The following is a 115,343-nucleotide window of genomic DNA, read 5'->3' as shown; positions in this document are numbered from 1 at the left end:
TGTTTATATTTTCCTTTCTGAGCCTTTTGCGAATCTGCTTGGCAAGGAAGCAATTATTCGTCTTGCTGATGTCTCTCACCATTACCATAGACGGATCGGTCTTGCCGCCTGCACCCATAGCACTTACGAGTTTTATCTTTCGTTTTCGGGCAGCTTTTATGAGCTCAATCTTGGGCGAAACACTGTCGATACAATCCAGAATATAATCAAAATCTTGCCCATCGAGCAGGGGCTCCATATTTTCAGGATTGAGGAACTGATGAAGAGCCGTAAGCTGAAGATAAGGGTTGATATCCAAAAGCCTCTGGGAGATGAGCTCCGTTTTTGCTTTTCCAATGGTGGAATGCAGGGCGGGTAGCTGCCGATTAATATTCGTAATATCCACTGTATCGCCATCTACGATGGTCATTTTGCCTACGCCTGCTCTTGCAATAAATTCGGCTGCAAAGCCTCCTACCCCACCGAGCCCAACGACTAAAATATTCGCATTCTGAAGCCTCTCTACACCAGTTTTTTTTATGAGAAGCTCGGTTCTTTCAAGCCAGTTCGCCATCATTTATAAATTCATCAATCTCGATTAAGGTTTCCAGTCCACCACAGCGCGAACAAAGGCTTCGGCGTTTTCCAGAGGGATATTCGGCAAGATTCCGTGCCCGAGATTTGCGATGTATTTGTCTTTTCCAAAGCGATGAATCATCTCGCCTACCATTCGCTTAATTACCTCTGGTGATGAATGCAGTCGGGCAGGGTCAAAATTCCCTTGCAGGGTAATTCTGTTCTGAGTAAAATGCCTCGCAAGCTCTGGACTCACCGTCCAATCTACTCCCAAAGCCGATGCTTTACTAAGAGACATCTCCTCTAAAGCATACCAACAGCCCTTAGCAAAAACTACAGTGTGGGTAACCTTAGACAGCTCCTCTACGATCTGATGGATATACTTCCAAGAAAATTCTCTATAATCTTCTGGGGAAAGCATACCGCCCCAAGAATCAAAAATCTGAACCGCAGAAACTCCTTTTTCTACCTTTCTTTTGAGATAGGCGATGGTGGTATCTGTAATCTTCTGCAAGAGCTGATGAGCAACTTCTGGCTGCTGAAAACAAAAAGACTTAGCGATATCAAATGCCTTTGAACCTTTTCCCTCTACGCAGTAGCAGAGAATCGTCCAAGGAGAACCGGCAAAACCTATAAGCGGAATATCATTATTCAGCATTTGGAGGCTGAGCTCTATGGCATCAAATACATAGCCTAAGGTTTCATCTACTTGGGGAAGTTTAATGGCATCTACCTGTGCTTGCGTTCGGATAGGGGTTTCAAGCCAGGGACCTATACCTTCCTTCATTTTGAAATCTATACCCATCGCCTGCGGTACTACAAGGATATCTGAGAATAAAATTGCAGCGTCTAACGGAAATCGTCTAATGGGTTGTACGGTAATCTCGGCTGCTAATTCTGGAGTTTGGCACCGAGTGAAGAAGTCATATTTATCTCTTAGAGCAATAAATTCTGGGAGATATCTCCCTGCCTGTCTCATCATCCAAACGGGAGGCCTTTCTACCGTTTCACCTTTTAAAGCTCTTAAATATAAGTCGTTTTTAATCATAATTATATCTATACTCACAAACTTAGAATTCGGTATTCTTTATGGAATGAAAAATCCCATCTAAGTTTGCCTCATTATTGGTTATTATATTCTTGATATTGTATTTTTTGAGTTCGTCTTCAGTAGTTCGCCCAATAGCAAAGACTTTTGCTTGTCCTATATCATTATTTGTTAGAACACTCCGAACGCCACTTGGGCTAAAAAAGACGATGCCGTCATAGTTTTCATTAATTTCTGGATAGAGAAGTTCGGTATCATACACCACTATCCTTCTATAACTAATATTTTGCAATGGGAGCTTGTTATTAAACAGATCCAAAGCCAGATTACCACAAAAATGAATGTAGCACTCTTCATTGGCTTTATTGATAATAAAATCTATAAGCACATAGGCATAAGAAAAGACCTTATAAGTATTTACTCCATACTTCCTAAGCTCTCTTTTGGTTTTAATACCTACGGCATAGACCCTATTAAAGCACAGCCTGTTGGTAAAATCCTGATTAAGAACAAAACCATTTTCAAAGAATGATTTTACGCCATTTACACTGGTAAAGATGATGGATTTCCCCCGTACATTAAAGGGTTTTACTTTCCTGTTTTTAATTCGGATAGCCTCTATATATTCACAATAAAACGAGCCTCCAAGTATATTGGAAACTAATTGTTCGTCTATTTTCTTTGTGAATAGAATTTTCTTCATCTATAATTTGAGGCTTTTCATTATTTCTTCTCCTCCTTGCCTTAAAACCTGCTCGGCTAATATTTTACCATATTTTTGATTAACGCTAAAACTGAATTTTTCGTTTATTTCAATACATTTTTTTCCATCAAGGGAGCATAATCTGCCTTTAAATACCATCTCACTGCCCTGTATATCGGCAATAGCACCAATGGGAGCCGTACAACCACCCTCCAATGTTTGGAGAAAATCCCGCTCTACCTCTACGCAATACTGGGTATTAAGATGATTGATTTCTCTCACTCGATTATTTAGCTCATCATTATCTCCATCTCTCCCGACAACTACTACCACCCCCTGAGAAGGTGCAGAAATCATAAATGGAAGCTCTTCATAGGTTATATTGAGGTTTAAGCGCTTAATTCCCGCCAATGAAAACAGGGTAGCATCTGCCAAGCCATCTTCTATTTTTTGGAGGCGGGTATTTACATTTCCTCTGATATCTACAAAACTCGTATTGGGGAATTGCTTTGCCCAAAAAGCTCTTCTTCTCAGGCTACTGGTAGCGATTTTCAAATCTTGAAGCGGCTTATCTTTAGCTGCCGTACTGCGCACCAATACATCTTGAGGAAAATCTCTTTCCAAATATGCCAATACTTTTATCCCTTCTGGAAGCTGAGTAGGCACATCTTTAAGTGAATGTACTGCAATATCAATCTCTTTATTGAGAAGTGCCAGGTCTAAATCTTTGGTAAAAACCCCTGTAATCCCCATAGAATAGAGAGGCTGAGAGAGGTTTTTATCTCCTGTGGATATGATGGGGAATACCTCTGTACTTAGGTTCAAGGCTTGTAATCTACGCTCTACTTCGCGGGCTTGCCATAGTGCTAATGGCGAATGACGAGTCCCTATTTTAATGCTTCTCATTAAACTCCTTATTGGGTTGTTCTACTAAAATCTCGTGCATCATTTTACTTACTTCCTCCGCTTTCCAAGGGTGGTCTATAATATATTTTGCAAAACGATTGGTTATTTTCTGTATTATTTTCTCCGAAAGCTCCATATCATCTATATTCACATATCTGTGTTTTTTATGGATATTATGCATTTCGTTTCTCTCCATATTTTTGAGTACGGCTTTGAAGTGATGAATCTTCGGAGCCATTTTTCTGGTCTTCTCCCATTCAAAAAAATCCTTCATCATCAGTTTAATGATTTGCTCTGCTTTGGGGATTTCCTTTCTCCTCTGCTCCATTGTCTCCTGTATCTGTACCGAGAGCTGATCTACATCTATCAAGGTGATATTCGGGTTTTCCAGAACGGTTTTATCCACATTATTCGGGATAGAAAGGTCTATAATAAGGGTTTTCTTTCCATTATTTGGGAAATGTTCTTTATTGATAATAGGTGTTTTGGCTCCTGTAGCTACGATGAGTATATCGGTTTGGGGTAGTTCATCATTCAGGCGCTCATAAGGGATGCTCGGGATATGATATTTCTCTGCGATTTTCTCTGCCTTCTCACTGCTGCGGTTGGCGATTTTAATCTTAGGCTGATAGATGTGCTTAATGAGATTATCCACCGTATTCTGACCAATCTCTCCCACTCCGAGCAGGAGGATATTCTTCTCCGAGACATTCTGCTGATGGTTCAAAATATAATGCACCGCCGCATACGAGACCGATGCTGCACCATTTGAGATTCCTGTTTCATTTTTTATTCGTTTGGAAATCTGAATTGCCGAATTAATCGCTCTTTCAAGGTAAGGATTAGAATTTTTTTTCTCTCTTTTGAATCGGTTATACGCATTTTTTATCTGCCCAATAATCTCAAAATCGCCAATAATCTGGCTTTCTAATCCACCCGCCACTCGGAAGAGGTGGTTCAGGGCATCTTCCCTGTTGAGCACCGTAGCGAAGCGCATAAAATCGAGCAAATGCACCCCTATTAGCTTACAATATTCCTCCACGATGAAGATATAGTTGAGCGTAGTGGTATAGATTTCGGTTCGGTTACAGGTAGAAACCACAAAAGCATCTCCCAGCTGTTTCTCGCTTATCCTTCGTACAAATTCCTTTACATTTTCATCAAAAAAAGCAAACTTCCCGCGCGTTTCGGCATCTGCTTTTTCATAGCTAATGCTCAGCACAGAAAAGTTTGAGGTCTTGTGTATGTCCAGATTTTGCTTCATTGCGTGCAAATTTACTTCTTTTTTGGGGACATAATCTCTTTAATCAATAAAAATGAGACTTCACCCTCTTCTTTATATTATTATAGCAAACTCTCCCCAAGAATAGATAATGACCCTCCTATTGCATAAAAAAAGTCTAAAACCTGATGATTTTAGACTTTGGTGGGTTCTAAGGGATTCGAACCCCTGACCCTCTGGGTGTAAACCAGATGCTCTGAACCAGCTGAGCTAAGAACCCTTGCTCGGTGGGCGGTGAGGGATTCGAACCCCCGACCCTCTGGGTGTAAACCAGATGCTCTGAACCAACTGAGCTAACCGCCCTCTCGTTTTGAGTGGTGCAAATATACAGTTTTTTATTTACCCTCCAAATTTTCTTTTAAAAAATCTCCAACCACAAAATTACTCCCTCCTATAAAGATCATTTCGTCTTTTTTGCAGGATTTTAATGCAGCTGTATATCCATCATTTACACTATCGAATAGGTGATAAGAGATTTGCTGAGCCTTCAATAAATCTTCGTAGTCTTTGGGGTGTCTCCCCCTCTCTACCGATGGTTTCACGAAATAATAACACGCATTTTTCGGGAGAATGGAGAGGACTTTATCTATTTTCTTATCATTTACAAAGCCTAAAATGATGTGCTTAAAGACAGGCATTGAACAAAGCTGGGAAAAAACCTCCTCTAATCCCGCTTGGTTATGCCCCGTATCACAAATGGTGAGTGGCGCACGAGAGAACTCATACCAGCGACCGATAAAACCTGTATTCTTCTGTACATTCATTAGCCCAGCAGCGATATCCTCTTCGGTGATGATGATGCCCAAATCCTTTAAAACATCGATAAGAGACAAGACTACACGGATATTTTTCTGCTGATACCTTCCCTTTAAATCGGTGGTAAAAGGAGAATCCCGCTCTGTAGCATCAATGAATGGGCTTCTGTTTTCATCTGCTATTTTTCTGATGATTTCCTTTACAATGGCATCATCACTGCCGCAAACGATAGGAATATCGGGCTTTATAATTCCTGCTTTCTCTTGGGCTATTTGCTCCAGAGTCTCGCCTAAGATATCCTGATGGTCAAGGGATATATTGGTAATAGCGGAGAGCATCGGGAGGATGATATTAGTAGAATCCAGACGACCACCAAGCCCCACTTCTATAATGGCAAAATCTACCTGATTCTTGTAGAAATAATCAAACGCCATAATAGTAGTATATTCAAAAAAAGAGGGCTTGATATCATCTTTCGGAAGGTTTTTTAGCTTTTGTATAAAGCCGAACACAAAAGTCTTATCACAGTTGTTACCATTAATTTTTATCCGCTCTGTAAAATCAATGAGATGAGGAGAAGTAAAGAGCCCCACTTTATACCCCGACTGCTGCAAGACGGAGGCGAGCATATTACTGGTAGAGCCTTTACCATTGGTACCCCCTATGTGGATGGTCTTTATCTTTTCTTGTGGATTTCCAAAGAAATCGCAGAGCCTACGAATGTTTTCCAAGCCTGGTTTATATGCTTTTTTACCATTAATTTGATAATTGGGTGCTTGCACAAAGAGCCAGTCTATTGCCTCCTGATAGTCTTTTTCGTTCATAGAAAGATTTTGCCAAAGATACACATTTGGCAGCCAGCCTGCGAAACATAAAAACAAAGGAATCATTCAGTGCGAACAATTCCTTTACAAATAAATATTGGTTGTAAAAAAGTATTATCTATGAAAATATCTTCTATTTTAATTGGTATTTATTGATAAAATCGGTATAACTTACAAGGGCAACCTTTATCTCTGTCTGATATTCTTGTTCTGTAATTTCTTTATTTTTAAAGAGCTTTATAATATAGGCAATCATCTTTTTCATCATTTCTTCTGCCTGCTCTATACAATTCATCCTCTCATAAATATGAATAATATTCTTAAATGAAGAAACCAGCAGACTCATAAAAGACACCTTTATACTCCTGCACGCATAAGTATGCAAATTCAGAACCTCAGCACGGTACAAGGCTTCCTTATAAAATTCCAAGGCTTCTTTATAGTTTCCTGATTTCATCAGTTTATCCCCAGATTTTGTTTTCAGTTCCCAAGCCTCTTTGATGTGCAAAATGCAAGAACTACTCATCTATTAAAGATTTTAGTGATTAATAAAGCGTTTTCAGCATTAATTGACCTTGCAAATATAAAAAGTTAGATTAAACTAACAAATTTTATGAGAAATTTTAACAATTGGACAAAAACTTCTCTTATGACAAAATAAAAAAGGGCTATAAAAAGCCCTTTAAGAAGATTTATACTTTTTCTTTTATTCTAAATGCAATGGCATAAACCAGTATAAAAAAGAAAGAGATAATACTTGTAATACATACATTAATAAGTATATCTACCGCTCTTGAAAGTTTAAAATACTCGAGGAACTGCACAATAAACTGATGCAGAAAAACACTCATCAATATAAAAAAGATGAATTGCGACCACTGTATAGACTGGAAAGAGAAGAAATCAGTATCCGAATCTGTAGAAGTACGGAAAATAATCGTTCTAAAATAGGCGATAAGAGTAGTTGCAAAGGCATTTACTCCCCAAGTGCCAATATTGGCATCTATTACAAATCCCAAAAGAAAACTGAGCAAAAGAAAGATATATTTATTTCTAAAAAAAGGATAAAACATAACAAACATAGGATACATTACAGGAGTATACTCTCCGAGAATATTAACTCTGCTCAGTACCACTACCTGAAAAACAGCAAGCACAGAAATGAAAATTATATCTGAAAAAATATTTCTGGTTATCATATCCTTTTATTCTGCTTTTTGGTGTTTCATTAAACTATCCTGTATAGGCTTCATCTCCTCTCTTTTCAGGTTTTTTACTATAAATACCTTGCTGAGTTTTCCTATTTTCTCGCTTAGCTCCACCGAAATATCCCAAAATCCAGTTTTATTATCTACTTCAAAACCCGCAACGGTTCCAATCATTTTTCCTTGTGGAAATATTGCCGATTTACCATCGGTTACTACGGTATCTCCAACTTTTAAGGATACATACTTAGGGATATCAGCAAGGTGCATCAGCCGAGAGTCTTCCCCATTCCAAGTGAGCGTGCCGAAATATCCTGAGTTTTTCAGTGAAGCATTGATTTTTATCTTATCTACACTTAAAACCGACTGAGCAAGGGAATAATGAGCCGTTGTATTCACCACAATACCCACAACTCCATTAGGAGAAATCACGCCCATATCATCTTCCACCCCATCTTTACTCCCTCGGTTGATGGTAAAATAATTATTTTTCCTATTGATACTGTTATTAATAACATCTCCATCTATAATGGTAAACATCTGCTTCCCCTGAGTGGAGTCTGCTATTACTCGTGGTTTTGATGAAGATGAGTATTCCCTTCCATAGAGCTGCTCCATCAGTTCTTTATTCTGTTTTATGAGCTCTTCATTGGCTTGTTTGAGTTTTAGATAAGACGCTCCCTCATCTATATACCCAGCTATCCAAGCATTAAAAGCCGCGGACTGAGCAGCAATCCACGACCTTTGCATTGTATTCATACAAAACATCAAACTAAGGGAGATGATTTGCAGAAACAGAAAGAATAAAAACAGGCTGTTCTTTGAAAAGAACCTTAGTAATATGCCCATAAAATTCTATACTGAAATTTTGTTTAACCTATAAGGAAATTAAATTTATCCATATTCTTAAGAGCAATGCCTGTACCCCTTACTACGGCTCTTAGAGGGTCTTCTGCTACAAATACTGGCAGTCCTGTTTTCTTATGAAGCCTATCTGCCAAGCCTCTGAGCAAAGCCCCTCCTCCTGCAAGGTAGATTCCTGTTTTCCAAATATCTGCTGCCAATTCTGGTGGGGTCATAGAGAGGGTTTCCATCACAGCATCTTCTATTCTTATAATGGATTTATCCAGAGCTCTTGCAATTTCTCTGTAATTAATCATTATTTCTTTTGGCTTGCCTGTAATAAGGTCTCGTCCTTGCACACTGATATCTTCTAATTCTACATCCAAATCTTCGGTAGCCGAGCCTGCTTCTATCTTAATCCTCTCCGCAGTTTTCTCACCGATATAGAGATTATGATGAGTTCTTAGATAGTATGCAATATCGTTATTGAATACATCTCCTGCGATTTTGACAGACTTATCACACACAATACCACCGAGGGAGACCACTGCAATCTCGGTAGTACCACCACCTATATCTACAATCATATTCCCTTCCGGTTTCTGTACATCTATCCCCACACCTATTGCTGCCGCCATAGGCTCGTAGATAAGGCGTACCTCTTTAGCATTTACCTTTTGAGCAGAATCTTTCACCGCTCTTTTTTCTACTTCTGTAATGCCTGATGGTATACAAATTACAATTTTAAGTGCAGGCTGAAAGAGCTTACCTTTCACAGCTGGAATTTGCTTTATAAACTCACGAATCATATGCTCAGATGCCTGAAAATCTGCGATAACTCCATCTTTCAGTGGTCTAATAGTTTTTATATCCTCGTGGGTTTTCCCCTGCATATGTTTTGCTGGCTCTCCCACAGCTATTGGTTTACCTGTATTACGGTCAATAGCCACTATGGAAGGTTGGTCTATAACGATTTTATTATTGTGGATAATCAGTGTGTTTGCTGTTCCTAAGTCTATTGCAATTTCTTGCGTAAATACATCAAATAACCCCATTTCTCTTTTCTAATTTTTTTAAGATGACAAAGATATAAATTTAAGTGCATTTTAGATATTAGAGCCTACAAAAAATTTGGTTAAATTTTTATTAAACCTACACTAAATGCTATTGAAAATAACTTTTGTTTCTAATAACTATCAAAACTTTGTTTTATTGTTAATCTACATCAGTTTTGATTTTTAAAAAGATTAAAACGCGATGAATCAGACCAAGCCTTTATTTTAAGCAAATATTTCCTGTTTTATTTAATAAAAGTCCCACCCGTCAGGGTATACCAGCTGGCGTATTTTATGTAGCTATCAGCAATGCGGTGGATTTCGTTTTCGAGGAGCTCAGCATTGATGTCTTTTATTTTTTTTGCGGGTATCCCGCCCCATACTTCGCCTGATTTTATGTGGGTACCTTTGGTAACTACGGAGCCTGCACCTACGATGGATTTCTCTTCTATAATACAGTCATCCATCACGATTGCCCCCATTCCGATGAGGACATTGTCTTTTATCGTACAGCCGTGTACTATGGCATTATGCCCGATGGATACATTATTCCCAATGCTTAGTGGAGACTTCTGATAGGTGCAGTGGAGCATTACATTATCCTGAATATTTACTTTGCTCCCGATTTTTATATAATGTACATCGCCACGGATAACGGCATTAAACCACACGCTACAGTTTTCGCCCATTTGTACATCACCAATTACGGTTGCCGTCTCTGCGAGGTAAGTCCCTTTGCCTATCACAGGGCTTTTGCCTAAAACATCTTTTATAAGTGCCATATTTTACAGGTATTTTGAATTTGTTAGATAAATGATTTATCAAGGCTTAAAATCTACCGAACCTAAAATCTAAATTGATAAAGTCTTATGATTCCTTAGCATAAATCTAATAAGTAATCCTTATTTTTGCCCTTCAAAATTAATAATAAAATGCTGAATGTACATATAGAACCTACGGAAAATGCGAATGTAACAAAGTTCGTGGTAGATTATACCCTTATCCCCGGTGGTTTGGAACTGCACAGAGATTCCGACATATCAGAAATACCGCTCGCACAAGAGCTTTTTAAATATCCTTTTATCTCATCAATATTCATCACTGCTAATTTTATTGCAGTAGAGAAAGCCGATAGCGTAGATTGGGAGAGCGTAGCCGAAAGCCTGAGAGAAGTAATACAAGACGAGCTGCTCGCAAACCCAAGAATCTACCGACAAACGAAGAGAAAGGAGCTGTTCCCAATCTATGCAGAGATGACACCCAACCCCAATGTAATGAAATTCGTCTCTCCTAAGCTCATCCTCGATGGGTTTATAGAAGTAAAAGTAGAGAACCGCACGCCAGATGTACCCCTTGCCGAAGCCATCTATAATGAGTTTGATTTCGTTACTCAAGTTTTCGTTTCCGATAATTTTGTGGCAGTTACCCGAAACAGCAGCGTAGAGTGGCACGAAGTGATGAATGCCGTACGAAGCGTCATCGCAGAATACTTGCAAGACGGTGGTAAAGTAACCCATATTGAACCTCAAAAGCACGAAAGCCCAGTAGAGAAAATCATCGAGAGAGACTATACCGAAAAAGAACAGAAAATCGCAGATGTACTCGCGCAGTATGTGGCTCCAGCAGTGGAAAACGACGGAGGGAAAATCTCCCTTATAGATTACGATGAGGAAAATAAAGTAGCTAAAATGCTCCTACAAGGTGCTTGCTCAGGCTGCCCAAGTTCGAGAATTACCCTGAAAAATGGGATAGAAAACATTTTGAAACAGTTCCTACCAGACTTGGTAGAAGTAGTAGAAGCCGTAAACGGATAATAAAATTAATAACCAATACATTACCGACAGGTTTAAATAAAATAATGAGAAGAGGTATTCTACTGGTAAATTTAGGCTCCCCAAAATCTACTTCGGTAGAAGATGTAAAGGAGTATCTGGACGAGTTTCTGATGGACGAAAGAGTCATAGATTACAGATGGTTCTTTCGTTATCTTTTGGTTCGTGGGATTATCTTAAAGACCCGTCCTGCAAAATCCGCAGAGGCATACAAAACCATCTGGACAAGCGAAGGCTCTCCACTTATCGTCTATACCGAAAAAATAAAAACCAAACTTCAGCAAAAGGTAGATATGCCCGTAGAAATAGGGATGAGATATGCCGAGCCCAGCATAGAAACAGGGCTTAGAAAACTCGCCGAGCAAGGTGTAACCGAAGTTATCCTCTTCCCCCTCTATCCACAGTATGCTATGAGTACTACAGAGACCGTTATTGCTAAAGCCGAGGAAGTAAGAAAATTAAAATTCCCTAATCTCAGTATTAAATATGTCGGTTCTTTTTATCAGCAGGAGCTCTATTTAGACTGCCTTGCACAGAGCATTAAAGAAAAACTCCCCGAAGATTTTGATACCCTCCTCTTCTCCTACCACGGCGTTCCAGAGCGGCACCTTCCAAAAGTTGATAAAAAAATAACCTCGCTTATTCCCAACTGGGGTGAAGACCAAGGCAAACCTCTGTATGAAATTGATTACAAACAACAATGTCTTAACACTACCGTAGCCATTGCTTCTCGTCTCAATTTAGATGGAAAGGCTCAGACCAGCTTCCAATCCCGCCTTGGAAAAGATAAATGGATAGAGCCCTATACCGATGCTACCCTTCAAAACCTCCCCAAGCAGGGTAAAAAGAAATTGGTTATTTGCTGCCCTGCATTTGTCTCCGACTGCCTCGAAACCCTCGAAGAAATCTCAGTAGAAGCCCGCTCAATCTTTCTAAACGCAGGAGGAGAAACCTTTCACTACATCTCCTGCCTCAATGATGAAGACCGCTGGATAGATGTTATTAAAGCCTTAGTAAGTGAATCCACTGAAGTAGGAAACCATCAGGAATTATTTTAGTAGATTTTGAAAAGGGATTTATTGGGTGAGGGAAGAAAAATTTAAAATTTTTTCTTCTTACAGTTTATTTAATCATTCAATCTACGATAACAATTTTGATTAGGTAAGTCTACCCCAAAATATCCGACACAAAATTCAAATACACCAACCTTCTTCCAAATATAACCTAAGCCATTACTTTCCGTATCCTGCAAAAGTTCAGGATACATAACCAAGTCTCTATCCAGATTGAGAAAGTATGGAGATTTAAACTCTATTACATCTTCCCTTACACTCCACTCTCCCCTTATTTCAATTACACGCTCTTTACTTTTATTATAAACCGTTCTGTAATATTTGTTATTCTTTTTTAGGTGTATGGTATCAAATGTATTCCTATAGTTTACAGGTGTATAAACTCCTATTAAGTCCTTTTCTGAGTAGCTTCTACACGAAATAAATAATAAAATCATCAGACAAAATACTATTACTCTCTTCATATCATCAGTATTTCAAAACATTAATATAGTTTTAATACACCTCTAACTGCTAAACAACCATCATAAATACTATTAATAAAATCAGTGGTTGCCATAAGTTAATCGCTATAAATGATATATGCTTCTCATTTTTTAATTCTTAATCTAATATAAATCCACAGAAAAACTGTGGATTTTATTGCTGAAAAATTTAATCATTCAACTTCAATACCGCCATAAATGCAGATTGTGGTACTTCTACACGACCAATTTGCTTCATTTTCTTTTTACCTTCTTTCTGCTTTTCGAGGAGTTTTCTCTTTCGGGAAATATCACCACCGTAGCATTTCGCCGTTACATCTTTTCTTAGGGCTTTTATGGTTTCTCGAGCGATGACTTTCGTACCCAAAGCTGCCTGTACGGCAATATCAAACTGCTGTCTTGGGATGAGCTCTCGGAGTTTTTCGCACATCTTTTTTCCAATCGTATAAGCATTTGTATCGTGGATGAGGGAGGAAAGTGCATCTACCATATCGCCATTAATAAGGATATCCATCTTCACTAATTTCGATGGGCGGAAACCGATGGGATGATAATCAAACGATGCATAACCTTTGGAGATGGATTTCAGCCTGTCGTAGAAATCAAACACCACTTCGGAAAGCGGCATATTAAAGATAAGCTCCACACGATCGGAAGTGAGGTAACTTTGATTAACAATCTCTCCTCTTTTCTCAATACAAAGGGTCATTACTGGACCTACAAAGTCGGATTTTGTAATGATTGATGCTTTTATATACGGCTCTTCTACCCTGTCCATCGTCGTTGGATCCATCATCTCCGAAGGGTTATTGATGAGGATAGGCACATCAGGCTCTTTCTTAGTATATCCGTGGTAAGACACATTGGGAACGGTGGTAATGACATTCATTCCAAACTCTCGGTCTAGCCTCTCTTGCACGATTTCCATATGCAACATCCCGAGGAAGCCACAACGGAAACCAAAACCAAGGGCTGCCGAGCTCTCCGCCTCGAAAACAAGGGAAGCATCATTCAGCCTCAGCTTTTCTAACGATGCACGAAGCTCCTCAAAGTCTTCAGACTCTATCGGATATATCCCCGCGAAAACCATTGGCTTCACTTCTTCAAAACCTTCTATTGGGTTCGGTGCAGGGTTCTCAGCAGAAGTAATGGTATCTCCCACTTTCACCTCTCGGGCATCTTTTATTCCAGAGATAATGTAGCCCACATCTCCGCATTTAATCTCCTGCTTAGCGACTTGTTTTAGCTTGAGCGTACCAACTTCATCTGCATCATAGGTACGGTCAGTTGCCATAAATTTCACTTTCTGACCTTTCTTAATACTGCCATTTACCACTTTGAAATAAGCCTCAATCCCTCTAAACGGATTAAAAACAGAGTCAAAAATCAGCGCTTGAAGCGGTGCCTCAGGGTTGCCCTCTGGTGCTGGGATTCTTTCTACAATCTGTTCAAGAAGCTCACGAACGCCTTCACCTGTTTTGCCAGAAACGCGTAAAACATCTTCGGGCTTACAGCCAAGGAGGTTGACAATATCATCTGTAACTTCCTCTGGATTAGCCGAAGGAAGGTCTATTTTATTAAGGATAGGAATAATTTCAAGGTTATTTTCTAACGCGAGATAAAGGTTAGAAATCGTCTGCGCCTGTATGCTCTGCGCTGCATCCACGATGAGCAAAGCCCCCTCGCAAGCCGCTATGGATCGGGAAACTTCATAAGAAAAATCCACATGCCCAGGGGTATCAATCAGGTTGAGGACATATTTCTCGCCCTTGTACTCATAGTCCATCTGTATGGCGTGAGATTTAATGGTAATCCCTCGTTCTTTCTCCAAGTCCATATCATCCAAAGTCTGGGCTTGCAATTCTCTTTGGGTAACGGTATTGGTGTATTCTAAAAGTCTATCTGCCAGGGTAGATTTCCCGTGGTCAATATGTGCAATAATGCAAAAATTCCTAATGTTTTTCATCTTCAAAATCAGTGGTTGCAAAGATAGTTTTTTTCATAGAATATGGGGAGGTTAAGGAGTATTATACGAGCTATTAAGCAAAATAATAAAATAAAAGAGTACCAGTTTTAAAACTGATACTCTATTGAATGAAGGCGCCTTTTGCTGGGCTCGAACCAGCGACCCTCTGATTAACAGTCAGATGCTCTAACCGACTGAGCTAAAAAGGCTACTGTGTTGTTTTCAGTGGTGCAAATGTAAAAACATTATCTATATCTACCAAATTTTAGCTCCACTTTTTTGAAAATATTTTTCTATAATTTTCCTAATATTAATTTAAGTATATCATTCCCAAATACTAAAACCATTAAGCCTAATAGAAAAATAACCCCAATTGTTTGTGCATTCTCTAATACCTTTTGTGGTACGGGCTTTCCAGTAAGTATTTCCCAAAGGGTGAAGAGTACATGCCCACCGTCTAAGCCTGGGATGGGTATCAGGTTGAGGAATGCCAGCCATACGGAGAACATTGCCGTAAAGCTCCAGAAAATCTCCCAGTTGATACTCAAATTTCCTTCTTTGTCTTTGTCTACATTCATCTGATTGATGATGGCAATAGGTCCACCTACATTTTTATAACCTTGAGTCTTAGAGTTGAAGATAATCTTAAACTGCTTTACCTGCATTGTAAGTGCAGAAATCGTTCGGTTAAAGCCTACAGGAACGGATTCTAAGAACGAATACTCCTGCCGAGTTATCACATCCACCTCTGGTATGATATCGATAATCCCTTCCTTACTTACAGGGATATTCAGGGTTTCTGTCGTATTATTTCTTTTAATTTCTACGCTTACGGTTTTGCCTTTATTGGCTCTTATAATGCTTTCAACATCATTAAAAAACGGCGTTTCCTTAGCATTTACAGAGAGGATGAGGTCTCCTTTTTTTAGCCCCGCTTTTGCGGCGTTTCCAATTGCAGAATCTACTACTGGGAGTATTCTCGGGGAGAGATATGCCTGCACTTCTCGGGAACGGATGACCTCCGCAACGCCTTCTTCATTTATGGGGAAGGTCTGCTCTTTACCGTCTCTAAGCACAGTTACTTCATTGCTAAACAAGATATTGATAGCCGCTACTCCGAATCTTTTTTCCTGCTTCCCGTCTATGCTAATGATTTTATCACCCTCTTTAAAGCCCATTTTTTCAGCTGCTTTGGAGGCAGCAATTCCATTATCAAACTTACTGATATCTATATATTTCTCTCCTTTATAGAACGCCAATGCAGAGTAGATAAACCAAGCGAGGAAGAAATTAACCGTAACCCCACCGAGCATTATAATCAGCCTTTGCCAAGCGGGTTTGGAGCGAAATTCCCAGTCTTGAGCGGGCTTTTTCAGCTGCTCGAGGTCCATAGACTCATCTACCATCCCTGCGATTTTCACATAGCCGCCCATAGGTAGCCATCCGATGCCGTATTTCGTGCTTTCTGGGTGCTTGCGCCAGTCATTATCATCTAATTCCGCTATATTAATAGGCACTTCTTTTTTCTCTCCATTTACTTTAATAATCTTTGTATCTGGCTGATTTTTAGAAAAGAATTTAAACTGCCATTTTCCATTAATCTTCTTCATTGCGAAGATAGAGAACCACGCATCAAAGAAGAGGAAGAATTTTTCTGCCCTTGTTTTGAACCACTTTGCAGGGAGGAAGTGCCCCAGCTCGTGGAGGAGGACTAAAATTGAGATTGAAAGTACAAATTGAAAGATTTTCAGTGCTAATTCCATTGAATATTTTTTAATAAAACCGCACAAAAGTACAAATATTTCCTGGGCCAGTGAACGGTATAGTGCCTTTTTTAAAACTTATTAAGAGTATTACCTTTTTATCCAACTTTTTTCAGACTCGAAGAAAAACAGGGAAGCTCCTATTAATATAGTCTTCTAAATAAATCCTCTCTTGGGGAGTTGGTTTTATTTTGCTACTTTCGTGCGGCGAATACGATTGGGAGCATTCGCCTTTGTACTTATGAATTTTGAAGATATTTTTTTAGCTCCGCCAAGCATTAAAACCGAGAAATGGCAGCTCGGAAGCAAGATAAGCCACACGATTGAGGAGGGAGGAATCGCTCTAATCTTCGTCTCAGACCATAGAGGTGGGGGCGGTAGCGCAGAGGTGCACCCCTATAACCTGATGAGGGAGCACCTGTACAGGCTCTCGGGCTATGATTTTGAAGTGCCTATCTGCGATTTGGGCGAGTTGATTTCTGGGAAGGTGCCACAAGATACCCACTATATTTTGCAGGAAATCCTGAGCCTCTGCCATAGAAAAAAGACCCTTCCTGTGGTGATTGGGGGGAGTATTGATCTTACCCATTCGCTATTTTCAGCGCTTAATTTACAAGGTAGAGCGATTGATTATGCTCAAATTTCCAATATATTACATCTTGATGAAGGCGGAAACGAGCTCACTGAATTCAATTTCTTAAACAAAATCCTGACAGAGAAAAGCTCAATGCTCAGGAGCTTCCACCTGCTGGGCTATCAGAAACATTTAAACGATGTAGAGGCATTGAAACTCATCAATGATATTCAGTTTGACCTCCTTCGCCTTTCGGAAATGATGAATATCACCGAAAGAGCAGAACCCTTCCTAAGGAGAGCCAATCTGGTGAGCCTCAATTGCAATGCAGTGGAAAGCTTTGCTGGTGGATTCTCTACCCAACCTCAGATTAATGGGCTGAACAGGCGAGAAATCTGTGCCTATATGAAAGAAATAGGCTTGGGTGAGAATTTAGCCTCTTTCGGACTGTTTAATTTTAATATTCAGTCGAAAAATTTGCTCAATCATCAGCTTCTGGCTCAAATGATTTGGTACCTGATAGAAGGGGTAAATATCCAGAAAACCCACCCCAAAGAACGAAGCTATGAGACCTTCCTCGTGATGATAGATGACACCGAATGGAGCTTTAAAAAAGATAGCTTTAGCGGGCTGTGGTACTTCGGTACTGGCGATAATCCCAAAAACTGGACGCCCTGCGCCCCCCAAGACTACGAAAATGCAAAACGAGGGATTCTTAATAAAAGGTTTAGGTAGCCATCCTAAATCTTTCCCCTACTAAAACAGCTCCTTTGCAATTTTGTAAATATTATCACTCTTGCCCATAGAATAGAAATGCAAAACGGGCACTCCGAAATCTAAAAGCTCCTTGCACTGATGCACCGCCCAGTCTATCCCCACTTGGCGCACAGCATTATTATCACTGCATTTTGCAACTTCATTTATCAGAGGCTCTGGCAGGTCGATCTTAAACGCTTGCGGGAGGAGCTGGAGGTGTTTTTTAGTGGAGACAGGCTTTATGCCAGGAATAATCGGGACGGTGATTCCCATCTCTCTTGCTTTTTTAACAAAATCAAAGTATTTCTGATTATCAAAAAACATCTGGGTTACAATATAATCTGCCCCCATATCTACTTTCTTTTTGAGCATTTGAAGGTCGTAATTGATGGATGGCGCTTCTATATGCTTCTCTGGATAACCCGCCACACCGATACAGAAATCAGTAGCACAGCCTTTATAGCCCGTATCTTCATTGAGATATCTACCGCACCTGAGGGCATCGATCTGCTCAACGAGCTCCGAAGCATAAGAATGCCCACCTAATGCGGGTTTGAAGTATTTTTCACCTTTCATTGCATCCCCCCTTAGAGCAACCACATTCTGAATCCCGAGATACATACAGTCTATAAGGAGATATTCGGTTTCCTCCTTGGTATAGCCTCCACAGAGCAGATGAGGAACGGTATCTACGCTATATTTATACTGAATGGCAGCACAAATCCCCAAAGTACCAGGTCTCATTCTGGTAACCTTTCTCTCTACCAACCCATTCTCCCGCTCAAGGAATATATACTCCTCTCGAGAGGTAGTAACATCTATAAACGGTGGTTTGAACTCCATAAGAGGGTCTATATTCTTATACAAATCAGAAATACCCACACCCTTCTGAGGAGGAACGATTTCAAATGAGAAAAGCGTTTTGCCATCAGCATTCTGTATATGCTCTGTAATCTTCATTTTGATATCATTAAGCCTGCAAATATAATTTCTGCCCCATCAAAAACAAAATCTCCCTTACGAAATGCAAGGGAGACTTCTATTTTCATTATCTTCTTAATTGTGAATATTAGAAAGGATATTCAAATATTTTTGATTCGTGAAGGTAAGGGTTCCCCTCAGGAATGAGTTTCAGTTTAGAGAGTGCAGACATTACCGTTAAGACGAATAAGCCTCCTACAAATAATACAGCTCCTATTTCTAATAGACCGATACCCCAGAAAATACCTACTGTACCCGGCATTACCATATTGAAGTAATCCATCCAGTGCCCGATAAGGATAAACACCGCCATTAGAACCATTACCCAAGCTCTTCTCTTGATGCTTGAACTTACCATTACTGCTAATGGAATAGCAAAGTTGAAAATCAGCATCGGAAGGAATGTCTGGCTGTAATGCTCGAATCTTCCAAAGAAGTAGTTGGATTCCTCAGGTATATTCGCATACCAGTAAAGCATATATTGACAGAACCAAGTATAAGTCCAAAGCATAGCCGTAGCGAAGAGGAATTTACCTAAATCGTGCAAGTGGTTATCATTAAACTGTGGTAAGAAACCTGCTTTATTGAGATAAACACTTATTATCAGGATAACTGCAACAGCAGAAGTAAGGCAGCTTACCATAGAATACCAGATGTACATTGTAGAGTACCAGTGAGGGTCAATAGACATCAACCAGTCCCAAGCCCAAAATGCAGATGCAAAACCGAAGAAAGCGATATAACCTACATTCCAGCTATACATTTTGCTGTAATCTTTTCTGTCCTTAGTTTGATCTAATTTCTTAGAGAGAGATTTCAATTTCCAAAGGAAGAAGATAGACCCGAAAACATATACTATATTTCTGAAAACATAAAGTGGAATATTGAGGAATATCTTTTTCTCAAAAATAATAGAGTCAAAGTGATCGGATTCTGGATCTACAAGACTTGGATCCATCCAATGGAACATATGTGCATTATGAGTAATGTTCAGTACCATTATAAGGAGTAAAAGTGCCCCTCCATAAGGAATGAAAGAAGAAACCGCTTCCATTACTCTAAGTACAATAATTGGCCAACCTGCGTGTGCTACATTCTGAATAGCATAGAAAAACAAAGCACAAGCACTCAAACCAAAAAGGAATACCGCAACAGTGTGAAGCGCTGCCCAAGGACGGTTATGCACCTGATGATGCGCAAGCTCCATATGAGCATCGTGCCCTTTATCCGCGTGGTCTTTTGTATTCTTATCAATTGTTTTTTCGTGGGAATGAGTAGGAGCATTATGACCGCTCTTGTGAGAATCTGCCATCATCTGCTCTATCTGAGCATCATCAATCTTATGATTCATCATATAGCCTGCACCAAAGAGCACAAGCCCCGCTACTAAAAGTACAATTGAAAATAATCTTAATTTAGATGAAAAAGTATACATATTTTTCTCTTTTAATTATTTAGTTTGAGTAGAGTCAGCAACTGGTTTTGCAGCGGCTATTGGGCTACCTGCAAAATCTTTTTGACCTTTAAATTCTTTCATTATATACATTGCCACTCTCCATCTGTCACCAGGTTTTAACTGCCCAGCATAAGAGCCCATAGAGTTTCTACCATAAGAGAGCACATAGTGTACGGAGCCCAATGTAACCTCTCTGTCTTTAAAGTTAGGCACACCTACATAAGCTCCAGATTTCACGATTGAACCTTGACCATCTCCTGCTGTACCGTGGCAAACTGCACAAGTCTTATTATACAAATCCTTACCTCTTGCTACATCCTTATCCAGATTAGAAGCGTTAAGCGGTGAAGCAGTAACCAGTTTAGATGCATCATAACCCTCATTATACTGCGTAGGGCTAAGAGGTCTTGCATCATTTACTTCTACTACTCCGTCCTCATTTTGTGCCACTGTACCATCTACTGGAACTAAGCCTGTAGCTCCATCATTTTTCACGAAAGCAGGTATTTCATTTTTATGATCTACATAAGGGTCTTCAGCTTTCATTAATGGATCGTATGCCACTGGGAAGTACATATCTGGGAAGTAAACCAATGGTGGATTTTCTTTTGGGCCACAAGAAGTAAGTGCCAAAGCAGAAACTCCTAATATTGCAGAAATTTTTATGATATAATTTTTCATATTATGCTTCTTTTACAGAAATTTCTTCAGCTCCTGTTTCTATAAGGAGTTGTTTTATAGTTTCAACATCATCACTCTTAAACTCGATCATAAACTTATCATCAGTAGTTCTTGGATCTGGATTCTGAGCTGGTGCTCCCGGATACATTTTGTTCCTGATGAGATAAGTAACAGACATCATATGTGCGGAGCAGAATACCATAAGCTCAAACATAGGCACTACGAATGCTGGCATATTATGTGCCCAGTCAAACGCTGGCTTACCCCCGATGTTCTGTGGCCAGTCGTGATTCATCATATACCAAGTGGTAATACCCCCTATGAGTAATCCATAAACTGCGTAGATAAAAGCGGCATCAGAGATTCTTGTCTTTTTAAGACCAAGTGCTTTATCTAACCCGTGAACAGGGAATGGAGTATAGACTTCATTAATTTTAATTCCTTTATCGCTAAACGCTTTTACTCCTGCCATTAAATCATCATCATCGGCGTAAATTCCGTATATAGTTTTAGTGGTGCTCATCTCCTTCTTTTGCTTTATAAGTTTCACCTGAAATTTTCAAAATAGATTTTAGTTCCGCCTGTGCAATTACTGGGAAAGTTCTTGCGTAGAGTAGGAATAAAATTCCGAAGAATCCAATAGTTCCAAGATATGTACCCACATCTATAATCGTTGGTTTAAACATAGTCCAAGAACCTGGTAAGTAATCCCTTGAAAGGTTGATTACGATAATATCAAAACGCTCAAACCACATACCGATATTAATAACCAATGCAATGAGGAATGTAGCTATAATATTTGTTCTCACTTTTTTGAACCAGAATGCTGCTGGTACTACAAGGTTACAGATAATAAGTGCCCAGAATGCCCACCAGTAAGGTCCAGTTGCTGCACCTGGAGAGAGGTATACAAAGTCTTCATATCTTGAACCAGAATACCACGCGATGAAATATTCACAAGCATAAGCCACAGTAACCATACCTCCTGTTACAATGATGACGATATTCATAATCTCAATATGATACTTGGTGATATAATCTTCCAAGTGGCAAACTTTTCTCGCTACCAAGAGGAGCGTCTGTACCATTGCAAACCCTGAGAATACCGCACCAGCAACGAAGTAAGGAGGATAAATTGTAGAGTGCCACCCTTTAATCACCGATGTGGAGAAGTCAAAGGATACCGTAGTGTGTACTGAGAATACAAGCGGAGTTGCCAAACCTGCCAATACCAATGACACCTCTTCAAATCTCTGCCAGTGTTTTGCTTTTCCTCCCCAGCCAAATGCAAGGAAAGTATACATTGTCTTAGTAAATGGAGTTTTGGCTCTGTCTCTAATCATCGCAAAGTCTGGAATAAGACCGATGAACCAGAAGACTACCGATACTGAGAAGTATGTAGAAATCGCAAATACATCCCAAAGGAGTGGAGAGTTAAAGTTCGTCCAAAGAGAACCGTATTGGTTTGGAAGAGGGAATACCCAATAACCTAACCACGGTCTCCCCATATGTATTACAGGGAAGATTGCTGCCTGTACTACGGCGAAAATCGTCATTGCCTCTGCGGAGCGGTTTACGGACATTCTCCATCTCTGTCTAAATAATAATAATACTGCGGAGATCAATGTTCCTGCGTGACCAATACCTACCCACCACACGAAGTTGGTAATATCCCAACCCCAGTTTACGGTTCGGTTCAATCCCCACGCTCCAATACCTGTACCTATGGTGTAAGCAATACAGCCAAATCCATAAATGAAAAGAACCAATGATGCGTATAAAGAAATCCACCATAATTTACCAGCTCTTTCCTCAATAGGTCTTGCAATATCTTCTGTGATATCACGATAGGTCTTATGTCCTTTAATTAAGGGTACCCTAATCGGGGCTTCGTAATGTGACATTTTTTAGCTTATTATTATTTAAACTTTAATTTTCTACTCCGTTATTTCTCACTTTTGTATGATAGAATACATTTGGTCTTGCACCTAATTCTTCTAATAGGTAGTATCTTCTATCACTTGCAAACAGTTCTCTTACCTTAGAATCTTTGTCGTTCATATCTCCAAAGACCATAGCACCGGAAGAACAAGCTGCTGAACAAGCACAAGAATCCTGGAATTCCTGGTCTGTTACTTTTCTGCCCTCTTTCTTAGCTTTTAAGATAGTAGCCTGAGTTTCTTGGATACAAAGAGAACATTTCTCCATCACCCCTCTTGTTCTTACCACTACATCAGGGTTAAGAACCATTCTACCGAGGTCGTTGTTCATTTGGTAGTCAAACTTATCGTTCATTGCATAGTTGAACCAGTTGAACCTCCTCACTTTGTATGGACAGTTGTTTGCACAATATCTGGTACCCACACATCTGTTATACGCCATTTGGTTCTGACCTTGCTTACCGTGTGAAGTCGCCGCTACTGGGCATACATTCTCACAAGGTGCATTATTACAGTGCTGGCACATCACAGGCTGGAAGATCACTTTTGGATTTTCCGCTGCGTGGTTTAAGATACCTCCATCTGTAAATGCGTTACCATACATACCTGGAACATCAAGACCTCCAGCTACTGCTTCCTCAGGCGTTAATTTTCCGTCTTTATCAGTATCCAAGTTTTCTGGAATATCAGCAGAGTAGTAACGGTCAATTCTCAACCAGTACATATCTCTTGACATTCTCATCTCCTGCTTACCTACTACAGGAGTATTATTCTCTGCTTGGCAGGCAATGATACAAGCACCACATCCTGTACAAGCATTAAGGTCTATTGAGAGATTGAAGTGATGACCATCTGTATCATCATAAGAATCCCAAAGGGTGATTTTTTCAGCAGGTAGAGAGCCATTAAGCGTATGATATTCCAATGGCTTATTCCAACCTTTTTTAGGGTCATCAAACGGCACATTAATGAAGTCATTAAGGCTTACTTCTTTCGCGATATCATAACGACCCATTAATGTATTCTGGAGCTGCATTCCAGCGAATTCATAGTCTTCGCCTGTTTTTTCAATCTTAATATTATTGATATTAAAGTTTACCCCATCAAAGAGTGGATAAGCATTAATACCTGTAGCAGCTACTTTACCTGAATTTTTCTTACCATAACCAAGAGCGATACCTAAAGAACCATCTGCCTGACCAGGCTGAATAAATACAGGAACATCTTTCAGTATAACTTTTCCATTTACGGAGAGGTTTACTTTATCTCCATCGAGCTGCATTCTTGCATTGAGTTTATTCTTAATACCGAGTTTCTCTGCATCTTTTGGAGAAATGGTCAAGTAATTATCCCAAGAAAGTCTCGTAATAGGATCTGGAAGCTCCATAAGCCAAGGGTTATTAGCCTGAGTACCATCTCCGATAGAATTTGTATATAATGTTAATTCAAAGTCTGTGGCTTTAAATGATGCTATTTCATTTATCGCAGCTTCTGCATCTCCACCAGTATAAGAAAGTCTTCCAGCAATATTTGGAGTTTCATTAATACCGTGATATAAAGCCTGATTAAATGTAGCATTATGCAAGATAGTCGTAGCATTAGCTTTTAAATAATCGTAATAATTATTCGCTTCGCTATCTTTTCCATTAATCCAAACCAGTAGAGATTCTTCTAATTGTCTTGGCTTAAATATTTTTTGGATTGTAGGCTGGGTAAGCGCATAAACTCCTGTCTGTGGAGCGATATCTCCCCAAGATTCTAACCAGTTCGCTACTGGGATTACCGCTTTGGAAATATCATAAACCTCGTGTTTTTTATCACAGAAAGAGATGATATTTTTAGCTTTGGTAGCTGCGGTTTTAAATGCTTCCCCTTGGTTGGAAGAATATATCGGGTTTACATTATTAATGATTAGCGTATCTACCTCACCAGCATTAAGCCAAGAGAGCAATTGCTTATATCTTTCCCCATCATACTCTTTAAGGAAGCAAGCCTCACCAGTAAATGCACTTGATGCAAGTTTTTGGTTGATTAAGTGAGAAAGAACGATAGCCGCCTTAGAACCATCTGCTAAAACAACAGCTTTATTACCTTTTGCTTTAAGCTCTTTTAGTATTTCTTTTGCCTCCTTGTTAGAAGTTTCTCCATCAAGTCCTTTATAAACCTCTACCAATGTATTGAGAACCGCACTTGGTTTTAGTCTGTATCTTGTATCAGCATTAGCTCCTGTTAGAGACATATTAGCTTCTACTTGGATGTGCCTTAGCATTCCCTTACCTGGTTTTCTCGCTTCTGCATAAGAATGCTCTAAGCTCTGACCATTAAACATCTCCAAGAAATCTGCTTGGAAGGATACTACCAATTCTGCTTTTGTAAGGTCATAAACAGGCAATGCTCTCATTCCGAAAACTTCCTGTGCAGCATCAAGATTTGCAGCGAGTGGGATTGCATCATATATCACCAATTCTGCTGTAGGATATTTCTCTTTGAAATCTGCAAACAGCTTCTTAAATGTAGGAGAAGGTAATGAGTGGGAGAGAAGAACAATCTTCTTACCACTTGCCGATGCTCCCTCTAAGGACTTCAATGCGTAAGTATCAAGTGCATCAAAGGTTGCGTCTTTCTTATCGAGTTTAGGTTGTTTTACCTTATCATTATCATAAAGTGAAAGCACAGAAGCCTGAGCTCTTGTATTGGTACAACCGAAACCTTTTGCAGCAGGATTTGGATTAATTTTAATAGGCCTTCCCTCTCTTGTTTTTACTAAAACGCTCGCAAAGTCATACCCATCATAGTAAGCCGAAGCGTAATAGTTAGGAACACCCGGTATAATATTATGCGGTTTTACCACATAAGGAATTGTCTTAATCACTGGCGATTCACAAGCCGCTAATGCAACAGCTGCAGTGGAGAAACCAGCTATTTTAAGGAAATCTCTTCGTGAAGTGAGAGGAGTATTTGCATTTTCCTCAGCAGCGTTTATTTCATCTACTGGGATTTCCTCTATAAACTCTTTCTGAGCCAACTTCTGTGTAAGCGTTGGGTCTTTTAGTTCGTGAATACTTCTGAATTGTATTTTATTTGAAGCCATTTATACTTCTAATTTTTTCGTTATTAATAATGACATTTACCACATTCAAGTCCTCCGATAGCATCTACCGTAATCTTACCTTGAGATTTAGGATATTGTTTCTTAAGTTTATCGTGCAGCTTCGCAAAATATTCTTTATTATATCCGTTGGTCATATCTACCTCTGTAGTTCTGTGGCATTCTATACACCATCCCATCGTAAAATCATTTGCCATTTGTACCACATTCATTTCATCTACTTTGCCGTGGCAAGCTTTACAAACAACATCTATTTTATCATTAGGGTTTTTCTTGTTATGAGAATCAATAATCGCTTTCTCTCCTGCCACCACATGCTGAGCGTGATTGAAGAATACAAAATCTGGCATATTATGGATTCTCACCCATTGTACAGGTTTTGTTTTCCCTGTGTAGGACTGGCTACCTGCATCCCAACCTGTAGCTTGGTAGATTTTCTGAATCTCACCATCATAGAATTCTTTTGTTTTTCCTGGCTCGATATAAGCCCCTTTGTATTCTGAAATACCTCTGTGGCAGTTCATACAAACATTCATAGACGGGATTTCGGAGACCTTGCCATATTTAGCCCCAGAGTGGCAAAGCTGGCAATCAATATTATTCTCTCCCACGTGAATTTTATGCGAGAAGTAAATCGGTTGTTCTGGTTTATATCCTTTATAAACTCCAATCCACATCAGCCAGTTCCAAACTCCATAGAGCGCTACCACTGCCAATACGGTCATCAAACCATTACCTACGAGGTTAAATCTATTATAAAGGTGCTCTACCTTTCTTGCTCTCTCAGGGTCCAAGTTACCTGACCTTTGAAGTTTGATAAGCCCTCTTAACCTGAGCAGAACCCAGATAAGCAAGCCCACAACCGCAAGTAGAGAACCTATAATCAATTTAGACTGTAAATCCGCTTTGCTTTCCTGTGCTAATTCTTCATTTGCCTGTTTTGCACCTTCTGGAGCTGCAGCTGGTTTTGCTGGCTCTGGTGCAGGAGGGTTAGAAGTATAAGCCAATATATCATCTATATCCTTCTCAGAAAGATTAGGAAACGGAGACATTGGGATTTTGTTAAACTTCTCAAACACCTCATTAGCGTATTTATCTCCTGAGTTTACTACATCCATAGAATTAACAATCCACTTGTGTAGCCAATCTTTCCCAAGACCGTGTTCTTTTTCTAATCGCTCTACAACTCCTCCTAATGACGGACCTACCAACTGCTTATCCAATGCGTGGCAAGCAGCACAATTGGTTTTAAACAAAGTCTCCCCGTTTTTAGGATCACCTGTAGCGGCATCTTGCGCGTAAATAGAAGCACTCGTAGATAGCAATAGACCTATTGCTACCAATGCTTTCCTGTAATGCTTTCTCCAACTAATCATTTATAGTAAAATTGGGTTATGAAAAAAATGAATTTTATTTCTCACCGGCAAAAATATAACATTTAACAGAAAATTAAGAGACCCCCACCTCCTGTTTCCTTATATGAGTTAAATTTGTATGTAGTCTAAATTGTAAGCGCACTTTATTTACATTAAAAATCAATAAATTAAATAAACACACAAGCATTATCAAACTGTTAATTATAATAAAGATTTTTAACTAAAAACCTCTTTATAAAATATTCAAAAATATTAACCTTCACCATCTAAATCCTCAAAACACACCAAAATGGTACAATGATAAAAGGAGATCTGAACAAAATTACAAAACTCATAATAATTCATTCTGATAAGCACATCTTTTATCTATATTTCTATATATCCCTTATAAAAAAATTAGGTCTCAATCTTTAAGAGCTCAGAACTCCTATAATATATCAAATTTATTATTATTTTTGCTCAAAATATTTTCGTGATGAAGAAATTAATATTAGCTCTCAGCCTTAATCTATCCTCATTTTTTATTTTCAGCACCGCTCAAACGGTAACGAAGGTGGATACAATAAACGGAACCCCACTAACGATAACCGCAAGCCCAAAAGTAAGTGAACTGATAAACAAAATGGATAGCAATAACTGTAAAAGGTCAACAAATGATAGTAGTTTTTCCTATACAGATGACTTAGACTCAAGAAGAATATCCGTTCCGAAAAGGAAGCTCTCTACTGCTGAGATTTGCAGGCAAAACCCACGAGTATTGGGCTACAAGATACAAGTAGCGGTAGTAAAAAGCAATAAAGAAGCAAATGAAATAAAGGCGAGTTTTAGACAGAAATTCCCACATACAAAAACGATAGTAGACGCCTCCCTAAGACCTAATTATAAAATTTTAGCGGGGAGCTACTTTACAAAAGAAAGCGCTTCGGGGGATTTAAAAAGTATAAAGGCGCATTTTAAATCCGCAGTAGCTGTACAATACTACATCTTCTGCGAGGAAGGAAAATAAAAAGTAACCTAACAAAAAAAAATGCTTGCTGAATCTATTCTCAGCAAGCATTTTTTATACAGTAAAACATTAAATTCTATTTAGAAAACTCCCTTTGGAGAACCGTAAATGCTGGGAAGTGGTCGCTATACCCACCTGTATATTGATCTCCTGCCCAAGAACGGAAAGGATACCCCTTATACTGCCCAGAATCTGTAATAAGATAAGACGGTGCAAAAATGTTGGTAGTAAACATAGCGTAGGTTTTCTTATCCTTATTCTGAACGAGATTTTTAGTCATAATAATCTGATCAAACATATTAGGTGCATCTCTGTAAGCATAAGATGCCACACCATTTTTGAAGAGCTTCCACATAGGGTTGAAGTAAGGAGAAGTCTCAGAGAGGTCTTTCTCTCTACCCACAGCACCTAAATATTTAGTGATACTCTCATTATCGGGGTCATCATTAAAGTCTCCCATTGCTAATATTTTTATACCTGGGATTTCTGCTCTCAGCCTGTCCATCTCTTCTTTTAGATAGACCGCAGCTGCGTTTCTCTTAGGATTAGAAGCCGTACCCCCTCTCCTCGATGGCCAGTGGTTCATTATAACTGCGATTTTCTCACCGTCTAACAGCCCTTGAACGATTAATAAATCACGAGTATATTCTCTCTTACCATCTTCTCTGTAGATTTTCATCTCCTTTTTGGAAATTTTAATAGGCAGAAACCTTTTCTTCTGATAAATAATTGCTACATCTATCCCCCTTGCATCATAGGAATTATAATGAGCTACACCGTAATCATACCTTGCGAGAGCGGGCTGCTTGGTAAGTTCTTCCACCACTTGTCTGTTTTCTACCTCTATAAGCCCGACTATCACAGGTGCAGTATTCGTATATTTTCTACCGAGGTCTGAAATCACTTTTGCAAGCCTTCCCATTTTATCATCATAGAGTTTTTTATCCCATTTTTTAGGGCTTAGTGGAGTAAAATCATCACTTAAAATCTGTTTTCTCACTACTTTTTTACCGATAAGCTTCTCATCGCTCCACTCTCCTCTGTATTCTTCCGTAACAGGGAGATATTGCAATGAATCTAATGGTACACTCCTATGAAAAGCAGGATTATCGGGAGATAAAGTACCATCTATATAATCAGCAGACGGATAAATATCCCATAGATTCTCCACATTCATAAAACCAATTGCAGCACGCTGAACTTGTTTTTGCTGAGCCTGCATAAGTGTAAAACTTAACAGCCCGAATAATACATACTTCTTCATCTTTAAAAATGTTAAATGTTATCAGAAATGATAATTAACTCCTACATTAATTATCCCCTTATAAATTGTGGCAAAATTAATAAAATAGAGATTTATCTTGAAGTTTTAGCATTGGTTTTTTAGTATTGATACCATAGCTAAAATGTTAATAGAAATTAACGATATTCAAAAATAGATTTATCTTTGTCCCTCTAAATTCAGTTCTAATAAGATAATTAAATAATGATATGCTATGATAAAGAACTTATCTCTCATCTCTTTATTTACCTTGTTACCTGCATCCTTTTACTATGCACAAACTACAGTCTATGCATATGTAAAAGATAACCACGGTAAACCGGTAGAAAGAGCAGAAGTAGACCTTTTACAGTCTAATGATGATGTTACTGCCGATAAAATCGGTTATTTCCAATTTGTGGATTTAAAGCCAGGCCAGTACCAGGTAACTATTTCCAAATTTGGATTCGAGACTCAGATTATCCAGTTTAGTGTAACTGCAAATGAAAAGAGAAAAGACCTTGGGGTTATCAACTTAGTGCCTATGGCAGGAGCTATGGACTCTGGTGTTATGATGGTAGATGAATCTATGTCTGATGATGACGGTGGCTCTATGCAACCAACTGTAGGTCTCCTCAATGCAGGTAAAGATGCTTTCCAAAGTGTAGCTGCATTTGAATTAGGAGCATATTGGTTCCGCCCAAGAGGGGTAGATAACCGCTATGAAGATGTTTTGTTCAACGGTGTTCCTATGTCTAAAAATGATGATGGACGAATTGATTTCTCAAATTGGGGTGGGCTAAATGATGTAACCCGTTATCCGATAGAGAATGCAGACAACATCACCCCATCAGAATATACTTTCGGTAACTTAGGAGGGGTTATTTACTACAACACAAGGGCTTCCTCTTACAGAAAAGGCACTTCCCTCGCATATTCATTTACCAACAGGAGCTATTTCCACAGACTAATGGCTACTTACTCCACTGGTATGAGCAAAAGCGGCTGGGCATTTACTTTCTCAGGAAGTAGAAGATGGGCAAATACAGGTATTATTGATGGTTTATACCAAGATTCTTATGCCTATTTCGGTTCTATCGAGAAGAAATTTAGCGACAGGTTCTCAATTAACCTAACCGCCTTCGGTGCTCCTACTTATAGGGCATCAAACAGCCCAAATACCCAAGAAGTATATGATTTAATGGGTAAAAACTACAATGCTTACTGGGGCTGGCAGAATGGTGAGAAGAGAAACTCGAGAATCAAAAAGATGCACGAGCCTATGTTCCAACTACAATTCTATAATAAGCTGGGAAAAACCTCAAATTGGAACAACACATTCTCTTATCAGTTCGGTAGAGACGGAAGAAGCCGCCTTGACTGGTTCCACGCTGCAGATCCAAACCCTACTTACTACAGAAATCTCCCAAGCTACTGGATTTCTAAATTCCAAGAAAGCAATAGCCTTGGTGGGAAAGATATTACAGATGTAGAACAAGCCATTATTGATGCTCAAAGGAATGATTTCCTCAATAACAAGAGCCAAATCAACTGGGAGGCACTCTATAATATGAATCGTCTCAACTATGACAAAGGCGCAAGATATTCAATAGTAGAAGATGTGAATAAAGACAAAACTTTCAACTTTATCTCTCACTTTGATACTAAACTTGCAAGCAATTGGAGGCTCAACTTAAACTTTGCGTACCAAAATTTGGTATCCGATAACTTCCGAGAGATAAAAGACCTCCTTGGTGCGGCATTCGCAAATAATGTAAATGCTTTTGGTAATGATAAGCCTTATGACTTAGACAACCCAAATACAAAAGTGAAAGAAGGAGACAGAACTCAGTATTCTTACGACCTTCTCAGGAGCTCTTATACCTTTAATGCTTCTACAGAAGTAGATTTATCCCGATGGAATATCGTTGGTTCCGTATTCGGTTCCTATTCCGAGTCTCAAAGAGAGGGCAAATTCAGAAATCATTTCTATGCTGATAATTCCAAAGGCAAGAGTGCGAAGTATAATTCTCTCAATGCAGGGCTAAAAGGTAGGGTTACCTATACTATTAATGGTAAAAACTTCATCGTATATAATGGTACGCTTTACTCTGCAGCTCCTACTTTAAACGAAATCTTCGTAAACCCAAGGGTGTCAAACATCCTTACCCCTGAACTTTCCAGCCAGATCGTAAATGCAAACGATTTAAGCTACATATTGAGAGGTCAGACCCTTAAACTAAGGCTTACAGGCTACCTTACAGACATTCAAAATGCAGTAGAAGTATCAAGATACTACGCAGAAGGTATTCAGCTCGGTAGCTCACAGACGCCTCAGGACGCTTTCGTCTCTGAAATTATGACGGGAACCCATAAACAATACTTAGGTGTAGAGCTGGGGATAGATTTAAAACTTTCTTCTACCCTTAACTTAACTGCTGCGGGTAGCTGGGGAGAATATAAGTACAAAAATACCCCTAATGTATATGTAAGTGCAGATAATGAGAACTATGCACGAGGTTTTGAATACCTTGGAAAAGCAAATATTAAAAATTACAGGGTTTCTGGTACTCCACAATCTGCTTTTTCGGTAGGGCTTAAGTACAACTCCCCGAAATACTGGTGGATAGGTGCAAGTGCAAACTACTTGATGGATCAGTATTTGGATATTTCTGTGCTCAACAGAACGGATAAATTCTATACCGACCCAAGTACAGGCGACAATTACACGGCTATCGTAGATACAAAAACGGGAATCAGCATCCCAGAAGCTACTCCTGAAACCGTTGAACCCCTCGTAAGGCAGACAAAATTTGATGACCAGTTTATGCTCAATGCTAATGCGGGCAAATCTTTCCTTCTCGGTAAGTACAGAATGGGTATCAGCGTAAGTGTAAACAATATCCTCAACAATAGAAACTATGTAACTGGTGGCTTTGAGCAAGGCAGGAAATCTAATTTCCGCGATGCCTATGTAGAAAGTCAAAGAGGCACCCCTATATTTGGACCAAAACTGTGGTATGACAGGGGTACTACATTCTTTGCTAATGTATATCTTAGGTTTTAATTCACTTTTTAAATCATCAAAAATGAAAAACATATTCAATACAATAAAGCAGATTTCTCTTGTAGCCTCTGTGCTGCTCTTTACAGCCTGCGTACAAGAAGATAAATTCGATATTCCAGATACAAATACCTATCAGTGTGGTGATTTATCCCAAGACACAAGCCTATCTTTAATTTCTTTGGAGAACTTAAAGAAATTATACGATGGTAAAAAGACTTTCGACTTCCCCAATGATGATAATCGCTACATCGAGGGGTATGTTTCTTCGTCTGACCACACGGGTAACATCTACAAAAGCATTTTCATACAGGACAAACCTGAAAACCCTACACAAGGTTTGACAATCACAGTAGATGCTACTTCTACCTACAACCATTATCCTCAAGGCTCAAAGGTTTATATAAAACTTGCAGGGCTATCCATCGGTGAGTATGGTGGCGTAATACAATTAGGGGTAAAGTTTGGTAATGAGAAGAATGCAACTTCAGTTTCCAGAATCCTTGAAGCCGATTTGCCAAAAGTTATTATCCGCTCTTGCTCTGAAAAAGAGACTATCGTTCCGAAAGTAATGACTTTAGGTGATATGATTAAAGGAAACGAGCAATATCTTGGCTGTTTAGTGAAGATAGAAAACGCAGAATTTGCCGCTAAACACCTTTGCCAGCAGTTTGCTCCTACAGGATCTAGTGCAGATAAGCAATTAATAGACGCTACAAGCTCTACGGCCAACAAAGTAGCGAGAATGAGCGGCTATGCATCCTTTGCCCTTAAGACCATTCCTTCTGGAAATGGAGATATCGTGGGTATTTTCAGCAAGTTTAATACCACTTATCAGCTCTATATCGTAGATGATGCTGACTTGAATATGAATCAAGAGAGGATAGATAAGATTATTGCGCCGTGCGAAGCCAGTGCAGATGCCGTTGCGCTTAGCGTAGCCGAAGTAAAAGCCCTTCTACAAGGCAATCTTACCCAAATCTCCGAAAATGCTACCCTTACTGCCCTTGTAACAGCAAACGATGAGTCTGGGAACCTCGCAGCATACAACTTTAAAGATGGAAAACAGCACACAGGATTCGTTTATGTGGAGGACAATACAGGAGGTATCAAAATTAATATCGCTTCTCATCAGCAATTTGCCGATCGTAGTGGTACGGGACTATTTTCTGACCAACGATTCCAAGTAGGTAGAACGCTTACAGTCAATTTAAAGGACCTATACATCGGTTCCAAAAACGGAGAAATACAATTGGGCGGACTATACAAGGGTGAAGTAAGCCGTGTAGAAGATGTTGATAAATACAAACACTTCTTCCGTACAGAGAAGCCTCTGATTAATGTAACCCCAACACTGAAAACCCTCCCCGAACTTAGCATTAATGATGTCGGTAGATACATTAAAATAAAAGACTTACAGTTTGTAAGCTCCGATTTAGGGAAAACCTATGCCGATGGAACCAATACCAGCAACAGAACCCTTGAAGACTGCGCTGGGAATACCATTCTACTCCGAACAAATGGGCGCGCCAACTTCGGTACAAATGATAACAAGCTCCTCGCAAGCGATGTGGAAGTAGATACAGGTAAAGGAGATGTAACAGGTGTGCTCGGTTACTATAATGGTAAGTTTCAGCTCTGGATTCTTAACCTTAGAGGGGCAGATTTAGACAATCCAAGATGTGATGGTACACTCCCAACCAAAGATGTAACATTATTTAACGAAGGTTTTGAGAATCTCAATGACTGGACTGCGGTAAGTATTGAGGGAGATGAGGTTTGGACAACCACAACTTTCGGAAATCCGAAGCCTTCTGCTTTCTTCGACGGGAAGAAAAAGAAAAATACCGACTGGCTTATCTCCAAAGAAATCTCGCTCAATGGATTTAAGTCCGCTTATTTCTCCTTTGAAACCGATGGAGCCTTTGATGGCAACCCTCTAAAGGTATTCGTAACCGATAACTATACAGGTGATGCCACTACAACAAGCTGGACGGAAATCACAAGCGCTGTTTTTGATACAGATTTATCTGGATTTAAAGGTTTCGTAGGTTCCGGCAAGCTTAGTTTGAATAACTTTGCTAGCAAAAACATAAGAATTGCCTTCAAATATACTTCCGAAAACGGCAAATCTACCCGTTGGGAAGTAGATAATGTTATCGTAAAAGCAAATAAAAAATAATATCTTCATAATTAAAGTGATTTTTTAATTACTGTTAGCGGTGCTGGCTTTGCCAGCACCTCTTTCTTTTTCTCATTATCCCTCTCCAATACGCTATACTCCCCTCCCCCTCTCTCTAAATCTCTATCCTCTTAACAATAATCCCCTCTCCTAAAACAAAAAGGGGGTCAGAGACCCATACTTTGGGGTCAGAGACCCTATTTTATACTTTTGTCTTTACACAAAAGGGGTCTAAGACCCCATTTTATACTTTTATGTATACATAAATTCATTTTTTATTTTGATTTTGCACTTTTGTGTCAACACAAAAGGGGTCATAGACCCTATTTTATACTTTTGTGCATACACAAAACCATTTTTTCTTTTCATTTTATACTTTTGTGTCGACACAAAAGGGGTCAATGACTCCATTTTATACTTTTGTGTATGCACAAAAGGACAAATTGTCCGATTTATGAAATTATTGCATACAAAAAACCATTTTTTATTTTGATTTTGCGCTTTTGTGTCGACACAAAAGTATTTTTTCTTTTCATTTTGCACTTTTGTGCATACACAAATCTATTTTTTCTTTAGAATTTACACTTTTGTGCAGACAATAAAGGGGTCAGAGACCCCAATTTTTTAAAATTTTGTAACAAATAAATATTATTATTTTATATTACATTCATTATCACAATGCAAAGGTATTATTTTTCTATTTACTGCTAAGTTTTTATAGAGCAATTGCCCTAATCCTGTAAGCTTTAAAAGGATAAATGCAGGAAGAAATATCCAAAAAGCAGGCAATCTTAGAAAAATAAGATAGATGGAAGTAAAACCATACTGCCATTTATCTGTAAATGATGCCATTTGTTGCTTAGCGAGTAAAATATTTAGTCCTTGTTCATCTAATGAATGCTCTTCTATATTTCTAAGCTCTCTACAATCTATCAAATGAAGCCAATCTAATTTACTGATAAGCTTTGCAAAGGAGGTACATTTAGGACACCAGTTATCATAAAGAATAATGAGTTTCATTATTTAAGTCTTGATTTTAGTTTATCTACTGTATCTTCATCATAAGAGGTATTATTCTTTGTACCTTTATCAAAAATGTAGGTTAGGGAGAGCCTTATCCATCGAGAGTCAAAGGTTTGTCGAGAGAAATAGCTCTGCTCCTGTGCCAATAAATGGTTCTTAATCTCCTTTCTATTAAATACATCATTAGCTGTTAATGAAAATCTTAGCTGATTATTCATAAAATTACGATTAATTCCTAAACTTAGTCCATAGAAAGAAGTTGTCTTATAGGGACCTTGTATAAAGTCGGAAATAAAATCAAAACCAGAGGTTAAATTTATCTTTGCAGGGAGTGAGAATCTATTGGTAATCGCCCATTGGTATGCCCAGCTCTGTGTATTTATATTTTGGGCATTATCATTAGACTTTATGCTATCTCGGAAGAGGTTTATATTAGCATTAAGACTCCACCATTTTAGCATATTAAATGACAGATTGGCATTAAATATAATGGAGTGAATTTTATCTATATTAACAGGTGTAAGCATAGAGGAAAGTGTAGCTTTATTGTGAATATGAGTCTGATAGATAGCATCTCTGTTCTGTGAATAGATAATATTAAATATATATTTTTGTTTATAGAGGTACTGTAAGGTAAGCTGATGAGTGATATTTGATTTCAGCTCTGCATTTCCGAGAATTTTCGTATAAGGGTCTATATAATAGACGAATGGCATTAGGTTTTTAAAATTAGGTCTATTGATTTTTTTGTTATACGATAGGCTTATGTGATGATTTTTAGACTGATTTGCATAAGAAAAATTAATAAATGGGAAGATATTAAGCTCTTCTCTCTTAAGATGATAATCATTTTCAGAAGAATAGCCATAAACAGGTGAAAATTCTGCCCTCGAGCCTAATATGATATCTATTCTCTTAAAAGATTTATAGTATTGGAGATATGCACTTGCGATATGTTCATTATAAGTATAGGCATTAGATTTAGGTTCGTCATATTCCCAGCCGTTAATTTCCCTTTTATAGAATAGATTTTTATTATTAATGTCTTGGAAAATATACTTTAAACCTGATTCTATGGTAGAAGTGGAGTCTATTTTATTTGTATAATCTACTTGAATTACTGCTGCATTTACTGTATTAGGAGCTCGGTTTTCCAAATCCTTAAAATGCTGAATATTTTGCACTTCCTTTGAGCTTAGGAGGGCATTATTCTTTGTATTATAGCGAATATAATTCCCTCGCAGGACTAAACTGGATTTCTTAAAGTCATACGCATATCTTATACCTGCATCAAAGGTTCTGAGGCTGTTATCACTCATCTGCCGAGAGATAATTTCAGAATACGGGAGGCTGTTATTCTTGAATATCAAGTCTGTATTCTGCTGAATATCCTCATTATAGAATGTAAGTTTAGTATTGAGTGTAAGCTTAGAATGAGAGAATCTGTTCTCAAAAGTACCTCCTATACTATGGTTGGCATTATTGATTTTTGCATAGATTTCCTGCTCAGAAGAGAGGCTATTGCTAATGCCTTTCAGGCTATTTGCCTGCTCAAAATCTCCTCCATAGGAGTTGAGATACCTCAGCACAAAACTCTTATTATGAATATTATACTGGGCTTTTGCTCCTGTGTTTTGTTTAAAGTATCTGCCTTTTGTAGCATTGGTATTCGTGATGACAGAGACCCCTTCTTTCTTAAATTTTTTAGTTTTTATATTGATAATTCCTGCTCCAGAGCCTGCATCATACTTAGCTGATGGAGAGGAGTTTATTTCTATGCTCTCCACTTCGGCTGCTTGCAGGTTTTTAAGGTAAATCATCAGCTCATTACCGCTTAACAGGAGAGATTCTCCATCTATCTCTACCCTGATACCTGTATTTCCATTGAGTTTAAATCTATCATTTATAGCATCATAGCTAACTCCCGGCAATTTACTGATAGACTCAAATACATTTCCGGAAGAAAGTATGGGATTATTCTGTACATTGACCTTAATAATACCGTTTTTCATCTGAATAAACTTATTCTTTGGAGCACTAATAACCACTCCTTCAATAGATTTAGAGATAAGCAACCTGTCATCAAGGATTTCTTTTTCTAAAATTAGAGTATCTACCACAGTATTCTTATCTGAGCGCAAGGTTCTTATATACTTACCTATCAGAATATCTTTAAATAGGAATTTATTTCCTTTAATTTCTTCCCGGTAGCGCTCCTCTACCCCTTCTATGCCTTTTAGCTCAATGCTATGGTATTTTGTTTCTGCACTTTGGAGACTTCCTCCATAATTAACTCTCTGAGAGAGCACTAATGAATAAATAAACAGGAGCAGAATGAATATTATTTTTTTCATAGTTTAAAGGTTTTGTTGTAAAATTTATTATCTAAAAATATTGTATAACAAGAAATCATTACAAATGAAAAATTATCTATTTTCATCATAAAAAATATTCCTAAATGCAGGACAACTCCTAACAATATAATGTAATTCCTAAATCTTTTAAACCAAATAAGGATAGGGAATGAGAGTTGAAATAATATAGTAAACCATGTTAAAATCTTTACTATAAAAATATAATTACATAGTTAAACATTCCTTGTCCATTTTTTATACTCCCACATAAGGCTATACAGGAATACTGCAGTAATTATGTGGCTAATATATATTTAAGCAGTCAAAATAAAAAATAATAAAAAACTAAAGCATCTCTTATTTATGATATTCTTTCTTCTGATTTAATAAATAGAGCAATCTATATATTTTATGATAATGCTTTAAAAAACAAACAATTAAAAATAAATATATTTATTTCCTTTTTTATAATTATTATTAAATAAATTCATATTTAATTTTTTCTATATCAATTATAGATAAAATAAAACAACATTCTATCAAGATATTCTAATTATTATTAAGCAATTAATAGGGTTCCATCCCCTTTTATTTATAAAAAAATAAGCTATTAATGAAAATTTTTTATTCTCATAATCAATAAAATACAAATAAAATACTATTTTTACAAAAAATAAATTAGATTATATTATAAATTGTTTTTAATTTTAACCCATCAAAATTTATTAGTATGATTAACACAGATTTACGCAGATTAAAGATGATTGATTTCTTCTAGTTTATTACAAATGTAGCTGCGCATTTACAAAAAGAAGACTTGGAAGAACTTAAACTAAAAGACTTTGTAGAGACTAAATTCCTTCCTGCAATGAATGAGATGGACAATGTCCTGAAACTGCAAATAAACTCTGCCTTTACAAAGGAATTGAATACTCGCAACAAGACAAGGATACGCTTACTCAGCTGCCTCTATACTCATATTAAGCTCTATACAAAGTATCCTGAGAACGAAAAAGTACAAGCCGCAGAGCGATTGACTCTCATAATAAAAAAGTTTGGCAAAAAGGTATCAGGGCTTCCTCAGCGCGAGCTCACGGGAGTGATTACTCAGATGTTGCAAGACCTTCAGCTTGCAGAAAGTGTTGCCGACTTAAAGAAAATCTCCGCAATGGCTTGGGTTAATAGCCTTAAAGCAGAGAATATCGAGTTTGAAAAGCTCTTTAATAGCCGTACGGTTGAGAAATCTACCCTGAAAGTAGGCGTATCACAAGTAGTTCGTAAGAAGATGCAAGAATGTTTTACCCAACTTATCAAACTTATAGAGGCACAAGCCCTGATTAATGGCGCAGATAAGTATAAAAGGCTGATGGATGAAATCCTCACCGAAGTAAAACAAGCAAAAACAACTATAAAAAGAAGAGGCAATCGTTAGGTTTGGGGAGGGGACTTTGTCCCCTTTTTTATTTTTTTAATAAAAGGGTCTCTGACCCACTTTTTATATTTTTTGCTTAAAAAATCCTAATATCTAATGCTTTAATATCTTCTATATAGCCTTGTAAAGCATCATTTTCCTCTACTTTTCCTACTCCTGCGGGAGTACCTGTAAAGATAATATCGCCAATACGGAGGGTAAAGTATTGAGAAATATAAGAAATGATTTCATCAAAGCTAAAAATCATTTGCCGGGTATTACCTTGCTGCACAAGAATATTATTTTTTTTCAGGGAAAAGTTTAAATCGGTGAGGTTAAACTGCTCTTTGGGGAAGAAATTGCCTATTGCAGCAGCACCATCAAAGCTTTTGGCGATTTCCCAAGGGAGTCCGCGCTCCTTTAATGAATTTTGCAGATCACGAGCCGTAAAATCTATCCCGATACCGATTTGTTCATAATGCTTATGGGCATTTTCTTTTTGTATATACTTACCTCCTTTTGAGATTTTTAGAATAAGCTCTACCTCATAATCTACTGCATTTGAAAACTCGGGTATATAGAAATCTGAACCTTTTAATACGGCAGTATCAGGCTTAATAAAAACCACAGGATTGCTCTCCTGAGCATTCCCAAGCTCATTTATATGTGCAATATAGTTTCTCCCGATGCAGATAATCTTCATTTTATTAGGTATTAAGGCTACAAATATAGCTCAAAATAAAAAATCTGTACCAAGAAAACCCTGATACAGATTCTTAAAAAACATTTAGCTAATTAGTACTGTTCCAAAAGATATTTTATTAAATCTGTGGTTGTAACAATGCCTACGAGCTTCTCACCATCGAGAACTGGAATAGAGTGGAAACTTTGTGTAGCTAAGATTTCTGCTACTTCCTTCACATTTGTGCTTGCCTGAACTGTAATAGGTGCTTTTGCCATAATCTGAGGAATTGTATACATATCATAAACCACTGATGATACATCCTCCTCTCCCTCTGTAACATCAGCAAAACTGATTCTCAGCAGATCGGAATAGCTTAATACCCCAAGAATTCTGTCTCCTTCCACTACAGGAATGTGTCGAATGTTATATTCCTTGAATAATCTCTCCGCATCATAAAGAGATTGGGTCGTGTTAAGGGTTACTAACTCCTTAGTCATAATCTGTGATACTGGAACTCTCTGTTTCATTGTATAAAATTTATTTAATTAGTTAATGATTCTTATTCTTTCTTTTTACATTGTAAAGATACGACTTTTAGAAAGTCTTTCGGTATGATAAATAGCATTCAATATTAAATTTATTTATTGTACCTTTAATGGCTTTTAGCTTAGGTATAATAAAAATTGTGCATTTATTAAAATTTAATTAATATTGCTACGAAATAATATAAATAATGGCACTAGATGATTATATGCTCCCCTGCCTAAATAAAAAACTCTTCGGTATAGAGTGCTTCGGCTGTGGTACGCAACGGGCTATATCCCTGATTTTTGAAGGTAAATTTGCAGAGGCATTCCAAATGTTTCCTGCAATTTATACTGTGCTGCTGTTTTTTGGCTTTATCATTATCAATTTTATAGATAAAAAACGAAATTATGGGAATATTATCGTAGGTTTAGCGATTATTAATGCCATAATTATGGTAGTTTCCTATTTTATAAGGCATCATTAAGAGAATAAACAACTTAAATAAATATATAATGGATACACAAAATTTACAAAATTCTCCCCAAGCAAATGAAAATCAATTTTCAAGCTTTGAAAAGGAAAAATTGCCCAATGCCACGAGTGTGCTTGTGCTGGGAATAGGTTCTATTATTACTTGCTGCTGCTACGGATTCATAGGGATAATTTTAGGGGCTATTGGTTTGGTACTCGCAGGTAAAGACAGGAAACTCTACAGAGAAAATCCGTCTTTATACTCCAATTATAGCAACTTAAGCACAGGAAGAACGCTCTGTATTATCGGGATTATCCTAAGTTCTATCTACTTAGTCTATACCATAATAGTTATTTCCTTCGTAGGCTTTAGCAATTTGCAAGACCCAAATGCTATAAATGCTGCTGTTGAAGAATTATTTGACTAATTCATCTAAAAAAACAAAAGACTACCGATATCGGTAGTCTTTTTTCTTTTATTGTTTCTCTGCCCAGAGCTGCATTTTCCTTTCTAAAACAGTGAGAGGCAAGCAACCTTGGCTTAAAAGCGCTCTATGGAACTCTGGAAGGCTAAACTTCTTACCCAATTCCTTTTCATATTTCGTGCGAAGCTCAATAATCTTTGCTTGACCTATCTTATAGCTCAGTGCCTGACCAGGCAATGCCATATATCGCTCTACTTCGGCAGTAGCAGCCGCTTCATCGTAGGCAATATTCCGAAGGAAGTACTTTATAGCGCCCTCTCTTGTGAGCTTTCCTGTGTGCAAGCCCGTGTCTATAACCAATCTCACCGCACGGAGCATCTGATCATTAAGCGCACCCAGCCTTTGATACGGATCTTTATATAATCCTAAATCCTTTCCAAGCGATTCGCAGTACAATGCCCAGCCTTCGCCATAGGCACCATACCATCCAAAGCGCATAAATTTAGGTAAGGACTCATTTTCTTGCTGTAAAGACACCTGGTAATGATGTCCAGGGATGGCTTCGTGCAAAAACAGAGACTCCATACCGCTCGTTACATTAAATTTGCTCGGTTCTGGCAGCGGAATGTAGAAAATCCCTGGTCGGGAGCCATCTGCCGAGCCCTGAATGTACTCCGCACTTGCAGAAAGCTCTCTAAACTTCTCTGTTTGGCGAATTTCAAACCGAGTTTTAGGCGTTACGCTAAACATTGTTTTAAGTTTCGGGCTGATTTTCTTTAAAATGGCATTAAATGCTCCTATCACTTCTTGGGAGGATTGATAAGGCATCGCTTTTTCCTCTTCTTTCACTGCAAGGAGGAAGCTCTCCAAGCTACCAGAGTATCCTACTTCTTTTTTAATAGCTTCCATCTCGGCACGAATCTTTGCAACTTCCTGCACACCCATTTTATGGATTTCATTGATGGGGATATCCGCAGTAGTCCAGCTTTTTACATAGTATTTATAGGCTTCCTCACCGTTTGGGAGGGCATTATAGCCGTCGGTATCCCTTGCCTCTGGATAATAAACCGTCTCTAAGTAATCTGCCATCTTCTGATAGGCTGGGATTATCTTTTCTTCTACCGTTTGTTTGTAGAGCTCGGTATATTTTTGCTTTGTTTTGGCGTCAAAAGACTTAGGGAAATTCTGCAAAGGCTTATAAAAGATATTTTTTTCAAATGAAAGACTGGTAATTTCCTCTGCTCTGAGCTGTGGAATCATCTTTATCACTAGCTTTTTAGGCAAAACTACTTCGTTTTTTATCCCTTCATCAAAATTATTTATCGCTGCATCTATCCATATTGGGAACTGGCTCATTCTTTTAAGCCAATTATCATAGTCTTTTTCTGTATTAAAAGGCTGGATGCCCTGCCCACTACCCAATACGGGGAAGAGCAGAGGCAATCCTTCAAATTGTGTGAAAGGGATATACTCTGGTTTGTAGATGTAGCGCTCCATCTTGTCCTTTAAAGTGGTTTCCAGAACATCATAGACTACTTTTTTATCATCAGAAAGGCTTTCGTAATCTACCCTTTTGAGTTGCTCCTGCACTTTTGTATAAAAAGCAATCTCTCCATTGATAAAATCCTTGTCTATATTTATTGGCAGCTGGTCGTTATACCTTTCATCTCCCTGCATCGTAGCTTCTAACGGGTATAATTTCAAATATTCCTCATAATAATGCGCAGCTATGGTGTCTAAATCTATTGGCGTCTCCTTTGTAAGGGGCATATCTTTTTTCTTACACGAAAAAAAGAGGGCAAAAACTACCAATCCCAAAGCTAAATAAAGATTTCTGATATTCATAAAAGCTAAATATTAATTCGGTCGCGAAATTAACCCAAAAGAATAGAACCAACCAAACCTATGGAGGCTTTTGTGGGCTAATAGAAAAGAGAGGCACAGCCTCTTTCTTACTAAGTAGAAGGCTATTTTTTCTCGCCTAACTTGCGGTGGATTACTCTATCCATATAATCTTGGTACCAGCCTTTGCAGAGGAGCATTCCTCTTTCTACTTCTGGGGAATTAACCTTGCCGAGCAGGTTTTTATCGAGGTTTAAATCTGTATTTTTATAGATGCCTGTAATTTCTTTCCCATCAAATCGGTAGATATAATCCCCGATAATGAAATTCTCCTGCACACTATCCGAATTCACGATAAGATAAGGCTCTCTATGGCTTGCTACAAGGCTTCTGCCCCAGCTTCGGATGGGTTTGTTATAGGCGATAAGGTCTGCAAGTGTAGGGTAAATATCCATCTGCTGAGCAAAATCTCGGTCTATACCTTTAAGACCATATTCTGGATTGGGAGAAAAGAATAAAAGTGGCAGCGCATACCTGTTCATCACCTTTTCATAGTCTTTGTAGTAGATTTGGTTGGTATGATCTCCTGTAATAACGAAGATGGTATTATGATACCAAGCCTGTTTCTTTGCCGTTTCAAAGTATTTTTTAAGTGAATAATCCAAATACTGGATAGGTTCGTGCATTTCTATAAAGCCTTTTTTAAATTTCCCATTATACTTTTCGGGAATTTTAAACGGATGATGAGAAGAAGCGGTAAATACAGTAGCCATAAAGGGTTGAGACTTGCCTGTATTCTTAGCAAAATACTGCAAAAAGGGCTCGTCCCATATTGCCCACATCCCATCAAAGTCTTCATCATTATTATATTCAGTTTTTCCAAAATAATGTTTAAATCCCAAGATATTTCCAAAGCCCAGAAAGCCCATAGAACCGTTCGGCGCACCGTGATAAAAGGAAGTATCGTAGCGCAAATCATTACAAACCGAAACGATTGACTGAATATTCTGATTAGAATACGGAGAGCTCGTAAAAGCATCGGTAAGTGCAGGGATACCTGCCAAAATACTGCTCATACCGTGTATCGATTGCCTACCATTAGCAAACGCATTGGTAAAAATAAGACTCTCCTGTGCCAAGCTATCCAAAAACGGCGTATAGGAAACGAAATCTTTGATGTTTTTATCCTCATTAAATGCACCAGAATACTCTCTTCCCAAGCTCTCTACAATAAAGATAACGATATTGGGGCGTTCTTTGGGTGGCGTGCGCTCATATAGTTTAAATGGACGGATGTTTTGGTCTATAAACTTCTCATCTACGAAATGAACTTCCTTAAAACCGTTGGTATTTATCGTTCTGAAAAATGAAAAAACACTGTTGAGTACTACATTTGCGTGCGATGGATTGCTGATATGCCTGTTGGCATCCACTAAATTAATCGGTCTGGTGCTGTGCTTGAAATCTCCCCGTATGCCTCCCACAGTGAGCACCGCCGCAAGGCATAATTCCACCACAGAAATCACAAAATACGGGATGAGCTTCTTAGGTTTCTCGCTTTTTACCTCTACTTTTTTGTAGAGGATTATCCAGAGGCTCATCAGCAGGATATAGGAGAGGACGACTAAGGGGTTCTGCACCACAGAAACCGCAAAAACCTTCCAGAGATTGCTCTCGTGCCCTGCTACATCGAGCACCGCAGAGGTAAGGCGGCTCTGGCTAAACTTGAAATACACAAAATCCCCAAAATTCATAGAATAAGCCAGCCCATTCATCAGAAAATAGACCCAGAAAAGCATTTGTTGATAGCCTTTTCGGGTATTAATCACCAGCGGAATTAAACTCAGGAGGATAAAAAGGGCATTTACATAGAGAATCGCCGTAGTATCAAAGGCAGTTCCGTAATACGCAGCATTCAGATAGTCTTCTACGCTATTTATCTTGACCAAATTCTTATTGAACAACCAAAAAAGCAAGCGGGCAATTTGATAAAACCCATACACCAAACCTAATCTGTACAGCAAAGCGCCTACTTCTCTCAACCGAAACTCTTTCATCAGTAATAGAATAATTATTTCGCCGCCAAAAGTACGATAAAATACAATTATTAAGCACTTACCTCAGCACAGCAAACCAATAGCATTCTGCAAGATTCATTATATTTGCCCGCATTTAAAAATACTTCCAATGGATTTTATTACGAAAAACATCGCCAATGCTTTTACACTCGGGAATCTCCTTGCGGGGTGCATCGGCGCGATTCATCTCCTGAGTGGAGATTACCAAACAACGGCGCTGTGCATTGTGATATCATTGGTTTTGGATTTTTTTGATGGTTTTATCGCTCGGGCTACAAAGTCTAACTCGGCTCTGGGTGTGCAGCTCGATTCCCTTGCCGATATGGTGAGCTTTGGGCTGGTTCCTGGTCTTACGATGTATCAGATGCTGAGCGACCTCTCCTGCCCTTGCCAATATGTGAAGTATTTTGGGCTTCTGATTACGCTTTTCTCCTGCCTGCGACTTGCGATTTTTAATATTGATGATGAGCAGAAGTATTACTTCAAAGGGCTGAACACCCCGAGCAATACGATAATGATTTTTGGGCTGTATTTCGCCTACCGATATACTGGAGCATACGGTTTCCTGACAGAAAACACCCAAATCCTCATAGGGATTACGGTGCTCTCCTCCTGGCTGCTCATCAGCCCGATAAAAATGATTGCGATGAAGTTTAAAACGATAAAACCTGCGGATAATTACCCCATAGTTGCGCTGTTTATAGGTGCAAATATTATCGTGAGCATCTTTGGTATTAGGGGGATTCCTATGGTGATTGTGTATTATATCCTTATCTCTATCCTTTTCCAAAGGCAGCTGAAATAAAGCTATACATCAGTGGCATCAAAGGCGCTTTCTATATGGCGGAGGCGTATTTCTCCCGCATTATCTGCGGTAACGGAGATAATATCAAAGCGGACTTCCTCTGTATAATCCCGCTCTTCCATAAAGGCATTTGCCGCGAGGACTAATCGCTGTCTTTTGGCTTTGTCTACCGCCTCATAGGGCTGTACCAATGCCTTAAAATTTCGGGCTTTTACTTCTACGATGATGATTTTATCCTCAAACTTGGCAATGATGTCTATTTCTGCCTTTTGAAAATAATAATTCCGAGCGAGGATTTCATAGCCTTTGCCCTGCAAAAAAGCCGCTGCAAGGTTTTCAGCCTCCTTTCCGAAATCATTATGCTCTGCCATAATTGGGGGATTAATTTAGAATGCAATTTTTACCTTATCACCAAAACTTACCTCAACTTCCCTACCGATAATCAGAGGGCGGTTATCATAAATATGCCCATTGGGGAAAGCATAGACCGTAGGGAAATCGTATTTCTGGATTCTATGCGCGATAATCTCATAAGCCAAATCATCAAAGCTATGCTCGTATTGAGGGTTATCATCGGCGGTTCCCATATTGGTCATCCCCCCGATGATAAGGGCTTTTATCTCATCAAATACCCCTGCAAGCTCGAGGGACATTAGCATCCTGTCGAGAGAATAGAAACTCTCACCGATGTCTTCTATAAAGAGTACTTTATCTTTAAAACTAAAAGAATAAGGCGTACCGATAAGGGCGTATATAAGAGCTAAATTGCCTCCTACCAACTGCCCTTTGAAGTCTTTGGGATGATTAAAGCTGTGGTTTTCTACGCTGTATTCGGGGAAGTTTCCCTTTAAAATATCAAAGATTTGAGAGTAGCCTTCTTCTATAACCCCAAAGGATGAGGTTTTAAGGGTCTGACCGTGTATGGATGGATATCCGTGCTTTAAAATAAGGCTTTGTATTACGGTATTATCACTATATCCGATGTACCATTTAGGCTTTTGGGTAAAGCCCTCAAAGGAGAGATGCTTCAAAAGATGCTGGCAGCCATAGCCCCCTCTTGTAGCCCACACGGCAGATATATCTTCTGAGTTGAGCGCCCAGTTGAGGTCGGCAATGCGCTCTTCTTCCGTCCCAGAATAGCCATAGCCCAGCTGATATTCTCCGAGAGCATATCTCCCCAATACAGGTTCATAGCCCTGAGATTCTATCTCTGCCAGAGCAGTCTCTATTTGCTGTCTTTTTACTGCTCCTGCGGGTGAGACGATGGCTATTTTATCTCCTTTTTTCAGATTCATTGTATTGTGTTTAGTTTCTATACCTCATCTCGGTCTTTTCTGCTTCTTCCAGCTGCTTATCAAACTGATTAAACTTCTTAAAGCTCTGCAAAAAGATGATAATGCTAAATAAAATCAGGATAACCCCAACGCCCTTCCTTATGCTGTTAGCAACCTTTTCTGTAAGTTTATGGTGAAACATCTTCGCAAGGAAGATTTTTATAAGGTCTATTGAAAGATACACCGCAATAACAATGGCGATATAGAGTATGAAGTTCTCGGTATCGGGGTAGCTGTTTCGTACAGAGATTACGGTAATAAGCCAGAAGAGCACAACGCCTATATTGAGGATATTAAACAGGAAACCGTTAAAGAATGTAGTCAGATAGTTTTTATTGACCATCTTTGATTCGCCTGGTATATGCATTTTGGTACGGGAGACCATCATATAAACACCATATATAAAGACGATAAAAGCAGTTATCCTGTAAAATTCAGGGTGCTTACCGATAAGAGTAACGAGGTTACCACTGGCAAAATATGCTGCTACAATGCACAGTATATCTGCAAAGATTACCCCTAAGTCTAAAGCCAATGCGTGGCGTGCTCCCCTTGAAAAGCTGGTTTCTATCAGTAGGAAAAAGATAGGACCTATAAAAATCAAGCTGAGCATAATGCCCATTACAACAGCCGAAAATATGAGTTCAAACATCGGACTCCTATTTAATATTAGGCGCCAAAAGTAGTGAATTTTTAAATAGCAGTCTCACTACTCCTAAAATACAAACCACCAATAATACTACCCCTAAATTTTCAGGGGAGTCATTAAACATTTATTAACTTTTATTACCTTTGACCCCATTAAATAAATAGTAAAAATGTCAAAACTTAGATTTAAAGCCCTCGAGACCCTTCCTTTTAAAGATTTCAGAAAGGATAATGCTGTAGAAATACCGCAAAAGCTCTCCGCTCTCTTTTGCCAGAATGTATTCTCCGAAGATACAATGAGAGAATACCTTACCAGCGAAGCGTTCAACTTCATAATGGATACCACCAAGAAAGGAGCTAAAATACCTCGCCACATTGCCGACCAAGTAGCCTCTGCGATGAAGGACTGGGCAATGAGCAAAGGCGCAACCCACTACACACACTGGTTCCAGCCGCTAACGGGAAGCACTGCCGAAAAGCACGACTCCTTCTTCACCCCCATAGGAAGCGGGAGAGCCATAGAGAAATTCAGCGGCAGTATGCTAATACAGCAGGAGCCAGACGCCTCATCATTCCCCAACGGAGGTATAAGAAACACCTTTGAGGCAAGGGGATATACCGCTTGGGACCCATCATCACCAGCGTTTATTATGGGGACTACCCTCTGTATTCCATCTATATTTATCTCCTACACTGGGGAGACTTTAGACTATAAAACACCCCTGCTGAGAGCGATAAACGCAGTAGATGAAGCCGCAACAGAAGTCTGCAAAGCTTATTTTGATAAGAATGTAACCAAAGTAACACCTACCCTCGGATGGGAGCAGGAGTACTTTCTTGTAGATTCAGCATTGTACCAGTCCAGACCCGACCTCGTTATCACAGGTAAAACCTTACTTGGGCATTCTCCTGCAAAGGGTCAGCAGCTGGATGACCACTACTTCGGCTCTATACCTACTCGGGTGATGAACTTTATGAAAGAACTGGAAATAGAATGTATGAAGCTCGGAATCCCCTGTACTACCCGCCACAATGAGGTTGCCCCCAACCAGTTCGAGCTCGCACCGATGTTTGAGGAAGCCAATGTAGCCGTAGACCACAACTCCCTGCTGATGGATGTAATGGCACGAGTAGCGCACAAGCATCATTTCCATATCCTCTTCCACGAAAAACCCTTTGCAGGGGTTAATGGCAGTGGCAAGCACAACAACTGGTCGCTCTCCACAGACACTGGCGAAAACCTCCTGAGCCCAGGTAAAAACCCAAAGAAGAACTTGCAGTTCCTCTCGTTTTTCATCAACACACTAAAAGCCGTAAATGAATATGCCGACCTGCTCAGGGCAAGTATCGCTTCGGCGAGTAATGACTACCGCCTCGGAGCAAATGAAGCACCGCCTGCTATTATCTCTGCATTTATCGGTAGCCAGCTCTACTCCGTTCTCGACGAACTGGAAAAGGTAACCGACGGCAAACTCTCCCCCGAAGAAAAAACAGAGCTCAAACTAAATGTAGTAGGGAAAATCCCCGAAATACTCCTTGATAATACCGATAGAAACCGTACCTCGCCTTTTGCATTTACGGGCAACAAGTTTGAAATCCGCGCCGTAGGCTCATCGGCAAACTGTGGAGCTCCTATGATTGTGATGAACAGTATCGTAGCTAAGCAGCTTCGCACCTTTAAAACCGAAGTAGACCTCCTAATAGAGCATAAAAACCTTAAAAAAGATGAAGCCATCTTCAATATACTCCGGGAATACATCAAGGACTGTAAGAAAATCATCTTTGAAGGTGATGGATACTCCGACAGCTGGGCAAAAGAGGCCGAGAAACGAGGGCTTAACAACTTCAAAACTACTCCCGAAGCCCTAAAAGCAGAGCTCAATGAGAAGAATGCCTCCCTCTACGAAGAGCTCGGAATCTACACCCAAAGAGAGTTTGAAGCGCGAAACGAAATAAAGCTCGGGAAATACTCCACCGTGGTAGATATAGAGGCGGGTGTGCTGGCAGACATCGCCAGAAACCACATTATCCCTGCGGCACTCAACTACCAAAACCGACTGATAGAAAATGCCAAAGGACTTAAAGAAATCTTCGGAGACCAGGAGTTTAAGGTTCTCGCTGCTGAGCAGCTCAACCTCATCACCCAAATCTCAGAGAACATCTCCGTCATCAAGCGAACAGTAGACCTCCTCCTCGCAGAGAAGAAAACCGCAAAGTCCATCACCAACAGACAGAAGCAAGCAGAAGCCTATTGCAACCGTGTAAAACCGCTGTTTGATACCATTCGCCACGCCTCCGACTCCCTCGAAATGATGGTAGATGACGAACTCTGGCCAATGACCAAATACCGCGAACTCCTCTTTACCCGCTAACACCGTAGCCGGTGTGGCACTTAGGCCACTGGCGTGGCAGGCACTTAGCCAATAGCTACAAGCCATAAGCCAGCTATCGCCTACTGCTTCCCGTCTCAGGGAAGGGTGGCTTCCTGTCTCGGGGAAGGGTGGCTTCCTGTATCGGGGAAGGATAGACAGTCTATCACGGTAAGGATAGCCACTCTATCACTATAATGATAGCCACCCTATCACTCTCGTGATAGGGTGGCTATTGAAAGTAGTACTTTCCTACAATGAATTAGGAGAGGACTATTGTAGTGTCTAAAATATCTGTGCGAGGCTCTTTAAGGAAGACATTTTTACCGCTGCTAAACTGAGTAGTTATGCTCAGTTCATAGTTGCTTGCGGGGAGGCTCGTTGGGATAAGTACCAATTTTCAAGTAAAAAAGAAGATGGCGCACCTTTAAACAGATATAATTAAATAAGTGCTCCCCACACAGTGGGCTAAAAGCCAATAGCCAGTAGCTAAATACACTCATATCACTTAAAATTCCTATTTTAGCGGGCAAAATAAATTATTCATCATTATGAAAAGAATCTTTTTATTAGCTACTTTTCTCCTTAGCTTTTTACAGATAAAAGCCGATGAGGGAATGTGGCTCCTTATGCTTATCAAAAGACTGAATGGAGTGGATATGCAGAAGCAAGGGCTGCACCTCACACCTGAGGAAATCTACTCGGTAAACAATTCCAGTTTGAAGGACGCCATCGTGCAGTTCGGCGGAGGCTGTACTGCGGAGATTGTATCCAGCCAAGGACTGCTATTTACCAACCATCACTGCGGTTATGGGAATATTGCAGCGCTCTCTACACCAGAGAAAGACTACCTAAACAACGGCTTCTGGGCAAAGAACTACAGCGAAGAAATCCCTGCGCCAGGGCTTTCCGTAAGGTTTCTGGTAAGAATGGGTGATGCTACCCAGCGCATAAATGCCAAGCTACAAACTGGGCTTTCTGCAAAAGAGAGAAAAGAGATTATTGATGCCGAATACAAGGCAATACAGCAGGAGAACTCCGAAAATGGTAAATATACCGTAGTGGTGAAAGACTTCTTTAATGGAAATGAATTCTACTACTTCATCTATCAAGACTTTAAAGATGTAAGACTCGTAGGTACTCCTCCTGCTTCATTAGGCAAATTCGGTGGTGATACAGACAACTGGGAATGGCCAAGACATACGGCTGACTTCTCCGTATTCCGAGTATATGCAGATGCAAATGGTAACCCAGCAGAATATGCTCATACCAATAAGCCCATCACCCCAAAACACTCCCTCCCAGTGTCTATAAAAGGGTATGATAAAGGCAGCTATACAATGATTATGGGCTACCCAGGGAGAACCAATAGATACCTCACCTCCTATGGTATAGAGCAGCTCGTGTTCAGAGACTATCCAGCTTGGGTAGAAGCCTCTAAAACCGCTATGGATGTAATGAAAAAGTATATGGACAAAGACCACGCAACGAGTCTTAACTATGCTTCTCAGTATGCTTCCGTAGCCAATTACTGGAAAAACCGACAGGGAACAATAGATGCTGTACTGAGCAATAAAACCATCAGCGGGAAAAAAGCCGTAGAACAAAAGTACCTCCAATGGGCTCTCCAACCAGCAAATGATGCTGTATATGGTGGCGTACTGAAAGATATTGAAGGCTACTACAAGCAGTCATCCAACAGAAATGTAGAGAGAAACTACGCTATGCAACTCCAAAGAAATGCGAAGTATATCTCTGTAGCCTATAGCTTAGGAAGCCTGTTCAAAACCTATGTAGACCAGGATAACGCAGGCAAATCAGCAATGAAAGCTAAAGTACAGGAGAGCATCAATAAGATTTATGAGAAATTTAATGTAGAACTGGAAGGCGATATGCTCGTACAAATGGTAGACCTCTACCGAAAAAGAGTAGCAGCAGATGTGGCTTCGCCTACGCTAAAGGCATTAGATATCAACAAACTCTCTAACCTTGCATACTCATCTGTATTTGCCAATAAGAAGTCTGCGGAGCATTTCCTTAACAATCCTGATAAGATAAAGCTATACTCAGACCCACTACTGAAATTAGCCGATGGATATGTGGAAGACAGTAAAGAACTCGCTGCAAAATATGAGAAGATAGATGAGTTCTTCCAAGAAAATACACGGGTATTCCTCAATGGGCTCATCAAGTCAGAACCTAAAAAAGCATTCTATCCAGATGCTAACTCTACGATGAGGCTTACTTATGGTAAAGTTACAACACTTCCTCAGCGCACCGATAGACAGTACAACGGCATCTCCGAGAAAGACAACTTCTATACAGACCAAAGAGGAATCCTTGCCAAGTACAAAAAAGGTGATGAGGAGTTTGACCTCCCTCAGAGGTTCCTCGACCTGATGGCAAGCAAGAAATTTGGTGACTATGCCGATAAAAAGACAAACCAACTGCACCTGAACTTCCTGTCTGATAACGACATTACAGGAGGCAACTCTGGTTCCCCAATTCTGGATGCGGATGGTAACCTCATCGGTCTTGCATTTGACGGAAACTCAGAAGCGCTTAGCGGGGATATTATCTTTGACCCTGCACTGCAGAGAACCATTAATGTTGACTCCCGATTCGTACTCTGGGTAATTGATGTTTATGGTGGAGCTGGGCATCTCATCAAAGAAATGAAAATAGTGAAGTAACTCCCTTAGAGTTTCAGATTCAATAAAAAATCCTCTCTTTAAATGGAGAGGTTTTTTATTTATACTGCTTGAGGCTTCTTCTCAAAAAGTCTTTTATCATCAATAAAAAAGGTGGTCTGTAATGAACAGACCACCTCTCAAAATTATTATGATGATACAAAAAGTAAATTATACCACACCTTGTGCAAGCATTGCTTCTGCTACTTTTACAAATCCAGCGATATTAGCACCTTTCACATAGTTTACATAGCCGTCTTCTTCTTTTCCATAATCACGGCAAGCCTTGTGAATACCTACCATAATCTCTTTAAGTTTAGCATCTACCTCTTCGGAAGACCAGTTGAGACGGATAGAGTTCTGCGTCATTTCAAGACCAGAAGTAGCTACGCCACCTGCGTTGGATGCCTTACCAGGAGAGAATAAAATCTTATTACTTAAGAAGTGGTTAATCGCATCCAAAGTAGAAGGCATATTTGCAGCTTCGGTTACGCAAATCACTCCATTATCTACTAATTTCTTAGCATCTTCCAAGTGGAGCTCATTTTGAGTAGCACAAGGGAATGCAATGTCGCACTTCACTTCCCAAGGGCGTTTGCCTGCGTGGAACTCTGCAGAAGGGAATTTCTTAGCATAGTCCTCTGCTCTGTTATTTCCAGAAGCTCTAAGCTCTAATAGGTAATCAATTTTCTCTCCTGAGATACCATCTTTATCATAGATATATCCATCAGGACCAGAGATAGTAACTACCTTAGCACCCAATTGGTCAAGTTTTTTCACTACTCCCCAAGCCACATTTCCGAAACCTGAAACCGTAGCGACTTTACCTTTAAGGTCTTGTCCGATAGTTTTAAGCATTTGCTCAGCAAAGTATACTACACCGAAACCTTGTAGCTTCTGGGCGGATTAATGAACCACCATAAGCTAAACCTTTACCTGTAAGAACACCTGTAAATTCATTTCTGATTTTCTTGTACTGACCAAACAGATAACCGATTTCTCTTGCTCCTACACCGATATCACCAGCAGGTACATCCGTCTCTGGACCAATGTGCTTGCAAAGCTCAGTCATAAACGCCTGGCAGAATCTCATAATCTCCATATCGGATTTTCCGTTAGGGTCAAAGTCTGCCCCACCTTTACCACCACCCATAGGGAGCGTAGTAAGTGAGTTTTTAAATACCTGCTCAAAAGCTAAGAATTTCAATACTGAAAGGTTTACAGTCGGGTGGAATCTTAACCCTCCTTTATAAGGACCAATAGCTGAGTTCATCTGGATTCTGAAACCTCTATTTACTTGGATTTCGCCTTTATCATCTACCCAAGGAACTCTAAAAATAATCACTCTCTCTGGCTCTGCCATTCTTTCGAGGAGTTTCATCCCGTTGTATTCCTTTTTAGATAAGATGAAAGGGATTACGGTAACGGCTACTTCTTTTACTGCTTGTAAGAATTCTGGCTCATTTGGATTCCTTGCTTCTATCTTTGCAACGAAGTCCTGAATTGTTTGTTCTACATTGTACTGTTCCATAATTTTTTGGTAAATATTATTGCTAACAAAATTAATTTTTTTTTTTATTCTTGCAAGAGATATTTTATACTTTAACGAAAAATCATCAATATACCTCTATATATTTTTTTAATCCAAAATTAAGATGATTTAAGTGAATTTTATTCTAAACAATACTTATTTTGATACATTTTTATAAAGATAAAAAAACTAAGAAACCGCAAATTGCCTTCCCGAAAAAGACTTAATATACCCCAAGATTTCGAGTTCAAGTAAAACAGGGAGGATTTCATAGGTCTGTAAATCGGATTTCTCAGCAAGGTCATCCAAATTGATTTTAGGGTGGCTCTCTATAATATCATAGAGTGTTTTCTGCATTCCTGAGAGTTGTACCTTAACCGATTTCTGAGGGAAGAGTTCACCTGTGCTTTCGGCTTCTGATGGGACTTTCAAACCGAGATTATCAATAAGAGTTTTAACACTGGAAATAGTCCCCGCCTTATTCTGATAAATAAGATGATTACAGCCTTGACTGTACTTATCTGTGATACGACCTGGCAAAGCATAGACTTCCCTGTTATAGCCATTGGCAAAAGTCGCCGTACTGATAGAGCCCCCACCAAAAGCAGTTTCTACTACGATTAAGTTTCTGGAAATACCCGCTATAATTCTATTCCTCTGGATGAAATGCTCCCTGTCGGGTTTATGGGAAGAATTAAATTCTGTAATTAAAGCACCGCATCGCTCTAATATCTGCTCAGACAAGCGCTTATTCTTAGATGGGTAAAGAGTGTGGAGACCGTGTGCAAGCACTGCAACAGTAGGTACATCATTCCCCACAGACTGCTGATGCACTTCTGAATCTACACCATAGGCAAGTCCGCTCACTGTAAGGAGGTTCATCTCTTTGGTGATAGACAGGAAGTATCTTATAAAGTCCTTACCATAAGCCGTCATATTGCGGGTACCAACGATGCTCACAGGTATAAGATTCTCATTGATAGCTCCTTTTTTATAGAGGATCGCAGGAGCATCTATACAATCATCTAAGAAAAAAGGGAGCTCACCACTGTGCCGAAGTAGAATCTGAATATTATTCTTCTCACAGAAGTCTAATTCCCTCTTTGCAAAGTCTAAATGCTCAGATGAGCCTATCTCGGAAATCATTCCCTGAGAAATACCATAGACTTTTGTAAGCTGTCTTTTATCTGCATTCCACACGGAGGAAGCACTTCCAAAAGCATTTATGAGCTTTCGGAAATTAGCATCTCCTATATTTTTACAGGAGCGTAGGGCGATGGAATAAAGATGCTCTTCCGAAAACATAATCTGTCTATTTATTGAAAATACTTCTCTGCTTCTATTATGGACTCTGGGCGCCCTACATCTACTATACAGGCATTGTGTTTATACGCTTGGATACGCTCAGTGTGCATTAAATCTAAATATTCCTCCATTATAGAGAACTTCCCTCTTCGAGTGATTTTAGCAAATATCTCACCGCTCACACAATGTATCCCACTAAATGCCAACTCTTCTAATGCCTCTCCCTCATCTGCCAGTCTCTCCTCTCCTGTCTGGGTATTCCGCCAACCTTTAAGGAGCATTTGAGCATTAAACAAGAGCTTCCGAGAGCTATTTCTCTCAGAAACGGCAAGAGTGGCAAGGCTTCCACTCCCGATATGAGCATCTATCAGTGCTGAAATATCCAAATCGGTAAGGATATCTGCATTCATAATAAGGAAGTTTTGCTCCTGCTCGAGGAATTTCTTAGCGAATATCAGTCCACCCCCTGTTTCTAATAGCTCTTCCCTCTCATCAGAGATTTGAATATTGGCATTAAAATGATGATTCGCCTGCAAGAATTCTATAATCTGCCCTCCAAAGTGATGGATATTAATTACAAAATCATTAATCCCGAAGCCTTGCAAGAACTTAATATTCCTCTCCAAAAGCGGAATGCCATTTACTTTTGCCAGAGCCTTTGGGTGATGGTCTGTAAATGGTCTTAGCCGTGTGCCTTTACCAGCTGCAAAAATAAGCACCTTCATATTTCGGGGGATTAATTATTGAGCTGAGGCTGCTCATCGTGGGTAAGTTTTACCGATGCCTGAGGATAATTCTCCTTTATAAAATCAGTGATTTTCTCTGCAGAATACACCGAGCGGTGCTGCCCTCCCGTACAGCCAAAATTGATTTGAAGATGCTCAAACCCCCTACTCAGATAGTCCTCAATGGTAATGGAAACAAGGTGCTTAATATACTCCAAAAATTCGGGCATTTTCGTTTGGGTTTCGAGGTATTCCTGCACTTCTGTATCTCTCCCAGTCTGCTCTTTGTACTGGTCTATCCTGCCTGGGTTGAGGATTCCTCGGCAGTCAAAGCAATACCCACCGCCATTCCCGGTTTCATCTTTTGGGATTCCGCCTTTCTTGTATGAGAAGCTATGTATATCTATATGTAACATTCTTATATGAGTTTAATTTCTTTTGTTGAGATTTGATTAATCACCGATTTAAGCTCTGGAAAGTCTTTCATCCCTTGCCAGTCTTCCGAGATTTTATAGAGGTTTGAAAGCCCTCTGCCTATACTATTGATGAAATGCGCTTTCTTCTGTACCAAACCTCTGAAACCATACGCTCCGAGTACCTGTAGCGAACGGATAAGCGATAGCAACCCCACAGAATCTCTAAGCTGAGACTGCTCTTCCTGCCAGAAAGAGAGATAATATTCTATCATTTCTCTCTTAAATTCATCTGAGAAATTAGCTTTCACTTGGTAGAGGAAGGAGACTACATCATACATCAGTGGGCCGTACATCGCACTTTGATAGTCTATAAAGAATACCTCATCATTTTCATCTACCATAATATTCCTCGCCTGGAAGTCGCGAATCATTAGCCCTTTTGGAGACAAAGCCTCTATCTTTTCCGCCAGTCTATTAAACTCCTTTATCAGTTTTGATTTGTGATAATGTGCCTCCAGAATATCGGCAAACATAAATTTGAAGTAAAACAAATCGTGGGTAATCGGGATTCTGTCATAGCTTTCGTACTCAAAAGTTCTGGCATAATCTACCCTGCCCTGCGTCTTCGTTTGGAGGAGGAAGAGCCTCTCGAGGGATTTCTTTACCAGTGCCCGTACGCTCTCGCTTTCCTGCTCTTCATTAATAATATCCGAAAGGGTATGCGCTCCCAAAAACTGCTGAATGTAGAGGGTTTTGTCCGCCGAGATTTTGAATATCTGTGGTGTATTAAGCCCCAAACTCGCAAAGAGCTCTGTAAAGTAGAAGAATGCTTCGTTTTCTCGAATATCGGTGTTTTGTGTGATGATGTACTTCTGCTGCGAGGTAGAGCCTATATAGTTCCTGCGGGCAGAGCCACTTTGGGGCAGAGCTCGGAAGCCCACCTCTCCACTGGCAAAGTCTTCAAAAAAGCATTTTGCATCAGGCATAGGCTGAGTTTATCGGCTATAAATGACTTCCTCGCCTTTCTCGTCGGTATAAACTCCAGAGGTATTTTCGTTTCTTACCGTCCAGCTCACTTTACCATCGGTAAATGTTGGAGCGTGAGAATGCCCTTCAAACGAAGCCTTCAGAACTCTCTCTGGTGCTGTACCGAGCTGTACTTTTGCTCCTGCCACATCGCCATCTGCGAAATAGGTTACTTTCAGTTCTTCCCCTTTTTCACTTTTATAGACTACTTGTGTTTGTAGGTTTCCGTCAACGATTTCGGTTTTACCCATATTCTCTTCCTGTTGCTTTTCATTTTTAGTGCAACTTACTGTGCTGAGTAGCCCCACAGCTACCATAGCGAATACCTTAGTGTTCATTTTGATATAATTTAAAGTTAATACCGTACAAATGTAGGGAAAATTTGCGGTTGGCAGTAGGAAGCTATTAGCCTGGCTTCTGGAGATTATTTACGAAAGATACTGTCTTTTATATTTTCTTTACAGTGATGATTTTTATTCTCCTCGTTTTTATTTCTCCAAAAGGAGAAGAGTTACAACTGACTTCACTATTTGTAAATTTATATTTTATTTTCAGTTTCTGCTGGTCTTTTCTGTACTTATCAGACAGATTGGTAGGGCTTAGCCTAAGGTCTCCACCGGACTGAAACGGAGGGTTTCTATCTAGCATAATAATACCCTCAAAACACATAAACTGTGAATGATAAACCCCTGTAGCTTCATAGGTTTTATCATTATCTCTATTCTCTCTTTCGGTGTTGCAACCCACAAGCGATATGCCTAGCAGTGTTGCCAATAAAATCTTTTTCATCTTTAATGTTTTCCCATATAAACGCTCTAAAGCTAAAAATATTTGGTTATTAGCCAAATCCATAATACCAAAATCAAATAATAGTATTTATTGGAATTTGCAAATTAGATTGAATAAGGCAACAAAGAAGCATTATGAAAAAAAAGTAAAGAGACAGTTTATATTCTAAGGGGATTTTCGTGTATAGAGAATTCTTGTGGCAGTGTGTGCCCTCTCTTTGAAAAGGCTTGCCCTGACAGATAAGCTGTAAAAGCTAAGCCTGCGAATAAAAATAAATTTCTCATAATATTTAGGTTTTAATAATTATATCTTTTATCAAATCGCCCTTGGGTGATTTTTATAATTCGTCCTTCTCTATTTTTTGCTTCAAACTCAAAAGTACCAGACACTACTTTTTTATCTCTATCCAAATAGGTTATTATCATATGACCCTTTGTTGCAAGATAACCTTCACCAAAAAATTCAGGAATATACATAGCTCGATTACTAAAAGCCATACTATCATTTTCTATAAATATATATTTTTATTAATCTTTACACTATCAGTATAGATTTTTATATAGAGCTGGCTTCCTTCATCAAATACTTTCCTTACATTTAATCTTACAATTTCATAGCCTCCATTTTTTTCTACATAAGTCCCTCCGCCCCCTATTTTAGGGATATAGTTCCTACTCACCACCCAGACTTTACCATCTACTTTGCAGCCAGCAGTATTGGCACCTTTTTGTGTAGCTTCGGGAAGAATATTGGGGTTTACTCCCTTGTCTCTATCTCTTTCTTCGCAGCCTGTAAGCAGTATGCTTGCTAAGATTATTAATAAAATTCTTTTCATTTTTAATGATTTTTAAGTATTTAACCCCTCAAAGATAATATTATTTATTAATTAAAGATATTTTATATAACAGCAAAACAATGATATTTATCACATCAAAAACTCAGCGAAGAGAAATAAAAAAAACCGCCCAGAATAGGCGGTGAAAAATCGTTATATGGATAGGCTATTGAATAATCTCCTCCCAACTAAAAAAGGTAGAAAAGCCCCTCTCTTGAAAGTATTGGTGGTAGTTTTCGGTTTTCCTTGTGAGGACAAAATCGCCTCCCCAAGCTCCGAGGCTCTTTATAAAACAGGGGTAGTCGGCAAAGAACTTTTGCTTCACGGTAGCTATCCCAAGAAATGCCGATAGCCGCGCTTCGTGCTGGGATATTAGCTCGGAAAATCGGTCTATATCGGTAGTTTTTAGCAGCTCCTCTGTAAGTTGAGAAAAGAAATCTATTAGCGCTGTGGTTTTCTCTTTCTGCCTGTACATCGCTATGCCTTCCCGAGAATCCTGCTTCTGATTGAGATGCACAAAAAGCAGTTCATCTCTAAACTCAGGATTGAAATCTACTCGGCGAATGCTCCTCTTCCCAGCCTCTAACTGGTAAAGAATTGGGGAATTTTCCTGCGCCACTGCAATATCATAACCCGAACCACCGAGAGAAAGGGCATTCAGCTCAAAGGCATCAATACCCGACCAGCGGGCAAGGTTATTCATCAGGGTAGAACTGCTCCCCAAGCCATAATCGGCAGGGAATTGCAGGTGGGTTTTAATAAAATAAGAGCTATCGCCCTGCAACTTTTTGGGCGATAGCTTCTGAATATTCTTTAAGGTTCTAACGATAAACTCAGCAGAAGCAGGGATATTGGTTTTAAGGATTTGCCAGCTTTTATAATCTATCCTAATGCTTAGCCAGTGCTTATTCTGGTGGTAGGCCTCCCAATGCAGTATAGACTTGCCGTCTTCCTTTTCATCACAAACCAACTCCTGTCCCCATACTGTGGGCAGAGCTAGCGCCAAAGCACCGTCTAAGACCACATACTCCGAGCTAATGAGCAATTTACCTGCTGAAAAAGTTTCAAATACCATTAGTCTACGGAACTCACTTCTACTGATGCGTCTATTTTCTTAATCATCCCTTGTAGAGCCTTACCTGGACCTATCTCTACAAAGCTGGAAGCACCGTCTTTTATCATATTCTGTACCGACTGCGTCCATTTCACAGAGCCTGTAAGCTGTGCGATGAGGTTCTTTTTAATTTCCTCTGCATCGGTTACGGCTGTTGTCGTTACATTTTGATAAACAGGTATCCGTGCATTCTTAAACTCAGTTGTATTAATGGCTTTTGCCAGTCTCTCCTGTGCGGGCTGCATCAGTGGCGAGTGGAAAGCACCATTTACAGGCAATAGCAATGCTCTTTTGGCTCCTGCTTCCTTCATCTTTGCGCAAGCCTCTTCTACGGCTTTGGTTTCTCCAGAGATTACGAGCTGACCAGGGCAGTTGTAGTTCGCAGGTACCACCACTCGTTCTACACTGCTACAAATCTCCTCTACTTTTTCATCTGACAAACCGAGGATGGCTGCCATCGCTCCTGCACTGGCATTGCAAGCCTCCTGCATCGCTTTTGCTCTCTCGGAAACGAGCCTTAGACCGTCCTCAAACGAGAGTACGCCACTTACGACAAGCGCTGAAAACTCCCCGAGAGAGTGCCCCGCTACCATTTTAGCATCGGTGATGTCCATAGATTTTGCTTTGGCTACGGAATGAATGAAAATAGCAGGCTGAGTAACGCTTGTCTGCTTTAAGTCTTCATCTGTACCGTTAAACATTATATTTAATATGTCAAACCCCAGTATCTCATTTGCGGAATCCATTAATGATTTAATCTCCGAATTGGATTCGTACAACGCCTTCCCCATTCCTACAAACTGTGCCCCTTGTCCAGGGAATACTAATGCTTTCATTTATCTCTGTTTAATTATTCAATTCTTTTAGTCTATTGTTTTCTATTGTGGAATAAGCCTTACCACTCGGTATCCTGTGTTTATATACGCACCGTTGGGCTTAGTTCTCACATACTCAAATTTAGTAGCGAGCTGAGTTTGGGTTTTTCCCATTTGCTTGAAGAGCTCTCCTCTGCTATTTTCCCGTGAAAGGATGTCATTCACCACATCAAAACCGATGATAGCAAACCTGCTCGGTGTTTTGCAATACTTCTCTCTGTAATCTGACAGTACTTGCTTCTCAAAATCTCCATCAGTATTGATTTTCCTGTCTACAAGATAAACCAAACTCGCCTGAGAGAGCTCGTTTACTTTCTTATCAAAGCTTGGGCTGTGGTACAGGCTGAATGCCTTTATACCTTCGGTCTCTTTTGTAAGGGCAATTACTTTATTGGTGAAAGCATTCCCCTCTTCTGTTTTAGAACTGTTGGAAGCAAAAATCGCGATGACTGGTGCTTTCTGCCCTGTCATCATATTCTTATCAAGGCTTATCTCATCGGCAGAAGTTATGATTTTAACCTGTGCTTTTTTGAGGGATTTCTCTATACTCTGCTTTAAGAGGTTTGCCACAGATTTATCCGCCCCTGAGACGATGTATATTTTCTCATTATTATATGCCTGCACTACTTCTTTGGCTATTCTGTCTGAGTAGATATTATCGGCAGTCTCCATAATGACTAAGTTACTGTAATCGTAGAGCTCTTCGGAGTTTGCAAGCGGTGCTACCACCGGTATTTTTTTGTCTCCAAGGAAGTCCATTACCTCTATAATGTTTGACTTAAAGAAAGGCCCGATGATTAAGTCTGTATTTTCCTGATTAATCTGAGACAATGAGTTTTTAAAACTCTTCTCACTGCCTGTGTCTATGATTTTAACATCCATCTTCAGCCCTTTTCTCGCTTGCCTTTCCATTGCCAGCCTCGCTCCTGAGAGGAAGTCTGTAAAACTCACACGATACTTTGTATCATTGGAATCAAAACCGAAAGGCATCATCAATACGATATTCAGAATACCTGATGCCTTCTTTACATAAGCGGGTTCCAGCTTTCTAATCTTAATTGTAGCACCAGCTTTCAGCCCGTCTGCAATTTGTGGATTGAGCTCCAGCAATTGGTCAAGGCTAATGCTGTATTTATTAATAATACCAAAGACCGTATCTTCGCTTTGTACAGTGTGAGTAACATATTCGTCTCCATTACCTGCGGGTGTAGGCTCTGGCTTCTCGGTTCTCGGCTTTTCTATTTCTGGCGTTTGCTTTGGAGCTGTTGTAGTAAAGGCTTTTTTATCTGCATATTTTTCTATATTCTCTATCGGCAGGCTAATCTCTTCACCAATCTGCATCATCAGGTTGGGATTGAGTTTTCGGATTTCTGCTTCAGTAATGTGGTACTGCCTTGTAAGCCCATAGAGGGTTTGCTTCGGCTGTAGAATAATTGTCCCCAGCTTTCCAGATTTAGCGGGTAGAGCTTCTTTCTTTTCTTTACCTTTTACTACGAGTACATCTCCTATATTGAGGACTCCTTCTTTCACTTTCGGATTAAGGCGGTAGAACTCATCGAGGGATATCCCATACCTTTTAGAGATATTATATGCGGTGTCTCCTTTTTCCACAGTATGTTTCTTCTGTGCAAATAATGCAGAAAAGCTCATAAGACCTGCCAATACAAATATTCTTTTCATCTTTTAGTTTATAATGTTACAAATGTAGAGTTTTAAAATTGTCTGTACAATTATCCATCCTCCGAAATAAAAGAATTAAAGTCCTGCACCTACCTTTTCTAAAACCTCTTTAGGGAATAGGGCTTCATCTATGAAGTATTGTATTACAGCTTTCTTCATCAGGAGGGTTTGTTCGTTGGGTTTTAGCTCTGGCAAGGCTTCCAGCTCATCAAAGTGAGGGTAGCCATCGTCATCATAATGTGAAAATTTATAATACCCAAAGGGCTGTAAGAGCCTGCACACGGCAATATGAATCATATTAATCTTATCATCTTTGGTATATTCTTGCTTACCGCTGCCCAGCTCCTGTATTCCTATAAGGAAGAGGATGGTCTCTATAGGCACATTCTTTTCTGTATCAAAATTTATTTGAAAAAAATGCTCTACTTCTTTCCAGAGTTCTGCTTCTGTCATCATTTTATTCGTCTTCATTTAAAGTTTATTCTTATGATTAGCTTCACATTTCAGTATAAAGGCATATTCTAATGCATCTTCTTTTAAGCTCTCGAACCTGCCACTCGCACCGCCGTGCCCAGAGTCCATATCGGTTTTAAAGATAAGGATATTGGCATCGGTTTTAAGGTCTCGGAGCTTTGCCACCCACTTTGCCGGTTCCCAGTACTGCACCTGAGAGTCGTGAAAGCCTGTTGTGATGAGCATATTCGGATAATCCTTTGCCTCCACATTATCGTATGGGGAGTAGGATTTCATATAATGATAGTATTCCTCAATATTCGGGTTGCCCCACTCGTCATATTCCCCAGTGGTAAGGGGGATAGAGTCGTCCAGCATTGTGGTTACCACATCTACGAAAGGCACTTGGGCAATTATCCCATTGAAAACCTCAGGGGCAATATTTGCCACCGCACCTACGAGCAGTCCGCCCGCGCTCCCTCCCATAGCATAGAGGTGTTTGGGTGAGGTATAGCTCTCGCTTACCAAGTATTGTGCAGCATCTATAAAATCGTAGAAGGTATTTTTTTTATGGAGCATCTTCCCGTCCTCGTACCAGTCTCTTCCCAGATACTCTCCCCCACGGATGTGCGCAATAGCATAAATAAAGCCCCTGTCTAAGAGCGAAAGCCTAAGGCTGGAAAAGCTCGCATCTACGGTATGCCCGTAGCTCCCATATCCATAGAGCAGCAGGGGAGTCTTCTTAGACTTTGGCGTATCTTTATGATACACCAATGATATAGGGATGAGGGCTTTCCCATCTCTGGACTTTGCCCATAGCCTCTCTGATGTATAATTCTCAGGAGCAAACTTACCTCCCAGAACTTCCTGCTGTTTGAGGAGCGTAGTCGTTCGTTCCTTCATATTATATTCGTAAGTAGAGCTCGGTGTGGTGAGAGATGTATAGCCAAACCTCAGCAGAGGGGTATCAAACTCCAAATTCAGCCCGATGTACGCCGTATAAGTAGGGTCTGTAAACGGAAGCTGATGCTCCACACCAGAAGCATTATCCCTTATCTTGATTTGCAGCAGGCCTTTCTCCCGCTCTTCTATCACGAAATAATCCTTAAAAATTTCAAAACCCTCAAGGAGCACACCCTCTCGATGGGGGATAAAATCCTGCCAATACTCCTTCTCACAATGGCTCACTTTCGTTTTTACGATTTTGAAGTTCGTAGCGCCATCTGCATTGGTAATGATATAAAATTCATCCTCATAATGCTCCACCGCATACTCTAAATCCTCCTCTCGAGGCTGTAAGATTCTCCACTCGGCATTAATATCATCAGCGGGGATGAACCTGTGCTCATCCGACAAAGTACTGGAACTGGAAATAAAAATATAGGCTAAGGATTTCGTTTTATAGACATTGACATCAAAGGTCTCATCCTCCTCGTGGTAGATGAGCACATCATCTTCAGACGCCGTACCCAGCCTATGTCTGTATACCTGAAATGCCCTTAGGCTCTCGTCTTTCCTTATATAGAAAATATGCTCACCGTCATTTGCCCAAACCGCCTTTCCCGTTGTATTGAGGATTTTATCGGGGAGTATCTCGCCCGTCTGCAAGTCTTTAAAGTTAAGGGTATAGATACGCCTACCGATATTATCCGATGAGAAGCACGCAATTCTGTTATCCATACTCACCGCAACACTCCTCACCTCAAAAAAAGCCTCTCCTTCTGCCAGTGCATTTACATCCAGCATCAGTTCATCTTCTGCCTCCAGCGTTTTATACCTTCTATAAAAGAGCGGATACTCCTTCCCATCCTTATATTTGATGATATACCAATATCCATTAAAGAAATACGGCAATGATTCATCATCTTTCTTATACCGAGCTTTCATTTCCTCAAAAAGCTCCTGCTGCAAGGGCTCTGTATCTTTCATTACCGCTTCGCAGTATTTATTTTCTTCTTCTAAATAAGCCCTCACCTCTGGGTTTTCCCTCTCATTAAGCCAGAAATAGGGGTCATTCCTCTTATCTCCAAACTTCTCGAGTATTTTATCTATCTTCTTCGCTTTTGGAATCTGCATTTTATCTTTTTTAATGAGGCAAAGATAATAAATCTGCTAACGAGCGCCGTAGCCGGCGAGGCACTCATTAGCACGAGGAGCACTTACCCTGTCCCGGTACCGGAAGCCTTTAGCAAGGCAGGCACAGCTTCCAGCTGACGGACTTAGCCACAGCGTGGCAGGTACTTAATTACCCTATCAGGACACCCCGAGCCTTTAGCAAGGCAGGCACTTACCCCGTCGGGGTGCCCTGAGCCCTTCGCAAGGCAGACAATTTACCTGTTGGGAAGCAAAAATGAAATCGCCAGTGGGCTGCGGGGTTTTGTATATTTGCAGCAGGAAATCGTTTTCCTAGAATTAAAATTAGATTATGCTGAAAGATTTTAAGCCCGCACTTTTTATTTTAATAAGGTTTTTGGGAATTTATATTGTATTGGTCTTTGTGTATCAAACTTATCTAAATGCTTATGAAGGGCAGATAACCGACCCTGTAACGCGGTGGATAGCCGAGCAACCCTCATTTATACAAACCCAGTGCGGATACAAAACTACGCTGGTGGATAGTGAGCAATACAGCGGTACGCTCTTCCAGATCGGGAATGTCTATACCTCGCGGATGGTGGAAGGGTGCAATGCAATCTCGGTTATCATCCTTTTTCTGGCGTTTATCTTTGCATTCTACAAGGGTGGGAAGACCTTTGTATTTGCGGGGGTGGGGGTGCTTATCCTCCATCTGATGAATATATTGAGGATAGCGGCGATAAACATCGTAGCGATAGAGCTATCGGCAGAGGATTTTAAAATTGCCCACGATTACTTCTTCCCAGCGATAATTTATGGGACGATAGTAGTGCTTTGGCTGGTTTGGATTAAGTTTTTTGTATTGAAGAGAGATGAAAATCATTAATTGGCTTATTGTAATTGCCTGCATACTGGGGCTTATCTTCGTTAGGGTTTTGGAAGCAAAGATATTCTACGACCCGTTTTTGGATTATTTCAGTGGAGTGAGTAAGCCGGAGGCTTTCCCGAGATTTGAGTGGGGCAGGCTTATCCTTAGCCATCTATTCAGATTCGGGCTAAACCTTTTATTTTCCGTTGTGATGATTTATTTCCTGTTTAGGAGGAAAGATTGGGCGATACAAGCAACCATTCTAATTGTTTTAGTCTTTGTGATTACCTTTCCGCTCTACCTCTACTGCATCTCTACAGCGTTTGAGGTGGGGCATCTGTTCTCGTTTTATATAAGGCGGTTCGTTATCCAGCCGCTCATCGTACTGCTGATTATCCCAATGTTTTATTACAGGAAGAATATTTCTCAAGCTGAGGATTAATGCTTCTTCTTCGCATCTGCCAGCTTCACCCCTTGAAATTCTTTGAGGTAAAAAGGCTCAAAGTAGGCTACATCCTCAAACTGATGGGTATTGAATTTCTTTACGGATTGATGAATCATATACTTCGCCGAAGGATAGACCTCTGCTCTAAACTCAGCAGGAAAATGAATAAGAGGCTGGGTTTTTGTAGCTCCATCTCCTATAAAGAGTACTTTGTCACCTTTATATTCCTGAAAGGAGCTCTCATCTAAAATTTTGCTTTCGGTGGGGGTTATCATCTCGCCTGTTTTACCATCAAAGGTTGCGGTATAGACTTCCATTCGCCTCGCATCGATGAGGGGGATGATATGGTCAAACCCCGAACTGATAAACGGCTCCACCATAGAATAGAGCGAATTGATGGCGATAAGCGGGAGATTGAGCCCAAAGCAGAAGCCTTTTGCCGCCGAAGCACCGATGCGCAAGCCCGTGTAAGAGCCTGGACCCATACCAAGACTGATGGCATCAAGGTCTTGGAGGGAGATTTCTGCACCCTCCAAAGCCCATTGTACGAAAGTGTGGAGATTTTCGGATTGTTTATAGTTTTCAGAGGTCTCCTCGCAGAGGCAAAGGAGGTGCTCGTCATTAGATATCGCTACAGAACAGTTTTTAGATGAAGTCTCTATATGCAGAATTTTCATCTGGCAAATATATTAGTTATTGAGGGTTATCTGCATATCCTTCTGGATGTTTTTTACCTCGATATAATTCGCCCCACATACAGAGGTGGAGAGCTTATACCTCCCCTTTTTGAGCAGGATATAATTTTCGCCCATCGCAGGAACTTGGAGAGAGAAGTTTTTTTTACCTGCAATTTTCAGCAACAGAGGGCAGTTAGATTTATTGTATATCATCAGTGCGGCATCCTTACGCTTTGGGTCATTATTAAACAAGTGATTGAGCATCTCTACCTTCTTGCTCTTATCTTTTGAGGAGGTAGCCTTCTGCTCTTTGCTCGTATTGCTTTCGGATGTACCTTCATTCATCAGCTGGGCGATTTTCCTTTTGAGTGCTGGAACTTTAGGGTCGTTTGGGTTTTGCTTTATGTACTCTGCTATTTGCTTTATATCGGTGGAATGCTCTATCTGTGCAGAACTCACCTGCCCAAAGCAGATCATTACCATAGAAAACAGTACTAATGAAAATATTTTTCTCTTCATAGGATAAGATTGATGGATTACAAACGCAAGAATGCTAGTTAAAGTATTTATAGTTGATGAAAAGACTAATGCTATCTTCTTTAATAGTATATAGCTAAAAAGTAAGCCTCTGCTATTTTTCTCCAACTGAAAAAAATCATTATATTTGCGCCTCTAAAAACGGGATTTATCTTCCCTTTTAAGTTTAATTAATAATAAAATATCAAAAAATTATGTATACACCCGTAGCAGCTGATGTAGCTAAACTGAGAAATACCACAGGTGCAGGTATGATGGATTGTAAAAAAGCGCTTATTGAAGCAGAAGGAGACTTTGATAAAGCTATTGAAATCCTAAGAAAAAAAGGACAGAAAATCGCAGCCAACAGAGCCGATAGAGAATCTGCCGAAGGCGCAGTAATCGCAAAAGTAAATGCTGACAACACCGTAGGAGCTATTATCTCCCTAAACTGTGAGACCGACTTCGTAGCAAAAGGCGAAGGCTTCATCAATCTCGCTTCTGAATTGGCAGAAAAAGCACTTTCTTTCTCTACTAAGGAAGACTTCCTTGCGTCTGACTTCCACGGAATCACCGTTGCAGAGAAACTTATCGAGCAAACTGGCGTTATCGGTGAGAAAATAGAAATCGGTGCTTTCCAAAAGATTGAAGGAGCATTCCTCGGTGCATACATCCACGCAGGAAATAAAATCGCAGCCATTACAGCGCTTTCTTCAAAAGTAGATAACGCTGCTGAAGTAGCAAGAAATGTATCTATGCAAGTAGCATCTATGAGCCCAGAAGTGCTTTCTTACAAAGATTTCTCCCCTGAGTTCGTAGCAGCAGAAACCGATGCAAGAATCGCGGCTATTGTAAAAGATAACGAAGAATTGGTTCGTCTTGGCAGACCATTAAAAAATGTACCTCAATTTGTTTCCTACGCACAGATTACCGATGAGGTTCTAAAACAAGCTGAAGAAAATGCAAAAGCTGAACTAAAAGCAGAAGGCAAACCTGAGCAAATCTGGGATAAAATCATCCCTGGTAAAATCCAAAGATTCATCTCTGATAATACTTCCCTTGACCAAGAAAAAGCACTTCTTGACCAGAACTACATCAAAGATGGAGACCTAAAAGTAGCTGAGTATGTGAAAAACGCAGGTGCAGAAATCACTGCTTTCATTAGAGTGGCGCTTTAGTAGCTTAAAATATTAATTAAAAAAAACTCAAACCTAAGGTTTGAGTTTTTTTTAGTGGTGCTACGAGCGAGTAGCCCACTTTTAGAGTCCTGGATTACAGGAAGAGTCATATTTATCTCCTGAGATTTTCCATTTCTTATGATTAATAAGTTTGTTTCTATAAGTATCTGCGCCTATGCCATAGGTTCTATCAGAGATAAGTTTTACTTCTTTACCTGTTTGGGGGTTCTCTGCCCAGCCTTTTAGGGTTTTGCTATAGCTCTCGCAAGACATTCCTGATTTTGTAAAGATATTCTCAAGGTCTGCTTCTCCTGTTATTACCCAAGTGCCTAAGTTTTGGTTAAAGGCTTTAGCTTCTTCAAACATAAAGTGCATACTTTCAACATTACTTACATTCCAGCCAGAGATATCTTGGTTAAATTGAGTGGCTCTTTCAAACATAGCTGTCATACTTTTAACATTACTTGTGTTCCATTTATTTATATTGGGTATGGTGGTAATTTGAGCACAGTCCTCAAACATACTAGTCATAAACTTAACCTGAGAAAAATCGGGAATATCCGTAGCGGTTATGGTGAGGTTTCTACAGCCGTTAAACATATCTCCTAAATTCGAAGACCAATTCACCTTGCCCCATTGCATAAGCTCTTTGAACTGTTCTTGCATGTCATTTAAGAGAGGAATTCCATAATGAAAACGAAACTCACCCTCTGGTTTTATGGAGATAAAATAATCTCCAGCACTACTTACACTAATTACTGTTTCACCATGACCCTTTCCAGAACCGCTAATACTTGGGTCTCCTACCTTTTCATACGAATAAGAAAATTTACCTTCTTCAGACACAGGCAGAGTAATCGTTTTATCATCTTCTGCTGTCCATATCCCTACAAAATGATCTGGGGTAAAAGATGGTTTTGCTTTTATTTTAACTTCATATCTACCCCAGCCATCGGCTTCTTTGTATTTCTGTACAGAAGCAGCAGGCACGAGGATATTGTTCAAAAGTAGGCAACCATCAAAGCTCATCTTTAGTGTAGGGGGCTCGGCTTTATTTACGATTACCCTTACCAGTTTTGGGCACAGAAGAAAAGCTTCATTCCCAATAGTCTCTATACTGCTAGGAAATTCTATTGAGGTAATGGCTGTTTTTTGAAAAGAATAACTTCCCAGAGTCTCAATACTGGAAAACTCTACATTTGCTAATGCAATACAACCACTAAAAGCAAAATCCTCAATTGTCTTTACCTTATTGAGATTAATCGTTGTAAGTGCTTCACATCCATAAAAAGTACCGTACTCGATTTTTGTAATACTCTCTGGCAGGCGTACACTTTTCAGACTTCTGCATCCATCAAAAGCTTCTTTACCAATGCTGGTTAAGCTCGTAGGGAGGGCTACCTTCTGTAAATTTAGGTGCCCCCTAAAAACTTGATCAGCTATTGTAGTTACTTTGCTTAGGATGGGGTCTTTGCTAAAATCAATCTCTGCGGTCTCTTTATTTTTCCACTGTACTAAGGTCTTACCATCTGCGCTCAGCTCATAATCTTTCGGTGGCACAGGTTGGGGTTGAGGCTTTAGTTGCTCCTGTTGGTGGAGGGCATCATCATTCCTTGAGCAGTTTGTTACTGCTACCGCCAGCACTATCGCTGACATCACTAATAAAATGTACTTTTTCATTATTTAAAAAATTTAATTAGCTTTTGGCTTCTGGCCATTAGCTATTAGCCAGAAGCTAATCGCTAGAAGCCAACCGCCAATTGTTGTTTTAATAAAAAAATCCCGTTTTTTTTATCAACTTTTAGGTTATTAACCGCGTTTTCCTGGTTCCTAACCAGGTCATCGGGCTTTTTTAACCGCAACGGCGGGGTCTCTAACCCTATCATTTAGATCGATGCCCCCTTATCCTTTGTTAGAAAGCTACCCTCCAAACCACACAAAAACGGGCGAACTCCATCCATAGATGAAATCCGCCCATTATACCTATAATAGCTGATTTTTGAGGGGTTTATGCAAGAATTTTGGGAGGGGTAGATGCTCTATATATCTTAATCATCATAGTAATTTTTTAAGTGTTTTTTTATGCTCTCAAAGATAATAAAAAAATTGCTTACAGCAATTTTTGGCAACTGGCAACTGGCAACTGGCTTTTAGCTGCTAGCTGTGGGTGGTTTGTTTATGGTAAGAGCCCCTCGTGCTAACGAGTGCCTCCCCTGCTAAGGGGCTCCCACGCTGTGGGTGCTCCTTGTGCTAACGAGTGGGTTATTAGATAGGCTTCGCTCCAGCAGGCTTGGAAGTTAAAGCCTCCTGTGAGGGCGTCTATGTTGAGTACCTCACCTGCAATAAAAAGGTTGGGCAGGATTTTGGAGGACATATCCTTAAAGTTAATTTCCTTTAAATCTACTCCTCCACAGGTTACAAATTCGTCTTTAAAGGTAGATTTACCCTCTACTTTCAGTCTTTTTCTGCACAGGTTTTCGAGTATCCGCTCCATCTCTTTCTTAGAAACATTCGCCATCTGCTTGCTGGCATCTACCTGAGATATGCTAAGGATTCTCTGCCAGAATCTGTTGGTTACATCAAAGATTTTAGACTGCTGGAGAGAGCGTTTGGGATTCTGGTTTTTAAAGCTAATGAAATCTTCCACTGCTTGCTCCCAGCCTATTGAGATGAAATTAACCTCTATTTCAAACTGGTAATTGAGTGTTGCTAATCTCCTCGCTTCCCAAGCTGAGAGTTTTAAAATCGCAGGTGCTGAGAGCCCCCAATGCGTAATGAGAAGGGCGCCACTCTCCTCTGCGCCAAGGCTGGGGATGCTCACTGTGGCATTAGTAAAACTCGTGCCTGCCAACTCTTGCAGCAATGGGTCTTTAATATTAAAAGTAAAAAGCGAAGGCACGGGGCTAATGATTTTATGCCCGAGGTTTTGTATTATCTTAAAAGACTTGGGAGAGCTCCCAGTGGTGTAGATGAGTTTATCTGCGGTAAAGCTCCCATTATTGGTAGAGATTTGATATTTATCGTCTTTAAATTGTATGTCTTTTACGGTGGTTTTGGTTCTTATCTCTACGCTATTTTTCTTTGCCTCTTTGGTGAGGAGGTCTATTACGTTTTGTGAGGAATCGGTTACTGGGAATACGCGGTTGTCCGCTTCCACTTTGAGCTCCAGCCCACGCTCGGAAAACCACGCCATAGTATCCGCCGGCTGAAACTTACTGAATACGCTGAGAAGTTCCTTACTCCCCCTTGGGTAGAACTGTACGAGCTCCCTTGGGTCAAAACAAGCGTGGGTAAGGTTGCACCTGCCTCCTCCTGAGATTTTAACTTTCTGCAAAACCTCTGCATTCTGCTCTAAAATGGTAATATGATACAAATCTCTGCTGAGATTCGCCGCACAGAAAAAGCCTGCTGCTCCACCTCCGATAATGAAAACCTGCTTTTTAGACATATCATTTTATAAGTATATATAAACTAAAATCCTACATCAAAACAAGTCTTGATGCAGGATTTAGTATTGAAAAGTTGTTATTTTTTAAACTCTAAAAGGGTTTTTCTAATGATACCTACACAGTCCATCAACTGCTCCTCGCTCATTACCAATGGTGGCGCAAGGCGGATGATATTCCCGTGAGTAGGTTTTGCCAGCAAGCCATTTTCCTTCAACGCAAGGCAGATGTCCCAAGCTGTGGAGCTTTCAGGAGTATCATTGATAAGAATTGCATTGAGCAAGCCTTTACCTCTTACGGCAGTTACTAAATCAGTCTCAGCGATGATTTTCTGCATCTCCGCACGGAAAAGCTCTCCCATTTTTTGTGCATTCTCCGCGAGTTTATCTTCAATGATGACATCAAGTGCAGCACAAGCTACAGCACAAGCCAATGGATTCCCTCCGAAAGTAGAACCGTGCTGACCGGGCTTGATGACCTTCATCACCTCATCATTTGCCAATACCGCAGAAACGGGGTACATACCACCGGAAAGCGCCTTACCGAGAACTAAAATATCGGGCTTCACGCCCTGGTGGTCGCAAGCGAGCATCTTACCTGTTCTTGCAATCCCCGTCTGAACCTCATCCGCAATAAAGAGGACATTATTCTTTTTACAGAGGTCGTATGCTTTTTTCAAATAGCCTTCATCTGGAACGAATACTCCAGCTTCTCCCTGTATCGGCTCGATTAAGAATGCAGCTACATCTGAACCGTCTGCAAGGACTTTTTCTAATGCTTCTATATCATTATACGGAACTTTTAAAAAGCCTGGCGTGAAAGGTCCGTAGTTTTTATTAGCGTCCGGGTCATTAGAGAAAGAAACAATAGTTGTAGTTCTCCCGTGGAAGTTATTTTCACAAACGATAATCTTCGCTGTATTTTCAGAAATGCCTTTTACTTCGTAGCTCCATTTTCTGGCTAATTTCACAGCGGTTTCCACTGCCTCTGCCCCAGAATTCATCGGGAGAACCTTATCAAAACCGAAGATGTTGGTAATCTTTTTCTCATATTCCCCGAGCTTGGAATTATAAAATGCTCTGGAGGTGAGGGAGAGCTTCTGTGCCTGCTCAGTAAGCGCCTTTACAATCTTAGGATTGGAGTGCCCTTGATTTACCGCCGAGTAAGCAGAAAGGAAGTCATAATATCTCTTGCCCTCTACATCCCATACATAAACGCCTTCGCCACGCTCCAAAACTACAGGTAGCGGGTGGTAATTGTGCGCCCCATACTGATCTTCCAAATCAATATAGTACTGTGTATTTTTATTCTCTGACATTGTCTTATTATTTAAAATTAATGATTTTCGTAAGCCTTATCCATAACGAAAGATTCCATAAACTTGGTGGTATAATTACCTGCTATGAAGTCCTCATTATCCATTAATTGTCTGTGGAACGGGATAGTGGTTTTCACTCCTTCGATATAAAACTCCTCCAAAGCTCGTCTCATCTTGGCAATAGCCTCTTCTCGGGTTTGTGCCGTAACGATGAGCTTGGCAATCATAGAATCATAATTAGAAGGAATGGTATAACCTGCATATACATGAGTATCTACACGCACTCCGTGCCCGCCAGGTATGTTGAGGTTGGTTATTTTTCCTGGGCTTGGTCGGAAATCATTATAAGGGTCTTCTGCATTGATTCTGCACTCTATAGCGTGCATCTTAGGAAGGTAATTTTTCCCTGAAATCTTCTCTCCTGCTGCAAGTAAAATCTGCTCTTGAATCAAGTCATAGTCTACCACTTGCTCAGTAATAGGATGCTCTACTTGGATTCTGGTATTCATTTCCATAAAGTAGAAATTCCTGTCTTTATCTACAAGAAACTCAATAGTACCTACCCCTTCATAGCCGATAAACTCAGCGGCTTTTACTGCTGCTTCGCCCATTTTCTTGCGGAGGTCATCGGTCATAAATGGAGAAGGAGTCTCCTCTACCAGCTTTTGATTTCTCCTTTGGATAGAGCAATCTCTTTCGGAAAGGTGACAAGCCTTACCATACTGGTCTCCCGCAATTTGTATTTCTATATGCCTTGGCTCTTCGATGAGTTTTTCCATATACATACCGCCATTGCCAAACGCAGCAACTGCTTCCTGCACCGCAGAATCCCATAAATCTTTAAGGTCTTCTTTTTTCCAAACGGCTCTCATCCCTTTACCACCACCACCAGCAGTAGCTTTAATCATTACAGGATAACCTATCTTTTCTGCTATTTTCACTGCGGTTTCATAGGAGTCTATAAGCCCATCGGAACCTGGCACACAAGGTACTCCTGCAGCTTTCATCGTTGCTTTTGCACTGGCTTTATCTCCCATTTTCTCTATCTGCTCTGGAGTAGCACCAATGAACTTTATACCATTCTTCTGGCAGATTCGAGAGAAATTAGCATTCTCGGATAAGAACCCATAGCCCGGATGAATGGCATCTGCATTTGTAATCTCAGCAGCAGACATAATATTGGGAATCCTAAGGTAAGAATCCTTACTCGCTGGCGGACCTATACAAACCGCTTCATCTGCAAATCTCCCGTGAAGGCTGTCTTTATCAGCAGTAGAATATACCGCTACGGTCTTCACCCCCATTTCCTTACAAGTACGCAAAATACGCATTGCAATCTCGCCACGATTGGCAATTAATATCTTTTTAAACATAATTGTTTTTTTTAATTAATAAAAAGATGAAAGGCTTTTACAGTGATAAAAGCCTTATTTAATCATTGAATAATGAGTTAAGACGGATCTACTAAGAATAATGGTTGGTCGTATTCTACTGGTGTAGCATCATCTACCAATACTTTTACAATTTTACCGCTTACCTCAGATTCTATTTGGTTAAAGAGCTTCATTGCCTCAATTACACAGACAACTTTACCAACAGAAACCTCATCTCCTACTCCCACAAAAACCTCTTTATCTGGTGCTGGTCTTCTGTAAAAAGTACCAATCATAGGAGCTTTGATGGTGATGTAATTGCTATCATCAGATTCAGAAGATGCTTGCTCTGCTACTGGTACAGCTGCCTGAACAGGAGCTGCTGGCACAACAGGGGCTATCTGAGATTGATAAACGGGTGCCTGTGGAATATAATTCACTTCACTTCCTGCAAGAGGGGTTTTAATGGTGATTTCAAAATCTTTTGTTTTGTACTTTACCTCAGAAACTTCTGCCTTAGATACAAACTTAATGAGATTCTGTATGTCTTTAATGTCCATAAATATGATTGTTTAAGTTTTCAAATATATAAAAATAAAATAATTCTAATGATTAGCACCTCCAAAGCCCGCTACACCGCCACTTACGGCAAATTTCATTGCAGAAGCGGCATCCATACCCTCTACAGGTTTTACATTTGCAATTTCGGTAATGATAACCCAGCCCGAGATGGCATAAGAATGCGGAAGATATACCGCTACAAGCCCTTCCTTACCCATTATGGGCATATCTTTCTGAGTAAGGAAACCTATCCTCCAGATTTCGGGGTTTTCGCTGGTCTTTACCCAAACAGGATCTTTAAACTTTTTCTTATCTCCCACAAAAGAAGACATTACATCTTTTGTTGGGGTATAAATATGCTTTACACCTGGCGTTCTCTCTAAAAGCTGGTCTATCCAATTAAAAATAAACTGCCCTAAGACAAATCTATTCACCAGATAACCCAAAATGGCGGTTATTATAATCGTAATGAAAAAAACAAGTCCTGGAAATCGCTCTCCGATGGAGGGAATAAGCCCATCTACGGAAGTTACTATATATAAAACCACAAAGATGGTAAGCCCCAAAGGTGCAATAAGAAGCAAGCCCTGAAAGAATGATTTCAGAAAGAGGTTAAACAGGCGTTCAAGGCGATTTTTTTTATCCATTGGCTTTTACTTCCTATGTCTAATAGAGACGGGCAAAATTACTACTATTTCTTAATATAGAAACAAAAGTTTATAGATTAAATATTCTGAAGCGGATAAAAAAAATATATTACCTTCGCGGAATGATTAGAAAATTCCTAACCGCCTTGGGTGAGTACCTCATCGTAATGGGCAAGAGCCTAAAAGTACCACAGAAAAGGGCAGTTTTTGCAAAAGTCCTAATGCGGGAAATCAACGACCTTGGTGTAAATTCATTCGGTTTGGTCGTATTTACTTCCATATTCGTAGGGGCAGTAGTAGCCATTCAGATGTTTAACAATTTTGATGCATCTCCATTTCCCATCCCACCGGCATTTGTGGGCTATGCAACTAAGGCAGTGCTTATTTTAGAATTCTCTCCCACGATTATCAGTCTTGTTTTGGCGGGTAAAGTGGGTTCATACATTGCTTCAAGTATTGGTACAATGAGGGTTTCGGAGCAGATAGACGCTTTGGATATTATGGGGGTAAATTCATCCAATTACTTAATCCTCCCGAAGATTATTGCGAGTATTATCTTTAATCCTGTGCTTATTGCGATAAGTATTGTAGTGGGTATAGGCGGTGGTTATATCGCTGGCGTGCTTACAGGCAACTGGACGGATGCCGAGTACATCACAGGGATACAAATGTATATGCCAAACCTATTTACTTATTATGCTTTTATTAAAACGGTAGTGTTTGCCTTTATTATCGCTACGGTGCCTGCCTATTTTGGCTATACGGTAAAAGGTGGCTCGCTTGAGGTAGGTAGAGCAAGTACTCAGGCAGTGGTTTGGACGATGGTTTTCATCATTATTTCAGAGCTGTTATTAACACAAATGATTTTAAGCTAAGCAATGATTGAAGTACAAGATTTAAGGAAGAGTTTTGATAGCGCGGAAATCCTGAAAGGCGTTTCTACTACATTTGATACAGGTAAAATCAATCTTATTATTGGGCAAAGTGGCTCGGGGAAGACGGTTTTTTTAAAGTCCCTGCTCAATGTCTATGAGCCCACGAGTGGGACTATCTTGTTTGATGGTAGGGATATTTCTAAAATGACGCCTAAGCAGAAGCAGATTCTCCGCTCAGAGATTGGGACGGTATTTCAGGGGAGTGCGCTGTTTGACTCGCTGACGGTTCGGGACAATATTATGTTCCCACTCGATATGTTTACCAATCTTACTTTTACAGAAAAGAAAAAGCGAGTGAAGGAAGTAATGGGGCAGGTACAGCTGGTGAATGCTGGAAAAAAATTCCCGGCAGAAATATCTGGAGGGATGCAAAAAAGGGTAGCAATAGCCCGTGCCATTGTGAATAATCCCAAGTATCTCTTTTGTGATGAACCCAATTCTGGATTAGACCCTTATACCTCAAAGGTAATTGATGATTTACTCTCTGAAATCACAAAGGAATATAACACCACAACCATTATCAATACCCACGATATGAACTCGGTGATGACGATTGGCGAGAAAATTGTATATCTCCGTCTCGGGGTAAAAGAATGGGAAGGGAATAAGGACATTCTCATCAATGCAGACAATAAACACTTAATAGATTTCGTTTATTCTTCTGATATCTTCAAAGAACTACGAGATTATTTGATAAAAAACAACAAGACATTAGAAAACATTAAAACTAAAAAAGATGACAAAATTAATTAGCACAGCACTCATAGGACTATCAGCATTAGTCAGTGCGCAGGTATCATTTGCAGGAAAAGCACACTTGCTCTTCCCAACAAGCTCTGGTTCTTGGAAATCTCTAAAAGATGCAGGGCTTAAAGCCTACGATAAGAAAGGCTCTAACTCTGTAGGCTACAATGTCGGCGTTTCAGCGAAAGTAGATCTTCCTGGAGCATTTTATGTAATGCCAGAGCTCTATTTCACGTCTTTCAAGAATGAATTTACAGACGAAAATACGAAGACTTCTCTAAAAGCGAAAAGCAACCGTATAGATGTCCCAGTACTTGTAGGTTATAAACTTTTGGGAGATACTGCGAGTCTCTTTTTAGGACCTGTAGCAAGCTATAACCTCAGTACGAAAGAGTCTTACCAAAACTTCAAAGAGCATGCTACCAAAGACTTTACCGTAGGTTATCAATTTGGTGCACAGGTACAGTTGAGCGACTTCATCATCAATGCTCGCTATGAAGGAGCCTTCTCTAACGACCAGAGAAACTTTATTAATAAACATGTCGTAAGCGGACAAGAATACGAAGTACAATACGATGCTCGCCCAAGCCTGTTTATGGTAGGTGTAGGGTATAAATTTTAATTTATAATAAATTTAATAGGAATATTGGGGGCAAAGCCCCCAATATTTGTTTTTCACCTTTCTGAAAAAGATATCATCTCTGTTTATTCTTTTACTCTGTTATTTTATTCCAACTTTTCCAAAGAAAGAAGGTGATAAAATTTCTATATTTGTAGTATCTGAAAAAAACTAAGAAGTTCCAAACTAAAAGCTTATCTTTTAGAGGAATTAAAGAAAAAATTAGGTATTTAACCATTAAAAACTAAAAAAATGCTAAACGATTCTATTTTTAAACTGCACAGATGCTTAAGAGAACGACATTTGCAGTTTTTCAGTAAGTATAGCCCAGAGCAATTGGCCCTCATCCCAACGGGGTTTAAGAACAATTTGCTTTGGAATGCGGGACATATCATTGTTACCCAGCAATTGTATTGCTATTTCAATAGCGGACTGTCAATGTATGTGGATGAGGATTTTATTGCAAAATATCGCAAGGGTACAGCTCCCGATGAAAGTATCCCGAGCTTGGAAGAGATAGAACTCATCAAGGAGCTGATGATAAGTACGCAGGAAAAAATGGAGGTAGATTATAAAAATGGACTTTTTAAGGGCTATACCGATTATGTAACGGGTATTAATTTTCCGCTTCACAATGCAGAAGACGCTATTGAATTTAATGTATCACACGAAGGAAGTCATCTAGGTACCGTAATCGCCCTCAGCTACTTTATAAAATAAACAGTTCTTAGGAAAAGTATTAATATCTCCTCTCTTGGTCTTCTTGAAAGATGTGAAGGAGTGGATATTTTATTGAGGCTGATTTAAAAGGCTATATTTGCTATCATCAACAAGGAAAAAAAATGAGAATAACAGGGCTTACTATGGATATTATCTGGAAAGAGCCAGGGGCAAATTTCCGAAAGATAGAGAGAGAACTTAAGGGTATTGAGACAGATTTAGTCCTACTCCCCGAGATGTTCTCCACAGGCTTTTGTATGCAAGTAGAAGATATAGCTGATAATAAAAACGAAACCCTCCACTGGATGCAATCCCTTGCCAAAGCACGAAATATCGCCATAGCAGGGAGTGTTTCAGTAGCCGAAAGAGGGCTGTTTTATAACCGATTTTATTTCATCTATCCTAATGGAGCGTATTTATTCTATGATAAGAGGCATTTATTCAGCTATTCGGGTGAGGATAAAATCTACTCTAAAGGGAAAGACAGAATGATTGTAGAATATCTCGGTGTGAGATTTCTGCTCTTGGTGTGCTATGATTTGAGATTTCCTGTATTCTCGCGAAATAAGGGAGACTATGATGTAATCCTCTATGTAGCCAACTGGCCACAGGCAAGAATAAATGCGTGGCACTCCCTTCTAAAAGCACGAGCAATAGAAAACCTTTCGTATGTCTTTGGGCTCAATAGAATTGGAACCGATGGTAACAACCTCTACTACGAAGAGAGCTCAAACTGTTTCTTTGCCGATGGGAGTATTGTGTCTCGAAAAGAAGGAAGCCAAGTCATCGCTGAAATTGACCTGCAAAAGCTCAAAGCATTTAGAGAAAAGTACGGTTTTCTAAATGATGCTGATGATTTCCAGATTCTCATATAAATAAAAATCTGCCTCCTAAGGAAGCAGATCTTAAAAACTATATGAAAGCAATTGATTAATTCTGTGCATAGGTATCAGTTGCTGGATGAGTAATATCAAAAACATTGTTCTCATCTACTATCCTCTTTGCAAATCTGAATCTTGGGCTCCAATACTTATCGCTTAGGGTAGCATAAGACACTCCTTTGGATGAAGATGCGTGGATGAAAGTTACCACCCCCTCTTCAGATACATTATGAACGATACCTACATGTGAAATCCTTCTTCCTTGAGAGAAGAACACGAGGTCTCCTTTTTTGAGTTCGTCTTTGTTTACACTCTCTCCCTCTCCCGCCTGTGAAGCGGCGATTCTCGGAAGGTGAATTCCCATAGCAGCACCAAAAACAGAAAGAACGAAACCAGAGCAGTCTATTCCTCTTCTGCTCATCCCTCCAAATCTGTAAGGCGTACCAAGGTAAGATTCTGCTTCGGCTAAGAGAGCGTTTATTTTAGTATTGTATTCGTGAAGTTTAGATTCTTCGAGGGATTTTTCTACTTTATCAATGCTTGCAAGAACAGCATCAAGGGAGTTTCTGTTATTAAGAGATTGTTTAGCAAAATTTAAACTCTTGTTAGGGATAGTAGCAAGTTTAGTGTTTTGTTTGTAAGGGATAGGAGTAGATACTACATAATTAGATACACACGACTCCAAAGTTAATACAGATACCAATGCTACTATATATACTAAAAAACTCTTTTTCATTCTAATTTTTATTTTGGGTTTTGAGTGCTTTTTTAATTAAATAATGGGACAAATTTAGCCAAAGCACCTCTCAGACATAGAAATATTGGTTTCCGACAAAGGATTTTTAACAAATTTTAACGCGAACACTGAGGTTGTTAAAAAAATCACCCTTATAATCCCCTATATAGCGATACAAATAATTAAAATCCTTTAATATTTTTTAACAGCTCTTGCTATTCATTATCATCATCAGAATATTGATGTATAAGATTAGTTAGGGTATTTACATCATATACTCCGCTGCCTCTCCAGAGGAGCTCGCCTTTCTTATAGAGCATAAGAGTGGGCACAGAACGCACACCGTTTTCATTAGCGATATTAGGATACTGGTCAATATCTATCTTTACAATCCTCGCTGCTGCACCTACGAGTTCTTTTACAGAATTGAGGACGGACGACTGCACCTTGCACGGCTGGCACCAACTAGCAAAGAAATCTATAAGTACTGGGCGGTCAGATTCTATTAATTCTTGAAATTTCTGAGACATTTTCCTAAAACTTTTCACAAAGATAAAAAAGGATTTCTCAGCATAAAAAAGACTAATTTTGCAGCTATGAAATTCCATTTAAAATCCGAATATCAACCAACGGGCGACCAGCCTCAAGCCATAAAAAAACTCACCGAAGGCATAGAAAGAGGCGAGAAATACCAAACCCTACTCGGAGTTACGGGCTCTGGGAAAACCTTTACCATCGCCAATCTGGTTCAGAACATACAAAAGCCTACCCTTGTTCTGGCTCATAATAAAACCCTCGCAGCACAGCTCTTTATGGAGTTTAAGGAGTTTTTCCCTGAGAATGCAGTGGAATACTTCGTTTCCTATTATGATTATTATCAGCCAGAGGCGTATATCGCTTCCACAGGCACCTATATAGAGAAAGACTTAAGTATAAATGAAGAAGTAGAGAAACTAAGACTCTCCGCTACGGCAAGCCTCCTCTCTGGTAGAAGAGATGTTCTCATCGTGGCATCTGTATCTTGTATTTATGGCATTGGGAACCCTACAGAATTTCATAAGTCACTGGTAGAAATATCCCTCGGAGATAAAATTACGCGAACTCATCTTTTACATCGACTTGTTGATGCTCTTTATTCAAGATCAGTAAATGAATTTCAAAGAGGTACCTTTCGTATAAAGGGAGATGTGGTAGATATCTTCCCTGCCTATGCAGACAATGCTGTAAGGGTACAGTTCTTCGGAGATGAAATAGAGAAAATCCAAACCTTTGACCCTGCATCGGGGAATGTAACTTCTCATTTTGATCAAATCAGAATCTATCCCGCCAATCTATTCGTATCATCAAAGGAAACCATAGCTGAGGCGGTCAGAAATATTCAAGATGACCTCGTAAAACAAGTAGATTTCTTCAGCAGTATAGAAAAACCCTTAGAAGCCAAGAGGCTGAAAGAGCGAACCGAGCTCGACTTAGAGATGATCAAAGAACTAGGATACTGCTCAGGTATAGAAAACTACTCCCGATACTTTGACCGCCGCGAGCCCAACTCCCGTCCCTTCTGTCTGCTTGATTATTTCCCTGATGATTATCTGATGGTCATCGACGAAAGCCATGTAACCATACCCCAAGTACACGCAATGTATGGAGGAGACAGAAGCAGAAAAGAATCTCTTGTAGAATATGGTTTCCGATTGCCTGCCGCACTGGATAATCGCCCATTAAAATTTGATGAGTTTGAAGCTATGCAAAATCAGGTGGTTTATGTTTCTGCCACTCCTGCTGACTATGAGCTCAACAAAACAGAGGGTGAGTATATTGAGCAAATCATCCGCCCCACAGGCTTGCTAGACCCAGTTATAGAAGTAAGGCCTACCCATAATCAAATAGATGACCTCATAGAAGAAATACAGAAAAGAGCCGAAGAAGATGAGCGGGTGCTGGTAACTACACTTACTAAGAAAATGGCAGAGGAACTCACGAAATACTTCACCAAAGTAGGCATTAGAACTAGATACATTCACTCTGATGTGGAAACTCTGGAGCGAATACAAATTATGCAAGATCTCAGACTTGGGCTCTTTGATGTTTTAGTGGGGGTAAACCTCCTCCGCGAAGGACTTGACCTCCCTGAAGTATCCCTCGTCGCCATATTGGATGCCGATAAAGAAGGCTTCCTCCGCTCTCGCCGCTCAATGATTCAGACCGTAGGGCGTGCTGCGAGAAATATTCATGGTAAAGCGATTATGTATGCAGACAGGATGACAGACTCTATGCGCATTACTATAGATGAAACCAACTACCGCAGAGAAAAACAACAAAAGTATAACGAAGAGCACAATATAGTGCCAAAGCAGCTCAACAAAAAGATTTCGGAAGCACTCGTAGGGCGTACCAAAGATTTCCCAAGCGAAACCTATACCCAAAAACAAATTCTGAAAAAAGCAATTGAAACTAAAAATAATTTCAGCCCAGAGGAAGTAGAAAAAATCATAGCTAAAAAGCAAAAAGAAATGGAAACCGCAGCTAAAAATCTTGACTTCATCACTGCTGCACAAATCCGTGATGAGATAGAAGCCCTCAAGCAGTCTTAATGAGAAGCTTCATTCTCAACATAACCCCATTAATAAAAAACCACCATCTTAAAGATAGTGGCAACCTTAAATATATTTTCAAAATGAAAAATTAAAGTCCAAGTTCCTTTTTCACTGCTGCAGTAGCATCTGGTCCTGCTTTATAGATGAAAAGAGATGAGTTTCCATCGAGAATATAATCCCATCCGTTTGCTTTTGCAACTTTGTTTACTGCTTCTTGGAATTTCTTTTCAATCGGAGCATATTCTGCTTCTGATTTTTCAGCTAAATCCTTTTGAGCAGCTTGTTGCATCCCTTGGATGTTTTGTTGCTTTTTCGTAAGCTCTTCTTCTTTTGCTTTTCTCTGAGCTTCGGTCAGCTTAGCAGCCCCTTGCTGATATTTCGCAACTTCTGCCTGCCAAGCCTGAGCTTGCTTTTCGATTTCTGCACCTTTAGCTTTAGAAAAAGCCTCTAATTTTTCATCTGCTTTTTTCTTTTCTGGCATCAGGCTAAGAACAGCATTTACATCGAGATGTGCTACTTTCTGGGCTTTTACTGCAGATGAAGCGATGAATAGAGCTACTGCAGAGAATAATACGCTTAGTTGTTTCATAATATAATAATGTATTAAAATTTTAAATTAATTACTTTTTCTTAATCGTTGTTTTTGTTTCCTTTTTTGCTTTCTCAGGCTTTGCATTTCTCTTCAAGAGGACATCCAAAACTTTATCGGTATAATCATACCTCTTGTCAAGATAAAGAACACTGATGTTATTACTCTTATCCAAAACCACGCCTAAATTGTTTTTCTCTACCACTATCTTTATAGCATTCCAAATCTGATCCTGGAAAGGTTGAGTAAATTTAGAGCGCATACTGCTCATTTCGCCATTGGTTCCAAATCTTGTTTTTATAAAATCTTTTACTTTACTTTCAAGCTCTTGAACTTCTTTCTCTCGTTCTTTTAGATGCTCTCCTACGAGTAATATTTTTTCATTTTCAAAAGCCGCTTTCTTGTCATCATATTCCTTCTGTAAGGTTTGAAGCTCATTTTCCCAAGACTGAATTAAGCTGTTCAGACGCCCTTCTGCTTCCTTATACTGTGGCATTTTGCTCAAGATATAGTTAGTATCTACGACGCCTATCTTCTGCCCGAAAGCCAATGTAGATGCAAAAAAAGCAAAAATTAATAAGAATCTCAAATTTTTCATATATAATTTATTTAATTACAATGTTTGTCCCATTAGGAAGTGGGTTTGCCATCCTGCTGGCTGAGTACCTCCGAGGGGTTTATCAAAACCATAAGCAAAATCAAAACCGATAAGCCCAAATATGCCCATATATACGCGAATACCAAAGCCTACGGAACGCTTTAATTGGAAAGGGTTATACTGCCCCCAAGTATTCCATACATTACCTCCTTCTAAGAAGGAAAGCGCATATATTTTTGCCGTTTGGTTAAGAGAGATAGGGTAGCGGAGCTCCAGAGCAAATCTATTATAGATAGTACCCCCACCATAAGGAGTGATATCGGTAGAACCTCTGGTACCCATCGCATAGCCTGTAGTAGAAGCGTTTTCATAACCTCTAAGCGGGATGAGCTCGCGGCCGTCATATCGTCCATTGAAAAGCCCTGTACCTCCCATATAGAATCTCTCAAATGGTGGAGCACCGAGTTTTTTTGTATATCCATCCATAAAGCCCATTTCAGCAGTACTTCTTAAAACGAGTTTTCCTACTACGGTATTATATGTTTCTGCTTTTAATTTTACTTTATAGAACTCCATCCAGTTGTATTTCTCGGTAGGCGTCATCTTATCATAATCTTTATTGCTAAACAAAGAATATGGTGGGGTGAATTTAACACTCGCCTCTATATTAGACCCCTGGGTAGGGAATATAGGGTCAAGTCCTGCGGAATTTCTACTGAGCCCAATATTGAATGAGAAGTTATTAGCAGAGCCATAATTCTCGGTAGTAGAACCAAACTGGAAAGGGTAGTTATCAAACTGATACCTCTGATACTGGATGCCCGTATAGAGAGAGAACCAGTTGTCTGGCCAGTTGAGCTGTCTATTAAGCCCTGTACTTGCAGAGAATATATTAAGATTTCCTACGGTACCATAATTATCCACATAAGCCTTTACACGGGAATAGTTGGTACCAAACGATAAAGCCGAAGGGCGCTTACCAAAGAGCCAAGGCTCTACAAAAGAAATCGCATAATTCTGGAAGAACTGCCCTACCTGAGCTGTAACAGAGAATACCTGACCATCACCTTGAGGAACGGGATTAAATTTCTTTAATCTCAAGAAATTTCTCAGTGAGAAGTTATTAAAGGTAAGCCCCAAAGTTCCAATAAAGGTGCTGCCACCATAGCCCGCCTGAAGCTGAATCTGTGAAGAGGCTTTCTCTGCAAGCGTCCAGTGAATATCCACAGTATTGCTTTGCGGATTAGGGGTTACTTGCTGATTGAGCTGCTGAGGGTCGAAGAACTGACTACCAGCCAAAGTATAATAGGTTCTTTTAATATCAGACTTTGAGAATAAATCCCCTGGACGAGTATAAAGAGAGCGGAGCACTACATGGTCGTGAGTAACGGTATTTCCTGACCAGGAGACTTTATTCCAGCTGGCTTTTTCACCTTCATTAATTCTTATTTCTAAATTGATGGAATCTCCAGAAACGGATTTCTCGACTGGAGTTACATTTGAGAAAAGAAAACCATTATTAAGATAAAGCGACTTTAAATCAGAGTCGTCTTCCTTACCGCCATCTTCACCTACTTTTTTATTAAAGCCTACAGCATCGTATATATCTCCTTTTTTATAACCTAAAATCTTTTGAAGAACCTCAGTAGAATAGGTTGTATTTCCTAAGAAGCTGATATCTCCGATATAGTACTTCTTACCTTCATTAAGTTTGATATTGATTTGATAATCTTTCTTTGGCATTCTCCATACGGAGTCTGAAATAATCCTCGCATCTCTATACCCAAGAGACTGATAATAGGAGATTAAAGACTTTTTATCTTCCTCGTACTTATCTTTTATAAACTTGGATGGTTTGAAGATTCCACCAATACCAAATCTCTTTTGTTTGGTATTTTTAAAGCCCTTTTTTCTCAATTTTTTAGAAGAAATCGCTTGATTACCGTCAAAAGTTATTTTAGCTACTTTTATACGCTTGCCTTTATCTACTTCTATCGTCCAATCTACCATACTTTCATTAGCAGCATTAGGTTTGTCTGTAATCCTCACGCTTGCATCGGCAAAGCCTTTATTAATATATTCCTGTGGAATTTTTGTTTTAAGGGTTGAAATCAAGTTATTGGTAACTTTCTTTCCTGGCTTTAAATCATTATCCTTAATAATTTTCTCCTTTTTGGATTTACCAATACCTTTCCCTATAACATCTACCTCTCCCAGCTCTTTTAAATCCTGAAGATTGAAACGAAGAATAACCTGATCGCCTTCTACACTGAGAACATAAACCTCTACCTCTGAGAAATTATCTGTATCCCAAAGTTTTTTTATTGCATTGCTGATTTTTAACCCAGGAATTTCTATCTGTTCGTTTTTGTTAAGACCTGTAAAACGCAAGATTTGAGCTGGAGAATACTTTTTCACTCCATCAATTACAATATCTTTCAGGTAATAAACCTCTCTCTGATTATCAGTATATGCAGAGGTCTCTGCTGTTTGAGTATCTTTTTGCTGCTGAGTAACCTGCCCATAGAAATGAGCGGTAGCTACAAACATTACAATCGGTATGAATTTCAGTTTCATTATTTATTATTTGCTGTCTGCTGTTGGTCTTAGACTTTTCAGCTTTCTCTTTAAACTATAAATTTTCTATCAATTTAAATATTAATTACTAAGAGCTATCTGCTCACTTGTTTTTCCGTATCGTCTCTCTGTTTTCTGGTAGTCTACAATACATTTAAAAAAATCTTCTTTGGAAAAATCTGGCCATAAGACATCCAAAAATTGAAGTTCTGCATAAGCCAACTGCCAAAGCAAGAAATTACTTATCCTAACTTCTCCACTGGTTCGTATCATTAAATCTACTGGTGGAAAATCTTTTGTATAAAGATGCTTCTCAAAAACGGCTTCTGTTATATCTTCTATTTGTAGCTGACCGTCTTTTACTTCCTGCGAAATCTCTTTTACTGCTTTTAAAATTTCCCTTTGGGAGCCATAGTTAAGCGCGAGAATAAGATTGCCTTTTGTATTATTCTTAGTAAGGTCTATCACATTTAAAAGCTGCTCTCTCACTAATTCTGGAAGCCGGGAAATATCTCCTATCATATGCATTCTAAGCCCTTTTGTAAAAATTTCATCTGCCTCGGTAAGAAGGGTCTCTGAGAGAAGGCTCATCAAAGTACTGACCTCATCATCTGGACGATTCCAGTTTTCGGATGAAAAAGTATAGAGTGTAAGATAAGGGATATTAACTTCATTACAAGCATTAATAGCATTCCTCACAGCATCTATCGCATTGCGATGACCATAAGTACGCTCTTCGCCGCGGGACTTTGCCCATCGGCCATTACCATCCATAATAATAGCAACATGCTGTGGGAGTTTTTCAGGGTTTATAATTTCTTTATATGATTTCATTCCTGTACTTCATTGAAACATTATCCATTAATCACAATAGCACGGCGGTCTGCCAAAGGAGTAGCTAAGCCCTATCATTACGCTATTTAACCAGTCATTAGAATTTGTATTTCCTATATTTCTGTCTTTCATATATTTTTCTACTTCCTTATCAATAGCTTCATCATAAACCTTAGGATTTTTTTTTCTCAGTTCATTATTAAAAACTGTGCCTACATCTTTTCTGCTTAAAGTACTATAATCTATTCCATCTGAGAAAGTTGGTCGGAATTTCACTTCTGCAGAAGCAGCCCAGTTATAGTGAAACTTATATTTAATCCCTACACCAAAAGGTATAGACATTATGAATTTTCCTTTTCTGGTTTCATAGATTTCAAAATCTGGCGAAGCTGCTGCTGCTCCTTGAGATTTATCCTTAATCCTAAGATAAGGAGTATTGGTAACAAGCCCTCCTATACCACCAAAGATATAAGGGCTCAGCATAGAGCTTTGCTCATTATTTACCGGGAAAAAGTTGTATTCAAAAACCACATCAAGATTTCCTCCATTATTAGAATTGCCTTTTCTGCGTTTGTTTCGGTAGGCTTCATCTGCATATTCATCATCAAACTGAACCTGAAAATACCCTGCATCTATTCTTAGTGTTTGATAAGGGTTAAAGTTCATCCTATACATTGCTTCTATATGGAAAGGGACTCCATAACTGGAAATTTTACTGAATACAGGTGCATTTAACTGATAATTATCCTGCCCAATATCTCCTACCACACTACTTAGCCCCAATTTCAAACCGATTTCGTGGCGCTGCCCGAAAGAGAGAAAGCTAAAAAAAGTTGCCATTACAGCAAGTACTATTTTACTAAACATCGGTCTGATAGACACTTTTCCAAAGTTTGTGCAAATATAAAACATTTTTACCTTAGTGAAATTCATAATACTTAGTTAAAAGCCAATAAAAACCCATAAATTTAAATCTAAACGCCTTTTGCTGATTTTTATTCTAAAACCGAGTTCTATTTCTCTCAACTAATAATAGAAATACTGTTTAATAAAAAAGTCCTTTAGAAATTTTAAAGGACTTTTTTACAATCTACTTCCGTAGTATTGATTTTATCTTATTTCTCAGCCTAATAAGAGTAGGCTCTTTATAATTTGCATCTTCATCAAAATAGCCATAGCCGTAACCATAACCATAGCCGTAACCATAGCCATAGCCCTGCTTCACTTGATAATCATTATATACCAAACCAAGATGTTGTATTTCGTGCTTCGCATACTTTTCAGTAATCATTTTGAGCATATACTTCTCTGTATATTCGTGACGAACAACATAGATATTAGCATCGGTATATTTCATTAATTCGAATGAATCTGCCACAAGACCAACAGGGGGAGAGTCTATAATAATAAAATCATAATGCTCCCTTAATCCTTGAATGAAATCAATATTCTTCTGGCTCATCAATAGCTCGGAAGGATTGGGCGGAATAGGTCCAGAAGTAATAACATCTAAAGACGAAATCTCAGTTTTATTGATAATATCTCCCATACCCACTTCTCCCGTGAGGTAATTGGAAAGCCCATAGCGATTATCGATCTTAAAATCACCAAATATTTTCGGCTTCCTTAAATCCATACCGAGCAAAATAGTCTTTTTCCCACTAAGTCCCAGTACAGATGCAATATTAATAGCCGTATAAGTCTTACCCTCTCCACTAATAGAAGATGTTACCAATATTACTTTAGCTCTGCCATCTTCACCTGCAAGGAATCTTAAATTGGCTCTTAGTCCTCGGAATGCCTCGGAAACAGAAGATTTAGGCTGTTCCAATACCGTAAGATTATTCTCGTGAGAACTCTTACCAATAACACCAAGCAATGGAATTTTGGTAACTCTGAGCACTTCTTTTATATTAATAACTCTATTGTCTAACAATGTTCTAAGTACAATGATAAGAAGAGGAATAAGGAGCAATACCCCAATAATGATATTCTTGATATTGGAAATATTAGGAGCTACTGGACCTTGATCCAGGTTTTTAGCTGGGTCTATTATATTTAAATCTGAACGATTTGTAGCTACTCTCATCTTGCTCTCTGCCTGCTTTGTAAGGAGAAGACTATAAGTATTTTCTATAATATCATATCCCCTTTTAACATCAAAATAGCGCCTCTGCCCTTCTGGAAGATTGACCAAAGAATTTTCTGCCTGACTTATCTTCTGATTAATTTCATTCAGCTCCTTATAAAAATCATCGTAATAACTTTGGAGATTAGCCTGAGAACCGAGCTTTATATCATTAATCTGGCGATTAATCTCTTTCATAGCCTCAGATTGTGGAGTATATATAGACTCCATCTCCCTCTTTTTAATGTAGAGGAGTTTTAGCTCACTTACTGTGGTAGAAAACGAACTATCATCTATTCCCGCAGACCTAAGGCTTATCAGATTATCAAGACTAGAAGACATCAAGGTTCTCTTAATATTATTAAGTGTTTTTATTTTATCCTGAATATCTACTTTTTTCTTTTCAAGGTCTGTAATGCTACCCCAAATTCTTGTATCTCCTTCTTCAAGATTAAAAATACCTTCTTTCAGCTTAATATCATTGAGTTTAGTAGCTGCAGAATCTAATTGTTTCTTAACACGCTCTAAATTCACTGTAAGATACTTTACGGTATTTTGGTCTACCGTATTTCTATCTTCCAGCCTCTTCTTTATAAGCTCTTCTACTGTAGTATTGAGAAACTGAACTGTCCCATTTAAATTATATCCTCTCTTTGAAATAATAATAACACTGTTTAGCTCTTCATCAAACTTTACAGAAGTAGTTGCAATGATAGATTGTACCGCTGCATTAACCGAGCTTAGCTTAATAATGATATTATCTACACCGATGGCTGGTGTTACAGGATTCTTTACCAACTTAAACTTAAAGTTCGGAGCTGTATACCACTGACCTACTTTGATTAATTTATTTTGGGGAACAGGATATTCTGGTACAGAAACAAAAGTCTCATTCTTATAATTATAGAGATAATTGCTAAAGCCTTCCTCTGGAAAAGTTACTTCATACTGATCATTCCCCTTTGGTAAAAGAGTAATAGGGAAATTAATCTGCTGAGGATAGTCCCGATCTATTTCTATAAAAACAGGAGAATCATACTTGTCTAAATAGGTTTCCTTAATCACCCCTTTGGTAGAATAATTAACAAACAAATCTAATTTCTTTACCAAATACTCATTGTGTGAGCGGGAAAGAATCATCTTCTTTAAGAACAAGCCATCACTATTTGAGCGCTGATCCCAAATAAAGTTGATGGATTGATTTGGTGTAAAATAGCTGGTTGCATTACTGGACATACTCAGCGACAGATTAGACTCATATATCCTCTGAGTAAAGTATCGGCTATATACATAGGCAATAACATAACCTACCCCAAACATAAAAACAAACCAATACCAATTTCTAATAAGTTTCTGAATGAAAAGACCAGCATCAAATAAGGAAAAAGAAGCTATACTCTCCTGGCTGGCATTTTCATTATTTCCTTTCTTATTCGTTTCTTTATTGGGAATCATATAATCTTAAAGTCTGGAAATTAATAAATAAACAGATAATGCTGTAGTAAGCAAAGTAACACCAGTCGTCAAAGTATTAAGAGGGTCTTTACCAAAGCCATTAAGGCTTTTCTTACGAGTATTGAGATATATCATATCTCCATTTTGAATCCAATAGTATGGAGAGTTCATAACATCCTCTCGTGTAAGATCCAGTTTAACAATTTTAATTCCTTCAGGATACCTTCTATGGATAATGACATCCTTTTTATCCACCGTTCTATTAAGCCCTCCATCAAGAGAAAGTGCTTCTGTAATACTAAGTGTTTGTGTATAAGCTGTCTTTTTACCTGAAACACCTACTGTCTCAATATCTCCTAATACATAATAAGTTATCCCATCAAGATTTAAACGAACATCCGTCTTATCTTTTAAAAAGTTTTCATTTACCTTTTGCTGAATTTCATTTCTAATATCTTCAATGGTTCTTCCTTCAGCCTTTAAATAGCCTATACCAAGTATATAAATCTCACCATTAGAATCTACTTTTATCCCATTAAAGTAAAATCTAACATTATCATTTGCGTTATTATTGTTATAAACCTGATTTACACTATTCCCAGAATTTATCCCTCCCGAAGTATTAAACATAGAATAAAACTGTGCTGCATCTCCCTTTGAGGTGGTGACAATATTGAGATTAAAAATATCATTTTTAGTAACTCTATACTCCTGTATATTGTACGGAACAAGACCTTCTTCATTGATTACCAAATTTTCATTAGGCTGAAGATATTTTATATCCTTAGTCGTTATACAAGAAGTAAGTACAGTGAGTATAAAAGTGTAAAATAGTAGATGTTTTATATTCATCAGTTAAAATTTATTTTGCAAAAATATAATTATTTTATCATTTCTTTAATTTCAAAAGCCATACAGGTATATAAGCCCCAATAAAGCCCAATATCACGATAATGGATAAAAGTAAATTATTTTCCAAATGTCTGAGCCAATAGGTTATGCCTACTATAAAACAATAGTAGGATATGATGTAAAATGTCGCTCTTCTATGACTAATCCCCAAAGCCAATAACCTGTGATGAATATGGTTTTTATCTGCTTCAAATGGAGATTTTTTTTGAGATAATCGAATAATAATCACATTTAAGGTATCAATAATCGGCAAAATAAGAATAGCAACAGCTACCACTGGGGCTGAATTAAGATGATAACGAGGTAAATATCGTATGTCCTTATCAATAAAAATATCAATAAAGCATATAGCAGTAAACGCGAGTAAAAAACCTAAAATCATTGAGCCCGTATCTCCCATAAAAATCCTGATACTCCTGTATGGCGATAAATTATAATATAAAAATGCCAATACAGCTCCGATAATGATAACTGACAATATCACTAATGGATAATTATATACCCCTAATCTGTAATAACTCACACCAAAGAATAAACTACAGAGAACAGAATAAGCACCCGCTAATCCATCTATGCCATCTATTAAATTAAAAGCATTTATAAGAATAATAAAGGTAATGACACTAAAAACAACACTTAAAAAATAATTCAATTCATAAACTCCAAAAACACCGAACAGACTCCGTATCCGAACATCTGAGCCAATAACAATTAGTACAGAAACGATAACCTGTACTAAGAGTTTTTTATATGCTCTTAGAACCATTATATCATCCATCACCCCAATATAGAGGAGTATCACCAAGGATGCAAATAAAAATTTGTACAAATCAAAAAGTTCGTATGCAAAAACAGAAGCACATACAGCTATTGAAAGAAACAAAGCTACTCCTCCTAAATTCGGTATCTTTCTAAGATGTGAACTCCTATCCCCAGGTTCATCCATTAAGTTTTTCCTTCGGGATATTTTAATAATTGTAGGTATTGATACAAAACATATCAAAAAAGACAATATAAAACTCATACTGAGTTTTATATAAAAAATCGATATCCCTATACTATTTAATATGATTTCTATTTTATCCATTATACTAAATCTACCACAAATAATTTCTATAATGCTCAATCGTAAAACCTGCTCTCTGCCCTTGCATTACTGTATATACAATACAATAGAATACAACATACGCGATAACAATAAAGTGTAAACCTCTTCTTAATTGTAAATTTTTTATTGCTGCAATTATATTAGGGATTACCATTACCATAAACACTAAATATATAGCAGCCAATCGCCCTGAAAATATAGGACTTCCTCTAAATATAAAATACAAACAAATACCAAACACTCCAATATTTCTCATATATTCATAATAAGGAATTTGCTTACAAGCATCTTTATCATAGAAATACACAAAAAACATATACATTATACTTATTAAATCTGTAAATTTAATTGTAGATGTATCTCCTTCAATTGTAGAATATGCTGAAAAACCAGAATATACTTCAACAGGTGCTAAACTTTCAAAAATAGAGATATAATTATATACTTGAAATGGAGATAACAAAACACTTATGAGTACCATACCCAATAATGTTATTCTATTCATAGGCACAATAGCAATCCAATAAGCCAAAACAAAAACAGCCGATGATTTATGAAATCCCATCGCTAAATACACCATTATAAGAAACATCAATAGATTTCTTTTTTTAATGAAAAGAAATGAAAACATCAATATCCCCATAGCAAAAGCCTGCCTCATATGTCCTGAATCTCCTGTAAAATAAGACGGGAATAAATAAAGCAACATACTCAGCGCTGGATATACTACTGATTGTTCAAATGCAAGGTATTTAATTCCAACAGATACAATTGCAAGAAAGAGTGTAAAAATAAAAAAGGGCAATCCAAAAGAAAAAAAGACCTTCCCTATAACTGAATAAAGCCACTCTATTGGTAATTTATTCTCACGAAACAATGTCCCTTCAAGAAGTTCAGAATAATCTATGCTTACACCAAAATCTCTATACATTATAGCATAAACACCATAATCTGCCCCCGCATCTTCCCTTAAACCTGAGAGTATAATAAGAAACACTATCACTACCCAAACCCCTTTATAATTCTTATAATCACTGGCATATGTTTCCATAAAACTGAAAACAATAAGTGCGAGTATAGCAATAAGAAATATGGGGTGTAAAATCGGCATTATTCGTTAATTCTTTTTTAAAATAAAGTTTATAATCCTTTCCTGATTAAAAAAATAAAGAAAATAATAAATCTTTTTTTTAAGGGGCAAAGATAATATATAATTCGTATCAAACCGCTTGTAGCCTAAGATTTCTCGCCTTGATATCCCTCTGTCTTTAATAAACTTTTTTAGTTCCAAAGACATTTTTTGGTAAGTAGATGTATCCTTTACAAAAGCTAAATACGCTAAGAAAGAATATATTCCCTCGAGTATTTGAAATCCTTTCAACTCTTTTAGTTTGTGGCTATATACTGATGTATAAAAAGTCTGTTCCACATCTTCCACTGCTCTGAGTATATCCAAACCTTTTTCAGTATGTGTTTTGGTGATAGAATCCTGCCTTTCTAAATACTGATAATGATATTTCTGTGTCTGTGCTATTGTCTTACAGCTGAGCAAAAGTTGTGGAATAAGTTGTATGTCTTCAAAATGAATGCCTTTTTTAAATTTTTTATTATCAAAAAGTTTTTTCTTAAAAATCTTATTGCACGCAAAATAGCTCAAATCCGAAAACACGGAGAACTCTGTTTCCAAATTTATTTTCTCAGGCATATTTGGGATTTGGGTCAGCTTCTGGGTTACATTTCCGTTTTCATCTACTTTTTGCAGATTGCAGATTACCATTTCAGCATCGTGCTTTTTTGCCAAATGATACATCTCTTCAAACATCTCAACCGATACATAATCATCAGAATCCACAAAGCCGATAAACTCCCCTTCGGCTCTTTCTATTCCAAAATTCCTCGCATCGCTCAGCCCTCCATTTTCTTTTGTAAAAGATTTTATTTTATCGGGGTATTTTTCATTAAAACCATCAATTATCGCTTGTGAATTATCCGTACTTCCATCATTTACTACAATAATTTCTATCGCTTCCAGGCTCTGGCATACCAAAGAATTCAGGCATTTCTCAAGGTATTTTTCCACATTATACACAGGAACTATCACTGAAACTTTTTTCATTTCTGGCTTATTTTAGAGATGATATACCCCACCCAAAAAGCAATAACCGATGGCAAAAGCCATTCAAGATTATAAGAGCTCAGCGGTATACTTTTTTTCAAGTGATAGAGCCTTTCAAAATCCCATTTCATATTCTCAAAAACAGAAATCAAAGACAAAAAAGCCGTCATCAGCATCCCCAAAACATACGGGAGCTTATAGTCTACCTTTCTGCCAAATACCAATATCAGTAGCAACAATGTAAATGTTACGGGATAGATAAATATCAATATATCTGCCGCATAGTTTATAATCTCTTCCACACTATTTACAGATAAGATTAATGATACTATACTGCACACCGCTACAGCTATTCTATACGATATCCTCCCCTTGCTGATGTTCTCAAAAAATGCTCCAGTAGCCGAAGTAAGCGCTATAGCTGTAGTAAGGCAGGCGAGAGAAATCGCAACAGAAATCACAAAAGTTCCATTATGCCCAAGTACAGATTTCGATATATAGAGCAGCAGTTCCGAGCGGGCTACATCTCCTTCTGTCTGATAATCCGTCATTGCACCAAGATAAATCAATCCCCCATAGACAAACAATAATGCCACAGTAGATACCACCCCTGCCCATATCGTAATATTGGTTTTCTCGTGTTCAGTGGTATACCCACTATTTATTACTCCTGAGATAATTAGCCCGGCAAATATCACAGATGCAAGCACATCCAGTGTCTGATATCCTTCCGTAAAACCGAGCTTAAAACTCTCCATTAGTGATTCTCCCTCTATCAAAGGCTCCTTCACAGGGCTCATTACCCCCATTAGAATAAGCAGTACAAGAGCCAAAAGCAAAAACGGCGTTAATACCTTACCAATAACATCTACTATTTTAGTTTTAGAGATAGAAAGCACAAAGACTAAGGCAAAAAACACAACCGAAAACACAAGGCTGTTCATCTCTGGGAAGAAGGGCTTAAATCCCACTTCATAAGTCGTTGCTCCCGTTCGGGGGATTGCGATAATAGGACCTATACAGAGTATAATCAGCAGAGCAAGGCTGTTGATGAGTACAGGGGGGAGCTTCTTCCCAAGGTCAGTAAAGGTATTCCCCGTTACCGCCACCATCATCACCCCTAAAAATGGAGCAAAAATCGCCGTAATAAAGAAGCCCAACAGCCCAAGCCACCAATCCTCACCCGTATACAGCCCGATAAATGGAGGGATAATCAAATTCCCCGCTCCAAAGAACATCGCAAAAAGTGCAAAGCCCACCGTCGTTATGGTTATCCACTTATTCTTCTGTTTCATTATATTGAGTTTTTTTTATTCTTCGTCAAAGTATTCAAAAAGAAAATCATTATACGGGAATCGCGAGATATGTATCCTGTGTACTTCATCATAAATCATTTTTTTCATCTCTGGGAAGTTTTCTTTCGTCAGTGCAGAAATAAAAACCGTTGGATATTTAGACTTTGCCATCCAAGTTTTTTTCCATTCATCCAGAGATATATTTTCTCTTTTCGCTGGTGTCAAGTCATCTTCATCTTTCTTCACATAAGAGAATCCATCTATTTTATTAAAGACCATTATCATCGGTTTCTGGTGTGCATCTATCTCTTGCAGTATCTGGTGTACCGAATTAATATGGTCCTCAAAGCTCTCGTGAGAGATATCCACAATATGAAGCAGTAAATCTGCCTCCCTCACTTCATCAAGGGTAGATTTAAAGCTCTCCACAAGCTGCGTTGGTAGTTTTCTAATGAATCCTACCGTATCGGTCAGCAGAAACGGCAGGTTTCCAATTACCACTTTCCTCACCGTCGTGTCGAGGGTTGCAAAGAGTTTGTTTTCAGCAAACACATCGGATTTTGATAGCGCATTCATCAGCGTAGATTTCCCTACATTCGTATAGCCTACTAAGGCTACCCTCACCATTTTCCCTCGGTTATTTCTCTGGGTTGCCATCTGTTTGTCTATCGTTTTCAGTTTCTCTTTCAGCAGGGCTATTCTATCCCGTATAATCCTCCTATCGGTTTCTATTTCCGTTTCTCCAGGACCTCTCATCCCTATCCCTCCTCTTTGCCTCTCTAAGTGCGTCCACATCCTCGTCAGTCTTGGTAGCAGGTATTCATATTGTGCCAGTTCTACCTGTGTTCTCGCATAGGAGGTCTGTGCTCTCTGTGCAAAAATATCTAATATCAGATTCGTTCGGTCAAGTATCTTCACCTCCATTTCTCTTTCAAGGTTTTTTAGTTGTGAGGGCGATAGCTCATCATCAAAAATCACTGTTCCAATCTCATTTTCCCTTACAAAATCCCTTATTTCCTCCATTTTCCCTTTCCCCACAAATGTCCTCGAATCAGCCTGCGTCAGTTTCTGTGTAAACCGCCTCTCCACACTTGCCCCTGCCGTATAGGCGAGAAATTCCAGCTCATCTAAATACTCCGTCAGCTTATCTTCATCCTGCTCTCTGGTAATCAATCCCACCAAAACCGCCTTCTCATACCTATGTTCCTTTCTTTCTATCATCGTTAATAGTCAATATTTTTTATATCCAAAATTTCAATTCAATAGCTCCAAATATACTGCAAAATAATTTAGGGGGGGGAGGAGATACTCTTTCACCTGTTTTCTTATTTTAATAATTAAAGGGTCTATGCCCCCTCTGACCCTACCAACAAAAAAAGGTTCTTTATCGTACGATAAAGAACCTCTTAAAATAATTATAAAAACTGGCGGCGACCTACTCTCCCGCTTGCGCAGTACCATCGGCGCTAGAGGGCTTAACTTCTGTGTTCGGAATGGGAACAGGTGAGCCCCTCTGCTAAAACCACCCTAAATACCTTTATATTTAGCAGTAAAAAACAACCACAAAGACAAAACCTATTATCGCACTTATAAATACCCAAACAACCAAGGCTATAAATCTACGGGTAATTAGTATTACTCGGCTATGATGTTACCACCTTTACACCTGTAACCTATCTACGTCATCTTCTCTAACGACCCTTAAAAGATGTCTCATCTTGAGGCAGGTTTCGCACTTATATGCTTTCAGTGCTTATCCTTTCCAAACTTAGCTACTCAGCGGTGCACCTGGCGGTACAACTGATACACCAGAGGTTTGTTCAACACGGTCCTCTCGTACTAGTGTCAAGCCCTCGCAAACATCTAACGCCCGCAATAGATAGAGACCGAACTGTCTCACGACGTTCTGAACCCAGCTCGCGTGCCACTTTAATGGGCGAACAGCCCAACCCTTGGGACCTTCTCCAGCCCCAGGATGTGACGAGCCGACATCGAGGTGCCGAACCTCCCCGTCGATGTGAGCTCTTGGGGGAGACTAGCCTGTTATCCCCGGAGTACCTTTTATCCTATGAGCGATGGCCCTTCCATTCGGAACCACCGGATCACTATGTCCTGCTTTCGCACCTGATCGACTTGTAGGTCTCACAGTCAAGCACCCTTTTGCCATTACACTCTACGCACGGTTACCAAGCGTGCTGAGGGTACCTTTGAAAGCCTCCGTTACTCTTTTGGAGGCGACCACCCCAGTCAAACTACCCACCACGCAATGTCCTTCCATACAGAAGTTAGGCTCCAAGTAAGCAAAGGGTGGTATTTCAACAACGGCTCCACAAACACTTGCGTGCCCGCTTCTTAGCCTCCCACCTATCCTACACATTACTTACTCAAAGTCAATACGAAGTTATAGTAAAGGTTCACAGGGTCTTTTCGTCCCATTGCGGGTAATCGGCATCTTCACCGATACTACAATTTCACCGAGCTCGTGGCTGAGACAGTGCCCAGATCGTTACACCATTCGTGCAGGTCGGAACTTACCCGACAAGGAATTTCGCTACCTTAGGACCGTTATAGTTACGGCCGCCGTTTACTGGGGCTTCAGTCAATGCCTTCGCTTACGCTAAGCACCTCCCTTAACCTTCCAGCACCGGGCAGGTGTCAGACCCTATACAGCATCTTTCGATTTAGCAGAGTCCTGTGTTTTTGATAAACAGTCGCCTGGGCCTCTTCACTGCGGCCCTCCCAGAGGAGGGCGTCTCTTATTCCGAAGTTACGAGACTATTTTGCCTAGTTCCTTAGCCACGACTCACTCGAGCACCTTAGGATTCTCTCCTCGACTACCTGTGTCGGTTTTGGTACGGGTTGCTTCACTCGCTTTTCTTGGATCCAGTTACTATACAACAACTTCGCCCGTAGGCTAGGTCTTAACTATTCCGTCAGTCTTCAGTATCCTGGCTGAACCGTCACTTTTACCGTGAGCAAGTTAGGGAATATTAACCCTATGTCCATCCACTACCCCTCTCGGGTTCGCGTTAGGCCCCGACTAACCCTCAGCTGATTAGCATGGCTGAGGAAACCTTAGTCTTTCGGTGAGCGGGTTTCTCGCCCGCTTTATCGTTACTTATGCCTACATTTTCTTTTCTATAAGCTCCACATTACCTCACAGTAATGCTTCTGCGCCGATAGAATGCTCTCCTACCGATGATTTAAATCATCCCACAGCTTCGGTAATATGCTTATGCCCGATTATTATCCATGCCGAACCGCTCGACTAGTGAGCTGTTACGCACTCTTTAAATGAATGGCTGCTTCCAAGCCAACATCCTAGCTGTCTATGCAGTTCAACCGCGTTGCTTCAACTTAGCATATATTTGGGGACCTTAGCTGGTGGTCCGGGTTCTTTCCCTCTCGGACATGGACCTTAGCACCCATGCCCTCACTGCCGACCAACATTTATTAGCATTCGGAGTTTGTCAGGAATTGGTAGGCGGTGAAACCCCCGCATCCAATCAGTAGCTCTACCTCTAATAAACTATCATCGACGCTGCACCTAAATGCATTTCGGAGAGTACGAGCTATCTCCCAGTTTGATTGGCCTTTCACCCCTACCCACAGGTCATCCGAAGACTTTTCAACGTCAACCGGTTCGGTCCTCCACTTTGTGTTACCAAAGCTTCAACCTGCCCATGGGTAGATCACAAGGTTTCGCGTCTAATCCCACTAACTATTCGCCCTATTCAGACTCGCTTTCGCTTCGGCTCCGGTACTTAATACCTTAACCTCGCTAGTAAAATTAACTCGTAGGCTCATTATGCAAAAGGCACGCCGTCACAGCTTATGCTGCTCCGACCGCTTGTAGGCGTACGGTTTCAGGTTCTCTTTCACCCTTCTATTCGAAGTGCTTTTCACCTTTCCTTCACAGTACTTGTTCACTATCGGTCTTTCAGGAGTATTTAGCCTTGGAGGATGGTCCCCCCTTATTCAAACAGGATTTCACGTGTCCCGCCCTACTCTTTTATTCACTTATATATGCCTTTCATATACGGGGCTTTCACCCTCTATGGCTATCCTTTCCAGAATATTCTATTAAACATATATATGCTTTTGGGCTAATCCGCTTTCGCTCGCCACTACTTACGGAATCTCTTCGATTTCTTTTCCTCCGGGTACTTAGATGTTTCAGTTCTCCGGGTTCGCTCACCTTACGGTGTAATAAGTCTTCAACTTATTGGGTTGCCCCATTCGGATATCTACGGATCATTTCGTGTGTGCCAATCCCCGTAGCTTTTCGCAGCTTACCACGTCCTTCTTCGCCTCTGAAAGCCTAGGCATCCGCCATACGCCCTTAACGATTTCTTTCCTCTTTTAAGGTTACTCAAGCACTTATAAGTGCTCGGTTTTCTCTTTGTGATGTCTTTACCGTAAATGTCAATGATCTGTATTCTCGCCTTCCATTCTAAGCAACAGGCAGTATGCTCATACTTAGTCCCTGTTTTTCCTAAAACTTCTAGCTTATAACCCAAAAATTAAAATTCTTAATCCCTGAGCTCCTGTGGAGAATAAGGGAGTCGAACCCTTGACCTCCTGCGTGCAAGGCAGGCGCTCTAGCCAGCTGAGCTAATTCCCCGCTAAATCCTTAGTAGTCTCGGGCAGGCTCGAACTGCCGACCTCTACATTATCAGTGTAGCGCTCTAACCAGCTGAGCTACGAGACTTCATCCTAATTTTAAATCTTAAACTTTAAACTAAGCTAAAATTCCTAATCTAAAATCTCAAATCCCTCATACTAATCCTTAGGGGTTTTTTATTCTATTTTTCAATATCAACCAAAGTAAAAACTAAAGCGCTCAACTTTTAAGCAAGTCTCTTTCTTGTTTCTTTTTGACGTTTAAGTCTCTAAAATGAGATGTTCCAGCCGCACCTTCCGGTACGGCTACCTTGTTACGACTTAGCCCTAGTTACTCGTTTTACCCTAGGCAGCTCCTTTGACGGTCACCGACTTCAGGTACCCCGAACTTCCATGGCTTGACGGGCGGTGTGTACAAGGCCCGGGAACGTATTCACCGCGCCATGGCTGATGCGCGATTACTAGCGATTCCAGCTTCATAGAGTCGAGTTGCAGACTCCAATCCGAACTGAGACCGGCTTTCGAGATTCGCATCACATCACTGTGTAGCTGCCCTCTGTACCGGCCATTGTATTACGTGTGTGGCCCAAGACGTAAGGGCCGTGATGATTTGACGTCATCCCCACCTTCCTCTCTACTTGCGTAGGCAGTCTCACTAGAGTCCCCAACTTAATGATGGCAACTAGTGACAGGGGTTGCGCTCGTTGCAGGACTTAACCTAACACCTCACGGCACGAGCTGACGACAACCATGCAGCACCTTGAAAATTGTCCGAAGAAAACCGTATTTCTACAGCTGGCAATTCCCATTTAAGTCTTGGTAAGGTTCCTCGCGTATCATCGAATTAAACCACATAATCCACCGCTTGTGCGGGCCCCCGTCAATTCCTTTGAGTTTCAACCTTGCGGTCGTACTCCCCAGGTGGCTGACTTATCACTTTCGCTTAGTCTCTGATCCCTAAAAACCAAAAACGAGTCAGCATCGTTTACAGCGTGGACTACCAGGGTATCTAATCCTGTTCGCTCCCCACGCTTTCGTCCATCAGCGTCAGTCTTATCTTAGCAACCTGCCTTCGCAATTGGTGTTCTAAGTAATATCTATGCATTTCACCGCTACACTACTTATTCCAGCTACTTCAAATATACTCAAGACTAACAGTATCAATGGCAGTGCTACAGTTAAGCTGCAGGATTTCACCACTGACTTATTAGCCCGCCTACGGACCCTTTAAACCCAATAAATCCGGATAACGCTTGCACCCTCCGTATTACCGCGGCTGCTGGCACGGAGTTAGCCGGTGCTTATTCATATAGTACCTTCAGCTACCCTCACGAGAGTAGGTTTATCCCTATATAAAAGAAGTTTACAATCCATAGAACCGTCGTCCTTCACGCGGGATGGCTGGATCAGGCTTCCACCCATTGTCCAATATTCCTCACTGCTGCCTCCCGTAGGAGTCTGGGCCGTGTCTCAGTCCCAGTGTGGGGGATCACCCTCTCAGGCCCCCTAAAGATCATCGCCTTGGTAAGCCGTTACCTTACCAACTAGCTAATCTTGCGCGTGCCCATCTCTATCCGCCAAAGCTTTCAATATCCCCAGATGCCCAGAAATATATTATGCGGTATTAATCTCCCTTTCGGAAGGCTATCCCCCAGATAAAGGCAGGTTGCACACGTGTTACGCACCCGTACGCCGCTCTCATTATTCATTAGCAAGCTAATAAACAACTCCCGCTCGGCTTGCATGTGTTAGGCCTCCCGCTAGCGTTCATCCTGAGCCAGGATCAAACTCTCCATTGTAAAGTTTTTTAACCTGGACTCACTCAAAGTTCTCATACTTTCGTATGTACGCTCTAGTTTTTCCTTACTTGGTTGTATCTGTTTTCTATCAATGATCTCTATTCCTTACAAATCCCAAAAACTATATCCCGTTCCAGATTTGCGAGTGCAAAAATAATACTTTTTTATTTACTAGCAAATTTTTTCAAAACTTTTTTAAAACTTTTTTCCAAAGCCCTAAAAATCGCCCTCCAAATACCACCTATGTAGTATATAAAACCTGCCTTATATCAAATATCACTCCTGCTCCCCCATAAAGGGACCGCAAAAATAAACATATTTACACATACACAACAAATATTTTCCCACATCCCCATATAAACAACTGATTATAACTATGAAAATTTTTAAAAGAAAAAGAAAAAATATGAAAAAAGAGTACAACTCATCAGTTATACTCTTATATATTGGATAATTTCTGTTTACTATCCCAAAGTCCCTACATTATTTAGATCTTCAAAAGAGCGAACTAATCTTTTCACGAAAGTTTCTTCACCTTTTCTGAGCCACACTCTTGGATCGTAGAATTTTTTATTTGGCTTATCATCTCCTTCTGGGTTTCCGATTTGAGATCTAAGATATTCTATTTTATCAAGCATATAATCTCTGACACCTTCTGTATAAGCAAATTGAAGATCCGTATCAATATTCATTTTAACCACACCATAGCTGATAGCTTCTCTAATCTCCTCCAAAGTAGAACCAGAACCTCCGTGGAATACGAAGTTCACTGGCTTATCTTCGGTATGGAGTTTTTCTTTTACAAACTTCTGAGAGTTATCTAATATTTTAGGGGTGAGTACTACATTTCCCGGCTTATAAACCCCGTGTACATTACCGAAAGCTGCCGCAATGGTAAAGTTAGGAGAAATCGCTTTAAGTCTTTCATAAGTATAGGCTACATCTTCTGGCTGAGTATAGAGCTTAGAATTATCCACATCGGAATTATCCACTCCATCTTCTTCGCCACCAGTAACACCGATTTCTACCTCCAAAGTCATATTCAGCTTAGCCATTCTCTTAAAGTATTCACAAGAAATATCAAGGTTTTCTTGTAGGGATTCTTCGGAGAGGTCGAGCATATGAGAGGAGTAAAGTGTCTTACCAAACTTCTTATAATACTCTTCATTTGCATCAAGGAGACCATCAACCCAAGGGAGAAGTTTCTTCGCACAGTGGTCTGTATGGAGGATTACGGTAGCTCCATACGCCTCTGCAAGGGTATGAATATGCTTAGCCCCAGCTACTGCACCGAGTATCGCAGCTTTTTGGGCATCATTGCTAAGCCCCTTACCCGCATTGAAAGCCGCCCCACCGTTAGAAAACTGAATAATCACTGGCGAATTGAGTTTCGCTGCGGTTTCCATCGTTGCATTTACATTGCTGGAACCGATAACATTTACTGCGGGAAGTGCATAATTGTTCTCTTTTGCGTGCTGGAAAATCTCTGTAACCAAGTTACCTGTGGCAACACCTGCCGGAAAAATTCTACTCATAATCTTTTGTTTTATGTCATTAAATAATTTGAAAATTTATGCTCGTAAAGATATACTTTTTCCCTATATCTGAAAAATGATATTTAAAAAGTTTCAGATTAATGATTATTTTAACATTATAGCAGTGAAGCGCTATAGTAGGCGGCATACTTAGACACCGTAGCCGGTGAGGCGATTATTTATTCTGATGTCTCAGAAGCCTTCTGCAATGTCGCGGAACCTCCCAGCAATGTTGCGGAACTCTCCCGCAATCTATCTTATCTATTAAGTAAGATGAATGTAAATATGTGTAGTGCCGACTACGGCATCCGCAATCTAGCTTATCTATTAAGCGAGATAAAAATTAAAGGGAGCAATGCTCCCTTAGTTTTCTTTTGATTAATTCCTCTTGTCTTTCCCCCAGAGGAGTTTCTGGCGGATGGTATCATAGAAATTCAGATGCTTCGGCTGGATGAGTTTCATTTTAAATGATGCTTTTCGGATGACGATTTCAGTATCGGTATCCAAGTGGATAAGCCTTGAATCTAAGGAAATAGAGTATTGGGGTACTCGGCTGCTCACTTTGAATTTCAGCTCTACACTGTCGCTCACCACCAGTGGGCGCACATTCAGGTTATGTGGTGCAATGGGAGTAACGACGAAGTTTTTATTATCTGGTGAGAGTATCGGTCCTCCACAGCTCAGCGAATACGCCGTAGAGCCCGTAGGGGTGGAGACGATGAGCCCATCGCCCCAAAAAATATTGAGAAACTCATCATCAAGCTGAGAATCTACAGTAATCATAGAGGTGGTTTCGCGTCGGGAGATGGTGATATCATTGAGCGCATAAGGGAAGAAATCGCCTTTGGGCTGTACAACTTCTATTACGGAGCGCTTGCTGATGTTGATATCTCCTCTGAGAACCTCATCGAGCTGTTTGAAGATTTCCTCCTTCGTAAAACTCGCGAGGAAGCCCAGCCTGCCTGTATTTACACCCACTACGGGGATTTCGGTATCTTCTATAAAGAGCAATGAATTTACGATCGTGCCATCTCCACCAAAAGTAAAGAATATATCAACGCCCTTATCTAAGAGGTCTGTTTTCGTTTCAAAAGTTTCAAACTGATGGGAAAACTCCATAGCCTCCGCCGCTGCAGAATAGATAACGGCGCGTACCTTTCGCTTATCAAGCTCTGAAATAAACTTACTCAGGTACAAAAATGTGTTTAAATCCTTCTTCTGTGTGTAAATCGCTGCTACTTTCTTCATTATAAATCTAAATTTCAATGTATTTCTGGAAGAAATCAAATCGGTTTTTCACTAATGATTCTTTCCTGTCATTATAATCTTTATTGATGATGGAATAACCGAATCGTTCCAAATCTTCCTCTATATTGCTCAGATGATGATTGCTGATTTTTAAGGTTATTTTCACTTCATCTTCATTAATATCACTTACATAAATGCCGTAAATCTTAGCATTATTCTCTTCTACAATCCTCGTAATCTCTGCGAATGAGTAATGTTTATTATAGGTTTGAAGTAAAATAACGGCTCCATTCTCAGAAAACAGCGGATACTTGGAGAACTCATCAAAAACATCATCGCAGGAGATATAGCCGAGATAATTTTCACTTTCTGCCAAAATAGGAACCACATTAGCATTGAAAGTATAGAAGAGTTTCACTATATCTATCAAGAAAGCATCTTCACGAATAGCAAATTTCTCAAAATGAATCTCCAAATCCTTCAATCTTCCCTCAGGAGCATCATTGAGGAAACTTCTGGACAGTGCCCCAACAAATACTCCAGCCCTCTCTACAAAGAGATGAGAATAGCCAAAATCATCAGCAAGTGGTAAAATTTCCCGTACCTGTGTTTTCTCATCAAATGCAGGATAATCCTTAGAAATATAATCTTTTACAAACATTCTACAAAGTTTGGAGGAAAAATATTTTTATTCTTTTTTCAATTTTTCTTGCATTATATAGATTATGGACTCTATATTTGCACCCTTTCATTTTTACTTTTTATTAGATTTATTTCAAACTGCAAGACCAATATTGGCTTTTGCAGTTTATTTTTTATAGAGTGCCTTGTAGAAGTCCCACATTACAATCCCTCCACATACCGATACATTCAGTGAATGCTTGGTTCCGTGCTGAGGAAGCTCTATAAAAGCATTGCAATGATTGAGGATTTCGTCAGAAATACCCTCTACCTCATTTCCCAACACTAAAGCATACTTCCTTTGTGGATTGATTTCATAATCTGAAATCATAATAGAATCCGTGGTCTGTTCTATACCTAACACATCATATTTCTGGATTTTGAGGTCTAAGGCCGCTTCTTTTACAGATTCATAATAGAGCCAATCTACGCTTTCAGTTGCTCCGAGTGCTGCTTTATGAATTTCCCTATGCGGGGGTCTCGGGGTAATACCACAAAGGATGACTTTTTCTATAAGAAAGGCGTCTGCTGTGCGGAATACTGCTCCTACATTGTGCATACTTCGGATATTATCGAGTACAATAACCAAAGGAATTTTAGCTAATCCTTTAAAGGTCTGCACATCTACCCTGCCGAGCTCTTCCAATTTTAATTTCTGTGTCAAAATATTTGTTTTGATGAATAAACCACTGCAAACTTATAAAAATATACCGCTATACTCAATAAAAAAGCACCTCGATACAAGAGGTGCCTATATATTAAATTTCTTCTTCATTGTTTATCGTATAGCGGGATTTGAAATCTTTGTCGTGCTTTTCAGAGATTACATCTTCTCCTTTTTCGCTTACAATAAACTCTGTAGATTCCTTAAACAATTCTAAAAATCCTTTGAAATCCTCTTTATAGAGGTAGATTTTATGTTTTTCAAAACTCGCTTCCCCACTATCCGAAAAACTCTTTTTACTTTCTGTAATCGTCAGGTAATAGTCTCCTGCTTTTGTTTCGCGTACATCAAAGAAGTAGGTTCTTCTCCCTGCTTTTAATACTTTGGTAAAAATTTCATTTTCGTGGCGTTCCTTATATTCACTCATTGTACGATAATTTTAGAAATCTGACGAAACAAATATAAAAGATTTCCATAAACTATAAAAGTTTTTATAGATTTAATTTATTTCAGCCGAGTATTCATTAGTCTCTGCACTAAGATTCAGTATTTTATTTGCTTTTTCCGCACTGGACATCCTGTGGGTAATGATGATAAGCGTACGGTTTTTTGCCTCCTGCTCTATATTTTGGAGGATATTTTTCTCCGTTTCATTGTCTAATGCCGAGAGAGAGTCATCAAAAATAAGAATATCTGGTTCCTTTATTAGTGCTCTGGCAATGCAAACTCTTTGCTTCTGTCCTCCTGAGAGCATTACTCCACGCTCGCCCACCATTGTTTGATAGCCCTCCTTAAAGGTTTCTATATTCTTATGTATATCGGCTACTTTGGCATAATGCACCACTTTTTGGTGGTTAGGTTCATCAAGGGCAAAGCCTATATTGCTCTCTATGGTATCTGAGAAAAGGTAATTCTCTTGGGGCACATATCCGATATGCTTTCGGTAGAGGTCAAGGTTATGCTCTTTGAGGTTTTTACCATCAATGAGGATTTCTCCTTCGGTGGGGTCTATCAGGCGACAGAGGAGAAGGGCAAGGGTAGTTTTCCCACAGCCTGTTTTCCCCATAATGGCTAAACTATCACCTGCACTGAGTTTAAAACTGAGGTTGTCTAAGGCTTTTATTCCCGTATTGGGATAGACATAAGATACATTTTGGAATTCTATATCGCCTTTTATAGGATATTCATTAAAGTTGGTATTGATGATTTCGGATTTCATATTGAGAAATTCATTCACTCTTTGCATAGAGGCTTCTGCTCGTTGATTCACCGAAGTAATCCATCCCACAAGGGAAAATGGCCAGATAAGCGTATTTACATAGAGGAAGAAATCTGCAATTTTCCCCACACTAATCTCTCCCGCCATATATTTGATACCCCCTACATAGAGCACCATTACATTAATCAGCCCAATAACGAAGAGTATTACGGTATAGAATACAGCTTCCGTCTTTGCAAGGTTCAGAGCCTTATCTTGATACTCCTTCACTCGAGATACATAGCCTGAATTGATATAAATCTCTTTAGCAAAAAACTTTATCACCCGTATTCCAGAGAAGCTATCGGTTACGAAAGTAGAGATTTCCGACTGGCTTTTCTGCATTCTCTTGGATTTTGCATTGATGATAGAGCTCACCTTATATATAGTATAGGAAAGGAAGGGGAAAGGCAATAGCGCCCAGAGGGTAAGAGTAAGGTCTGTTTTCAGCATATAAATACTGGTGATGATAACCAGCACAGCAAGATTTACCACATACATCACCCCTGGACCTAAATACATTCGGATGGCGACTACATCCTCGCTCAGCCTGTTCATCAAGTCACCAATAGTCGTTCGTTTAAAATCTGTAACCGAAATCTGCTGATAGTGTTGATAGATTTTATTTTTGAGCTCATACTCTATCTTCCGAGAGGCTACGATGATGGTCTGCCTCATCATAAAAGTAAAAAAGCCCGTGAGCAATGATGCTACCACATAAATCGCTACATATTTCAGGATTTCGGCATTAAAGCCCAACTTGCCCGATTCCGCCAGCTCATCTACCGCTCTCCCCACAAACTGAACCTTATAAATCATAAAAAAATTGCTCGCAAGGATGAACAAAAGCCCAAAGAAAAGCAATGTTCTGTGCTTCCAGAAGTAGGGATTAAGCGTGTTTAATGCCTTCATAAACTAAAAATATCGTGCAAAAATAAGAAAAGCTACTGGCTTCTGGCTATTAGCCTGCTATACTGTGGGCAGATAAGTATCTCTCCTGCTAAGGGGTAAGTTGCATTCAAGATAAAATAACCTTATTTTTGTGCGCATTCATAATTTTTTACAATGATAAAACTCGCTATTGCCTGCGACCACGCAGGTTTTGAATACAAAGAATACTTAAAAAAAGAGCTTTCTGCTCAGTTTGAAATTACCGACTATGGTACCCACTCAGCAGCTTCTGTGGATTACCCCGATTTTGTGCATCCTGCAGCAATATCGGTAGAGAAAGGCGAAAACCAATTTGGAATCCTCGTATGCGGAAGTGGGCAGGGCGTGCAGCTCACTGCTAATAAACACGCAGGCATCCGCTGTGCCCTCTGCTGGATGCCCGAATTGGGTGCCCTCGCTCGGCAGCACAACAACTGCAATATGCTCGCACTACCTGCACGATTTATTGCAAAGGAACTCTCTTTAGAAATTGCAAAAACATTCCTCTCTACTCCATTTGAAGGTGGAAGGCACCAATCACGAGTAGATAAAATATCGGCTGGTTGCTAAAGAAAGGAAAATGTATTTTTCTTTCTTTCGTTTAATAATCTAACCCATAAAAAAACTTTAATGGAATTATATTATTCATTCTCCATTCTCATCGTACTCGCTACGATGTTTGAGTACATCAACCATAAACTCCTCCGCCTCCCAAGCACTATCGGTGTAATGGTTATTGCAATTTGTGTATCCATTATCCTGATTCTCTTTGGAGAGTCTCTCCTCCCTAAGACCACTCTCAGCCTACATAAAATCGTAAGTAGTGTAGATTTTACTGAAGTCTTAATGGGAGCAATGCTCAACTTTCTCCTCTTTGCTGGAGGAATACATATTAATATAAAAGACCTGCGCGAGCAAATTGCCCCTGTGGTAATGTTTGCCAGCATAGGGGTGGTGATTTCCACCTTTGCCGTAGGTTTTGGAGCCTATTATCTACTACCCTTCGCGGGGGTAGAAATTCCACTCATCTATTGCCTTGTTTTCGGAGCGCTTATCTCACCTACCGACCCTGTAGCAGTGCTCAGCATCCTGAAAAAAGCAAAGGTCTCCAAATCATTAGAGACAAAAGTAGCGGGCGAGTCATTATTTAATGATGGTGTAGCGATCGTTGTCTTTACCGTACTGCTTCAAATAGCTGTAGGAAAGCAGGTGGACCTCACCCTTGAAAGTATACTGATGCTCGTAGTACAGGAAGCTGGGGGTGGGCTCCTACTCGGTGCCGTCCTCGGCTTCATTGGTTCTAAGATGATGCAGAATACCAATGACTATATTCTCTCTGTACTTATCACCCTATCCATCGTAATGGGGGGCTACCTCATCGCCCACTCTATGCACATCTCTGGACCGCTCACAATGGTTGCTGCAGGACTTTTTATGGGGAACTTCAGTCCAAAATTCAAGATGAAATCCGAAGTTCGCGACTACTTGGTAAAATTCTGGGAGTTGATAGACGAGATAATGAATGCCGTGCTCTTCCTCTTCATCGGTCTGGAGCTACTGCTCATCAAGAACCTCAATGAGTACCTCTTCGCAGGAGGCATCTGCATATTGGTTGTACTCCTCGCAAGATGGGTTTCTATTTTCTTCCCTACCAAACTGATGTCTTTCAAGCACAGATTTACCCCTCAGACCGTAAAAGTTCTGGTATGGGGAGGCCTTCGTGGCGGAGTATCCATTGCCCTTGCACTCTCCATCCCCAAAAGCGAATACAATCATATTATCATCAGTATCACTTACTGTGTAGTGGTCTTCTCCATCATCTTCCAAGGGCTTACCATTGATAAAATTGCAAATCCAAAAAAGATAGCCCAAGAAGAAACCAAACAAGAGGAGCTGGAAGAGATGAAGAATTAGGGTGATGAATTAGAGTTTATGCTTCCCTGTTTGGGTAATGGTCTCGACGGTCCAGTCTATTTTCTTTACGAAAGGGAGTTTGCGTACGGGACAATCCATTATTTGGCAGACTTCGCAGGAGGAGGGTTTGCAGTCATCCATATGGAAATTAAACTCGATTTCCCTATCGGTATTCTCTGCAATGGAAATGATAAGCTCCTCCATCTCATTATGTGCTTGCCGAAGCTCAAAGTACCAAGGGAGGGTAAGATGGGCATCGATATGGAGGTGGCTACCAAACTGCTGAATCTTCATATTATGGACATCTATCCACTCGGGTTTGCGATGTTCATTCAGGAACTCTGCAATATCGGTGATGATTTTGGTATCTGCCTCATCCATTATCCCCTTCATTGATTCCCGTATAATTTTATAGCCTGTGATAATGATATATCCTCCGAAAATACCTGCTACAAGAGCATCTATCCAATAAAAATGGGTAAAATGTACCACCACTAAACTCAGAACTACACCTATGGTCGTAAGGGTATCGGACTGAAGATGTTTGCCCGAACTCTGCAAGACCAATGAGTTTTCTCTCACCCCTTTTTGGTACGAAATATAACCCATCAGGTAGTTGATAACGGCAGTAAGCGCTATGATGAGTATTCCCCAATCGAGCTGGTGTAAAGTATTTTTAGCGATGAAGGAACTGACCGCTTGAATGATGATAACCACACCAGCGAAGATAATCAGTGCGCCCTCTATCCCAGAGGTGATGAACTCTATTTTGCCGTGCCCGTAGGGATGGTCTTTGTCCATCGGCTTTGAGGCTACATAAAGCGAGTAAAGCCCCATAAATGCCGCTACAATATTGACGATGCTCTCCATAGCATCTGAGAACACAGCATCTGAGGCAGTGATTTGCCACGTGATGAGCTTTCCAATGAAGAGGAGCACCCCAATGATGGCTACACTTCTTTGAAAGGAAAAATTCTTTTTGTTTATCGCTTGTTCTTTCATATTTAAGATAGGATATAGAATTTGGTTCTCACTTCTTAATGCTAAATGTTTGTCGAAACTAATAAAAAAATCCCGCTAAGGCGGGAAAGTTTATACCAATTTTTGTTTTACAAGATGCTCGGCTATCTGTACGGCATTGGTTGCTGCTCCTTTTCTCAGGTTATCTGCCACAATCCAGCAGTTTAGGGTCTTAGGCTGGGAAGGGTCTCTTCGGATTCTCCCTACGAAGACTTCATCTTTACCTTCGGAGTAGAGAGGCATAGGGTAGAGGGATTTTTCTACATCATCTTGTACTGTAACTCCTTTTGTATGGGATAAAATTTCTCGAACTTCATCTAAATTAAAATCCTGATGAAACTCAATATTTACAGACTCGGAATGACCTCCCTGAACGGGAACCCTTACCGCAGTAGCCGTAAGCTGGAATGAATCATCACTCATAATCTTTTTAGGCTCGCGCATCAGTTTGAGCTCTTCTTTTGTATAGCCCTCGTCACTGAAGACATCGCATTGTGGGAGAGCATTTTTAAAGATTTCGTAAGGATAGACCTTCGGTACGGTGCAATCTTGAGCCGTAACAGAAGATTTTACCTCATCTTGAAGCTGATCTACAGCAGCCTTACCCGTTCCCGTAACCGATTGATAGGTAGAAACCACCACTCGCTTTAATCCATATTTCTTATGAAGCGGATGGAGCACCATTACGAGCTGTATCGTAGAACAGTTGGGGTTTGCGATGATTTTATCGTCTTTTGTAATCTCGGAAGCATTGATTTCTGGGACGACGAGTTTTTTTGTAGCGTCCATTCGCCAAGCTGAAGAATTATCTATGACAAAAGTACCCATCTCTGCAAACTTTGGCGCCCACTCGAGAGAAGTAGCTCCTCCAGCGGAGAAAATAGCAATCTCAGGCTTTTGCTCCACTGCTGACTGGATAGAGACGAGGGTGTATTCCTCACCTTTAAAATGCACCGACTTGCCGACAGACTTCTCCGAAGCTACAGGGATGAGCTCCGTAACGGGGAAATTTCGCTCTTCAAGGACTTTGAGCATTACCTGACCTACCATACCTGTGGCACCTACTACTGCTATTTTCATTTTGTTGAGATTTTTATTTCCAATTAATCATTAAGCTCCGAATAATCTGCCCATAACAATGCTAAATGCAAAACCAAAGAAGAGAATTGCTAGAACCGATAACCAAAAAGCAGACATAGACAGGTGCCCTGCTTTTTTTATCTTTTTATTTACGATGGTCATCAGAATGGCAGCAATGAGCATAGAAGTAGGATGCTCTACAAAAGACTGCCTGAGGTAGGCATCTTTCATTATTTTGCCCATACCCACGGCTTTTATTGTATTTAAAAACTCGGATGTACCGATAAGCATTACAAACCCTACGATAAGCTGAATATGAAAGAAAATCATCACGAAAAGTGTAGATTTTCTTAAGAGTTTGGTTACTCTGCCAGAGTAGCCGAACATTACCGCAAAAAGAGCGACTAAAAACACAAGCACAAGAATAAGCTCTATGTAAGCAAAACCTCCGTGGGCTTTTGTAAGAATAAAATGAAGTTTTCCCATTATCTAAAATTTCAGTGGCAAAGATAAAAAATCCCACCCTAAAAAGAGTGGGACTTCCGATACAA

Annotated in this window: 99 protein-coding genes, 5 tRNA genes, 3 rRNA genes and 1 pseudogene (1 of these 108 running past the window's edge); 23 read left to right on the top strand and 85 right to left on the bottom strand. The window is 39.6% G+C overall.

The features are described 5' to 3' along the window. The 13 genes from DBX24_RS05040 to DBX24_RS04980 form a co-directional block, all read right to left on the bottom strand. Nucleotides 1–556, bottom strand: the 5' portion of a protein-coding gene (locus DBX24_RS05040; RefSeq protein WP_160224150.1) for a tRNA threonylcarbamoyladenosine dehydratase. The gene continues 173 nt to the left of window position 1, outside the view; the window shows 556 of its 729 coding nt (coding positions 1–556); it begins with the start codon at nucleotides 554–556; its stop codon lies beyond the left edge, outside the window. Nucleotides 557–577: 21 nt separating this feature from the next. Then, nucleotides 578–1,603 carry a uroporphyrinogen decarboxylase gene (gene hemE / locus DBX24_RS05035; protein WP_120489772.1) on the bottom strand — a complete coding sequence of 342 codons (1,026 nt, stop codon included), beginning with the start codon at nucleotides 1,601–1,603 and terminating at the stop codon, nucleotides 578–580. A 22-nt stretch (nucleotides 1,604–1,625) separates the two neighbouring features. Then, entirely contained in the window at nucleotides 1,626–2,306 is a 681-nt protein-coding gene (locus DBX24_RS05030; RefSeq protein ID WP_160224149.1) for a uroporphyrinogen-III synthase, read from the bottom strand. Further along, on the bottom strand, nucleotides 2,307–3,212 hold the full coding sequence (gene hemC, locus DBX24_RS05025; protein ID WP_160224148.1) for a hydroxymethylbilane synthase: 906 nt from the start codon (nucleotides 3,210–3,212) through the stop codon (nucleotides 2,307–2,309). It abuts the gene before it with no gap. Then, nucleotides 3,199–4,476, bottom strand: a complete 1,278-nt coding sequence (gene hemA, locus DBX24_RS05020; protein ID WP_120489775.1) for a glutamyl-tRNA reductase — start codon at nucleotides 4,474–4,476, stop codon at nucleotides 3,199–3,201. The genes hemC and hemA overlap by 14 nt, the downstream gene beginning before the upstream one ends. Nucleotides 4,477–4,636: 160 nt before the next feature. Next, nucleotides 4,637–4,714 (bottom strand) — tRNA-Val (locus DBX24_RS05015). Nucleotides 4,715–4,722: 8 nt separating this feature from the next. Then, nucleotides 4,723–4,797, bottom strand: a tRNA-Val gene (locus tag DBX24_RS05010). Nucleotides 4,798–4,829: 32 nt separating this feature from the next. After that, entirely contained in the window at nucleotides 4,830–6,074 is a 1,245-nt protein-coding gene (locus DBX24_RS05005) for a bifunctional folylpolyglutamate synthase/dihydrofolate synthase (RefSeq protein ID WP_160224147.1), read from the bottom strand. 133 nt (nucleotides 6,075–6,207) lie between these two features. After that, entirely contained in the window at nucleotides 6,208–6,600 is a 393-nt protein-coding gene (locus DBX24_RS05000; RefSeq protein ID WP_160224146.1) for a DUF2753 family protein, read from the bottom strand. 166 nt (nucleotides 6,601–6,766) lie between these two features. Beyond that, nucleotides 6,767–7,273, bottom strand: coding sequence for a rod shape-determining protein MreD (locus DBX24_RS04995; RefSeq protein WP_120489777.1), 507 nt, complete (start codon nucleotides 7,271–7,273; stop codon nucleotides 6,767–6,769). 6 nt (nucleotides 7,274–7,279) lie between these two features. After that, on the bottom strand, nucleotides 7,280–8,128 hold the full coding sequence (mreC, locus tag DBX24_RS04990; protein WP_120489778.1) for a rod shape-determining protein MreC: 849 nt from the start codon (nucleotides 8,126–8,128) through the stop codon (nucleotides 7,280–7,282). A 23-nt stretch (nucleotides 8,129–8,151) separates the two neighbouring features. Further along, complete coding sequence (locus DBX24_RS04985) at nucleotides 8,152–9,177, bottom strand: rod shape-determining protein (protein WP_120489779.1); 1,026 nt, start codon at nucleotides 9,175–9,177, stop codon at nucleotides 8,152–8,154. A 245-nt stretch (nucleotides 9,178–9,422) separates the two neighbouring features. Beyond that, nucleotides 9,423–9,959, bottom strand: coding sequence for a gamma carbonic anhydrase family protein (locus DBX24_RS04980; protein WP_160224145.1), 537 nt, complete (start codon nucleotides 9,957–9,959; stop codon nucleotides 9,423–9,425). A 150-nt stretch (nucleotides 9,960–10,109) separates the two neighbouring features. Between DBX24_RS04980 and DBX24_RS04975 the strand changes: the two genes are divergently transcribed. Together DBX24_RS04975 and hemH are read left to right on the top strand one after the other, a co-directional pair. Beyond that, nucleotides 10,110–10,991, top strand: a complete 882-nt coding sequence (locus DBX24_RS04975; RefSeq protein ID WP_160224144.1) for a NifU family protein — start codon at nucleotides 10,110–10,112, stop codon at nucleotides 10,989–10,991. A gap of 41 nt (nucleotides 10,992–11,032) precedes the next feature. Further along, entirely contained in the window at nucleotides 11,033–12,067 is a 1,035-nt protein-coding gene (gene hemH / locus DBX24_RS04970; protein WP_160224703.1) for a ferrochelatase, read from the top strand. A gap of 68 nt (nucleotides 12,068–12,135) precedes the next feature. Here hemH and DBX24_RS04965 read toward each other — a convergent pair whose 3' ends face one another. From DBX24_RS04965 to rseP, 4 genes are all read right to left on the bottom strand, one after another. Then, complete coding sequence (locus DBX24_RS04965; RefSeq protein WP_160224143.1) at nucleotides 12,136–12,546, bottom strand: hypothetical protein; 411 nt, start codon at nucleotides 12,544–12,546, stop codon at nucleotides 12,136–12,138. Nucleotides 12,547–12,736: 190 nt separating this feature from the next. Continuing rightward, nucleotides 12,737–14,533 carry a translation elongation factor 4 gene (lepA, locus tag DBX24_RS04960; RefSeq protein WP_160224702.1) on the bottom strand — a complete coding sequence of 599 codons (1,797 nt, stop codon included), beginning with the start codon at nucleotides 14,531–14,533 and terminating at the stop codon, nucleotides 12,737–12,739. A gap of 135 nt (nucleotides 14,534–14,668) precedes the next feature. Continuing rightward, nucleotides 14,669–14,742: transfer RNA gene (locus tag DBX24_RS04955), tRNA-Asn, on the bottom strand. Between the two features lie 84 nt (nucleotides 14,743–14,826). Then, entirely contained in the window at nucleotides 14,827–16,296 is a 1,470-nt protein-coding gene (gene rseP, locus DBX24_RS04950) for an RIP metalloprotease RseP (RefSeq protein WP_120489784.1), read from the bottom strand. 241 nt (nucleotides 16,297–16,537) lie between these two features. Between rseP and DBX24_RS04945 the strand changes: the two genes are divergently transcribed. After that, nucleotides 16,538–17,605 carry an arginase family protein gene (locus DBX24_RS04945; RefSeq protein ID WP_160224142.1) on the top strand — a complete coding sequence of 356 codons (1,068 nt, stop codon included), beginning with the start codon at nucleotides 16,538–16,540 and terminating at the stop codon, nucleotides 17,603–17,605. A gap of 21 nt (nucleotides 17,606–17,626) precedes the next feature. Here DBX24_RS04945 and metF read toward each other — a convergent pair whose 3' ends face one another. From metF to DBX24_RS04910, 7 genes are all read right to left on the bottom strand, one after another. After that, nucleotides 17,627–18,586: a methylenetetrahydrofolate reductase [NAD(P)H] gene (gene metF, locus DBX24_RS04940; protein ID WP_120489786.1), complete on the bottom strand. Its 960-nt coding sequence runs from the start codon at nucleotides 18,584–18,586 to the stop codon at nucleotides 17,627–17,629. A gap of 109 nt (nucleotides 18,587–18,695) precedes the next feature. After that, nucleotides 18,696–20,042: a quinol:cytochrome C oxidoreductase gene (locus DBX24_RS04935; protein WP_160224141.1), complete on the bottom strand. Its 1,347-nt coding sequence runs from the start codon at nucleotides 20,040–20,042 to the stop codon at nucleotides 18,696–18,698. 15 nt (nucleotides 20,043–20,057) lie between these two features. Next, nucleotides 20,058–20,744, bottom strand: a complete 687-nt coding sequence (locus tag DBX24_RS04930) for a c-type cytochrome (RefSeq protein WP_120489788.1) — start codon at nucleotides 20,742–20,744, stop codon at nucleotides 20,058–20,060. 1 nt (nucleotide 20,745) lies between these two features. Beyond that, entirely contained in the window at nucleotides 20,746–21,267 is a 522-nt protein-coding gene (locus DBX24_RS04925; RefSeq protein ID WP_120489856.1) for a DUF3341 domain-containing protein, read from the bottom strand. Next, nucleotides 21,254–22,648, bottom strand: a complete 1,395-nt coding sequence (nrfD, locus tag DBX24_RS04920; RefSeq protein WP_120489789.1) for an NrfD/PsrC family molybdoenzyme membrane anchor subunit — start codon at nucleotides 22,646–22,648, stop codon at nucleotides 21,254–21,256. Before nrfD ends, DBX24_RS04925 begins: the two co-directional genes overlap by 14 nt. Before the next feature lie 25 nt (nucleotides 22,649–22,673). After that, nucleotides 22,674–25,775 carry a TAT-variant-translocated molybdopterin oxidoreductase gene (locus tag DBX24_RS04915; protein WP_160224140.1) on the bottom strand — a complete coding sequence of 1,034 codons (3,102 nt, stop codon included), beginning with the start codon at nucleotides 25,773–25,775 and terminating at the stop codon, nucleotides 22,674–22,676. Between the two features lie 23 nt (nucleotides 25,776–25,798). Beyond that, nucleotides 25,799–27,169, bottom strand: coding sequence for a cytochrome c3 family protein (locus DBX24_RS04910; protein ID WP_160224139.1), 1,371 nt, complete (start codon nucleotides 27,167–27,169; stop codon nucleotides 25,799–25,801). Nucleotides 27,170–27,644: 475 nt separating this feature from the next. Between DBX24_RS04910 and DBX24_RS04905 the strand changes: the two genes are divergently transcribed. Beyond that, on the top strand, nucleotides 27,645–28,175 hold the full coding sequence (locus tag DBX24_RS04905; protein WP_120489792.1) for an SPOR domain-containing protein: 531 nt from the start codon (nucleotides 27,645–27,647) through the stop codon (nucleotides 28,173–28,175). 76 nt (nucleotides 28,176–28,251) lie between these two features. Here DBX24_RS04905 and DBX24_RS04900 read toward each other — a convergent pair whose 3' ends face one another. Continuing rightward, nucleotides 28,252–29,439 carry an endonuclease/exonuclease/phosphatase family protein gene (locus DBX24_RS04900; RefSeq protein ID WP_160224138.1) on the bottom strand — a complete coding sequence of 396 codons (1,188 nt, stop codon included), beginning with the start codon at nucleotides 29,437–29,439 and terminating at the stop codon, nucleotides 28,252–28,254. A 232-nt stretch (nucleotides 29,440–29,671) separates the two neighbouring features. Between DBX24_RS04900 and DBX24_RS04895 the strand changes: the two genes are divergently transcribed. After that, nucleotides 29,672–32,503 (top strand): TonB-dependent receptor, encoded by a 2,832-nt coding sequence (locus tag DBX24_RS04895; RefSeq protein WP_160224137.1) that lies wholly within the window; start codon nucleotides 29,672–29,674, stop codon nucleotides 32,501–32,503. Between the two features lie 22 nt (nucleotides 32,504–32,525). Next, entirely contained in the window at nucleotides 32,526–34,682 is a 2,157-nt protein-coding gene (locus DBX24_RS04890) for a DUF5689 domain-containing protein (RefSeq protein ID WP_160224136.1), read from the top strand. A gap of 651 nt (nucleotides 34,683–35,333) precedes the next feature. Here DBX24_RS04890 and DBX24_RS04885 read toward each other — a convergent pair. Together DBX24_RS04885 and DBX24_RS04880 are read right to left on the bottom strand one after the other, a co-directional pair. Beyond that, complete coding sequence (locus DBX24_RS04885; RefSeq protein WP_260392784.1) at nucleotides 35,334–35,702, bottom strand: DCC1-like thiol-disulfide oxidoreductase family protein; 369 nt, start codon at nucleotides 35,700–35,702, stop codon at nucleotides 35,334–35,336. After that, a complete protein-coding gene (locus DBX24_RS04880) occupies nucleotides 35,702–38,059 on the bottom strand; it encodes an outer membrane beta-barrel family protein (RefSeq protein WP_160224135.1) in 2,358 nt (785 codons plus the stop codon). Before DBX24_RS04880 ends, DBX24_RS04885 begins: the two co-directional genes overlap by 1 nt. A gap of 817 nt (nucleotides 38,060–38,876) precedes the next feature. On the opposite strand from DBX24_RS04880, the gene DBX24_RS04875 reads away from it, so the two are divergent. Beyond that, a complete protein-coding gene (locus DBX24_RS04875) occupies nucleotides 38,877–39,491 on the top strand; it encodes a DUF6261 family protein (protein WP_160224134.1) in 615 nt (204 codons plus the stop codon). Nucleotides 39,492–39,567: 76 nt separating this feature from the next. Here DBX24_RS04875 and DBX24_RS04870 read toward each other — a convergent pair whose 3' ends face one another. Together DBX24_RS04870 and DBX24_RS04865 are read right to left on the bottom strand one after the other, a co-directional pair. After that, the gene (locus tag DBX24_RS04870) at nucleotides 39,568–40,173 is read right to left on the bottom strand and encodes a fumarylacetoacetate hydrolase family protein (protein WP_160224133.1); all 606 of its coding nucleotides are present in this window, start codon (nucleotides 40,171–40,173) and stop codon (nucleotides 39,568–39,570) included. Nucleotides 40,174–40,265: 92 nt separating this feature from the next. After that, entirely contained in the window at nucleotides 40,266–40,682 is a 417-nt protein-coding gene (locus DBX24_RS04865; RefSeq protein WP_120489801.1) for a CBS domain-containing protein, read from the bottom strand. Between the two features lie 206 nt (nucleotides 40,683–40,888). Between DBX24_RS04865 and DBX24_RS04860 the strand changes: the two genes are divergently transcribed. Next, nucleotides 40,889–41,167 (top strand): DUF2752 domain-containing protein, encoded by a 279-nt coding sequence (locus tag DBX24_RS04860; protein WP_160224132.1) that lies wholly within the window; start codon nucleotides 40,889–40,891, stop codon nucleotides 41,165–41,167. Nucleotides 41,168–41,195: 28 nt separating this feature from the next. Further along, nucleotides 41,196–41,582, top strand: coding sequence for a CCC motif membrane protein (locus DBX24_RS04855; RefSeq protein WP_221411186.1), 387 nt, complete (start codon nucleotides 41,196–41,198; stop codon nucleotides 41,580–41,582). Nucleotides 41,583–41,630: 48 nt separating this feature from the next. Here DBX24_RS04855 and DBX24_RS04850 read toward each other — a convergent pair whose 3' ends face one another. Then, complete coding sequence (locus tag DBX24_RS04850) at nucleotides 41,631–43,424, bottom strand: DUF885 domain-containing protein (RefSeq protein WP_160224131.1); 1,794 nt, start codon at nucleotides 43,422–43,424, stop codon at nucleotides 41,631–41,633. Between the two features lie 122 nt (nucleotides 43,425–43,546). Continuing rightward, a complete protein-coding gene (locus DBX24_RS04845; RefSeq protein ID WP_160224130.1) occupies nucleotides 43,547–45,478 on the bottom strand; it encodes an LTA synthase family protein in 1,932 nt (643 codons plus the stop codon). A 130-nt stretch (nucleotides 45,479–45,608) separates the two neighbouring features. Here DBX24_RS04845 and DBX24_RS04840 point away from each other — a divergent pair, with 130 nt between their 5' ends. Further along, a complete protein-coding gene (locus tag DBX24_RS04840) occupies nucleotides 45,609–46,304 on the top strand; it encodes a CDP-alcohol phosphatidyltransferase family protein (RefSeq protein ID WP_120489805.1) in 696 nt (231 codons plus the stop codon). Nucleotides 46,305–46,306: 2 nt separating this feature from the next. Here DBX24_RS04840 and DBX24_RS04835 read toward each other — a convergent pair whose 3' ends face one another. The 3 genes from DBX24_RS04835 to DBX24_RS04825 are packed head-to-tail and all read right to left on the bottom strand — an operon-like array spanning nucleotide 46,307 to nucleotide 48,290. Beyond that, nucleotides 46,307–46,675, bottom strand: a complete 369-nt coding sequence (locus DBX24_RS04835) for a YraN family protein (RefSeq protein ID WP_160224129.1) — start codon at nucleotides 46,673–46,675, stop codon at nucleotides 46,307–46,309. A gap of 15 nt (nucleotides 46,676–46,690) precedes the next feature. Continuing rightward, nucleotides 46,691–47,599, bottom strand: a complete 909-nt coding sequence (locus DBX24_RS04830) for a S66 peptidase family protein (RefSeq protein WP_160224128.1) — start codon at nucleotides 47,597–47,599, stop codon at nucleotides 46,691–46,693. 10 nt (nucleotides 47,600–47,609) lie between these two features. Next, the gene (locus tag DBX24_RS04825; RefSeq protein WP_160224127.1) at nucleotides 47,610–48,290 is read right to left on the bottom strand and encodes a LysE family translocator; all 681 of its coding nucleotides are present in this window, start codon (nucleotides 48,288–48,290) and stop codon (nucleotides 47,610–47,612) included. A gap of 166 nt (nucleotides 48,291–48,456) precedes the next feature. On the opposite strand from DBX24_RS04825, the gene DBX24_RS04820 reads away from it, so the two are divergent. Beyond that, a complete protein-coding gene (locus DBX24_RS04820) occupies nucleotides 48,457–50,658 on the top strand; it encodes a glutamine synthetase III family protein (RefSeq protein WP_160224126.1) in 2,202 nt (733 codons plus the stop codon). A gap of 259 nt (nucleotides 50,659–50,917) precedes the next feature. Here DBX24_RS04820 and DBX24_RS04815 read toward each other — a convergent pair whose 3' ends face one another. Then, entirely contained in the window at nucleotides 50,918–51,052 is a 135-nt protein-coding gene (locus DBX24_RS04815; RefSeq protein WP_160224125.1) for a DUF4469 domain-containing protein, read from the bottom strand. A 154-nt stretch (nucleotides 51,053–51,206) separates the two neighbouring features. Between DBX24_RS04815 and DBX24_RS04810 the strand changes: the two genes are divergently transcribed. Continuing rightward, nucleotides 51,207–53,348, top strand: a complete 2,142-nt coding sequence (locus tag DBX24_RS04810) for a S46 family peptidase (protein ID WP_160224124.1) — start codon at nucleotides 51,207–51,209, stop codon at nucleotides 53,346–53,348. 168 nt (nucleotides 53,349–53,516) lie between these two features. Here DBX24_RS04810 and gdhA read toward each other — a convergent pair. From gdhA to DBX24_RS04740, 14 genes and pseudogenes are all read right to left on the bottom strand, one after another. Continuing rightward, a pseudogene (gene gdhA / locus DBX24_RS04805) lies at nucleotides 53,517–54,876 on the bottom strand (NADP-specific glutamate dehydrogenase). Between the two features lie 189 nt (nucleotides 54,877–55,065). Next, on the bottom strand, nucleotides 55,066–56,181 hold the full coding sequence (gene dprA, locus DBX24_RS04800; RefSeq protein ID WP_160224123.1) for a DNA-processing protein DprA: 1,116 nt from the start codon (nucleotides 56,179–56,181) through the stop codon (nucleotides 55,066–55,068). An 11-nt stretch (nucleotides 56,182–56,192) separates the two neighbouring features. Continuing rightward, nucleotides 56,193–56,906, bottom strand: coding sequence for a nucleotidyltransferase family protein (locus tag DBX24_RS04795; protein WP_160224122.1), 714 nt, complete (start codon nucleotides 56,904–56,906; stop codon nucleotides 56,193–56,195). Between the two features lie 11 nt (nucleotides 56,907–56,917). Further along, complete coding sequence (locus tag DBX24_RS04790) at nucleotides 56,918–57,322, bottom strand: RapZ C-terminal domain-containing protein (RefSeq protein ID WP_120489815.1); 405 nt, start codon at nucleotides 57,320–57,322, stop codon at nucleotides 56,918–56,920. 2 nt (nucleotides 57,323–57,324) lie between these two features. Further along, nucleotides 57,325–58,308 (bottom strand): aminoglycoside phosphotransferase family protein, encoded by a 984-nt coding sequence (locus DBX24_RS04785; protein ID WP_160224121.1) that lies wholly within the window; start codon nucleotides 58,306–58,308, stop codon nucleotides 57,325–57,327. A gap of 9 nt (nucleotides 58,309–58,317) precedes the next feature. Further along, nucleotides 58,318–58,686 carry a hypothetical protein gene (locus DBX24_RS04780; protein ID WP_120489817.1) on the bottom strand — a complete coding sequence of 123 codons (369 nt, stop codon included), beginning with the start codon at nucleotides 58,684–58,686 and terminating at the stop codon, nucleotides 58,318–58,320. 109 nt (nucleotides 58,687–58,795) lie between these two features. Further along, nucleotides 58,796–59,137 carry a hypothetical protein gene (locus DBX24_RS04775; protein ID WP_160224120.1) on the bottom strand — a complete coding sequence of 114 codons (342 nt, stop codon included), beginning with the start codon at nucleotides 59,135–59,137 and terminating at the stop codon, nucleotides 58,796–58,798. Nucleotides 59,138–59,433: 296 nt separating this feature from the next. Further along, complete coding sequence (locus tag DBX24_RS04770; protein ID WP_160224119.1) at nucleotides 59,434–59,634, bottom strand: Riean_0653 family protein; 201 nt, start codon at nucleotides 59,632–59,634, stop codon at nucleotides 59,434–59,436. Nucleotides 59,635–59,645: 11 nt separating this feature from the next. Then, nucleotides 59,646–59,972 carry a Riean_0653 family protein gene (locus tag DBX24_RS04765; protein WP_160224118.1) on the bottom strand — a complete coding sequence of 109 codons (327 nt, stop codon included), beginning with the start codon at nucleotides 59,970–59,972 and terminating at the stop codon, nucleotides 59,646–59,648. A 166-nt stretch (nucleotides 59,973–60,138) separates the two neighbouring features. Next, nucleotides 60,139–61,047 carry a GYDIA family GHMP kinase gene (locus DBX24_RS04760; RefSeq protein WP_160224117.1) on the bottom strand — a complete coding sequence of 303 codons (909 nt, stop codon included), beginning with the start codon at nucleotides 61,045–61,047 and terminating at the stop codon, nucleotides 60,139–60,141. After that, on the bottom strand, nucleotides 61,047–61,922 hold the full coding sequence (gene fabD / locus DBX24_RS04755; RefSeq protein WP_120489822.1) for an ACP S-malonyltransferase: 876 nt from the start codon (nucleotides 61,920–61,922) through the stop codon (nucleotides 61,047–61,049). The genes DBX24_RS04760 and fabD overlap by 1 nt, the downstream gene beginning before the upstream one ends. 42 nt (nucleotides 61,923–61,964) lie before the next feature. After that, nucleotides 61,965–63,641 (bottom strand): LysM peptidoglycan-binding domain-containing protein, encoded by a 1,677-nt coding sequence (locus tag DBX24_RS04750; RefSeq protein ID WP_160224116.1) that lies wholly within the window; start codon nucleotides 63,639–63,641, stop codon nucleotides 61,965–61,967. Between the two features lie 75 nt (nucleotides 63,642–63,716). Beyond that, a complete protein-coding gene (locus DBX24_RS04745) occupies nucleotides 63,717–64,097 on the bottom strand; it encodes a hypothetical protein (protein ID WP_160224699.1) in 381 nt (126 codons plus the stop codon). A gap of 15 nt (nucleotides 64,098–64,112) precedes the next feature. Then, nucleotides 64,113–66,170 (bottom strand): S9 family peptidase, encoded by a 2,058-nt coding sequence (locus tag DBX24_RS04740; RefSeq protein WP_160224115.1) that lies wholly within the window; start codon nucleotides 66,168–66,170, stop codon nucleotides 64,113–64,115. 349 nt (nucleotides 66,171–66,519) lie between these two features. On the opposite strand from DBX24_RS04740, the gene xrtF reads away from it, so the two are divergent. Both xrtF and DBX24_RS04730 read left to right on the top strand, forming a co-directional pair. Next, a complete protein-coding gene (gene xrtF, locus DBX24_RS04735) occupies nucleotides 66,520–67,056 on the top strand; it encodes an exosortase family protein XrtF (RefSeq protein ID WP_160224114.1) in 537 nt (178 codons plus the stop codon). Further along, on the top strand, nucleotides 67,043–67,480 hold the full coding sequence (locus DBX24_RS04730; RefSeq protein WP_160224113.1) for an exosortase F system-associated membrane protein: 438 nt from the start codon (nucleotides 67,043–67,045) through the stop codon (nucleotides 67,478–67,480). The genes xrtF and DBX24_RS04730 overlap by 14 nt, the downstream gene beginning before the upstream one ends. Here the strand turns inward: DBX24_RS04730 and tsaB are convergent. Both tsaB and DBX24_RS04720 read right to left on the bottom strand, forming a co-directional pair. After that, on the bottom strand, nucleotides 67,477–68,160 hold the full coding sequence (tsaB, locus tag DBX24_RS04725) for a tRNA (adenosine(37)-N6)-threonylcarbamoyltransferase complex dimerization subunit type 1 TsaB (RefSeq protein ID WP_160224112.1): 684 nt from the start codon (nucleotides 68,158–68,160) through the stop codon (nucleotides 67,477–67,479). The genes DBX24_RS04730 and tsaB overlap by 4 nt on opposite strands. A 12-nt stretch (nucleotides 68,161–68,172) precedes the next feature. Further along, complete coding sequence (locus DBX24_RS04720; RefSeq protein ID WP_120489828.1) at nucleotides 68,173–68,679, bottom strand: DUF6759 domain-containing protein; 507 nt, start codon at nucleotides 68,677–68,679, stop codon at nucleotides 68,173–68,175. A gap of 212 nt (nucleotides 68,680–68,891) precedes the next feature. Here DBX24_RS04720 and tsf point away from each other — a divergent pair, with 212 nt between their 5' ends. Continuing rightward, entirely contained in the window at nucleotides 68,892–69,854 is a 963-nt protein-coding gene (gene tsf / locus DBX24_RS04715; protein WP_120489829.1) for a translation elongation factor Ts, read from the top strand. Between the two features lie 81 nt (nucleotides 69,855–69,935). Here tsf and DBX24_RS04710 read toward each other — a convergent pair whose 3' ends face one another. From DBX24_RS04710 to DBX24_RS04685, 6 genes are all read right to left on the bottom strand, one after another. Further along, on the bottom strand, nucleotides 69,936–71,534 hold the full coding sequence (locus DBX24_RS04710) for a leucine-rich repeat protein (protein WP_120489830.1): 1,599 nt from the start codon (nucleotides 71,532–71,534) through the stop codon (nucleotides 69,936–69,938). 517 nt (nucleotides 71,535–72,051) lie between these two features. Beyond that, nucleotides 72,052–73,302 (bottom strand): BaiN/RdsA family NAD(P)/FAD-dependent oxidoreductase, encoded by a 1,251-nt coding sequence (locus tag DBX24_RS04705; protein WP_120489831.1) that lies wholly within the window; start codon nucleotides 73,300–73,302, stop codon nucleotides 72,052–72,054. A gap of 77 nt (nucleotides 73,303–73,379) precedes the next feature. Then, nucleotides 73,380–74,618 carry an ornithine--oxo-acid transaminase gene (rocD, locus tag DBX24_RS04700; protein ID WP_160224111.1) on the bottom strand — a complete coding sequence of 413 codons (1,239 nt, stop codon included), beginning with the start codon at nucleotides 74,616–74,618 and terminating at the stop codon, nucleotides 73,380–73,382. A 17-nt stretch (nucleotides 74,619–74,635) separates the two neighbouring features. After that, complete coding sequence (gene accC, locus DBX24_RS04695; RefSeq protein ID WP_160224110.1) at nucleotides 74,636–75,991, bottom strand: acetyl-CoA carboxylase biotin carboxylase subunit; 1,356 nt, start codon at nucleotides 75,989–75,991, stop codon at nucleotides 74,636–74,638. A 77-nt stretch (nucleotides 75,992–76,068) separates the two neighbouring features. After that, a complete protein-coding gene (gene accB, locus DBX24_RS04690) occupies nucleotides 76,069–76,551 on the bottom strand; it encodes an acetyl-CoA carboxylase biotin carboxyl carrier protein (protein ID WP_120489834.1) in 483 nt (160 codons plus the stop codon). Between the two features lie 45 nt (nucleotides 76,552–76,596). Next, nucleotides 76,597–77,199: a DUF502 domain-containing protein gene (locus DBX24_RS04685; RefSeq protein WP_120489835.1), complete on the bottom strand. Its 603-nt coding sequence runs from the start codon at nucleotides 77,197–77,199 to the stop codon at nucleotides 76,597–76,599. A gap of 122 nt (nucleotides 77,200–77,321) precedes the next feature. Here DBX24_RS04685 and DBX24_RS04680 point away from each other — a divergent pair, with 122 nt between their 5' ends. From DBX24_RS04680 to DBX24_RS04660, 5 genes are all read left to right on the top strand, one after another. Next, complete coding sequence (locus DBX24_RS04680; RefSeq protein WP_120489836.1) at nucleotides 77,322–78,074, top strand: MlaE family ABC transporter permease; 753 nt, start codon at nucleotides 77,322–77,324, stop codon at nucleotides 78,072–78,074. Nucleotides 78,075–78,077: 3 nt separating this feature from the next. Then, nucleotides 78,078–78,887, top strand: coding sequence for an ABC transporter ATP-binding protein (locus tag DBX24_RS04675; RefSeq protein ID WP_120489837.1), 810 nt, complete (start codon nucleotides 78,078–78,080; stop codon nucleotides 78,885–78,887). Continuing rightward, the gene (locus DBX24_RS04670; protein WP_160224109.1) at nucleotides 78,871–79,500 is read left to right on the top strand and encodes an outer membrane beta-barrel protein; all 630 of its coding nucleotides are present in this window, start codon (nucleotides 78,871–78,873) and stop codon (nucleotides 79,498–79,500) included. The genes DBX24_RS04675 and DBX24_RS04670 overlap by 17 nt, the downstream gene beginning before the upstream one ends. 249 nt (nucleotides 79,501–79,749) lie before the next feature. After that, nucleotides 79,750–80,217 carry a DinB family protein gene (locus tag DBX24_RS04665; RefSeq protein WP_160224108.1) on the top strand — a complete coding sequence of 156 codons (468 nt, stop codon included), beginning with the start codon at nucleotides 79,750–79,752 and terminating at the stop codon, nucleotides 80,215–80,217. Between the two features lie 122 nt (nucleotides 80,218–80,339). Then, complete coding sequence (locus DBX24_RS04660; RefSeq protein ID WP_160224107.1) at nucleotides 80,340–81,092, top strand: amidohydrolase; 753 nt, start codon at nucleotides 80,340–80,342, stop codon at nucleotides 81,090–81,092. Nucleotides 81,093–81,147: 55 nt separating this feature from the next. On the opposite strand, the gene DBX24_RS04655 is transcribed toward DBX24_RS04660, so the two are convergent. Next, nucleotides 81,148–81,834: a C40 family peptidase gene (locus tag DBX24_RS04655; protein WP_160224106.1), complete on the bottom strand. Its 687-nt coding sequence runs from the start codon at nucleotides 81,832–81,834 to the stop codon at nucleotides 81,148–81,150. A gap of 215 nt (nucleotides 81,835–82,049) precedes the next feature. Further along, nucleotides 82,050–82,364 (bottom strand): thioredoxin family protein, encoded by a 315-nt coding sequence (locus tag DBX24_RS04650; RefSeq protein WP_120489859.1) that lies wholly within the window; start codon nucleotides 82,362–82,364, stop codon nucleotides 82,050–82,052. 66 nt (nucleotides 82,365–82,430) lie between these two features. Between DBX24_RS04650 and uvrB the strand changes: the two genes are divergently transcribed. Beyond that, complete coding sequence (gene uvrB / locus DBX24_RS04645; protein ID WP_160224105.1) at nucleotides 82,431–84,425, top strand: excinuclease ABC subunit UvrB; 1,995 nt, start codon at nucleotides 82,431–82,433, stop codon at nucleotides 84,423–84,425. Nucleotides 84,426–84,516: 91 nt separating this feature from the next. Here the strand turns inward: uvrB and DBX24_RS04640 are convergent, their stop codons facing one another. From DBX24_RS04640 to DBX24_RS04530, 23 genes are all read right to left on the bottom strand, one after another. Continuing rightward, on the bottom strand, nucleotides 84,517–85,017 hold the full coding sequence (locus tag DBX24_RS04640) for an OmpH/Skp family outer membrane protein (RefSeq protein WP_120489843.1): 501 nt from the start codon (nucleotides 85,015–85,017) through the stop codon (nucleotides 84,517–84,519). A gap of 31 nt (nucleotides 85,018–85,048) precedes the next feature. Continuing rightward, on the bottom strand, nucleotides 85,049–85,615 hold the full coding sequence (locus DBX24_RS04635; protein ID WP_160224104.1) for an OmpH/Skp family outer membrane protein: 567 nt from the start codon (nucleotides 85,613–85,615) through the stop codon (nucleotides 85,049–85,051). A 15-nt stretch (nucleotides 85,616–85,630) separates the two neighbouring features. Then, the gene (locus DBX24_RS04630; RefSeq protein ID WP_160224103.1) at nucleotides 85,631–88,192 is read right to left on the bottom strand and encodes a BamA/OMP85 family outer membrane protein; all 2,562 of its coding nucleotides are present in this window, start codon (nucleotides 88,190–88,192) and stop codon (nucleotides 85,631–85,633) included. An 81-nt stretch (nucleotides 88,193–88,273) separates the two neighbouring features. Then, on the bottom strand, nucleotides 88,274–89,026 hold the full coding sequence (gene uppS / locus DBX24_RS04625) for an undecaprenyl pyrophosphate synthase (protein ID WP_120489846.1): 753 nt from the start codon (nucleotides 89,024–89,026) through the stop codon (nucleotides 88,274–88,276). A gap of 27 nt (nucleotides 89,027–89,053) precedes the next feature. Further along, nucleotides 89,054–89,938 carry a type IX secretion system protein PorG gene (gene porG / locus DBX24_RS04620; protein ID WP_260392842.1) on the bottom strand — a complete coding sequence of 295 codons (885 nt, stop codon included), beginning with the start codon at nucleotides 89,936–89,938 and terminating at the stop codon, nucleotides 89,054–89,056. A 178-nt stretch (nucleotides 89,939–90,116) separates the two neighbouring features. Continuing rightward, entirely contained in the window at nucleotides 90,117–92,609 is a 2,493-nt protein-coding gene (locus tag DBX24_RS04615; RefSeq protein WP_160224102.1) for an exopolysaccharide transport family protein, read from the bottom strand. 6 nt (nucleotides 92,610–92,615) lie between these two features. Then, the gene (locus DBX24_RS04610) at nucleotides 92,616–93,461 is read right to left on the bottom strand and encodes a polysaccharide biosynthesis/export family protein (RefSeq protein WP_120489848.1); all 846 of its coding nucleotides are present in this window, start codon (nucleotides 93,459–93,461) and stop codon (nucleotides 92,616–92,618) included. A 37-nt stretch (nucleotides 93,462–93,498) separates the two neighbouring features. Next, nucleotides 93,499–94,608 (bottom strand): glycosyltransferase family 4 protein, encoded by a 1,110-nt coding sequence (locus tag DBX24_RS04605; protein ID WP_160224101.1) that lies wholly within the window; start codon nucleotides 94,606–94,608, stop codon nucleotides 93,499–93,501. Nucleotides 94,609–94,618: 10 nt separating this feature from the next. Further along, the gene (locus tag DBX24_RS04600; protein ID WP_260392841.1) at nucleotides 94,619–95,740 is read right to left on the bottom strand and encodes an EpsG family protein; all 1,122 of its coding nucleotides are present in this window, start codon (nucleotides 95,738–95,740) and stop codon (nucleotides 94,619–94,621) included. 6 nt (nucleotides 95,741–95,746) lie between these two features. Then, entirely contained in the window at nucleotides 95,747–96,745 is a 999-nt protein-coding gene (locus DBX24_RS04595) for a glycosyltransferase family 2 protein (protein WP_160224099.1), read from the bottom strand. Then, nucleotides 96,742–98,040: a branched-chain amino acid transport system II carrier protein gene (gene brnQ / locus DBX24_RS04590; RefSeq protein WP_160224098.1), complete on the bottom strand. Its 1,299-nt coding sequence runs from the start codon at nucleotides 98,038–98,040 to the stop codon at nucleotides 96,742–96,744. Before brnQ ends, DBX24_RS04595 begins: the two co-directional genes overlap by 4 nt. Nucleotides 98,041–98,055: 15 nt before the next feature. Further along, the gene (gene hflX / locus DBX24_RS04585; protein WP_120489852.1) at nucleotides 98,056–99,261 is read right to left on the bottom strand and encodes a GTPase HflX; all 1,206 of its coding nucleotides are present in this window, start codon (nucleotides 99,259–99,261) and stop codon (nucleotides 98,056–98,058) included. Between the two features lie 201 nt (nucleotides 99,262–99,462). Next, nucleotides 99,463–99,570 (bottom strand): 5S ribosomal RNA (rrf, locus tag DBX24_RS04580). A 79-nt stretch (nucleotides 99,571–99,649) separates the two neighbouring features. Then, nucleotides 99,650–102,396, bottom strand: a 23S ribosomal RNA gene (locus DBX24_RS04575). Between the two features lie 194 nt (nucleotides 102,397–102,590). Beyond that, nucleotides 102,591–102,664 (bottom strand) — tRNA-Ala (locus tag DBX24_RS04570). Nucleotides 102,665–102,677: 13 nt separating this feature from the next. Beyond that, nucleotides 102,678–102,751 (bottom strand) — tRNA-Ile (locus DBX24_RS04565). 184 nt (nucleotides 102,752–102,935) lie between these two features. After that, a 16S ribosomal RNA gene (locus DBX24_RS04560) occupies nucleotides 102,936–104,462 on the bottom strand. Together the 16S, 23S and 5S rRNA genes with 2 tRNA genes alongside form the textbook arrangement of a ribosomal RNA operon. 464 nt (nucleotides 104,463–104,926) lie before the next feature. Continuing rightward, a complete protein-coding gene (gene fbaA, locus DBX24_RS04555; protein WP_160224097.1) occupies nucleotides 104,927–105,997 on the bottom strand; it encodes a class II fructose-bisphosphate aldolase in 1,071 nt (356 codons plus the stop codon). A 378-nt stretch (nucleotides 105,998–106,375) separates the two neighbouring features. Continuing rightward, nucleotides 106,376–107,245, bottom strand: a complete 870-nt coding sequence (locus DBX24_RS04550; RefSeq protein ID WP_120488167.1) for an NAD kinase — start codon at nucleotides 107,243–107,245, stop codon at nucleotides 106,376–106,378. Between the two features lie 7 nt (nucleotides 107,246–107,252). Beyond that, nucleotides 107,253–107,906, bottom strand: a complete 654-nt coding sequence (locus DBX24_RS04545; RefSeq protein WP_120488168.1) for a CBS domain-containing protein — start codon at nucleotides 107,904–107,906, stop codon at nucleotides 107,253–107,255. 147 nt (nucleotides 107,907–108,053) lie between these two features. After that, nucleotides 108,054–108,590: an RNA methyltransferase gene (locus DBX24_RS04540; RefSeq protein WP_120488169.1), complete on the bottom strand. Its 537-nt coding sequence runs from the start codon at nucleotides 108,588–108,590 to the stop codon at nucleotides 108,054–108,056. A 94-nt stretch (nucleotides 108,591–108,684) separates the two neighbouring features. Next, a complete protein-coding gene (locus tag DBX24_RS04535; RefSeq protein ID WP_120488170.1) occupies nucleotides 108,685–109,017 on the bottom strand; it encodes a DUF3276 family protein in 333 nt (110 codons plus the stop codon). A 72-nt stretch (nucleotides 109,018–109,089) separates the two neighbouring features. Continuing rightward, on the bottom strand, nucleotides 109,090–110,760 hold the full coding sequence (locus DBX24_RS04530; protein WP_160224096.1) for an ABC transporter ATP-binding protein: 1,671 nt from the start codon (nucleotides 110,758–110,760) through the stop codon (nucleotides 109,090–109,092). Nucleotides 110,761–110,913: 153 nt separating this feature from the next. On the opposite strand from DBX24_RS04530, the gene rpiB reads away from it, so the two are divergent. Beyond that, the gene (gene rpiB / locus DBX24_RS04525) at nucleotides 110,914–111,348 is read left to right on the top strand and encodes a ribose 5-phosphate isomerase B (protein ID WP_120488172.1); all 435 of its coding nucleotides are present in this window, start codon (nucleotides 110,914–110,916) and stop codon (nucleotides 111,346–111,348) included. A 60-nt stretch (nucleotides 111,349–111,408) separates the two neighbouring features. Beyond that, nucleotides 111,409–112,692 carry a cation:proton antiporter gene (locus DBX24_RS04520; protein WP_160224095.1) on the top strand — a complete coding sequence of 428 codons (1,284 nt, stop codon included), beginning with the start codon at nucleotides 111,409–111,411 and terminating at the stop codon, nucleotides 112,690–112,692. Between the two features lie 9 nt (nucleotides 112,693–112,701). On the opposite strand, the gene DBX24_RS04515 is transcribed toward DBX24_RS04520, so the two are convergent. The 3 genes from DBX24_RS04515 to DBX24_RS04505 all read right to left on the bottom strand — a co-directional run bounded on the left by DBX24_RS04515 (nucleotide 112,702) and on the right by DBX24_RS04505 (nucleotide 115,278). Continuing rightward, on the bottom strand, nucleotides 112,702–113,694 hold the full coding sequence (locus DBX24_RS04515; protein WP_160224094.1) for a cation diffusion facilitator family transporter: 993 nt from the start codon (nucleotides 113,692–113,694) through the stop codon (nucleotides 112,702–112,704). 90 nt (nucleotides 113,695–113,784) lie between these two features. Further along, nucleotides 113,785–114,792: an aspartate-semialdehyde dehydrogenase gene (locus DBX24_RS04510; RefSeq protein ID WP_120488175.1), complete on the bottom strand. Its 1,008-nt coding sequence runs from the start codon at nucleotides 114,790–114,792 to the stop codon at nucleotides 113,785–113,787. A gap of 30 nt (nucleotides 114,793–114,822) precedes the next feature. Beyond that, a complete protein-coding gene (locus DBX24_RS04505) occupies nucleotides 114,823–115,278 on the bottom strand; it encodes a hypothetical protein (protein ID WP_120488176.1) in 456 nt (151 codons plus the stop codon). Nucleotides 115,279–115,343: the final 65 nt, after the last annotated feature.

The sequence above is a fragment of the Bergeyella cardium genome, assembly GCF_009914665.1.
In the GTDB taxonomy this organism is placed as follows: Bacteria; Bacteroidota; Bacteroidia; order Flavobacteriales; family Weeksellaceae; genus Bergeyella_A; species Bergeyella_A cardium.
Note: the sequence above shows the minus strand (reverse complement) of the source record. Positions and strands in the feature narration are given on the sequence as shown.

Excerpts from the sequence above, each read along its gene's own strand:
- accB (WP_120489834.1), bottom strand. The coding sequence starts at position 76,551 with ATGGACATTAAAGACATACAGAATCTCATTAAGTTTGTATCTAAGGCA.
- DBX24_RS04705 (WP_120489831.1), bottom strand. The coding sequence starts at position 73,302 with ATGTCTAAAAAGCAGGTTTTCATTATCGGAGGTGGAGCAGCAGGCTTT.
- DBX24_RS04780 (WP_120489817.1), bottom strand. The coding sequence starts at position 58,686 with ATGAACACTAAGGTATTCGCTATGGTAGCTGTGGGGCTACTCAGCACA.
- DBX24_RS04520 (WP_160224095.1), top strand. The coding sequence starts at position 111,409 with ATGGAATTATATTATTCATTCTCCATTCTCATCGTACTCGCTACGATG.
- DBX24_RS04825 (WP_160224127.1), bottom strand. The coding sequence starts at position 48,290 with ATGTTTGAACTCATATTTTCGGCTGTTGTAATGGGCATTATGCTCAGC.
- DBX24_RS04785 (WP_160224121.1), bottom strand. The coding sequence starts at position 58,308 with ATGCCTGATGCAAAATGCTTTTTTGAAGACTTTGCCAGTGGAGAGGTG.
- DBX24_RS04890 (WP_160224136.1), top strand. The coding sequence starts at position 32,526 with ATGAAAAACATATTCAATACAATAAAGCAGATTTCTCTTGTAGCCTCT.
- DBX24_RS04765 (WP_160224118.1), bottom strand. The coding sequence starts at position 59,972 with ATGAAAAGAATTTTATTAATAATCTTAGCAAGCATACTGCTTACAGGC.
- DBX24_RS04675 (WP_120489837.1), top strand. The coding sequence starts at position 78,078 with ATGATTGAAGTACAAGATTTAAGGAAGAGTTTTGATAGCGCGGAAATC.
- DBX24_RS04535 (WP_120488170.1), bottom strand. The coding sequence starts at position 109,017 with ATGAGTGAATATAAGGAACGCCACGAAAATGAAATTTTTACCAAAGTA.
- DBX24_RS04660 (WP_160224107.1), top strand. The coding sequence starts at position 80,340 with ATGAGAATAACAGGGCTTACTATGGATATTATCTGGAAAGAGCCAGGG.
- DBX24_RS04775 (WP_160224120.1), bottom strand. The coding sequence starts at position 59,137 with ATGAAAAAGATTTTATTGGCAACACTGCTAGGCATATCGCTTGTGGGT.
- DBX24_RS04935 (WP_160224141.1), bottom strand. The coding sequence starts at position 20,042 with ATGTATACTTTTTCATCTAAATTAAGATTATTTTCAATTGTACTTTTA.
- DBX24_RS04880 (WP_160224135.1), bottom strand. The coding sequence starts at position 38,059 with ATGAAAAAAATAATATTCATTCTGCTCCTGTTTATTTATTCATTAGTG.
- hflX (WP_120489852.1), bottom strand. The coding sequence starts at position 99,261 with ATGATAGAAAGAAAGGAACATAGGTATGAGAAGGCGGTTTTGGTGGGA.
- DBX24_RS04545 (WP_120488168.1), bottom strand. The coding sequence starts at position 107,906 with ATGTTTGTAAAAGATTATATTTCTAAGGATTATCCTGCATTTGATGAG.
- DBX24_RS04595 (WP_160224099.1), bottom strand. The coding sequence starts at position 96,745 with ATGAAAAAAGTTTCAGTGATAGTTCCTGTGTATAATGTGGAAAAATAC.
- DBX24_RS04830 (WP_160224128.1), bottom strand. The coding sequence starts at position 47,599 with ATGAATCTGAAAAAAGGAGATAAAATAGCCATCGTCTCACCCGCAGGA.
- DBX24_RS04650 (WP_120489859.1), bottom strand. The coding sequence starts at position 82,364 with ATGTCTCAGAAATTTCAAGAATTAATAGAATCTGACCGCCCAGTACTT.
- DBX24_RS04845 (WP_160224130.1), bottom strand. The coding sequence starts at position 45,478 with ATGAAAGAGTTTCGGTTGAGAGAAGTAGGCGCTTTGCTGTACAGATTA.
- DBX24_RS04605 (WP_160224101.1), bottom strand. The coding sequence starts at position 94,608 with ATGGATAAAATAGAAATCATATTAAATAGTATAGGGATATCGATTTTT.
- DBX24_RS04930 (WP_120489788.1), bottom strand. The coding sequence starts at position 20,744 with ATGAAAAATTATATCATAAAAATTTCTGCAATATTAGGAGTTTCTGCT.
- DBX24_RS04795 (WP_160224122.1), bottom strand. The coding sequence starts at position 56,906 with ATGAAGGTGCTTATTTTTGCAGCTGGTAAAGGCACACGGCTAAGACCA.
- DBX24_RS04975 (WP_160224144.1), top strand. The coding sequence starts at position 10,110 with ATGCTGAATGTACATATAGAACCTACGGAAAATGCGAATGTAACAAAG.
- accC (WP_160224110.1), bottom strand. The coding sequence starts at position 75,991 with ATGTTTAAAAAGATATTAATTGCCAATCGTGGCGAGATTGCAATGCGT.
- DBX24_RS04945 (WP_160224142.1), top strand. The coding sequence starts at position 16,538 with ATGAATTTTGAAGATATTTTTTTAGCTCCGCCAAGCATTAAAACCGAG.
- fbaA (WP_160224097.1), bottom strand. The coding sequence starts at position 105,997 with ATGAGTAGAATTTTTCCGGCAGGTGTTGCCACAGGTAACTTGGTTACA.
- DBX24_RS04885 (WP_260392784.1), bottom strand. The coding sequence starts at position 35,702 with ATGAAACTCATTATTCTTTATGATAACTGGTGTCCTAAATGTACCTCC.
- brnQ (WP_160224098.1), bottom strand. The coding sequence starts at position 98,040 with ATGAAACAGAAGAATAAGTGGATAACCATAACGACGGTGGGCTTTGCA.
- tsaB (WP_160224112.1), bottom strand. The coding sequence starts at position 68,160 with ATGAAAATTCTGCATATAGAGACTTCATCTAAAAACTGTTCTGTAGCG.
- hemC (WP_160224148.1), bottom strand. The coding sequence starts at position 3,212 with ATGAGAAGCATTAAAATAGGGACTCGTCATTCGCCATTAGCACTATGG.
- DBX24_RS04865 (WP_120489801.1), bottom strand. The coding sequence starts at position 40,682 with ATGAAACAGAGAGTTCCAGTATCACAGATTATGACTAAGGAGTTAGTA.
- DBX24_RS04630 (WP_160224103.1), bottom strand. The coding sequence starts at position 88,192 with ATGAAACTGAAATTCATACCGATTGTAATGTTTGTAGCTACCGCTCAT.
- DBX24_RS04615 (WP_160224102.1), bottom strand. The coding sequence starts at position 92,609 with ATGATTCCCAATAAAGAAACGAATAAGAAAGGAAATAATGAAAATGCC.
- DBX24_RS04985 (WP_120489779.1), bottom strand. The coding sequence starts at position 9,177 with ATGGGGTTATTTGATGTATTTACGCAAGAAATTGCAATAGACTTAGGA.
- lepA (WP_160224702.1), bottom strand. The coding sequence starts at position 14,533 with ATGAAAAACATTAGGAATTTTTGCATTATTGCACATATTGACCACGGG.
- DBX24_RS04760 (WP_160224117.1), bottom strand. The coding sequence starts at position 61,047 with ATGGTATTTGAAACTTTTTCAGCAGGTAAATTGCTCATTAGCTCGGAG.
- DBX24_RS04905 (WP_120489792.1), top strand. The coding sequence starts at position 27,645 with ATGAAGAAATTAATATTAGCTCTCAGCCTTAATCTATCCTCATTTTTT.
- DBX24_RS04770 (WP_160224119.1), bottom strand. The coding sequence starts at position 59,634 with ATGGCTTTTAGTAATCGAGCTATGTATATTCCTGAATTTTTTGGTGAA.
- DBX24_RS04655 (WP_160224106.1), bottom strand. The coding sequence starts at position 81,834 with ATGAAAAAGAGTTTTTTAGTATATATAGTAGCATTGGTATCTGTATTA.
- DBX24_RS04810 (WP_160224124.1), top strand. The coding sequence starts at position 51,207 with ATGAAAAGAATCTTTTTATTAGCTACTTTTCTCCTTAGCTTTTTACAG.
- DBX24_RS04635 (WP_160224104.1), bottom strand. The coding sequence starts at position 85,615 with ATGAAAAATTTGAGATTCTTATTAATTTTTGCTTTTTTTGCATCTACA.
- uppS (WP_120489846.1), bottom strand. The coding sequence starts at position 89,026 with ATGAAATCATATAAAGAAATTATAAACCCTGAAAAACTCCCACAGCAT.
- DBX24_RS04980 (WP_160224145.1), bottom strand. The coding sequence starts at position 9,959 with ATGGCACTTATAAAAGATGTTTTAGGCAAAAGCCCTGTGATAGGCAAA.
- DBX24_RS04550 (WP_120488167.1), bottom strand. The coding sequence starts at position 107,245 with ATGAAGAAAGTAGCAGCGATTTACACACAGAAGAAGGATTTAAACACA.
- DBX24_RS04860 (WP_160224132.1), top strand. The coding sequence starts at position 40,889 with ATGGCACTAGATGATTATATGCTCCCCTGCCTAAATAAAAAACTCTTC.
- xrtF (WP_160224114.1), top strand. The coding sequence starts at position 66,520 with ATGCTGAAAGATTTTAAGCCCGCACTTTTTATTTTAATAAGGTTTTTG.
- DBX24_RS04820 (WP_160224126.1), top strand. The coding sequence starts at position 48,457 with ATGTCAAAACTTAGATTTAAAGCCCTCGAGACCCTTCCTTTTAAAGAT.
- metF (WP_120489786.1), bottom strand. The coding sequence starts at position 18,586 with ATGAAGATTACAGAGCATATACAGAATGCTGATGGCAAAACGCTTTTC.
- DBX24_RS04530 (WP_160224096.1), bottom strand. The coding sequence starts at position 110,760 with ATGAAGGCATTAAACACGCTTAATCCCTACTTCTGGAAGCACAGAACA.
- DBX24_RS04835 (WP_160224129.1), bottom strand. The coding sequence starts at position 46,675 with ATGGCAGAGCATAATGATTTCGGAAAGGAGGCTGAAAACCTTGCAGCG.
- DBX24_RS04840 (WP_120489805.1), top strand. The coding sequence starts at position 45,609 with ATGGATTTTATTACGAAAAACATCGCCAATGCTTTTACACTCGGGAAT.
- DBX24_RS04510 (WP_120488175.1), bottom strand. The coding sequence starts at position 114,792 with ATGAAAATAGCAGTAGTAGGTGCCACAGGTATGGTAGGTCAGGTAATG.
- DBX24_RS04870 (WP_160224133.1), bottom strand. The coding sequence starts at position 40,173 with ATGAAGATTATCTGCATCGGGAGAAACTATATTGCACATATAAATGAG.
- mreC (WP_120489778.1), bottom strand. The coding sequence starts at position 8,128 with ATGGGCATATTACTAAGGTTCTTTTCAAAGAACAGCCTGTTTTTATTC.
- DBX24_RS04745 (WP_160224699.1), bottom strand. The coding sequence starts at position 64,097 with ATGATGACAGAAGCAGAACTCTGGAAAGAAGTAGAGCATTTTTTTCAA.
- uvrB (WP_160224105.1), top strand. The coding sequence starts at position 82,431 with ATGAAATTCCATTTAAAATCCGAATATCAACCAACGGGCGACCAGCCT.
- DBX24_RS05000 (WP_160224146.1), bottom strand. The coding sequence starts at position 6,600 with ATGAGTAGTTCTTGCATTTTGCACATCAAAGAGGCTTGGGAACTGAAA.
- rpiB (WP_120488172.1), top strand. The coding sequence starts at position 110,914 with ATGATAAAACTCGCTATTGCCTGCGACCACGCAGGTTTTGAATACAAA.
- DBX24_RS04505 (WP_120488176.1), bottom strand. The coding sequence starts at position 115,278 with ATGGGAAAACTTCATTTTATTCTTACAAAAGCCCACGGAGGTTTTGCT.
- DBX24_RS04665 (WP_160224108.1), top strand. The coding sequence starts at position 79,750 with ATGCTAAACGATTCTATTTTTAAACTGCACAGATGCTTAAGAGAACGA.
- rocD (WP_160224111.1), bottom strand. The coding sequence starts at position 74,618 with ATGTCAGAGAATAAAAATACACAGTACTATATTGATTTGGAAGATCAG.
- DBX24_RS04915 (WP_160224140.1), bottom strand. The coding sequence starts at position 25,775 with ATGGCTTCAAATAAAATACAATTCAGAAGTATTCACGAACTAAAAGAC.
- DBX24_RS04850 (WP_160224131.1), bottom strand. The coding sequence starts at position 43,424 with ATGAATATCAGAAATCTTTATTTAGCTTTGGGATTGGTAGTTTTTGCC.
- DBX24_RS04600 (WP_260392841.1), bottom strand. The coding sequence starts at position 95,740 with ATGCCGATTTTACACCCCATATTTCTTATTGCTATACTCGCACTTATT.
- dprA (WP_160224123.1), bottom strand. The coding sequence starts at position 56,181 with ATGTTTTCGGAAGAGCATCTTTATTCCATCGCCCTACGCTCCTGTAAA.
- DBX24_RS04740 (WP_160224115.1), bottom strand. The coding sequence starts at position 66,170 with ATGCAGATTCCAAAAGCGAAGAAGATAGATAAAATACTCGAGAAGTTT.
- DBX24_RS04730 (WP_160224113.1), top strand. The coding sequence starts at position 67,043 with ATGAAAATCATTAATTGGCTTATTGTAATTGCCTGCATACTGGGGCTT.
- DBX24_RS04515 (WP_160224094.1), bottom strand. The coding sequence starts at position 113,694 with ATGAAAGAACAAGCGATAAACAAAAAGAATTTTTCCTTTCAAAGAAGT.
- fabD (WP_120489822.1), bottom strand. The coding sequence starts at position 61,922 with ATGAAAGCATTAGTATTCCCTGGACAAGGGGCACAGTTTGTAGGAATG.
- DBX24_RS04680 (WP_120489836.1), top strand. The coding sequence starts at position 77,322 with ATGATTAGAAAATTCCTAACCGCCTTGGGTGAGTACCTCATCGTAATG.
- DBX24_RS04855 (WP_221411186.1), top strand. The coding sequence starts at position 41,196 with ATGGATACACAAAATTTACAAAATTCTCCCCAAGCAAATGAAAATCAA.
- DBX24_RS04710 (WP_120489830.1), bottom strand. The coding sequence starts at position 71,534 with ATGAAAAAGTACATTTTATTAGTGATGTCAGCGATAGTGCTGGCGGTA.
- DBX24_RS05030 (WP_160224149.1), bottom strand. The coding sequence starts at position 2,306 with ATGAAGAAAATTCTATTCACAAAGAAAATAGACGAACAATTAGTTTCC.
- DBX24_RS04670 (WP_160224109.1), top strand. The coding sequence starts at position 78,871 with ATGACAAAATTAATTAGCACAGCACTCATAGGACTATCAGCATTAGTC.
- DBX24_RS04910 (WP_160224139.1), bottom strand. The coding sequence starts at position 27,169 with ATGATTAGTTGGAGAAAGCATTACAGGAAAGCATTGGTAGCAATAGGT.
- hemE (WP_120489772.1), bottom strand. The coding sequence starts at position 1,603 with ATGATTAAAAACGACTTATATTTAAGAGCTTTAAAAGGTGAAACGGTA.
- DBX24_RS04750 (WP_160224116.1), bottom strand. The coding sequence starts at position 63,641 with ATGAAAAGAATATTTGTATTGGCAGGTCTTATGAGCTTTTCTGCATTA.
- hemA (WP_120489775.1), bottom strand. The coding sequence starts at position 4,476 with ATGAAGCAAAATCTGGACATACACAAGACCTCAAACTTTTCTGTGCTG.
- porG (WP_260392842.1), bottom strand. The coding sequence starts at position 89,938 with ATGTTTTATATTTGCACAAACTTTGGAAAAGTGTCTATCAGACCGATG.
- nrfD (WP_120489789.1), bottom strand. The coding sequence starts at position 22,648 with ATGTCACATTACGAAGCCCCGATTAGGGTACCCTTAATTAAAGGACAT.
- DBX24_RS04895 (WP_160224137.1), top strand. The coding sequence starts at position 29,672 with ATGATAAAGAACTTATCTCTCATCTCTTTATTTACCTTGTTACCTGCA.
- tsf (WP_120489829.1), top strand. The coding sequence starts at position 68,892 with ATGTATACACCCGTAGCAGCTGATGTAGCTAAACTGAGAAATACCACA.
- rseP (WP_120489784.1), bottom strand. The coding sequence starts at position 16,296 with ATGGAATTAGCACTGAAAATCTTTCAATTTGTACTTTCAATCTCAATT.
- DBX24_RS04925 (WP_120489856.1), bottom strand. The coding sequence starts at position 21,267 with ATGAGCACCACTAAAACTATATACGGAATTTACGCCGATGATGATGAT.
- DBX24_RS04640 (WP_120489843.1), bottom strand. The coding sequence starts at position 85,017 with ATGAAACAACTAAGCGTATTATTCTCTGCAGTAGCTCTATTCATCGCT.
- DBX24_RS04900 (WP_160224138.1), bottom strand. The coding sequence starts at position 29,439 with ATGAAGAAGTATGTATTATTCGGGCTGTTAAGTTTTACACTTATGCAG.
- DBX24_RS04720 (WP_120489828.1), bottom strand. The coding sequence starts at position 68,679 with ATGAAGAGAAAAATATTTTCATTAGTACTGTTTTCTATGGTAATGATC.
- DBX24_RS04610 (WP_120489848.1), bottom strand. The coding sequence starts at position 93,461 with ATGAATATAAAACATCTACTATTTTACACTTTTATACTCACTGTACTT.
- DBX24_RS04965 (WP_160224143.1), bottom strand. The coding sequence starts at position 12,546 with ATGAAGAGAGTAATAGTATTTTGTCTGATGATTTTATTATTTATTTCG.
- DBX24_RS05005 (WP_160224147.1), bottom strand. The coding sequence starts at position 6,074 with ATGAACGAAAAAGACTATCAGGAGGCAATAGACTGGCTCTTTGTGCAA.
- DBX24_RS04995 (WP_120489777.1), bottom strand. The coding sequence starts at position 7,273 with ATGATAACCAGAAATATTTTTTCAGATATAATTTTCATTTCTGTGCTT.
- DBX24_RS04790 (WP_120489815.1), bottom strand. The coding sequence starts at position 57,322 with ATGTTACATATAGATATACATAGCTTCTCATACAAGAAAGGCGGAATC.
- DBX24_RS04685 (WP_120489835.1), bottom strand. The coding sequence starts at position 77,199 with ATGGATAAAAAAAATCGCCTTGAACGCCTGTTTAACCTCTTTCTGAAA.